The organism is Picrophilus oshimae DSM 9789 (genome assembly GCF_900176435.1).
Taxonomy (GTDB): Archaea; Thermoplasmatota; Thermoplasmata; order Thermoplasmatales; family Thermoplasmataceae; genus Picrophilus; species Picrophilus oshimae.
Window position 1 is genome coordinate 115,343 of sequence record NZ_FWYE01000002.1, and the last position, 115,343, is coordinate 230,685.

The following is a 115,343-nucleotide window of genomic DNA, read 5'->3' on the forward strand; positions in this document are numbered from 1 at the left end:
GTACCTTTTTAAATCAATTCTTCCATTGTTTATTTCTATTCCATCATTTCTTAACCGCCTTATCTTTTCATCGATGCCCAGCGAGTAACCGCCGAGTGATCCATCAGACATTATGACCTTATAGCATGGTATGTTCTCTGTATCATTATTCCTTGAGAGCATGTAACCGCATGCCCTTGCAGCCTTTACATCGCCAAGGGCAACCGCAAGATCCCCATATGTTGTGACCATGCCCTCGGGTATCTGTCCTAAAAGGGAGTAAAGATATGAGTATAAATCAATGGACTGCATTTTTATTAATTATTAGTTATCTTAAAAGTTTATCGATAAAATATAAATTTAATAATTCAATACAAGCATACAATGTTTGAGAACTTTTTCCATTCGGTTGGCAGCTTCTCAAGAAAACACAGAAAGGCATTAATAGCCTTCTGGATTGTGATCTTTATATTGATGCTACCGTTTGCCGAGCAGTTTTTTAATGATACATCTTATAATATATCAAGCTCAATCATAACGAAGAATTCCATGGCCTATAAAGCGAACAGCCTTCTGGAAAGCCAGTTCAATGGATCTGATCCAAATGAGCTGATAGTTGTTGTTAATAATACAAACATAGACAATTTAACAGTAAACCAGAATATGATTAATTTTGAGAATTCATTGAAAGATTACATGGAAAAACAAAAAATAGACTTTATAAACATAACAAGCATAATAACAACGGAGAATAAGACTCTTTTATCATTTTCAAGGGGCATTTATTCAGAGGAGAACTCCACATATAATTTAATGATGAAACTGCACAATGAAACAACGTCGCTGTTAAATCAATCAGGGAGCCTTGTGAGGCTTGAATTTGGGCTTCCACTTGAATATCTATTAATATTTGAAAAGACTAATAATAATACAATAGCATATAAGGATGTATCGACCGGTCTTAAGGGCCTGCCGCTAATATATTTAAATTATCTTTCAGGCTACTGGAACTCAACGATTAAAAATCTTAATAATAGCAATGCCATTTATATAATGAATAACGCAATAAATAGTACCGTATCAAATAGGGCCTTTGAAAAGATTTTAAACAGCACATTGATGCTTGACCTTTCGAGGAATTACACACTCTATGAGTATTATAAAGACCCTGAAAACATAAATAGCTCCCTGCCAGGCTTCAGCGTTTCATATGTATCAAACGCCATTAAATCAAATAAGAATGCCACAAAATTCATAGAGGATGATCTGTGCATTAGTCCATATAAATTTGTATACAAATCATTTAATGTGAGCGAACCTGTATCATTTAAAATGATAACGCCAATGGTTTCAATAATATATAATGCAAGTATAAAGATTTTTAAAAACGACCCATTTATAATGATAAATAATGGATCCTACAAATGGTATTTATACAGCCTTTACAATACATCAGGTAAGAACATAGGGTCATTTGTCTATGGTAATTCCGGCATATTAAAAAATTACCCATACAATGAATATCCTGTGCTGCCATCAAATTATGTAAAAAACTCCCTTCTTGGTTATAATAATTCAACACTGCTCTTTATAATAGATTATAAGGGTAATTTAACAGCCTCCGAGATAAATGGAATAAATCATATAACATCAAGGTATGCATCGATTATACCAAATAGCAAATACTATCTTGCCGGAAATACCGTTGCCGACAGTGAGCTTGGAACCGAGGTCATAAACGGCCTGGTCATAGCCCTTTTAATAGGCATATCCATATCAATTGTTATTGTTGGGGTTTTCTTTAGATCTCCTGTTGCGGCGTTTATTCCATTGCTGGTTTTTATACTTTCGGCTGTCATAACTGCCGGAATCAGCGGTATAATCTATAAATATATCTTTCATTCCTCGATATCATTTATTACACCAACGTTGCTTATGATACTTTTACTTGGCATATCATCTGATTACACCGTTTATATATTATCAAGATACAGATCAGAATTAAAGGGAAAAAACATGGAGGCATCACAGGAAACTGCAAAGTGGGCCGGCCTTGCAGTTTTCACATCCGGAACGACTGTTGCAATATCATACATTGTTTTATGGCTTTCTGGTATACCAATATTCAGTGATGATGGATTAACAAATGCCCTTGGTGCATTGATAGCAATAACAATAGCAAACACGTTTTTAATAGCATTAACTGCATTGCTCGGTAAAAGGGCATACTGGCCATCAAGGTTTGAGGAAAAGAAGAGATTGCCATTTGAGAGCTCTATGACCAGGATAGCAGGATTCACACTGAAAAACAGGAAGAAGTTAATAGTATTATTTATAATATTAACCATTGCCGGGCTTTACGTGTATTCTGTAACGCCAACAAATATGGATGTTTTTACCCTGCTGCCGCCAAGCAGCGGTATAGAATCGCTGGTCGTTGTAAATGATTCATTTCATTACGACCTCTTTGATCCTTCATATATAATAGTCAATTTCACATCGCCAATAGTATCACATGGAAAATACAATGAAACCGAGTACAATGAAATCGTGAATATAGAAAAAAGATTGCTTGAAAACAGTGACGTTCATTCAGTCCTTGGTATAGGATATCCATTTGGATATTATGTAAATTACAGCTTTTTAAGCAGCGATAACAGATATGTAGGCAATTACATAAACCAAACAAACTCATACATAGGCAAAAATCCCAGGTATGCCGAGATCGTTATATATCTTTCAAATATAGCATGGAGCGGCCAGTCAACAAAGTTTGTTAATGAGATGCCATCAATCGCAGGCAATGGCAACAACTACAAAGTATATGTTGGCGGATTAACAGAGTATCTTAACGATGCCTATTCATTTACATCTGCATCATTTGAAAAAATGATACCAATACTTGCAGCTTCCGTTTTTATAATATTATTGCTTCAGATAGCGTCCGCCTTTACACCGGTTAGATTAATATTAATGGTCATGGCATCAGTTATTGTCTCTTTATCTGTTACATATGCAATATTTTATTATACACTGCATTTGCCAATAATAATATTCCTGCCGCTCTTTGTATTCATAACTCTCCTGGCCGTCGGCCTTGACTATGATATATTCATGGTTACCAAGGCAAGGGAGGGTGTAATTAAGGGTTTAAGCAACGATGAGGCAATAAAACAGAGTATAATACAGAATGGTGGTGTAATAATAACCCTTGGTTCATTGCTGTTTGTTACCTTCGGTGCACTTTACTTCTCCGGTATAGGCATAATGCAGGAGATAGGCATAGGCCTTGCACTTGGCGTTTTAATAGATACTTTCATAAGCTGGCCATTCTTTGTTCCGTCAATAATGCTTTATCTCGATAAATACAACTGGTGGCCATCGAAGATAGGAAGGAATAAAAAATAATATATATAATTCTTATATTATGAAACATGAAGACCTATCTAAAGGTAATATTTAACAGCGAGGGTACAAAGCCCAGTGAGGTTGTTGAAAGACTAAGATCGCTAGGTTTCACACTTATAAAGGGCGAGCATGACATGGTATATGAATGGCCCGATTCTGCAACGGCCGAGGATGCCATATGGTTTGCAGACAAGATACAGGCAACACTTCAGGGATTTAGGGTCTATTTTGAGCTTGAAACAGAATGATCCCTTATTTTGATCCTTCTTGTATTGCCGCAGTGGTCGCAATGTATTAAAACAAAACCGTTTTTTAATCTTATCACTGGACTTCTGTAAGGCATCTTGCATACCTTGCAGTACTGGAGTTTAATATCATGGTTTAATGTAATATCCATCCTTTTTGAGATTTTTTCCATTAAATCTATGCATCTTTCTGGATTGTCTGATACCCTTGAAATATTAATTAAATAATTTATCCTTTTTAAGGCAATGTTCATGACTAAAGATTTATTTTTTGTATATATATTTACCACCATGATAAAGCTTGTTGTGCTTGACGTTGATGGCACATTAACGGATAAATCCAGAATGATCTCTGTAAACGCAGTAAATGCAATAAGGAATTTAAAAACAAAGGTTGCTCTTGTAAGTGGTAATGTCCTGCCTGTTTTATACGGGCTTAAAATTTACATAGGTTTTGATGGATATATCTTTGCGGAGAACGGTGGAATAGCACTTATAAACAATAATATTGAAAAGTTCTTTGAAAAGGATGGCCCTGAATCCTTTTTGAATGATATTTCAGGTTACACATCTGCAAGGGGCATACTAACAAACAGGTGGCGGGAAACATCAATGGCCTTTACAGCCAACCATGATGAAATGGATATAATAGATCGCGAGGCGGCCAGGAGGGATCTATACATAGTTGACAGCGGCTTTACATTGCATATATTAAATAAGGGCCAGGACAAGGGCTTTGCGGTTAAAAAGATGATGGATATTATGAACATTGATTATAACAATGTTCTTGTTATTGGCGATTCGCAGAACGATGAGAGCATGTTCAGTCTTGGAACATTAAGTGCATGCCCTGGAAACGCTTCTGAAAAAATAAAAGAAATGAGCAATTATGTATCTGGGAAATGCTATGGTGATGAACTCTTTGATGTCTTTAGGCACTTTGATTTAATTCATTGATAAATTTTCCTGATCTTTCATCAAGTATCTCCCTATTATCTATAATTACATCACCACGGAGAACTACGCTGTCTGGAAAGATAACATCAAAGCCGTTAAATGGCGATACCGGGTTCTTTGAATGAAGTTTATAATCATTTAATCTTTCAATGTTGTGGTAATCAAAACTGAAAAAGTCCGCGTAGTATCCATTGTCAATTACACCCTTCTTTATTTTAAAGAGTTTTGCAGGATTGTATATTGCAGTTTTATAGAATACATCAATTGGAAGGATCTTTTTTGATACCAGCGCAAGCATTAATGGTATCCTGGTTTCAACACCAATAATTCCTGGAAGCGCATATTCAAAATCCGTTTTTTCATTCTGTGAATGCGGTGCATGATCCGATGATAAAATATCAAAATTGCCTGATATATAGGAATTCAATAGCAATGACTGGGCACTTCTTGACCTCAATGGTGGATTTACCTTTCCATAGGAACCTAGATCCATATCGTTGTTTAGCAGCAAATGATGTGGACTCGCCTCGGATAGCATCTCGATTTTATCGATAAACGTCTTATGGGCTATGACCTTTGTGTTTAGATCATAATTCTTTATCTTTTCAACGCTTAAGATCTCGCATTCAACAGGCCTTGATTTATCATATTCCTTTAGGTTTTTTGCATTAAAATAATGTTTTTTAAGGCATTCTGAATCCTCGGCATGGAAAAAAACAGGTACATTTAGGTCTTTTATTTTTGATATCTCCTCATTTGTAATGTCGCTGCCGTTTGTATTTGTTGTGTTTCCCATGTATATCTTTATGCCAGTTGATCTTTTATCAATTATTAATGAATTATCGCCGGTGAACATTGAATAGAGACCGAAATCACAGTAGGCCTTCCTGCTTACTATGGCAAGTTTGTCCGAGAATGCCTGGTAGTTATCTATTCTTATCTTATTATTTGGCATATCGATAATTGTTGTTGTGCCGCCAAAGATTGCGGACATTGTTCCTGTGGAAAAATCCTCCTTATATGTTTCACCAGGGTCCCTGAAATGAACGTGTGAATCCGTGCCTGCTGGCATAACGGCACCATTAAGCTTGATCTTCTTTCCTGGTATGTTCTTTTTTATACTGGTTATTATGCCATTATTTACATCAATTTCAAGGTACTCAAAATGGTCCTTATAATAAAAGTTTCCCGCGTAAATCATATAAAACGTTAATTTTTATTTATTTATAATACTTATGAAAAGCGTTTTTTTATGCGATCGGTAATCAAAAGTGACCCTATTGACAGTATTCTTTTGTTTTTTACATCTATTGCGCTCATCGATGCGTATCTTATCTCTATGCCAAAGGATTCCTGCTCATCCATGTTTAAATAATATGATATTGCAGCCCTTATTGGAAAGGCATGGCTTACAATAATGCATCTTCCATTGTAAGAATCTATAAGATCGATCATTCTGGCCTGCTGTGATTCAAATGTTTCCATGCCAAGCTCCTCCCTGGGCTTCATTGGTATTTCATTTATATGCATGCCCTCGTACTGGCCAAAATCAGATTCTATTGCCCTATCATCAATTTTTAATTTTAAATTTGTTTCATTTGCTATAATCCTTGCTGTCTCCCTGGCCCTTAGCACAGGACTTGATATAATCATGTCAAAATTCATGGATTTTAATTGATAGGCTGTGAATTTTGCCTGTTCTATGCCATTATCAGTCAAACCGTATTTGTTCATCTCCCTTGATAATATGCCGGATCTGTTTGTCATGCTCTCTCCGTGCCTTACCAGAATAACGTATTCCATAATTATAATATATGTAAATAATATAATAAATTAAGCACTGATTTTTAGAAAATTAGCTTTATATGATACATTACCATTGAATATTAATTTAATATCTTAAAATATGAATCATCTTAAAAATGAGAGGAGCCCGTATCTGTTACAGCACGCTTCAAATCCTGTGGACTGGTATCCGTGGTCCGAGCAGGCCTTCGAAAAGGCAAGATCTGAAGGGAAATTAATATTTTTAAGCATAGGTTATTCAAGCTGCCACTGGTGCCATGTCATGGAAAACGAGAGCTTTAAGGATGATCTGGTTGCCAGAAAGATGAATAAAACCTTTGTTTCCATAAAGGTTGACCGTGAGGAGAGGCCTGACATTGATAATTATTATATAACGTTATCACAGTTGATGACCGGCCAGGCCGGCTGGCCATTAAACTTTATATTATCGCCTGAGAAAAAACCACTTTTTGCATTTACATACATACCAAGGGAAACAAGGAACAATATGATAGGAATGATGGATCTATGCGATACCGTTGATTACCTCTGGAATAATAAGCGTGATGAGCTCCTTGAAAATGCAAACAAGGCAATAAATGCAATTAAAAATGAGATTAAACCTGAGAGGATCGATTACAATGAGGCCATTGAGAATACATTCTATTCACTTAAAAGAACATTTGACATAGAATATGGCGGTTTTGGATCCGCACCAAAGTTCCCGGAGTACCATAAATTAATATTCATCATGCTTTATCATAAATACTTCCATGGGGACATTCACATGGCTGTAAAAACATTGACCGAAATGAGGCTCGGCGGCATATATGATCATGTTTCCGGCGGCTTTCATAGATACTCCACTGATTCGATGTGGATTGTTCCACACTTTGAAAAGATGATGTATGACCAGGCATTCGCGGTGCTTGCATACACGCAGGCATACCAGTTAACAGGGAAAAAGCTGTTTATGGATACTGTTCATGAAATAACAGATTTTGTTAATAATGAGTTTTTTGGTGAGGCATTTTACACGGCAATCGATGCAGATTACAAAAACATTGAGGGCTACTATTATACATGGGATTACAATGATATAAAAGATATTATAGATGATGATTTTATAAATGACTTTAATATAAAACCAGAGGGGAACTTTATCTCTGATAAAATATCAGGGAGAAACATATTGTATTTAAAATCAGAGGATAAATTAAATGAAAAAAATATGAAAATACTTAAAAAATTAAAGGAAAAAAGGGTGGACTCACCATTTAAGGATAAAAAGATACTTTGCGATGTAAACGGCATGGCGATAAAGGCTTTTAGCTATGCATACTCTGTTTTTAAGGATCGTAAAATGCTTGATATGGCAAGATCTGCCGCAGATTTTATTTTGTATGAGATGTACCAGGATGGAAAGCTGTATCACAGCTACATGAATGGCCTTGGGCCGCTGGCAAATTTCGATGACCATGCGTTTTTTATTTCAGGATTGATAGAATTATATAACATAACAAATGAAAAAAAGTATATAGATGCCGCAATTCAGTTAAATAAAAAATGCATTGATCTTTTTTATGATGGTAATGGCTTCTTCAATTCAACAGGTGATTTCAGGATGAAGGAATACTATGATAGTGCGGTGCCTTCCGGCCTATCTGCTGAGCTGCAGAATCTAATATTGCTATCGTTTATTGATAACAATCTTAATGTCTTTGAAAGGGCAATAGATTCCGTTGGTTACATAATAAAAAACAATCCAGCTTTTGCATCCGCAATAGTGAGCTCGTTGATATATTATAAATACAGCTATAACATAAAGGGAAGCAAAGATTTTATAGAAAATATCGAAAAAAAATATGTACCATCAAGATTAATAGAACTATCTAATAAAAACCAGGTATGCGATATGAACAAGTGCATTTACAATCCGGATGAGATAGAGAAAATACTAAGGTAAAACTATTATATTTAAATGATATTTTTAAACGATGAAATGCATATTATGCGGCATCAATGAGGCCTATAGGGACGGCATCTGCATTGAATGCCTTACCAGCATGAAGAATGTTTCCTATGATAAAATAAATATTACAGTGTGCCCAAAATGTGGTTCAATTAAGATAAATAAGAGGTGGTACTATAACAATCCTGATGATGCTTTATTTAATTTTGTCTCCAGGATGCTGGAAAAGAAGAATAACAGCATTAAAAAAATTTACAATTACTTAAAGGATGATTACATAAACGTTAACATTGTTTTCGATGATGGCATTGAAAAAAATGTAAGCATACCAATGGATGTTTCCAGGGAGAGCTGCCCTGTTTGCAATAAATTAACAGGATCATACTACGAGGCCATAATACAGCTAAGAACCTTTTCAAGGGATAGATCACATTTAATAGATACTGCAAGGGACAATATAATAAATGATATTAAAAGATACAATGTAAATGATCCAAACTCATTTGTTTCAAAGGTTGTAAATCTTAAGGAGGGCATAGACATATACCTTGGAAAGAGGGACGACGCGGCAAAGGTTATAAAAAATCTTGATTCAAAGTACTTTATTGACACAAAGGTAACAAAGTCACTTGCAGGCAAGAAGGATGGAAAGGATGTATTTAGATACACCCATTTAATAAGAATATTCGATCTTGAGCCGGGATCAATAATATTCAGCAGGGGAAGAAACTACATGGTAAAATCCGTTGAGCCCGGAAACATAAACATAATGGATTTATCATTGAAAAAAGATTTAACGATGGATGAAAAAACATTCTTCTCATCAAACTTTGATCTTATAAGAAGGTCTGAAAAGAGAAGGTTTATTGTCATATCAAACAATGGTTCCGAAACCGAACTTATGGACGAGAAGAATTTTAATATTGTAACCATAAAGGGAATAATAAAAAGCGATTCAATAGATCTTTACAATTACAATGATGAATATTATATTATATAAAATGCAAAACAGTATAATTAAAATAGTTAAAACTGATTGTTTTATATGGTTGATAAAAGCGAGATAATGGAATGGTTCAAAAATGGGAGCGACGATGCCAAGAATCTTATAGATTTAAAATGGAATGCAGTCGATACAGGAAACTATGTAATTTTGCAGAGCGATAAGATCCCGTTTGCACTTTTCATGTCATCGAACAATGATGGAACTATATCATTGATCGTTAGAACCGGAATAGAAACCGCGACAATAGATAACAATGAAAGGTTAAAGATATATAGAATATTATTAATATTAAACAGGCGTGTTGAGCTTGTAAAATTTATGCTTGATGGTATAAATGAGGAGGTTGTTTCCAGGGTTGATTTCACGGATCAAAATTTAACAAAGGATGTAATGAACATAGGTTTAAACACAATATTAAGCGCATTCTATTTAATGGTTCAGGCATTAAACCTTCAGGAGGAATTCAACGAGCAGATCATAGAGAGGATGGCAATGCTTATAAAGAGCATGTTTGAGAATGGCAAGAGCCGTGATGAAATAAAGGAATATCTAGTTAAAACCACCGGTATACGTGACGAGGATGCGGAAAGGTTAATAAGCGAGGTGCTTGATTCGAACAAGCCACCAAGCAGCATGTATCAGTGATGATTATGAAGATATCTGATTTAAATAGTGAAAATAATAACGTTTCGCTTAAGCTTAAGGTTCTGTCCGTTGATAAGAGGGAGATAAAATCAGAGGAAAAATCAAAGATATACTATTACGGCCTTGTCGGCGATGAAACCGGGGTAATACCATTTACGGCATGGGAGTTCCCTGATGTAATAAAATCGGGCGATGTAATAGAGGTAAAATACGCCCATCTAAAAGAGTACCGTGGCAAGTTCAGGCTTTACTTCGACTCAAGAACGGAGATAATGGTCAAACCCGGTGAGAACATAGAGATTAAAAACACGTACAAGGATTTAAAGATAAAGGATTTGAATCCTGTTACACCATTTGTAACGGTTTCCGGTAAGGTAACGAATGTAACAAAGAGGGAAAACGATAAGACAGGTACAATATACTCTGGATATATAGAGGATGACACCGGCAGGGTCAGGTTTTCATCATTTGGCGTTCCACTGGAGAATAACAGATTTTACAGGATAGAGGGTGCCAGGGTATCAATGTATTCAAATAGAATAGAGATAACAGTAAGCAACAAAAGCGTTGTAAAAGAAATAGAATCTGATATGAACCTTGAAAGGAACTATAAGATCTTTGATATAAAAAATCCTGTCGGCGGCATAAATATTATGGGATTTATAATAACACTTGGTGAGAAGAGCGGAATAATAAAAAGATGCTCTGTATGCAATAAAACGATATCTTTAAACGTTTGCCCTGACCATCCAGATGCAGGGATAAACCTGGACATATTCGCCTATTTTACAATAGATGATGGCACCGGCTTTGTCAGGGCAACGGCAGGCAAGGATGCAATACTTCCATTAATAAACATAAATGAAAATGAAATAGCAAGGAAGGCATCAATTATTTACAATGAAATGTATAAAAAACTTTATGGTCATGCTTTTAAATTCACAGGGAACTTCATAAAAAAGGATGATGAGCTTGATTTTCAGGTTATTAAGGCAAATAGTATAACAGATGATGAGATAAAGATTGAAATGGTGGAGATGGAAAATGAACTTTCCTAAAAGAGAGAGATCGTACTGGATCTTTTCTAAAGAATTAAAGGATTCAAACATCATTGATGAAAACGATGATAAATACATAATAACACCACTTGGCTCCAGGCTTAGAAGGTTATTCATTGCCGGTTCCGTAACATACAAAAACAGCGATGATAAAATGATAAAGGCCACTGTTTCCGATGGCCTTGGCTCATTTTATCTAACATCATTTAAAAATGATTACCATGAGGAGGTCAATGATGTATTAAATAGCATAGGCACAGGTGATCTATTATCAGTCATGGGCAAGATAAGCTATTTTAAAAACAATGAGGATATCTTTTATTTTTCAATTGTTCCTGAGCTTGTATCTGTTATATCAGATAATGAGAGGAGATTCTGGAGCTACAGAACATTATACATATCAAGGAGAAAATTAATGGCAATAAGGGAGGCATTTAAGGACGATGTAACCAGCGAAACCCTTACAGGCCTTGGTTATTCCATTGATGAGGCTGAATCCGCAATCAGGGCCAAAAAGTATTACAATAACTATGATTTCAATGGCTATCTTCAAATGATCTCAAGCATAAACTTTGAAAATGGCATCCAGCAGGAATCACAGAACTACTATGACATAATATTAGATTACATTAAAAACAACGATGATGGCACGGGATGCCGCTATGATGATATTGTCATAGCCGCCAGGAATGCAAAGATATCCCAGGATAAGGTTGATGAAATACTAAATTACCTTGGATCACAGGGTGACATATACGAGGTTTCATTAAAAAGGTACAAGGCATTAATATAATTAAAAAAAATTTATTAAATAATTAATGATAATCAAAAATGAGGATCTCAATAATAGGCCTTGGCCATATTGGCCTTTCAGTGCTTGATATAATAAAAAGCAGGAACGATGATTACAGGAAAAATAACAATGGGATAAGTATTGTAAGTGCCAGCGATTCAAAATTAACATTATATAATGAGAATGGCCTTGATCCCGGGAAGATTATCAATTATAAAAAATCAAAAAGGCTTGAGGAAATAGATTATGAAAAAATAAAATTTGATGAGATCTTTGAAATAAAGCCAGATGTTATAGTTGATGTTTCTCCGGCAACAAAGGATGGAATAAGGGGGAAAAATCTGTATATAAACGCCTTTGAGCATGGCATTGACATAGTTACCGCAAACAAGGCTCCACTGGCATTGCACTGGCATGACATAATGGATTCGGCATCAAAAAACAGGAGAATTATAAGGTACGAGGCATCTGTCGGCGGCGGTGTTCCACTTTTTAACCTAAGGCAGTTCTGCACGATGTCTTCAAGAATAATTAATTTCACAGGGCTTGTAAGCTCCACGATAAACTATGTTCTTAACCAGGAGCTTTCTGGTGTTGGCTTCCTTGATGCGGTCAAAATAGCACAGAATATGGGTATAGCAGAAACGGATTACAGTGATGATACCATGGGACTGGATTCCGCCAGGAAGACTGTTATACTTGCAAATTCCCTATTTAATAAAGATATTACATTAAGGGATGTAACATACGATGGCATAGAAAACATTGATATTTCGTCAATGGACAATGAAAAGGTTTACAGGGTCGTTGCAATGATAGAAAATAATGGCGGTTTCCATGCTGAATCTAAAATAAGGGCATTCAGCAGGAACGATTTTCTTGGCATGATAAGCCCTCTGTCAATGGCATATTCAATGGAAACTGATATAAATGATAATATAAACATCTTTGAAAACCATGACGGTCCTCTTCAAACAGCAGCACAGGTTGTAAACGATGTAATGCTGCTTAAATATAAAATATGATCCTTTTATATTAAATTTAATATCAATATTTTGTAAATATATGTATTTACATCTTAATTGTTATAAATGAAATTATATTTTATATCTTTTAATGGTATTATAAACCATGAAGATCTCGATCATAGGTGCCGGTACCATTGGCCGTGCAATGGCCGAGGCATTAAAGGATGATTATGAAATTGGATTAAGCTCCAGGGACTTTTCAAAGCTTGAATCCTGGTCAGGAGGGCGTTTTAAATTATTTAAAAACAACGCTGAAAACGCAGCTTATGGTGATTTAATTATATTGAGCGTTAAACCATTTAATATCGATGATGTTTTAAACGAAATAAAGGATAATATAAAAAATAAGATAATAGTATCATTTCTGGCAGGCATAAACATTGATTACATAGAATCATATGCAAAAACAAGTATATTCCGTGCAATGCCAAACCTGCCAATAATAACCGGTGATGCAATAACTGCGGTTGCATATAAAAATGCAGATGAAAATACCATAAAAATCGTTGATGATATATTCAAAAAGACCGGTGAATGCATATTTATAGATGAGAAGAGCATGGATGCTGTAACTGGTTTAAGCGGAAGCGGGCCTGCATTTATATCAATAATGATAGATTCCATGATAGTGGCAGGAATAAGGATGGGACTATCAAGGGATACTGCAAGAAAATTAACATTAAAGACCTTTGAGGGCACTGCAAGATTAATGGAAAAAACCGGCCTGCCACCATCCGAGATAAGGGATCGGGTTATGACGCCTGCAGGAACGGCGGCAGCGGGTGTATTTGAGATAGAAAATGGAAATATAAGAACAACAATAGCAAGGGCTGTTGAGGCATCAACAAAAAGGTCAATGGAATTAAAAAGAAAATAATTATACAACACAGGCCGTTGATATCGAATCGTTTTCTGTTAATCCAACGAGCCTTACACCGGATGCAAACCTTGATAAAATGCTTATATCTGATGACTTTATTCTTATTGTTTGATCATTTTTTGTTACTATTATGATCTCGTCATCATCCTTTACAGGCAGTGCCATGACAAGTTTTCCGGTCTTCTCATTCTCCTTAAATAAGTAAACGCCACTGCTGCCCCTGTGATGTTCCGGAAATTCCGTGGCCCTTGTTCTCTTTCCAAGACCATTCTCTGTGATGCTTAATATTGTATCATCGTCTTTAACAGGAAATGCAGATATTACATACGAACCGTTTAATTTCATGGATTTTACCCCCCTGGATGATCTTGATGTAAGTGGAACCTCATCGCTTAGAAAGACCGCGGCCTTGCCGTTTGATGCCGCCACAAAGATCTTTGATGAACCTGAAATCTCGCTAACAGAGACAACCTCATCGTTATTTGCAAGGTTTATTATCTTTATTCCAGATTTTCTCATATCAAGTATCTCGGAGATGTTTGTCTTTTTTATAAAGCCGTTTTTTGTGACTATTATTAATAAATCCTCAAGGTTCTCCGGTGATTTTATGATCTGCCTTATGATTTCATTATCGTTTAATTTCAAAAATTTGTTGCCGCTGACACCTAATGCCTTTCTATCCCTTTTTTCTATCCTGTATGCCTTTTCCTTAAGAACGCGGCCAGTGTTTGTAAAGAAATACAGTGTATCATGTGCCATGCATGAAACAACAGATTTTACGGAATCGTTATCCCTTGTGTTTGTTATTATGCCACGGCCACCACGACGCTGTGATTTGTATTCATCCAGTGAGACCCTCTTTAAGAGACCTTTCTCGCTGAGAATTATAACTGATTCCTCATTTGGTATAAGATCCTCCTCATCGCGGCGGCTTATCTCGCCCTCTATTACCTCGGTTCTTCTCCTATCGCCGTACTGTTTTTTTATCTCGTCAAGCTCGGCTTTTAAAACGTTCTTCCTTGTATTTTCATTGTTAACGACATCGCTTAAATATTCTATTTTTTTGTTTATTTCATCGATCTCTTCCTTTAATTTTGATATTTCTAGGGCGGTTAACCTCTGTAACCTCATGTCAAGTATCGCATTTGCCTGTACCTCGGTTAATGATAGCTCTTTCATTAATGATGATCTTGCGCTGTTAACATCGCTTGATGATCTTATGATCTTTATAACAAGATCAATGTTATTCAATGCTATTAAAAGACCGTTTAATATATGCATCCTTTCATTAAGCTTTTTTAAATCGTATTCAGATCTCTTCTTTATAACATCAAGCCTGAAACCTATGAAATTTTTAATGAGATCCTCAAGGTTCATAACCACCGGAACATTATCAAGCAAAACAAGATTTGTAACGCTTATCGATGTTTCAAGCTGGGTCTTTTCATAGAGCTGATTTACAACAAGATCAATCCTGTCATGACCCTTTACCTTTATAACTATTCTTATTCCATTGCGGTCACTCTCATCCTTTATATCAGATATATTATTTATCTGGTCATTGTTAACAAGATTTGCAAGATCCTGTATGTACTGTGCCTTGTTAAGGCCGTATGGCAGGCTTTTTATAATGATCCTTTTATCTTCTGCCTCTATGCTTCCGCGGCATATGACCTTTCCATGGCCTGTTTTATATATATCTATCATGTCCTTTGTTCTGTATATGATTCCACCGCCTGGAAAATCCGGGCCCTTTATGAATTTTAACAGATCATATAAACTAGAATCCTCATGGTCTATCTTATATTTTATTGCATCACACACCTCATTAAGATTGTGCGGCAGCATGTTTGTTGCCATACCAACGGCTATGCCAGATGTTCCATTAATAAGCAGCTGCGGTATCTTTGATGGAAAATAAACAGGTTCATTTAATGATCCGTCAAAGTTTGGCATGAAAGGTACCGTTTCCTTATCAATGTCTCTTATCATCTCCTCGGCTATCCTTGCAAGCCTTGCCTCGGTATACCTCATGGCCGCAGGTGCATCACCGTCTATTGAGCCGAAGTTCCCCTGCCCGTCAACCAATGGATACCTTAATGAAAAATCCTGTGACATTCTTGCAAGCGCATCGTATATCGCAGAGTCACCATGTGGATGGTACTTACCCATGGTCTCTCCAACAATACGTGCTGATTTTTTATATGGCTTATCGTGATTAAGGTTTAATTCATACATTGAATATATTATTCTTCTCTGAACGGGTTTTAACCCATCCCTTACGTCTGGTATCGCCCTGCTCACTATAACGCTCATTGCATAGTCAAGATATGAGTTTTTTATCTCTTCCTCAATAGGTCTCATCATTTTTAACACCCTATATGTCAAGATTCTTTACGAATTTTGCATTTTCCTCTATGAACTTGCGCCTTGGCTCAACCTTTTCGCCCATTAATATGTTAAAAAGCTCATCTGCATACATAGCATCCTCTATTGTAACCATGACGATGCGCCTCTTTTCAGGATTCATTGTTGTATCCCAGAGCTGCTCAGGGTTCATCTCCCCAAGACCCTTAAAACGCTGTATTGTTGCATTTCCAAGCTTCTTTAAAAGCCTGTCCTTTTCATCGTCAGTGTAAACATAGTTTATATCAGTTCCCTTCTGTATTCTGTAAAGCGGTGGTTCGGCAAAGTAGACATGGCCCAATTCTATTAACGGCCTCATGAACCTGTAAAAGAACGTTAAAAGCAGTGTTCTTATATGTGCACCATCAACATCGGCATCCGTCATTATTATTATCTTATCGTACCTTAATTTTTTCTCATCAAAGTTCTCCTTAATGCCAGAGCCTATGGCAGTTATTAGATTCTTTATTTCCTCGTTTACAAGAACCTTGTTGTCACCGGCCTTTTCAACGTTTAATATCTTTCCCCTCAATGGAAGTATTGCCTGGAATTCCCTGTTTCTTGCCTGCTTGGCCGAGCCTCCTGCGGAATCACCCTCAACAATGTACAGTTCGGTTTTAGCCGGATCATCACTTGAACAATCCGCAAGCTTTCCCGGAAGGCTTGAACCACTGCTTAATGCTGATTTTCTTTTTATTAATTCCTTCTGGCTTCTGCTGGCCTCCCTGATCTCTGCTGATAGTATAACACGCTTTGCTATTGCATCAGCTGTTACAGGATATGATTCAAAGTATGACTTTAGATACATCTCGGTTGCGGATGCAACTATTGATTTTATTTCGCTGTTTCCAAGTTTTTCCTTTGTCTGGCCCTCGAACTGTGGCCTCATTAATTTCACATGTATTGCCGCAATCAGTCCGTCCCTTGTGTCGTCACCTGTTATATTCAATTTTGATAGATTCTTTGATTTTATGTAGTCTATTATTGCCCTGGATAAACCTGTATAGAATCCGGTGACGTGCGTTCCATCGTATATCGTTCTTATATTATTTGCAAAGCTCTCAACAATCTTTGAGCTGTCTGTTACATAAAGAAAGGCAAATTCCAGTGAGTACTTACGAATTTCATTGTGAACCTCCTTTTCAATCTCCGTTGAATAGTATATCGGATCCTTGTAAACTGGATCCTTGTTTGATGAGATGTATTTAACAAATTCAGATAAGCCGCCTGTGAAATGGTATGTTTCCTTTTTTGATGTTCTTTCATCCTCAACTGTTATTGTAACCTGCGGATTTAAAAATGCGAGCTGCCTGCATCTGCCAGCTATTATTTCATATGAAAAATCTCTCACATCAAAGATCTGCGGATCCGGATGGAACTTTATTATGGTCCCATGATTGGCAAGCTTTATTTTTACATCCTTTATTGTTGAAGCCATTATGTAATCGAGTTCCTCCATCTTTGTTACGGGGAGGCCACGCTCAAACTTCTCTATGTATAATTTATCATTCTTTTTTACAATTGCCTCAAGGTAATCTGAAAGCGCATTTACCACATGAACGCCTACGCCGTGAAGACCGCCGGTGACCTTATAAACATTTTTATCAAATTTTGCACCGCTGTGAAGTTCTGTTAAAACAATCTCAAGTCCCGGTCTCTTGTATTTTGGATGCATGTCAACCGGTATGCCACGTCCATCATCCTCAACGGATATGCTGCCGTCTTTATATATTATTATATAAATATTTGAACAGAAACCTGCCATTGATTCATCTATACTGTTATCTATTACCTCATAAACCATATGGTGAAGTCCTTCCTCGCTGGTGTTTCCTATGTACATTCCTGGAGTCTGCCTTACTGCCTTAAGACCCTCAAGAATTTGTATTTGAGATGCGTTGTATTCATCCATATAAATCTATACAATATTACCTAAGACTTAATAACCTTTCCATGAAGAATTGGCGCTAAAATCCGCCTTTTATTAATATATTTTGTCTTATTGATTAAAATGATGAACAAAATTGACGATATGCTTAAGATTTTCAACCGGTGTCTCAGGTATGACACCATGGCCAAGGTTGAATATATAGCTGGATCTGCCAGCAGCATTTATAATGTCTGACGTTTCTTTAAGCGCATAGCGTAAATTGTAGGCTGCTATTAACGGGTCAAGGTTGCCCTGAAGACCCTTCTTATTAACCATGGATCTTGCAAGTTTCATGTCAAGACGCCAGTCAACGCTTATATAATCAATGTTAAGTCTTGAGAGTTTTTCTATTATAGATGATGTGCCTGTGCTAAAATATATAACAGGTACATTTATCTCTGATAATATCTCCTCGATATGCCCTTTTATGTAATTTTCATATGTCTGCGGTGATAGATATCCAAGCCAGCTGTCGAAGATCTGTATTGCATCAACACCTGCACGCACCTGAAGCCTTATGTATTTTATTATCATGTCCTTTATAATATTAATATAATCATTGAATTTATCATCTGAAAGCATTGATCTTTTTGTTAGGTTTAAATTGCTATCCGGGCCCCCGGCAATGATGTATGATAATACAGTTATAAGACCGCCAGAGAAACCTATTAATGGAAAATGATATTTTTCTTTAAAGATTTTTATTGCATCGTATATTTTATATTTAAAATTTGATTCCTCAAAGTATATTATATCTTTCATGTCGTGGTTTTTTATATATCCATTTATGATCCTTGGCCCGCCGGGCAGGAATTCTATTTTATATCCAAGGGCCTCAAGCGGTATTGTAATATCTGAAAATATTATTGCGGCATCAACGTTTAAAATTCTGACCGGATCGTATGATATACCTGCGATCAATTCAGGGTCCATGCATATCTCTTTTATTGTCATCCTGCCTTTTTTCTCGTTGTATTCCTTTAAATAGCGTCCTGCCTGTCTCATGAACCAAACAGGTATTGTATCTGAATAACCGTTCCTTATCATTGATATAAAGCTGTTCATGGCTTTATCCTTCTAACAGTTCTTGGATATGGTATTGCATCCCTTATATTATTTAAATTACATATCCAGTTAACAAGACGGTCAAGACCGAGACCGAATCCACTATGGGGCACGCTTCCGTATCTTCTTAGATCTATGTACCAGTAATAATCCTCCTCTGGAAGGCCGGCCTTTTTCATTCTTTCGAGGAGCTCATCAAGCCGCCATATCCTCTCACCACCGCCTATGATCTCGCCGTAGCCCTCCGGTGCCAGCAGGTCATGGCATAGAATCTCTCCTGGATTTTCAGGGTCCGGAAGATGGTAAAATGTCTTTAATTCTTCCGGATAATTTGTAACAAACAGTGGCTTTTCATAATGTATCATTATATTGTATTCTTCGTCAGCGCCAAGATCATCACCATACTTTAAATTCATGCCAAACTCCCTTGATTTGTTTATTAAATCACGGTACTTTATCCTTGGAAACGGTGCCTTTATCCTTTCAAGTTTTGATATATCCCTGTTTATTAATTTTAGGTCCTTCTCGTTTTTATTTAAAACCTCGGAGACTATATATTCTATCATTTTTTCCTCGACATTCATCATGTCATCGTTGTGAAGCCATGCTGCCTCACCCTCGGCATGCCAGTATTCTGATAGATGCCTCCGTGTTCTTGATTTTTCAGCCCTGAAGCTTGGTGCTATTGTAAACACCTTTTCAAGGCTGAAGATCATGGTTTCAAGATAAAACTGTGAGCTTTGTGTTAAATATACATCATCATCAAAGAACTTTAACTTGAATAAAGTCGCACCACCCTCGGTTGCTGTTGACACCATCATTGGACCCTGAACCTGGTAGTAACCGTTGTTATAAAAGAAATCCGCAAAGGCCTTAAAAACCGTTGATCTTATCTTTAATATTGATGTGAATTCCCTGCTTCTTAACCATAGATGCCTGTTGTCTAAAAGAAACTCGTCACTTTTATCCTTTGTTATTGGAAAGAATTCGTTTCTTTGATATATCTTAAAATCGCTTATTTTTATCTCATAGCCGGTGACGGCACGCTCATCCTTGCTAACCTGGCCAGTTACCTCAAGACTGCTTTCAACTGTTAATGATGATATATCGTTGTACCTTTCGCCAAGGCTGCTTGATGCAACGCACTGAACAATGTCTGTTGAATCCCTTATAATGATAAATGTTATCCTTCCGGAGCTCCTTATTCTGTAAACCCAGCCGTGTATGGTAACTGTTTTGCCTATGAAATCATCATTAAGTATGCTTTCTATGCTTTCCATTTGTTCAATATATCACATGGATATATTTATCTTATCCATGAAAATCATGAAATATAAAGAAAACATACTTAATTATGGTCTTCTGTGTTATGTATAATATAAAAATGAAGGAACAGCACCCATCAACAATCTGCGTGCTTCTATCAAAATTCGAGGATTCATTAAAGGCCATGATTGATGTTGTTACATCGCCGTTGATCGATGAGAGCCTTGAGGAATTTATAGAGGAGTATGCCAGAACAGATGAGATCATGCCCGAGGATAAAACCATAGGCTTTATAATAATCAATAAGGATAAAAAGGTTATTTCAATAACGTTTACACAGAACATGGGAATAAACAAGAACAGTGTTGAGGAGATAGTAAAAAAATATAAGGATCTTGGATATAAAACAGAGATAGAGTACGCGAACACACCGTTTTAATACATTGTTAAATTATATTCTTTATCCTTTTCCGTATATGATCTAAATGAGTTTATGCCAAGTATCTCTGATATCCTTTTCATCTGATCGACATAGCTTTTATCATAGACCTCCCTGCCAAGCTTTAGCCTTTTAAGCTCATCATCATAGATTACAACCTCCCCGTGCTTTAAAAGGCAGTGTATGCATTCAGCCGCACTTATTTCATCATCCTTTAATTCATTAAAACATTCCTCTATACCCATAAAAATCACCTTATATCCTGGCAACACCAAGAATATACGAAAACAGTGAAAATGAAAAGAACAGGGCTATCGTTATGAATGCGCTTATAATCACTGTATATTTTACTCCCATGGTAAGGTTGAACTCCTCCTTAACAGGCCTTCTGTATTCGTATGTTATTACCCTTAGATAATAAAAGACAGAGATGACGCTGTTTATTATTGCTATTACCGCAAGCCACCATATGTTTCCTATAATCAATGTAAAGAACAGGAAGTATTTTGCAAGGAAGCCGCCGGTTATTGGAACACCGGCAAGTGACAGTAACAATATTGCAAATGAGAATGCAAGCAGTGGTGATTTTTTGTTTAGGCCGGCCATATCATCTATCATAATTTTGTCCTTTTTGAATATGCTCATTGATATGAACGATGCACCTTTCATGAATATATATGCAAGTGAGTAAAATGCCGCGGATGCCAGTCCAAAGTCTATGAAAACGCTCCTTGAAACAAGCGTATGATACGGATAGCTTATTATTGCATAAACAAGTATTAAATAACCTGCCTGTGCAACGCTTGAATAGGCGAGCATTCTTTTTAGATTCGTCTCCGAAAGTGCCGAGACATTTCCATAGGTCATTGTGAGTATCGAGAGTATTGCAAAGAAATAGAATATGTATATATTATATCCAGGGAAACCAAGGTACAAAACCTTTAAAAAGAGAAAATATGCAGCTATCTTGCTGCCTGTTGATAAAAATGATGATACTGAATTCATTGAACCATCGTATGTATCAATTGCCCACTGCTGCATCGGGAATATTGCAAGCTTAAAACCAAAGCCTATGATCATAAAGACCAGGGCCAGTATCAAGGCCCTGCTGTATGAAATATTAACAATGTTAAGGAGATTAAATGTTCTTGTTGAAAGGTAAAATAACGATATACCAAAAATATTAAATGACGTGCCTATAACGCCTATAAAAAGGTACTTAACAGCACCCTCAAGGTTTCTCCTTGTTTTGTTATATGCCGCAAGTATGTATGTTATTATAGTTAACCCCTCAAAGGAAACAAAGAGCACTATAAGATTATAAGAATAAGCTATTATAAGCATGGATGCGGTCATAAAGAGCAAAAGAGCGTAGAAAACATCAGGTTTTTCCTTTAAATCATGCATCGTTGGTACAACTATAATTATCACAGATATTATTAATATCAATGAGAATATCTCATCGAACCTTGAAAACTTTAACTGATTATATATAAGACCATTAAATGGCATTATTATTACAAGTATAAATGAAACTGCCAGTGACGCCATTGCCATAGCTGCAAAGAGTTTTTTGCTCTGGGATCTTATGCCAATGGCAAGAAGAACAAAACCCATTACGCCAAGAAATATAACCGGATATAAATACTCTATATAATTCATGATAGCCCTCCAGTATTCATGGATATTAACAGGCATATAGAAATAACAGCTGCGCAATTTTTTGTGAACCATTCTATGATGCCCTGATTCATGCTTGTGTATCGTATATGCCCTTTTATAAATTGATATAGGGAAAAAAATATGTCGCTTACCATTTTATCTCTTTCAAAAGTGATATTGTTATCCTGCCGTACTTTTTATAAACCATGGTTAGTATTGCTATGCCAACTGCAGATTCTATGACGCCTATGGCAATTGCAAAGAGCACAAAGATCAAAACACCTGTTGAGAAATAAAACGATGATACGGAAACACCTGCAAGGATTGCTGAATTTATTATGATTTCAAGCGATATCAGCATTTTAATCCCAACGTTTGATGTTGATATTCCGTACAAACCTATTGAAAACAGTATTAATGAAAGCATTAATAAATATACTATGTTCATCTTCTCTCCTCCCATGCTATGTACATAACACCTATTATTGCGGCAACAAGTATCAATGATAGAAGCTCAAAGGGTATTATATATGTTGAAAAGAGCTCTGTGCCTAGCCTTGATATATTCTGTGATCTTATTATAAAGCTCCCACGTATAAAGGCGAAGTTTACAGCAAATATTATGAAGAATACTATTATTGCTATTTTTTGTAATTTATTCCTCAACGTCCTCACCCCCGGTTAGCATTAATGTGAAAACAAGAAGTGTAACTATTGCCCCTGCATAGACAAGAAGCTCGACACTGCCCACAAAGCTTAAACCAAGAGATATAAAAAGACCTGAGATTATTATTAGAAATATTAAAAGGTATATCGATGAGTGAATCAATTTTTTACTGGAAATTACCATAAATGATAGAATTACAAGGAGTATGGCAAAGATAAAGAAAACTATGTAATAATAGCTCATTTTATCACGTCCTTCTCCTGCATTGTAAGCTCCTGGGGCGAGTAGGTAAAGCTGTTCCTGGTTCTTGCCGTTTCGAATTCGTGGGTTAAATAAATTGCGTTTGTTGGGCATATTTCCTCGCAGTTCCTGCATACAGTGCAGGTTCCAAAGTTCACATCAGGATACAAATGCCTTTTATTCTGGGCATTTTCTCTCACACCCCTGGCTGTTTTTATTGCATGTGCACCTGTATTCTGGGAGGATAGATCCCAGACCTCCATTTTTATACTGTGATTTGGGCATATCTGCTGGCATAGTGTGCAGCCTATGCATGATTCCGGGCTTAAAAATATTCTGTACCTGAACCTCTCCGGTATATCCCCCTTTTCCTCTGGATACTGTACTGTAACAGGTTTTTTAAATATGAATTTACCCACATGGTACATTGTCTGGATCTCGCCTATCAACGGCAGCGGTTTTTTTGGTATTTCTATTTCCTTAACATTTGCGGTCATAACATCACCATACATACAATGTTATTAAACCTGCATAGACCAGGTTTATTATCGATATTGGCAGAAGGTACTTCCAGCCCATATTAACAAAACGATCTATTCTTATTCTTGGCAGTGATATCCAGATTAAGAAGAAGATCATTACAAGAACGAAGGCCTTTATTAATAGGTATATCAAACCAAGATCTCCTGAAAGAGGTCCGTTGTATCCGCCAAGGTATAATAATGATATTAGCAGTGATGCAAAGAAGACCATTGCAAATAATGGTATGTAAAAGAGACCAAAACGCATGCCCGAATACTCGGTTGTGTATCCTGTTATTAACTCGCTGTCGCTCTCCGCAAGATCGTATGGAGAATGTGATGCCCTGGCAACCATGCCTATAAAGAATACTATAAGACCAAGGGGTTCCACAATGCCATATGGTATTATCTCTGATGTTACAATGCCTGTTATTGAAAATGGATCAGCAACCTTTCTTGAGGCTATCATTATTATTGCAAGAACGCTTATTATCATGGGAACTTCAAATGAAACGTCCTTGGCAATACCCCTTAATGTTCCAAGGAGTGCATAGTTGCTTTTTGTGCTTATTCCGCCTATGACCTCTCCTATGGGCATTATTGATAGAACTGCAAAAACAAGTATTATTGTTACCTGTGAATTAACTATGTTTAATGATCCAAAATAGTAGAAGCTGCCGTATGGTATTAATATAAAGGCAGTTATAACAGAGATCATTACAAGTATTGGCGCAGTTTTATAGGCAAGATCGTCACGGTTCTTTGGCAGTATTGGCTCCTTCTGTATTAATTTAAGTGCATCTGCTATAAGCTGCAACAGTCCAAACTTGCCAACCCTGTTTGGGCCTATCCTCAGCTGTATCCTTGCCATGTATTTTCTGAAGAAGTATATTAAACCAACAAATGAAATTGCGACAAGTATAAAGAATATTATAATTTCTATTATATATGCCAGTGGATATGATGCAATGCCAAGAGGCGATAGCCACTGGTGTATTCTTAAAAGAACGTTCATCTGTCCACCTCCCCGGTAACGGCGTCAATTGTACCTATTATTGATATAAGGTCTGCTATCATGTAACCGCGGGCAAGTTCAGGAAGCACTGATAGATTCTTAAATGCAGGGCTTCTTACATGGACGCGGTATGGCTTTGTTGTGCCATTACCAACAATATAAACGCCGAACTCGCCCTTGTCAGATTCTATTCTACTGTATGCCTCACCGTTTCCTGTCACTCTTAACATTAATGATTTCTTCGCCTTTGGATTAAAGTATGGTCCTGCCGGTATCTTTGAAAGGCACTGTTCAATAATTCTTATTGATTGCCTCATCTCCTCAACACGTAGAACAAACCTTGCAAGATTGTCCTTTTTATTTGATATTGGTACATCAAAATTTACCTTATCATAGAAAAGATATGGCTCAACACGCCTTATATCATATGGTACCCCTGTGGACCTTAACAATGGGCCTGTAACGCCATAGTCAAGTGCCGTCTCCCTTTCAAGTATTCCTATATTATTATTCCTCTCATAAAATATCTCGCTGTGTATGAACTGATTATATATATCTTCAAGCCTCTTTTTAAACTGTTCTATAAATGTTTTTATATCGTCAATGATTTTATCTGTAAGATCCTGATAAACGCCGCCTATGCTCATGTAATTAACCTCCTGGCGTCCACCGGAGGCCTCAACGAATATTTTCTGGATCTTTTCCCTTTCAATGAAGCAGTGAAAGAATGGTGTTAACATGCCGAAATCAAGGCCAAGAGCCCCGAGGCCGACCAGCCTTGATGCGAGCCTGCTTAGCTCTGCCATGATCATTCTTATCCATATTGCACGCTCCGGCGGCTCTATACCGGTTAATTTTTCAACCGCCGTTAGGTATCCGAGCTCCATGTTCATTGCATCAAGGTAATCCATTCTATCAAAGTATATTATTGCATCAGGATATGGATTAAGCTCACAGATCTTCTCAGCGTTTCTGTGCAGGTAGCCTATCTGTATGTCAACATCCTTTACAATCTCACCGTCAAGCAGAACCTTAAATCTGTAAATTCCATGTGCTGATGGATGTACCGGCCCAAAATTCACCTCAACCCAGTGCGGCATTTACCATCCCTCATTAGGATCAAAGCTAACATGCTCATTGCCTTCCCTATCCATTGAGACGTACTGTACCTTTTTTAGATCATAATCCTTTCTTAATGGATGGCCAACCCATTCATCAGGAAGTAGTATGCGCCTAAGATTCTCATGACCGTCAAAGATTATCCCCATAAGATCGTACTGCTCACGCTCATCCCAGTCAGCAGCCTTCCATAACCTTGTAAGTGATGGAACATGGGAATCCTCTGTATCGACTTTTATCTCAAGGTACTCATTTTTATCGTAATTGTATATATGATAAACAACCTCTATGTATGATTTCATGTCAACGCCTGTTATAGCGGAAAGGTAATACCCATCCCTCTTCTTTTGCTCCATGAATTCTATTAAATCCTCCTTTTTTATTTTATATATCTTCCTTCCGAATTTATCCTGGGATTCCTCAATAATATCAACCATAGTATCACCTGTCCGTTTCATTCCTTATCTTCTTCTGTAATAGCAAGATACCATTTGTAAGGGCCTGCGGGCTTGGCGGGCATCCAGGAACGTAGACGTCAACCGGTATCACCCTGTCAACGCCAAGCACAACTGAGTAACCGTCAACGTATGGCCCACCCTGTATAACGCAGACACCCATGGCTATTACATATTTTGGATATGGCATTTCCTCGTAGATGCGCCTTACCCTTGGTGCCATCCTTTTTGTGGTTGTTCCTGCAACAATCATTAGATCGGCCTGTCTTGGCGAGTTTCTGAATATTTCGCTGCCGAACCTTGCTATATCAAGATTTGAGCCCTGTGTTGCCATCATCTCAATGGCACAGCAGGCAAGACCCATTGTAAGCGGCCATAATGAATTTGATCTTGCCCATTCAAGGGCCTTTTCCACCGTTGTAAGCTGGTATCCAAAATCACCAGTTTTCATTTCATCCACCTCATATAACCCATCTTAAATGCATAATAAACAGCAAATAAAGGCATTACAAGGAATAAAATGGTCTCTATAAATGGAAACAGGCCAAGCCTGTAGAAATCAAATGCCCATGGAAGCAATAATAACATGTCTATATCAAACAAAACAAAGAGGAGCACTATTATATAGTACTGTATTGTTACATTTCCCTCCCTGTATTCCTTTGCAACCTCACCGCTTTCAAATGGATGTAGATAAGAATCATCACTTGCAGGTGGATTGTTCTGTATATTTAGATTTTCTATAATGTCCTTTCTTTTAAAGCTGATCCTTTTATCCGGTTTGTATCTGTTTGCGCTAATTGCAGGCAATATAATAAAAAGTAGATACATAACAAGCACGATAATTATAAGCATCACGGCAAGCGGAATATAACCTGATAGCATACCATTTACATTATTTTAAGAGCGTATTTAACGGTATCGCTGATAAAAAAAGTCATTTTTACATTAAAGTGCATTAATATGAGACTTAATGACATGAATCATGGTCTTGTAATAAATTTTTTATTTATAATATCACAATGGTTATTAATATTAATTATAGAAATAACACTTTTTTAAAGTTTAGATTTATTTTAATTTTAATGAATAAAACTGTTTTATCATATATTTTATTAATAAATATTTTACAATAATAATATTTAAGTTACCAAAATATTAAAATATAAAAATTTGATGTTTTTTTATGAACATCTTCAGTGAGTATTATAACATGAGATTAAATGACCCGGTGCACTATGATGGCGCATGGCATGTTTATAAATACAGTGATGTAAAACATGTTTTGATGAACGATAAAATATTTTCCTCGAATCCAGGTAATAGGTATTCAAATGCCGGTGGTATAAGCTTTATAACAATGGATAACCCTGAGCATAAAGAATTCAGGGATATATCAGCACCGTACTTTTTGCCGTCAAAGATCAATGATTATAAAGATTTTATAGAGGAAACCTCAAATGATTTAATAAAAAATATAGATAACAAAGATATTATTTCAGAGTATGCTGTGAGGCTTCCGGTAAATGTTATATCAAAAATACTTGGAATACCCGATTCTGACATGCCATTGTTTAAGCTATGGTCTGATTATATAATAGGAAATAAAAGGGATGAGAACTTCAATTATGTAAACAACAGGATGGTTTCAAGGCTTTTAGAGATCTTTAAATCTGATTCACATGGTATAATAAATGTGCTGGCAGGATCGTCATTAAAAAATAGAAAACTAACCATGGATGAAAAGATAAAATACATAATGCTTTTAATAATAGGCGGAAACGAGACAACAACAAACCTTATAGGAAACATGATAAGGGTAATTGATGAAAACCCTGATATTATTGACGATGCATTAAAAAACAGATCAGGCTTTGTTGAGGAAACTCTAAGGTATTATTCACCAATACAGTTTCTACCGCATAGGTTTGCAGCAGAGGATTCTTACATAAACAATAAAAAAATAAAAAAGGGTGATCAGGTAATTGTTTACCTTGGCTCGGCAAATAGGGATGAAACATTCTTTGATGAGCCTGATTTATTTAAAATTGGCAGAAGGGAGATGCACCTTGCCTTTGGCATAGGAATTCACATGTGTATCGGGGCACCGCTTGCAAGGCTTGAGGCATCAATAGCATTAAATGATATATTGAATCATTTTAAAAGGATAAAAATAGATTATAAAAAATCCAGGCTTCTTGATAATAAAATGGTTCTTGGCTATGATAAGCTATTTCTTTCCTGAAATGCTCTTATATATCCTCATGGCCATGGCAGGGTTAAATGACCTTATCGTTTTTTCCCTTAGTCTTGGTATTATATTTTTTTCACTGGCGCCATTTGATATTAAATCATTTATAATTTTATAGAGTTCATCCTCTGTTAGTGTCTTTAATTCCTCAAGGTTTATAAGATCGTTTACATCGATGTTCTTTGATGAATATATTTCCATGGCTTTTTCTATTGTATTTCTGTCCCAGCCTGAGGATTTTGATATCTCAAGGATTTTTTTAATGGTAACCTCATCGATATTTTTATTATATTTCTTTTTTAATTCAGGAACTGTGTGCAGTAAAATCCTTGATATTAACCTTGGCTCGTTGTATGTATTAACAAGATTTTTAAAAATTTTATATAAATTATCATTTATTATTGCCTCTGAATCCGTCCTTGAGATGCCATATACATTTTCCAGGGTTTCAAGGGATTTATCCATGCTCTCAGGAATCATTTTGTATATATTATCAAATGAATCTATTTTTATTACAGGAATATCTGTTTCAGGATACATCCTGCCGCGTCCCGGCAGTGGCCTTAGAAACCTTGTCTCGCCGTTTTCAGTTGCAGCCCTCGTTTCATCAAGCTCAAGATTTAAAAGCTTTATCGATCTTTTTATCAATGGTTCAAAGAATTTATCATCCCTTGATAGGACAATTAAAAGCGCATCATTTCCATTTACATTGAGATCATTATATAACCTTGAAACAAAGTAATGATCAAGGCCATAGCCTGGTAGCTCATCAGAGTGTATTATTCCGCCTATGCCAAGGTTCTTCATCAGCTCACCAAGCTCGCGGCCAAATCTGAATTCACCACTCTTTAAAAGGCCGCGCATGTTTTTAAACACAAAGGCATAAACGTTCTTCCCGGATTTTATATTATTGTTTATCATTGATGATTCTGACCAGTCGTATTTATCTTTTATGTTTACCGGCCTGGTGTATGAAAAACCTCCGAGATCATTAATAATCCCTGAGACCTTTTCAAGCATCCTCTGTCTCTTTGTTTCGTATTCGATAACATCCTTTATTAATGATAACTTTGATACACCCTTTATTTCCACACGACCATGACCCATTGAAAAGTTCACATCCTGCCTTATTGAATCAACCTCACCGCGAAAGTTTTCCATGGACATAACAAAGTATGCAATCTTTTTTGCGGTTTCCACGGCATGGTCCTCATCGATTATATCCGGCTCGGTTGATATTTCTATTAATGGTATTCCAAGCCTGTCCAGAGAATAATTTACATTATTGTTATTCTCAGAGATCTTTCTGGCAGCATCCTCCTCCAGGGTAATCGTTGATATTCTAACCTTGCCCCTTGATGTTTCCAGATAGCCATTCATTGCAATTATTCCGGTTCTCTGAAATCCGGAGGTGTTTGAGCCGTCAATAACAACCTTTCTCATGAATTGAATGTTTTTCATCGGCTCGCACTTTAGTGCAAGTGCAACGGCCATTGCAGTTTCAAGTGCCGTTTTGTTTGGCATGTGCGGTGGATCCTCATCGCATTCCACAAGGCAGCTATTATCTGTTACATTGTATAAAAACTCCCTGTTCCTTTCCATTTCATATTCTGCGGCTAGATCCATCTCACCAAGCTCGCTCATGGTAGGCGTTAACCTTCTTTTTATCCTTGAAACATCATAATGATACTCTGTATCACAGCTGCAGAACAATTTTTTACCCTTAAGCTGAAAATGTATCTCAAGACCAATCATATCATCACCTTAATAATATTCTATCAGAAAGCTCACCACGAAGATTTAACAGCATCATCTCCTCTAATTTATCAGGATGGCTGCCAAGTATGTACATTGCCTTGACATACGCAGTTTCAGGAAGCATGTTTCCAAGGCTTATGACGCCTGCATCGATCAATTTTCTGCCTGTTGAATAAACATTTAAATTTGTATTGCCAAAGATGCACTGTGATGTCATAAAAAATTTTGTATCCTTATGCCTCTTTATTTCCTCTATGATATTATCTGATACATGGCCAAGGCCTGTGCCCATGATTATTACCGCATCCTTGCCAGAGACAAGGCTGGAAAAATCATCTGATTTCATACCGGGATAAAAGTAGACAATTGAAACATTATCATTTAATTTATCCATTAAAATTGTTTCATCATCCCTTTTTTTATAGTTTTCATTGATTTTTAGTTTGCCATCAAAGAATGCAATGTAATCATCATCAATAGGTTTAAAGGCATCCCTTCTGCTTGTATGCATCTTCCTTGTTCTTACAGCACGTGATAGGCCGACGATATCCGAGGTATATGAATGCATTGCAATTGAGACCTCGCCAAGATCCATTAAAGAGAAGTTTGCGGCCGCACCTATATTAATAAAGGCATCACTGCTTGGCCTGTCAGGGCTTCTTTGTGAGCCGACAAAGATCACAGGTGCTGAAAGTTTTTCAAACATAAAGGCCAGTGCGGATGCCGTGTACTGCATTGTATCAGTTCCATGAAATATCAAAACCGGTATGTTTTCCTTAAGATAATTATATGCCCTTCTTGCAAAGTTCATCATCTTTTCAGCTGTAACGTTCTCGCTGAGCATATTGTCTAAAACCTCATATTTAATATCAAAATCATCTATGTACGGTATGTAATTATAAATAAATTCAGGATCCTTTACAGGTTTTACCGCGCCGGTTGAGTAATCAACGGTGCTTCCTATTGTTCCGCCAGTGGTCATTATCACAAGCTTTTTATCGCCCTTTTTATATTTTATCTTTTTTGATGGTTCTGAATTTTCTGGCTTTTTTATTGCTTCTATTTTAACATCGCTTTTGTCAACTATAATATTATAACCATTTGAAAGCTTTAATGTATAGAATCCATTTGATTCGTTTATGTATATTCCGGAGTAATCCCTGCCATTATATTTAAATGATATGATATCACCGGTATCCATGATGCTAAAGCTTTATACGATATAAAAATATTAGGATTTATAATCTTTTCATGATTTCCCTTGCTATTATTATCTTTTGTATTTCGTTTGTGCCCTCATAGATCTGTGTTATCTTTGCGTCCCTTAGATGGCGCTCCGCATCGAAATCTGTTGTGTATCCATAGCCACCAAAGAGCTGCAGTGATCTCTCGGCAACGTACATTGCGGTATCAGATGCATACATCTTTGCTATTGATGAGATCTCTATTGTGTTCTCATGATTCTGCCATTTCTCTGCTGCATCATAGACCAGGAGCTCTGATGCCTTTATTCTTGTCTCCATATCTGCTATCATGAACTGGACGCCCTCGAAGTCTATTATTCTTTGATTGAACTGCTTCCTTTCCTTTATATATTTTAATGCCTCCTCGAATGATGCCTTTGCTATGCCAAGAGCCTGTGCTGCTATACCTATCCTTCCGGCATCAAGCGTGTCCATAATGACCTTAAAACCTTCGTTTACATTTCCGATGATGTTTTCCTCCGGAACTTCTACATTATCAAAAACCAGCTCAACTGTGCTTGATCCACGTATTCCAAGCTTGTGTATATCCCTGCTTATTTTTAGGCCGGGCGCATCTGCATCCACAACAAAGCTTGTTATGCCCTTTGCACGCCTTTCAGGATCCGTTGATGCATCGACAACAAAGAACCTTGCAAGCCTTCCATTGGATATGAAGACCTTTGTGCCGTTTAATACATATTTATTTCCTGATCTTACAGCGGTTGTTTTTATTGATGCAGCATCGCTGCCCGCACCAGGTTCTGTTATTGCAAGGCCGCCGACCTCACCAGATGCCACCCTTGGCAGATACCTCTTTTTTAAATCCTCACTGCCGAACATTATTACCGGCTCTGCAAATAGTGTCAGTGCACCGTCCAGAACAAGTGCAGTGCTCGGGCATGCCTTTGATATCTCTTCTATAACGTTCATCAGGAATTTAAATCCGAGACCATAACCATTGTATTCCTTTGGTATGTATGATGCAAATAGGCCCATGTCCCTCATGCCCTGGATGATATCTTCAGGTACGTACATCTTTTCGTCAATTTCCCTGGCCCGCGGTTTTATCTTTGTTTCTGCGAATTCACGAACGTACTTTAATATATCAACCTCGGTTTCTGTAAGCATGTATGAATATATAAAAAAGGCATATTATATTATCTATAATCTGATAAAAATCTATTAATATATCATTGAGATAAATTATCATGTGTCGTATGTTTGCATACATTGGATCATCAAACCATGATATTAACCTATTATACAATGCCCTAAAGGAGGCATCGAGAAATGATGTTATAGGAAAAAAAATTGGTATAGATGATCACAGGGATGGTTTTGGCTACGTCATTTACGATGATAAAATCGATTATTACAGATCTCCTGATCCGGTGTATTTAAGCAACCTGAATTTTAATATTAAAAATAAATCATATGTTTTATTCCATGCCAGAAAGGGATCGGATAGGCACAGGGGTGTAATATACAGCCATCCATTTATGGAAGAGACCGATGATTCACTAATCTTTATGATTCATAATGGTCTGTTTGATTCCGATGCCATAGGTGAAATTTTAAACATTAAAGGTGAGTACTCTGATACAGAGCTTGGATTAAAATACATAGCAAGGAACGGTATTGAATCAATAGAGCATCTTAAAGATTACACAAAAAGCACGATGAATCTAATAATATTAAAAATAGATAAGAATACAATGATGCCTGAAATTTATTACATAAACTATTTTAAAAACGGGAGATACAGAGAATATTCAACAATGTTTCTTGCAAGATTAAATAATGGTGTTGCAATTATATCATCGACCCTTGGCCACTATGGCATAGAAAACCTTGAAAAAATAGATTTTGGAATTATAAAAAAACTTTAGGCCTCATTTTGTTCTGCCATTAATTTCAATGCCGCGCCTGTATTAATATCAAAGAATTTAATCTTGTTCTCTCTTATACCAATGGGAACATTTTTTCCTGTTTTATATGGAATCTCACTGTTTATTGAGAACTGAATGTCAGAATTAACGAATGATAATGTGATCTTGAACTGGCCTGATGCATAGCTTGAAACCCTCACAGTTGCCTCACCTATGTTTTTATAGCCTTTATCATCATTATCCAGGATCTTTATATCCTCTGGTCTTATGCCTATAATTGCCCTGCCGGCTGGATACCCTGGTGCCTCTATTTTTGTTCCATTTAGATCAAAAAACGGTGTATCATTATCGTTTTCTATCTCAACCTCGAAGGTATTTATATCGCCTATAAGCTTTGATATATCAAGACTCTTTGGATTATCATAGATTTCAAGGGGTTCTGCAAGCTGTTCCATAACCCCGTGATTTATCACGGCCGCCCTGTCAGCAAGGCTGAATATATCCGCAGGATCATGTGATACAATTAATGTTGTTATTGTATCCCTATTATGTATCTCCCTGGCAAGCTCTCTTGCAGAGTCCTTTATAACGGCATCAAGGTTGCTAAAAGGCTCATCCAGTATTAATATTGTTGGATTCTTTACAAGTGCCCTGCAGAGTGCAACCCTCTGCTGCTGACCACCACTGATCTGCCCGGGCTTTAGGTTAATCGTGTTCCTTATGTTTAATATATCTGTTATTTCATAGATTCTCTTCTTTATTTCATCCTCTGACCATCTTTTTACCCTTAATGGAAATGCTATGTTGTCATAAACAGATAAATGTGGATAAAGCCCCCAAGTCTGAAAGACCATGCCTATATTACGATCCTCAACGTCAACAATATTTTTATTATCCCTGGCAACAACATTATTATCGAAGTAAACCGAACCCGTTGTTGGTGTTTCAAGACCGGCTATAACACGCATAAGTGTTGTTTTGCCTGCACCACTTGGGCCCAGAACACCGAAGAACTCGCCATCGTTTATCTTTATATTTATGTTCTTAAGCGCCTCGACAACACGCTTTCCGTTTTTAAAGGTTTTATTAACGTTTTCCAATCTTATCTCCATAATATCATCCCTTTGCACCAAGACCCAGGGCCATGAAACCCCTTATAAAATACTTGCTTAAGAATACGAATACAAGCAGCGGAACTATTGATGAGATTACACCTGCAGCAAAACTTTCATTGTAAAGTGTTCCGTAGCCACCTGTATATGATGCAAGACCTATAGGTATCAAAGACATTGTTGGTGTTGTTGTTGTAACAAGCGGTATAAAATAATTGTTCCAGCTCTCTATAAATATAAAAACAAATGTTGATATTAAACCTGGTGTTGTTAATGGCAGCACCATCCTTGAAAAGATCTTCCAGTCGCTTGCACCGTCTATTCTTGCGGATTCAATTATTCCCTTTGGAAGCACTGGTATGAATATCGACATTATCAACGCACCCGCAGGCAGGAAGAATACAAGAAGTCCAAAGATTAAACCAAGGTATGAATTAAAGATTCCAAGATCTGATTCAAGTCTTATTAAAGGTACAAGGGCAACCTCGAATGGTATAAATGTTGCTATTGCTATCAAAGTAAAAAGAAATGAGTTAAAATATGATGAAACACGATAAAAATAGTATGCCGCCATGGCACCAAGAAATGTTGATATTAAGGCCACAGGTATTGTAACTATCACACTGTTTTTTAATGATGTTGCAAGGCCTGAAAAGACTGCAGAATACGAGCCCAGTGATGGCGATGCCGGTACAAAGATCGGTGTGGAAACGACACCAAAAGCGCTTTTCAAACCGTCAATAACAAGTAAATAAACCGGAAATATCCACATTATGCTAAGTATAATTAACGCAAGGAACTTTAAACCGGATCTTATTAACCTATATATCTTAGGCAAGTTTTAACCACCTCTTTATTCCTATAAGTGCAAATGGAATTATAACAACTATTCCAATTAATATTATTATAACGCTTGCAGCCGATGCCTCCGAGAATTCAACACTTATATAATAATAAAAGACCTGCTCAACCATGGTTCTTGAAAATGGATTTAACTCCTCGGCCACGTACGGCAGTGAGAATATTCTCAATGTGAATATAAACAAAAGAGCCGTGCTAACTATAAATGCATTTTTCGATTCAGGTATTAATATTCTAACAAGTATTCTAAATGGGCCGGCACCATCTATATGTGCTGACTCTATAACAGATTTATTTATTCCATTAAATGAGGCATAGTAGAATATTGCAGCCAGTCCTGTAAATGTCCATACACTTACAAGGATTAAGCTGTATAATAATAAATGGTAATTTACCCAGTGTATGGCCGGAAAGCCTATCCTGGTAAGGAGCACATCTATGCCACTGGAATAGTTATACATCCACATCCATATAACCGCAGATGCGGCAGAGGAAATTGCCAGCGGATAAACAAAAACTGAAAGAAATACGGTTCTCAGCCTGTTGCTGTTCACATAGAATATAAGGCCGGCAAACAGCATGCCAAGAACGTTACCAACAACAATAATGATAAAGGCCCATATAAGGGAATGAGCAACCGTACTTCTAAAAGATGAGCTTGAAAATATATTATAATATGCACTTAAACCTATAAACTTCGAACCGGAATGCATTGATACCCAAACATTGTAAAATACAAAATATAATAATATGGCTCCAAAAACTATTGCAGGAGCCGCAAAAAGTACAGTTATTTTCCTTTTTAAATTATTTGTATGATACATTTATTTCACCATTTTACTTCCGCTATTACGTTATCAAGGAATTCCATTAATGTTGAATATATGTTTCCATTGAATGTACTGGTTGAATTGACATTTGAATTGTCTGAAACTGCATTTGATGTTATGACTGAGGCAGATGTATTGTTTACCCATGGAGGCAGGTATCCACCGAATGGATCGCTTAATGTGCCCATGAAGCCATAGCCAAGACTGTTTGCCTTTAACCAGTCGCTCTTTTCCTTTGCAAGTGTTGATTTTAGATCTGATACAAATGCAGCCCTTGCCGATGAGTCATTTACATTTGGATGTGCATATATTGTTGCAAGGAATGCACTGTCAAGATCTGCGTATGGCCCTGCAAAGAAGCCACCATCTGATAGCTGGTACAGGAAGCTATGCGCATTGCTTGAGTGGTTTAATAATGATTCATAGTTGTACCACTGGCCTGGTGTGTTGTAATAATCATTTGTTATGTTTTTATAGAATGTAACTGCCTTCCATTTTGTGAAAACCAGCTGTCCGGAGTATGATGAGAAGTATTCTGCGAATGTTAATCCCTCGTTCTGTGATGGGCCTGCAGGAACAACAACTGAATCATCCACCAATACATAATACCTCGATGTTCCAGGGAATGGCATTGACATTAATTTTATGTCATGGCTCATTATGTACGATGTATTATTGTAAGGTGCCGCATTTGGATATGTTGTTGTGTTATCAAAATCGTATGCATAGTTACAGTACCAGTTTCCGTTTGCCTGGAATACAGCCTGGCCATCTATTACCTTTGGTATTGCCTGTGTCCAGGTCTGTGAGCTCTCTCCTGAGTAGCCATATGATGTGAACTGCTGGAATATCTTGCTTGCCTCGTTTACATAGTTAAGTATCGTTGGGTTGCTTAGGTTAAGCACACCGTACATTGCCTCATCGTATAATGTGCCATTGCCTGTTACAGACAGGAATATATCCTCCCAGAGATTGAACTCGTCCCAGCCACCGTCATCTCCTGGAACGGCCCATGCGGAAACTCCCTTGGAGTGAAGAACCTCGCTGTCATGTATTAATGTTGTTAAATTGTTTGGTAATGGCAATCCATATTTTATTAGAACCTGTGGGTTAAAGTACAGCATTGCGCCCCTGTGGACATCAACAGGCAATGAGAACATTGTTCCGTTATATGTTCCTGCCATTAAAACCTGTGTAACAGCATTGGAAAATAGCCCCATCTTCTGTGCTATCGGCGTCATGTTTACAAAGTCCTTTGCACCGTTTGGTGCATCCTCAATATATGATATCAGCTGCGGTCCAAAATGGGCCTGGAATGCGTCAGGTGGATGCCCTGCCTTTATATCAGCGAGAATTGCATAAATTGCCTCGGTACCGCCGGCACCAGGCTTTAACTCGCTTTTAACGGCGTACTGTGGATACGCATGATGGAAGGCTGCGTATTCCTTATCAACGGCTATCTTTCCCTCAGTTGCCCACCATGTATAAAAGTATATTGTTTTAACCTTCTTTGGCGGATGATAGACGAAACCAAAGTAAACACCGAGACCGATGACGACTATAACAACAACAATAACCACGGGAATTACCCATGGCTTTCGTTGTTTGCCTTTATATTCCTCTGGTGCTTTCATTAGGTTTTCCAATGAAAACAAAATATTAAAATCTTTTTATTGAGTTATATCAGGTTATAAAGTATTATAATATTGAAATTTAACAGGTATCTTTATTTATACTTTTTATAATTGATTTAAATAGTTTTTATTAAATTACATCATTTATAGAAATATATATAACTCTGCAGTTAAAATATGAATCAGTGATTGTATAATAAATATTTATATACTTGATATAGATATCTATTATAGATATCAATAACAGATATCTGGAGGTATGTAAATGTTTGGGCCAAGGGCAAGGCATTATTTTCATAATGCCATGAGAATGCGTGGTTTTGGATTAAAATATGCGATACTTAGCATCGCCAGTGATAAGGAGGTAACAGGTGCTGATATAGCAAATATAATCGGTGAGAGAACAAACGGTCACTGGGTTCCATCACCTGGCATTATATATCCAACCTTAAAAACGCTTTATGAGGATGGATATCTAAACATGCGTGAGGAAAATGGCAAGAAGTATTATAGGACCAGTGAGAAGGGCAGATCATTGATAAATGAGATGACATCATTTCCAGGCATAGATAACAACATGGGTTCGGTGATCTCATCAATGGAGAACTATGCACAGTTCCTCCTTGATAGAAAGGATGAGCTTGGAGAGGATGATAGAAGAAGAATAAAAGAGCTTATAAAACAGCTTGAGCTTCTCTAATTAATATTTTTTATTTCTTCTATTAAATAATTTATAACAGTGGAAACCTTTTCCAGTGGCTTTTCATGATCCTTTAGAAATTTAATACCGGAATCTGTTATTTCATATTCCTTTACGTGCCTGCCATTCGATGATATCTTTCCTTTAATAAATCCGCGTCTTTCAAGGTTATGCAAAAGCATGTATATTGCCCCATGTGGCATATCGATGTTTATCTTGCTGCATATCAGTTTCTCTATAGCATAACCATGCATGCTATTTTTATATAGTTCGGTCAATATCAATAAATTTATTGTGCCCTTAAGAATTAGCTCTTTTTTCATGAATCATATATATAAAACATGAATAAAGTATTTTCATTCAACGATATTGAAATTATTATATGTTGATATATAAACACCTTTGACCGTGCCGCCGGTTATCATTTCGAGGTATGCATTATTTATTTTGAAATTATCTTTATATGCAATTTTAATTATTTTTGTAAGATTTACACACATGTTTTTCTGAAGTATAATTATTGTATTTTTAAGCCTGTAGAATTTGCTTTCGTTTGAATAGCCTATGTATATGTTATACCTATCGTTATCAAAGGTTATTTCAAGGCCATAAAATGAGCTTATTCTTGAACCATTATCTGTTACATTTGTAAAACCGTTCGTTTTTATCTTTAAATTCATTATAATGTTATGATTCATTATATATTCAGAGCTCATCTCTGTTAAAACCTGCCCTGCCGCCCAGTAATTGTTCCTTGTGTTTATTGCCTTTATGGTTAAACTGCCGTTATTATAAATGTAATGTGCTGTGCCGCCAATACTGTTTGTAGATAAAGTCCAGCCTGCAGGCATGCATTTATACATGTAAAAATCCTTAAACTCCGGATTTGTTATGCCATATGGATCCATTGCATACAAACCATTTGAATGGTATGTTGATAATTCGTTATTATAATATGCATCCATTATAAATGAGGTGTTTTCAGGCAGTATTGAATCCCTATTTTCCGGATATATTGTAACATTGTTTAAGCCATGAATTAGATATTTATTCGTGTACCATAGAAGCCCGTTGCCGTTTATCATACCGTTGTCCGGTATTATTCTAAAAAACATCCTTGTTGGTTCACTGCCTGAATAAAAAACCGTGACGTTCATTGATGTTATTCCATTTAATGAGATGCTCTGTGGATCAGAAACTGAAATGATCTTAACATCAGGATTGTAAGTATCATAATTGTATATTACAAGACCCGCTATTACAATTATAAGAACAAGGAAGGCTGCTGTTATCTTTCTTGTTGTGCTCTTTGCCTTTGTATCATTTTTATTTTTAAATTCTTTTATCTCAGGTATCGCAAGAAGCATTAAAAATGGCCAGTACATCATATAATTGAGTAAATCCCTGTAATAGAACAAAAAGATTATAACAGGGAATGCAAAGAATGCATATTTAAGTCTGTCAAAGTCTTTTATGTACATGTATATTAAAAACAATGCAACAAGCCCAGGCACAGCATAGAAAAATGATGATTTTAGAAACGGCATGTAGGTAAATGATAGCACTGAGATACCAAACCCTATTGGAAGTATTGGCTGCATACCTATGCCAATGACAGATATAAACCACTGGTATGGGGACATGATAATGAATGGTATATTTGTAATAATAAAGGAAAGCACGGCGCCTGAAAGGAATTTCCTTACGTTTATACCTGATTTATAAAGATAATAAATATAAAAGGGCAGTACAATAATGGCCGTCTGCCTGTATGATACTGAAAGCCCATATAATGCACCAGATAAATAGTTTTTATCCTTGAAAATAAATGATAATGCTATAAGATCTATCCATATTATCCCTGAAACGCCGCCTATACTGTAAAAAAACCAGTTTAAATTTATTGTTATGCCAAGTGCAACGTAAGGATGTATCGATGTATTATCGCTTCTTCTGTACTGATAATATAATATAACAAATGCAAGCACGTTAAAAAATGATATTATGTATCTGCCCTGTATGCCTATAAGCTCCGGCATCATTAGTATAACCGAGAATCCAGGATAGGAAAGGAAATTCACATAGCCTCCTGTCTGTGTTGGGGTTATCATTGTATATGGCAAATGATAATAGCTAAATACTGGTGCCATGTTTGATCTTATATATGGATCAATTCCCATTGAGAATAGCCTTGCAGCATAGCTCTCTATTGCCAGGGAATCTGTTCCGTAGACCGGATATATAGAGGAAAGGCCTATAAAAAACACGGTGATAATTGAAATTATTATTATAAAGAATCCAATCTCTGAATTATTAAATACAAGCATGAATGATGCGAATGCAAGCAATATTAAAATCCATACAAGAACCATGCCGAATACTGATGCATAGCCATAGTTCGACCAGAAGTAATTCGCCAGTGCTATGGCGTATATGCCTGCGAATATAAACGAAATCTTTCTTATAATGGATTTTAAATCCTGGGCTTCCACTTTACCGGTTATCATAATTCTAATATTTTAAATTAACCTTGGCATTCACTGAATTAAAGCAAATATTTTATGCATCATGATAATTATGTATCATGGATATAGACCCGGAGTCATTTAAACAGTACATTGCCTTTAAATATGATAATGGAAAATCATCATTTTACTTTCTTAAAACGTTCTATGATATCTATATAAATGATGATATATTATATTCGGTAAACGTTTTGGAGTTTAGGGACGATCATATAAATATTTATAGAACAAAAAAGGCCGTGTATTCAATACCATCAAAAAGCATTTACAGGTTTGATATCTATTACAGATATCATGAGATATCATTAAAGCTCTTAAGGCTTTCATTTTATATTATAGTTATATCCTCACTTTACAGGATCTTTATGTACCTTTATTAAAAATAAAAATTTATTTATCCATACCTTAATGCAATACCCTTGCCATACCTTGGATACTTCCATTCTATATTATTAAATGGACATGCAACCCTGCAGGCACCGCATTCAAGGCAGTTTTCATAGCCAACAACGATCTTTTTATCTATCCATGTGTAAACATTTGCAGGGCAAACATTTATGCATGGCTGTGGCGTCCCGTATTCCTTTTCGCATTCAAGGCATGAATTCTCGTCTTTTATTGAAAGATGTGGAAGATCGTCCTTTTTATACCTTAATGTGTATAATTTTTCCTCTGTCTTCATAAAATCACCTCATTCTTATCATAAAATCAAGAACATCCTTCATTGAGGTCCCTGATATAAGGTCGCCCCTTATTCCAAGGAGGTTTCCGGATGCCCAGTCATTTAAAACCTTTGACATCATTGTAAGATACTTTGATGGCGCATCCTCATGGAAGAATCTTGATTCAAGGCCACGTTCCTTTGCAATCTTTGAAATCTCCTTATCTTTTATTAATGAATACCTGTATTCAAATTCTGGCATATTAGAAAATGCAGCCTCTCCTGCCAGTAGACCTGATTCTATTGCAGGACTTATTCCATCAAAGGTCAGCGGGTCAACAAGTCCAAGTGCATCTCCGCAGAGGTAAACGTTTGATTTTGATGCAAGCATGTCAGGAAAACCCGCCTCTGGTATGATCTTTGCAGAGTACTCGCGCAGTGAAAAGCCCTTAAAAAGATCATCGAAACCTGTGTACTTCATAAACATATCCATGAGCTCCTCTGGCTTTATCTTCTTCTCTATTAAACCGCTTATTGGGGCACCAACGCCTACGGAAACGCTGTCCCTGTATGTGTATAAAAATCCTGCGGTGAGCACAGGATCGGCACGTATTATCCTCCATGAGAGACCGGCATCGTCAGATGATAGATTAAACATTGAATTTATCTGCTCTTTTTTTATCGAGTAAACGTATTTAACTGTCTGAACAGCCTGATCTGGTTTAAGCTCCCTTTTTATTCCGGATGATATTGCCAATAATGAGTTTACACCCTCTGCAAGAACTATTGATCTCGTTGAAACCTCTCCGCGATCTGTTACAACACCTGTTGCCCTTCCATCCTTCCATTTTATGTCTGTCACCGTTGTTTTTGGTATTACAATGGCGCCGGCCTTCTCCGAAACTGATGAGAGCCATTTATCAAATTTTAATCTGCCAGTTGTCGCAAGATTTTCTGGATAAAATTCCAGACTAACAGGCCTCTCGCTGCTGTATAATGATACCTTCATTCTCTCAACGTTTCTTTCCACAGGTAATCCATCACCGAAGACAGATGTTACAAAGTCCTTTCTTATCATTGCACCTGAGACATTCTTTGATCCTGGTTCCGGACCGCGTTCAAGAACCAGCGTTTTTTTACCAAGGCTTGCAAGCTTCAGTGCAGCAGCCGATCCGGCCGGACCGGCACCAACCACAACAGCATCATAATCAAGCATTCTGTTCACCCAACCTTTTTATTAATTCTGGAACTACGGTAAATAAATCACCAACTATACCATAATCACAGTTTTCAAATATTGGCGCTGATGGATCATTGTTTATTGCAATGATCTTCTTTGAACCCTGAATACCAACAAGGTGCTGTATTGCACCTGATATTCCTATGGCAATGTAAACGTTTGGATGTATCGTTGTTCCAGTCTGGCCAACCTGCCTGTCCTTTGGATACCATCCCATGTCCGCAAGAGGCTTGCTGACCCCGACAACAGCACCAAGCCTGTTTGCAAGATCCTCAACGATGCCTATATTATCCCTGTTCACAATGCCACGACCAACGCCTATAACAATGTCAGCATCATTGAGTATGTTTCTTTTTTCAAGCTTCTTGTATTCTAGAAGCTTTATCCTTGTTTTTAAATCCTTTATATCCTCTTTTATTACATCGCCCTTTTTATCCATGGGCGGCATTGCGGAAAAAACACCTGATCTCGTCGTAACCATTATCGGCCTGTTATTTGGGCATATTATAGTCGATGTTTCCTTACCGCCGAAATCCGGTCTTGTTGATAGCAGCTGGCCCTTTTCATCAACATCAAAGATTATGCAGTCAGCTATCAGTCCGGTATTAACCTGAATGGCCGTTGTTGATGCAAGCTCCCTGGCATTTGATGTCCCTGGATAAAATATTGCCTCAGGGCTGTACTTCTTTATCATCAATGATAATGCCTCTGTATAGGCATCGTTATCATAGTTTTTATACCCTTCTGTTACACCTGCATAAACCCTGTCGGCACCATATTTAAACGCCGTGTCTATAATATTATCTATTTCATCCCCAATGACAACGGCGGCAAGTTTGGTGTTCATTAGGTCAGCAACCCTTCTTGCGGCACCAAGTATCTCAAGGGATGTTGAATTCACATTACCATCGTAATGATCCATGTATACCCAGATATCGTGATCAACCTTTGTTACAGGTTCAGGTTTTTCATATACCCCGGATGAGGTCTTCATTCCTGTCATTGACTCCTTTATCTTTGATATTAACCAGTCCACAGAACCTTTAAGATCATCATTTGCATTTTTTATCTCGGCATTCCTCATCTTTGGCGGTGGCCTCACCCTTATGACCTTTGTTGGTGATGCTGCCAGACCTATCATTGATGGATCTGCATTTATATCATCCTTTGAGAACCTTTTAACATTAAATGTCTTTGCCCTGAGCATGCCCTCAAGGTCTGGTTCTCTGGGTGTGTTTGAATCCTCTGTAACGGTTATGACCAGGGGCATTGGCATCTCTATGGTTTCAATTTCAAACTCTGTTTCCTTTTCAAGCCTTATTTTTTTATTCTTCTCATCAACATCAAGAATTTTTTTCGTGTATGCGCATACTGGAATGCCAAGCCATTTGCCCGTCTGCGGCCCAACCTGCTGTGTCTCACCATCAACGGCACGCCTGCCAAATATAATAATATCAGCACCACCAAGCTTTTCTATTGCCCTTGATACAGTATATGATGTTGCCCATGTGTCAGAACCTGCCATTGCCCTGTCAGTAATTAAATAGGCATCATCTGCACCCATGGCTATTGCCTCTCTTAATGAAATATCACCCTGCGGAGGGCCCATTGATATTACGGTCACGATGCCGCCATATTTCTCACGGAGCTGAAGGGCAGCCTCTATGGCATGCAGATCAGGCGGGTTCATTACAGCTGGAACACCTTCCCTTACAAGATTATTTGTAACAGGATCTATCCTGAGATCGTCCGCGTCAGGAACCTGTTTTATTGATACAATTATTTTAAGCATATTGCTTTATACTTATGTAATTTAAAAAACTTGTTATAAAGAGAATTAACATTTTTACATTAAATGATGTAATTGTTATTTTAATAAATCCAAAACTGCCAGTTTAATCTAAAAATTTTAATAACAGGTTTATTTTATATAATCCATAATTTATGGATTACAAAAAAATAAAAATAAGATGATTTAATATCTATCTACAGCGAAAGTTAAATTATAATAATATTATTTCCAATCATGATATATATATTAATAATGGCTCTCATAGGTGTAATAATAACATTAATTTTTGATTTTAAAAAATTTGATGCAAAATATATAATATCATTACCAGTATTAATAATCCTGGTTCTAATCTCAAAAAACTTTTTCGTGGTGCCTGTTTACATCTTTTCATTGATAGGCGCAACGTATCTTTACACGTATTATTTTTACATACCCTTTTCAATAGAATTTATTATGGCCCTTCTTTATTTTATATACCATCTTGGCCCATCATCATATATTGTTTTTGCCTTTGGTTCATCCATGGCAATATCATTATCCGTGGATAAAAATATGAAGAGTTACAGCTATCTAAATAATATAAAAAAGGGAAAGAATATAAAAAAGGAAACATACCGGGATTATTTTCAGATAGGTTCAGGAATAATAGTTTTAATCACGCTTTTTATTTTTAGGGACAGGGCAATACCATTGATATTATTTGCCGTCCTTTTAATATATGCGGCAGGAAATTCCCTGTCAATATATAGGTCAAGCAGGATCTCCGAGATAATATATAAAATGGAGAGGGACAATGTAAAGCTTGGCCTTGGTGCAATGTATCTTGCGGCAGGCTTCCTTTTAATTTTATCGTTCATTAGATCAATACCAATGCTTTATGTTGCAGCCTTTATACTTTTAATCGGTGATTCTCTTGCCACAATACTTGGCATAAGATTTGGAAGAACAAAGCTTGTATACAATAAAAAGAAATCTGTTATTGGTCTAGCTTCAATGATAATACCTGCATTTATATTCGGTGCATTTATAATAGGGCCTTTAAGCTCTTTTATATACACATTTTTTTCAGGCCTTGTTGAGAGTGCACCGCTTAAACTCCTTGATGATAATATCACGGTTCCGGTTGCAATAGTAATAATACATTTCCTATTTTATATAAATTTATTATAATTTATTTATGATGTTCCCTGCAAGTGAATAAACCATAAAAAGTATGTTTCTTGCAGCAGATACATATTCAAAATCTGTTGCAAAGCCATGAACCATCATAAGAGACCTTATGCCGGTTGCCCTTACATTTGCCTTTCTAAGCATCTTTAAATATGACTCGCCCTGATCGCGCAGCGGATCGTACTCGGCTGTTACAACTATGGATTCCGGCATTTTTGAAAGATCCCCGAGCATTGGAGAAAAGTATGGGTTTAAAATATCATAAAAATTTTTATAGTACTGTGATCCAAACCACTGTATTAAATCACCGGTAAGCACCGGGCCATCATTGTATTCTGAAAATGACCTTGAAAATGTATCAGGAGCAAGGCTTGGATAAAAAAGCACATCAAGCCCGGGTTTTACCCCAAGTTCATCGTATATCTTTAATGATAATGATGCAGCAAGGTTTCCGCCGGCACTGTCTCCTGCAAGGCAGATCCTGTCCATTTTTATTCTTAAATCGCTGTAATGATCGTAAACGTATTTAAAGGCTTCAAAGGAATCATCAAGCGCTGCAGGAAACTTATTTTCAGGGGCCAGCCTGTAATCAACGGAGAGAACCTTTAGACCAGAGCATTTCGCTATGTACCTGCATATATTATCATATGATTCGATACTGCCAAAGACAAAACCGCCGCCATGCATATATATTATTATTCCATCGGAATCACTGTCATTGTAAAGCCTTGATTTTATATTATTTATTTTTATATCAATTACTTCCCTTACTTTTATTTTTTCCCTTGACATTTCAATGGCAAGGTTATCCATCAATGCCCTGAACTCATCTATTTTTATATCCGCTGGATTTAATGGCCTTGTATTTTCTATGATCTCTTTTATCTCAGGATCTATCATGAAAATTCAATGTTTATTTCTATTTAAGCTTATTTCAACTTACATTAAAAACATTAAATGATTATATATTATATAAGCATAATCAATAAATGAAGGTTTCAGATGTCTTTCCTGATGAATTTTTAAATATCACTGGTTCTGATTTTGAGCTTTACAAACATCAAATAGATGCAATAGAAAGATTAAAAAACAATGAAAATGTTATAGTTTCTGTTCCAACAGCATCTGGCAAGAGCCTTATAGGCTACTATGCAATATACAAGGCATTTTTGGCAGGTAAAAAATCAATGTACATAGTTCCACTTAGATCCCTTGCCATGGAAAAGTATGAGGAGCTTTTAAATTTAAGATCATTAAATATGAGAATAACAATATCCATAGGTGATTATGATTCACCACCATCATTTATAAAAAACAACGATGTTATTGTTGTTACCTCCGAACGTGCCGACTCAATGATACATCATGATCCTGATATAATAAACGATTTTGGTGCCATCATAGCAGATGAGATACATATTATAAACGATGAGGATCGCGGCCCAAGACTGGAAACCGTGCTTTCATCAATAAGGGTAATAAATCCAGATGCCCTAATATTGGGACTTTCCGCAACCATATCAAACGTTAATGAGCTTGCCCAGTGGCTAAATGCATCCACTGTTGTATCAAATTTCAGGGCGGTTCCACTTGAGCTGGGAATAATATACAAAAAGCGTCTAATTACAGACAGCTATGAAAGATATCTTGGGCAGCCTGATGAGTTATCATTGATAAAGGATATTATAAACGATGGCGGGCAGGCCCTGGTTTTTAGAAACTCAAGGAAAAACGCCGAAAAATATGCAGAGATGCTAATTCAGCATCTTCCTGAATTTAATGATTTTAATAATGATGGCATGCCTGAAAGCCTTGTAAAAATGATAAGGCATGGAATAGCCTATCACCATGCAGGATTATCAAATGAGGATAGAAGAAACATAGAGGAAATGTTTAAAAATGGATACATAAAGGTCATATCTGCAACACCTACACTGGCTGCGGGAGTTAACCTGCCTGCAAGACTGGTAATCATAAGGGATATAACCAGGTATTCTAATGGATACAGCAGGCCAATATCAAACATAGAGATACAGCAGATGCTTGGACGTGCCGGAAGGCCAAAGTATGATAAAATGGGCTATGGTTATATATATGCGGCATCGCCAGCATCTTATGATGCTGCAAAAAAGGCACTTTCCGGTGAACCTGAACCTGTAATATCAAAAATGGATTCACAAAGATTAATGCGTTTTAATATCCTTGCCTTGATATCATCAGGCATGGCATCCAGGATGGAGGATCTTATACTGTTTTACAATGAAACGCTCATGGCAATACAGAAGGACGTTGATGATTATTATATAGAAAGCGCACTGTACTTCCTTAAGGAGAATGGTTTTATTGATGGTGATGTAACATATAATGCCACAAGACTTGGCAGGCTCACAAGCGATCTTTACATAGATCCGGAAACGGCATTGATCCTGAAAAGTGCGCTTGATCATGATTACGATGAAAAACTTTATCTTTATTATATATGTAGAACGCCGGACATGATTAATATACCGGCAGGAACAAGGGAATATGAATACATTGAAGATTTCCTTGAGGATATAAATGTTTTTGATTTCAGCGAGGAATCTTTAAGTGCTGCAAAAACAGCCATGGTTTTATTGGGCTGGATTAATGAGATGCCAATGCAGAAGATAACGGATACATATAACATCGGCCCCGGTGACGTTCAGCAGAAAGCTTCCTCAGCAGACTGGATTTCATATTCATTATACAGGCTATCTTCCGTTTATAAAAAGGAGATGGAATCTAAACTGTTTCACTTAAATATTAGAATAAAGGAGGGTATAAAACCAGATTTAATAGATCTAATAAAGATACCAAAGGTTGGCAGGGTAAGGGCCAGAAGGCTTTACGATAATGGATTTAAAACCGTTGATGATATAGCAAGATCCAGTCCAGAGAATATAGAAAAGATCTTCGGCTTCTCAAAAAATCTTGCCGCTGAAATAGTGAATAGCGCAATGAAGATAAGCTCAATGTATTACAGATCACAATGATACATGCAAAGGTTATCAAAAAAAATGCAAACAGTGCGATAAACCATCTTAAAGATATGAATATAATAGATAAGAATTACAGGGTCTTCAGCGATGATTGTTACGTTTATATACCTTTAAAAATGAGGATAGATTCTTATGATTGTGTTGATTTAAATGGCCTTCCTGCAAGGAAGCATGATGATTTTTCGGCATCATATGATGTAATAGGCAGCATAGCAATAATAAAAAGAAAGGATATAGATGATGCAATTAAAATAGCAGATAAACTTATAAAAAGGAAGAATATAGATGCAGTTTATCTCGATGATGGCATCTCCGGTAATTTCAGACAGCACAGGCTTAGATTCCTTGCCGGAAATGAATTATATGAAACAATTTACAGAGAAAATAATATAAAATTAAAGGTAAATATAAAATATGATTATTTTTCACCAAGGCTTGCAACAGAAAGGTTAAGGGTCTCAAACATGGTTTCAGAGAACGAATTCATAATAGATATGTTCGCAGGTGTTGGGCCATTTTCAATATTAATAGCATCAAGGCATAATGTAAACATCATTGCAATTGATATAAACTGCCATGCGATTTCAATGCTCAACGAGAACATAAAAATGAATAAATTAACTGGAAGGATTACAGGAATATGCGGGGATTCATCAAGGATCATAGAAAATTATAATAATGCTGATAGGATAATAATGAACCTGCCGCATGACTCATTTAATTTTATAGATATTGCATACAGGCATTTAAGGAAGGGTGGAACAATAAATTACTATGAGATACTTGATTATGAGAGTTTATACAATAGAATGGAATTCTTCAAAAATTACTTTGAAATATCTTCTAAAAGGATAGTTCATGGATATTCAAAGAGCATGAATATGTATGCCATTGATTTAAAAAAATTATAAATATATAGTTATTTACAATTATTATAATTGAATGAGTGATATTGGAAACTTTGTTTCAAGAATCTATGAAAGCAAGCTTCTCGAGGAAATAAAGAAGCATCCTGTTCCGGGGCATTTGGGTATAATTACAGATGGAAATAGAAGGTACGCAAGAAGCATTGGAATATCAGAAAATGAGGGTCATGTAAAGGGAAAAGAAAAACTCGAGGAGGTCTTAAACTGGTCCATGGAGGTTGGCATACACATGGTAACGGTTTATGCCTTTTCAACAGAAAATTTTAAGAGAAAAAGCGATGAGGTAAACTTTCTTTTTAATTTAATCAACGATGCCTTTATAGACCTATTAAACGATGAGCGTGTTTACAAAAACGGGATCAGGGTCAAGGTCATAGGCGATATCTCAAAGCTCCCTGATTATTTAAAGGAGACTATAAAGCGGGTTGAGGGTGAGACCAACAAATTCAAAAACTTTAGATTTAATCTTGCAATAGGATACGGCGGCAGGCAGGAGATTATAGACGCAATAAAAAAGATTGGCCAGGACATATTAAATGGAAAAATAAAAGTTGATAACATAAACGAGGAGATGTTCAGGTCATATCTTTACGATAAAACACTGCCAGACCCTGATTTAATATTAAGAACCAGCGGTGAGGAGAGGATTTCAAACTTCCTTTTATGGCAGTCTGCCTATTCTGAGCTTTACTTTGCAGATGTGAACTGGCCTGAGCTTAGGAAGATTGACTTTCTCAGGGCCATATATTCGTATCAGAACAGGAAGAGGAGGTTCGGTGAGTAATGTATCTGGCTATTGATGATACAGATTCAAGCAACAGCATGTGCACAACCTATATAATAGAAAGGATAATAACAGAGTCCAAATACGATATTATAGGATATCCTGAGCTTGTAAGGCTGAATCCAAACATAAGCTACAAGACCAGGGGCAACGGCGCATTGAATATAAATCTTGGCCGTGGTTCCGGTGAGAAAATATTGATAGGATTTTCTTCAGGGCGCAAGATTTACGGCTTTGAAAGGATGTACATGGACGCAGATGAGGACGATGTTATTGAAATGGCATCTTCCATTGTTGGTGACCTTTCAGAGCTTGATGACCCAAAGACAAACCCTGGAATAGTCGTTTCCAATGAAAGGCTTGATGAGCATTTGTATAAAAAGGCGCTCCAGGAGGATATAAATATAAATTATATAGAGAACATAATAAAAAATAAAAGGTATAAAAAGTTCAAGAATGGCCATGGCATAATTGGTGCAGCGGCATCACTTGCATGGAATAAAAAACGTGTAACCTATGAATTATTAAATTACAGGTACCCGCATTATGAAAACATAGAAAAAGATAAAAAGATGGACATTGCAATGATACCTGAAAAGTATCAAAGCACATTTAATAATATCGATTATAGAAATAAATACCCGGCAATATTTCCAAAGCCAAAGACACCGGTGATCTTTGGTATTAGAGGCATTTCCAGGGATGATATATTTAAATCATACATGGAAATAAGGGAAAATTATAAAATAGACGATGAGGCAGCAATAATATATAAAACAAACCAGGGAACTGACGATCATATATTACACGAACCTGAACTATTAAATGACTTGGGATCATACAGGCTCACAGGAACGATATCATCAATGCCATTTTCAATAGAAGGGGGACATCATTTTATCGGGTTTACATATCATGGATACAGTCTATATCTTGCGGCCTTTGAGCCTACAAAGGAGTTTAGGCACGTTATAGATTCATTAATACCAGGGGACATTGTTTCAGCCTATGGTTCCCTTGATGGAAACACCCTGAAGCTTGAAAAGATAGATGTTATATACACCGCTGATCTTTTAAAAAATGAGCCTCCGTTTTGCACAAAATGCAATGTAAAAACAAGAAGCAAGGGAAAAAATGATTACAGGTGTCCTGTATGCGGCGCCAGGTACCATACACCAAGGATAACAAAAATTAAAAGAGGCATAGAACCAGGCCGCTATGAGGTGCCTGTAATAGCCAGGAGGCATCTATCGATGCCTTTAAAGCTTGCAAGCCATTTTGGTTTACAATGATATGCATAACAGGTATACCGGCAACCGGTAAAACAACAATTTGCGGCATGTTAAACGAACATGGAATAAAATGTGTTTCACTAAACGATGTTGCACGTGATCTAAACATAATTGAAAATGAATCCATAGATATCGACGAGCTTAAAAAACACAAAATAGATGCTGATGTAATTGAAAGCCATTATTCACATCTTTTAAACTGTGATCTTGTAATAATTTTATACAATGACATAGATGAAATAAAAAAAAGAATGAAATTGAGGAATTACAGCGAATCAAAGATCAATGAAAATATAGATGCCATGCTTGCCGATGTTATATATTATGAGGCCCTTGACAGAATGCCGGCCGGCAGGATTGTAAGGGTGAATGCACATGGCATGTCCAGGAATGATCTTTTCAATAAAATTATTGAAATAATAAATAGTTTTAAGTAAAAAGTTCATAAATAATATTACAATTTTCCTCCATGTATAAATGCAATGAGATAAAAACCATAAGGGTAAGATACATGGACAATACAATACGCGATCTAAATCCTGATGAAATAAAAAGCATATGTGAACTTGCAAATAAAAATAATGATTCTATAGAAAGAACGCTCAAAAAAATTGAAAGTAAGGAGGTTCGCTATGTTGAAATAAATATACCGGAGTACCAACCAGAAGTCCATGGCGATGAGATTGTAAAGCCAAGACCTCCATACTAGCTTTTTTCTATTTTTTTCTTCAACTCGTTTATCTCTTCCTGAAGCTCCTTGTTTAAAGGATTCTTCTTTGCCCTTGTTTCAAGTTCCTGAAGCTTCATTTCCAGGCTCTTCTTCTTTCTATTTAAATCCCTTTTTCCAAGGCCCATGTCTACGTATCATGATCTTATATAAAGATTTTATATAAATAAAAATATGAAACATATTATATAATTACCTAATATAATATACATTAAAATATTATTAGGTATAGTATACCAAATTTTACCGATTAAAAACATTTATATATTAATTTTCAAATTCATTATTATGAGCTTTTATGAGGATATAAAGAATCTTGTAAAGAATCATCCCGCAACAAACAACGATTTTATAAACAGGTTCTCTCAGGGGAAGATAACGGACAGTGAGTTTAAAAGATTTTCTATTGAGTTCTATCATTTTACACGGGAATGGCCGCAGATATTAAGCACGTTGCTTGTTAACACGCCGAACGAGGATGATGCCAGGGAATTAACAACAATACTTGTATCAGAGCTTGGTGGAGAGGATCCGGCAAAAAGACATGAGCTTTTATACAGAAGATATTTAAGATCAATAAACATGAATCCTGAGGAGCTTGTAAAAAGGGAAAAACTACCGACAACAAAGGCCTGGCTTGACGGCATGCGTGAGTTCTTTGCAAGTGATTATGCAGTGGCACTGGGCTCCGAGTTTGGCCTTGAAAACATGGCGATACCAATGTGGGATAAATTAATACCAGGATTAAAAATCATGAAGGAAAAGTACCCGAACATGGATATTACATATTTCACATTTCACCGTGAAATAGAAAGTGCGCATGAGGATGCAACTGCAAACATTGTTGGAATACACACAGACAAGGAGAAAAATGATTTCATGGAGGGGGCAAGAAGGATACTGGATCTTGAGGAGCAGTTCTGGCTTGGTTTGGCTGATAAAAAATAAATTTAATTTTTAATATTTCCAGGATAGATTATAATTTTTATCCTCAAATCTGTTCATATTTTCCGGCATTTTAAGTGATTTATATGTTTCAACCATGATGCCAATTTCGTCCGTGGATCTTGCACCTATGCTCTTTTCAAGTACGCCTGGCTGCGGACCATGTATTATACCATGGACATGCAGTGTTACAGAGCCCTCCTCTATACCCTTTCTGCTCATAAAATTGCCACTGGAATAGAAGAGAAACTCATCTGAATCGATGTTATTATGAAAATATGATATCGGTATTGATCTCTCATGAAAATCAAAGGGTCTTGGCAAAAATGTTCCTATCATAAAGGTCTCTGCCTCGAAGGTTTCATGAACCGGAGGTGGCATGTGAAGCTTTCCCACAATTGGCGCCATGTCCATTACGTTTATTGCGTATGGATATAAATAACCGTCCCAGCCGGCAGCATCAAAAACCTTGTGCTTTCTCTTTAGCCTGGCGTATCCATCCTTGTACCTTATATTTATTGTATAATCATTTTCATCATCGTATTTCTTAAAAACAGGCACCCTAAAATTCCTTGTATAGTATGGAGAGCCCTCCTTTATCTGACCGTATCTATTTAGATACCTTTTTGGTATATCTATGTTCTCTGATGATTCTATTGAGAGTATGTAAGTGTCCTCAGAGCAGTGATATTTATACGTTGTACCCTTTGGTATGTAAATATAATCATGCTTTCTAAAATCAAGGTCACCAAAAACTGATTCTATCCTGCCGGAACCATTATGTATGTAAAATACCTCTGATGCAAAGCCGTTTCTAAAGTATTCAGATGGTTCTGTATCCTCCGGCTTTATTATGCCTATCCTTAATGTATTGTTCTCAAATAAAATATTCCTTGAAAAGATGTTTCCAGACCTTGGTATTAATGAGGTTTTTATGTGCCTGTGCTTTATTTCATCATCATATTTGTATTGATCGTACTTTATGAATTCATAATCATAGAACTCTGTTGGGTCGTATTCATGATATATCAATGAGTATGGGCCATCAAAGGCATTTAAACCAAAGAGCTCCTCACGGTATATTGAATCAACATTATCATATGTATGCCTGTACTCCGGTATATTACCATTTTTAACATAATACATATTAATCACCTATGGTATTTTCAAGATCGCCAAGCCTGTATGATGACATTCTTATTACATCACCAGGTTTTAACCACTGATTTGATCCTGATTCAAGAAGGCAGCCATTGCTAAATGTGCCACTGCCTATGACATCACCTGGAAGTAGTTCAACGTCCTCTGATGCCCTTTCAATCATTGATTCAAATGGCCAGTATATCTTTGAAATATTTCCTGAGGAATAGATTTTACCGTTTATGTAAACTGACATATCTATATCTATCCTGCCGTCTTTTATTATTTCATCGCTTGTTACATAGTACCTGCCAAAGGATGTTGCATAGTCCTTGCCCTTTGCCGGTCCAAGACCAACTGCCATCTCCTTTGCCTGTATGTCTCTCAGGCTCCAGTCATTCATAATCATAAAGCCATGTACTGCAGAGAGGCATTCAATACCGTGGCAGTTCTTTGTTTTTTTGCCTATTACGGCCGCAACCTCCATTTCAAAATCAAATTTCTTGCTCTTCCTTGGATATGGTATCACAGCACCATCAGGATATATATTTGGCGTGCATGAAAAATAGAAAACAGGGAATTCATACCATTCCTTTACCATATCAAGACCACGGTTCCTCCTGGAATTTTTAACGTGATCCTCAAAGGAATAAAAATCACGTACAGACCTTATGTAAGGCACTGGTATCATGTACTTTATATTTTTGTATTCAATTTCTTTATCGTAATCCACATTTAAATTCATTGAAAAAAAGTTTGATTTAATTTCATCGATGTCGTTTATTATATTGTAAAGCTTATTGTCCTTGGATACGCAGAATCGCTCATCACCATCAATTATAGCATGGCATATCCTCATAGGTTTCCTCTCTTTGCCTGCTCCCTTTCTATCGCCTCAAAAAGTGCCTTAAAGTTACCGTTGCCGAATGACCTTGCACCCTTTCTCTGTATGACCTCAAAGAAGAACGTTGGCCTGTCAGTAACAGGCTTTGTGAAGATCTGTAATAAGTATCCGTTCTCATCACGATCCACAAGTATGTTATGTTTCTCTATTTCATTTAAATCCTCGTCTATTGAGCCTATCCTTGATAATAGGGATTCATAGTATGATCCTGGTGTTTTTAAAAATTCTATGCCGTTTTCCTCCATCATGGATACAGTTTTTATTATATCATCAGTTAACAGTGCTATGTGCTGAACGCCCTCAGACCTGTAATAGTCAAGATATTCCTCTATCTGTGATTTTCTTAAGCCCTTTGCAGGCTCATTTATTGGAAATACGATATCGTCATTGTATTTTACAACCTTTGATCTTAATGCGCTGTAATCAGTTCTTATATCTTTATCATCAAAGGTTATTAAATGCTCAAAGCCAAGTTTTTCTATGTAAAAATTAACCCAGCTATCCATCTCGCCCTCATAGACATTTCCAACTATATGATCGATCTTTTTTATCCCAGTGTTTTTTGAATTTATTTCAGATTCCTCATAGCCGGGCATGAATACGCCATTGTAATCCCCGGTTTCTATTAATGTATGAACGGTTTCACCGTACGTTTTTATCTCTGCAGTTCTTATCTTTCCATTTCCATCCTTTATTTCATTTATTTTTGAAACCCTTGTTCCATACTTTTCTATCAGGCTTTTTGCCTCGTCCAGATCATCGACCTCAAGTGCTATATCCTTTACGCCATCCCCGTGTTTTTTAACATGATTCGATATATAGCTATCATCATTCATTGATGATGTAAAAGATATCCTTGCAGTGCCCTGGGACATAACATAGGATATCTTGTCCCTTATCCCGGTTTCTGGACCGGCATATGCCACTGTTTTAAATCCAAGACCCCTGTTCATGAAATATGACCATGTTTTGGCACTGCTAACGTAAAATTCCACGTGATGTAATCGTTTAAAGATCTCCTTTTCCCTTAGTTCTGAGATTAAATTTTTGCCATACATGATATGTTATTATTATTTTTAAATATAAAGATTTCGAAAAAATATGATATAAAGTATCATGGACATTAGTATTTTTTTAAAAAAAATTTGGTTTTAAACAAAAAATATTAATAATATTCTTATGTAAAAAGTTTAATTAAATATTCTTTATATAATATATAAAATAAATTATATATTTTATATTATTTACATTATTATTGATTCATATATAATATTACCATGAATAATTCTTATATATATTAATTGCGAAAATTAGTTATATGATTATAAAAAACATTATTAATGAAATAGATATACACTGACATGGAGGAGATAGTAAAAATAGGTGGCTCTATACTTACAGGAACTGAGAGCATTGAAAGAATTGCAGAACTCTTTAATGATTCCAGAATCATTGTAACATCGGCATTAAAGGGCGTTACAGACCGATTAATAAGAATATACAATGAAAATGACCAGGAATCATTAAAAGATTTAATAGAGGAGCACAAAACAATTTTAACAGCTATCTCCGACAATTTTGATGAACATTTAAAAGAAATAGCAAATGATATGAATTATTATCTTTCATGCAGGTATAAAAGCGCATTCATAACATCAGGAGAGAGGCTTGCGGCCCTAATACTTTATGCGGCTATATCAAAGAGGAATGACAGATTTTTGTTGCTGAACAGGCCTGTGATAATAACCGATGATTCCATGGATGATGCCTATGCAATAATGGATGAAACTGAAAAAAATTTAAAGAACCTTGTTGGTTATGAACATAACTATGTAATCCCGGGATTCATGGGCCTGTCCAGATCCGGAAGGATAACAAGCCTTGGCCGTGGCGGCAGCGATTATTCGGCCACGGTTATAGCACGTGCATTAAACATAAACGTTGTTAGATTTATAACAGATGTACCAGGTATAATGACCGCCGATCCAAAGGTTGTGAAAAATGCATACACGGTAAAAGAGGTATCAATATACGAGGCAATGGAAATGGCAAGGTTTGGTGTAAAAAAATTTAACAGGAAGACCTTTGAGCCTGTTCTTGGAAGCAATATAGAGATAAGAATAGAATCACTTGTTTCAGGTGAGATGACCTTAATATCAAATAAAACCGAGAACACTGTTAAATGCCTCATGTTTGATGAGTCAAAAAACAGCGTTACGATAATAGGTCATGGTATATTAAATGATAAATTGCAGAATATAATAATAACACTCTCAGATAATTTTGTAAGCAACGGCCTATCAATAACATCAATGCTGAAGCCTGGAAGATCCTTTGAGGACGTTTACAAAGAGGTGATAGGTTGTCAAAGATAAGGGTTTCATTGCTTGGTTCAACAGGCATGGTTGGCCAGAAGATGGTAAGGCTCCTTGAAAATCATCCCTATATAGAGCTGGCCAAGGTAAGCGCATCACCAAATAACACAGGTAAAAGGTATATAGATGCAGTAAGATGGGTTGAAAATTCAGAGATCCCGGAGTATGTCTCTGATATGAATCTTGTTTCCAGTGATCCAAATGATCATAGGGATGTTGATTTTGTCCTGTCTGCACTGCCAAGTGAGATTGCGGAGGGTATAGAAACAAGGCTGGTTTCTAATGGAATAAATGTTATTTCAAATGCCTCGCCTCTAAGAATGAGGAGCGATATACCATTAATAAATCCGGAAATAAACTATGAGCACCTATATATGCTTGAGGACAGGGATACAAAATATGTAAAAAATCCGAACTGCACAACAACGATAATGTCCATGCCGCTTTTTGATATAATAAATTCTGATTATGAAAGGATGTATTTAACGACAATGCAGGCCGTAAGTGGTGCTGGTTTTTCTGGCCTTCCATACATGGCAATAAATAATAATATAATACCGTATATAAATGGCGAGGAGGAAAAGATACCTGCAGAGATATCAAAGATCTTTGGATACAGAAACGATGATAAAATAGTTAACAGAAACATAAAAATGAGCGTGACAACGGTCAGGGTACCTGTTGCCGTTGATCATGCAGGCGTTCTTTATATAAACATAAAAAATTTTGATATTGAAAATTTTATAAAAGATATAAGGAATTTTAAACCTTTATCAAGATTCAGCGGCTTAACAATGGCACCAAGGCAGCCGATAATTATACATGAAAAAAACGATGCACCGCAGGTTCACGATGTCTCAGGCATGGAAATACATATAGGCAGGCTCAGCTATAACGATGACACATTAAGAATGTACATACTTGGTGATAATTTAATAAGGGGTGCTGCAGGAATAACAATACTAACACTTGAACTAATGCATGCAATGAAATTAGATAATTAAATTTATATATAAAAGATTCATAATTCGTTATGAACTTTTCATATATATTATATGGAAAGAGCAGCAGCCAGAATATGAAAAATGCAACAGAGTATTCCCTAATATCCCTGATTATTCAAATAGTATACATCCTGATGGCAAATACAATAATAAAATATTATATTATAAATATAATGAAGCTTGCCATTGGCTTCTATTTAATACCTGTTGAGATCGACTTTTTAATTATCATGATGGTGTTTATATTATCTGTATATATAATATCATTTTCCGGAAAAACATCACATTCAATAGAATTATACGTTTTAATGGTCTCGATCATAACGTTTTTTTCGAATTTTATTGCCTTTATACCATTGATAGCGGCCTGGATAAAGATCAGGGATGAGTACTTTGAAAGAAGGGGCATTATATTTTATTGAGTATATCTATAAGGTCTAACATTGATTTTGCGGAATAATCTGACATTGAATTTATTAATTCGTCGCCATTAAATGATATGAATTTACTGCAGGCTGTTTTCATTGATATATCACTGTATGAATCGCCTATGGCAATGGCATCATCTGGTTTTATGCAGTGCTTTTTCTCGATTAATTTTATTACATCGCCCTTTTTCATTGGATCAACCATGATTTTGCCTTTTTTTATTATGTAACCATGGTCATCGGTCATTATATCATTTGCGTATATTTCATTGAATTTTAATCTATCATTTATTATCTCTGCAAGCCAGTATATACCCCCAGAGACTATTGCTGTTACGGCATTGCATTCTTTTAAGAAACAAATTAATTGATCTATATTATCCTGGAGCTCTATCCTCTTTAATATTTCTATTATCCTTTCCCTTCTAATTTTACCGTATTTTTTTAGCCAAAGCTCTATGTCCCTATCGAAGAATTCACTGTATGATATCCTCCCGGATCTATACAAATCAAAGTTTTTGCTATTATCAACACCAAGGGCCCTGTGAACATAATTCCAGCTGCTTTTTTCCTTTGTAAGAACACCATCCATATCAAATACTATTAATTTCATCAATATGACCTTGCAAACATCGATAATCTGCCTGGATTTCCACATACAATGCATTTTCCAGAATCATTTAAATTGTAAAGCGTGCCAAGTGCTGTAACATCCTTTTTCTGCTCAAGTGCATCGGAACACTCACGTGAGCCGCACCAGTATGCTTTTATTAATACATCTTTGTTCATGGGAATATTATTTATATCGTCGATAAAAACTGTATTTTCCTCCATCATTTTCCATGCGTTTAATGTTAGCTGTTTATCGTGTTCATTCAGCATGTTTTTTATATTGTTTATCTCCTTTATTGAAATGTTTAATCTCTTTTTGTTTAACCTTGAAACCACTGTGACTGTACTTGATTCCATTTCCCTTGAGCCTATCTCGATCCTTAAGGGAACGCCACGCATCTCCCAGTCATTGTATTTATAACCTGGTGTGTAATTTTCCCTTGAATCAATCTCGGCCCTTACGTTAATATCTTTCAACATGCTTAATATCTTACCAGAGTAATCAAGAACCTCTTTAAATGATTTACCAGGTATCGGTATTATTATTGCCTGAACAGGCGCAATTGATGCCGGCAGGATCAGACCGGTATCATCGCCATGAATGCCTATGACTGCTGCCAGAAGCCTCTCACTCAAACCAAAGGTTGTCTGGCTTACATATTTTAAATCGCCGTTTATGTCAAGGTATTTTATATCATAGTTCCTTGCAAAATTTTCACCGTATTCGTGTATTGTGCCGATTTGCAGTGATCTGCCGCTGGGCATTAATGTGTCAAAGGCCAGTGTGTATTTTGCACCTGGAAATTTATCCCAGTCCGGCCTCATATCTATATTATAAGGCAAACATAATTTTTCAGCTATACTTGACCATATGTCCATGTATTCGGACATCTGTCTCTCTGCATCCTCATAATCAACATGAGCCGTATGTGCCTCAAAGAAATGAATCTCACGGACTCTTATAAATGATCTTGTATGCTTTGTTTCATATCTATAAACACTTACAATTTGATATATCTTTAATGGAAGATCCTGGTGCGATCTTATCCATAATGGAAACATTGTGTACATTGCAGATTCACTGGTTGGCCTTAAGGCAAGCTCAATATCGAGCTTTTCAGAGCCGCCCTTTGTAACCCAGTATATCTCGTTTTCAAAACCCTTTATGTGTTCAAATTCCGTTTCAAGCTGTGATCTTGTTATTAAAACTGGAAAGCTAACCTCCTGAAATGATTTATTATCAACGTTATCCCTTATAATATTATCAATAAGGCGCATGATCTTAAGCCCGTATGGCAGCCAGACGTTCATGCCCTTTATTGCATATCTTTTATCACTAAGCTTTGCTAGATCAATGATTTCATTATACCATTCACTGAAATTTTCCTTTTTATTTTCCATTCAATGTGTATATATTCATTGTATATTATTTTTTAATTGATATTACCAGATAATTTATATTAAAAATGATATTATAAATGTAAAAATTGTTATAAATATCATACATAAAATAAATTTTAATAATAACTTATGATAAAGAATCATGATCCGGGCTGAATGGAATTCACTTAAAAAGGTGATGCTTCACAGGCCAGGCATGGAGATAAACTATGCCATGTTTGCGCCAAAGGCGTTTTTATTTGAGAGGCCATTTAACTATATGAGGGCAATAGAGGAGCATAAGATGCTCGAGGAAAAATTAAAAGAAAATAATATTAATGTCATAATATTAAAGGATGAGATAATAAAAAAGGCACTTGAATCAGATGCCTTTATGGATAAGCTCAGGGAAAAGGTAATATCAATTGTAAAATACTATGGCACAAAGGAATTAATAGAAAATGCCAGGAACGATCTTGAAAAAAATATAAAATACATTGATCCGGAAACACTATTTAATGCCTTTATAACAGAGCTTTCCATAGATTTAAAAAGTTATTTAAATGGCATTGAGTACCCTACTGTTTATTCAAATTTACCACTGGCAAACCTCTATTTCATGCGCGATCAGCAGGCAATATCCTCTGGAATTATCATAGGAAACATGAGAATGAACCAGAGAAGAAAGGAAACAGATATAACAGAGTTCTTTTTTAGGGAGGTATTAAACGAAAATAGGATCACCAGGGTAAAAAATGGCTACTTTGAGGGTGGCGATTTTATGCCTGCAGGATCATTTGCAATAATAGGAACGGGCAGCAGAACGGACATTAATGGTGCCATTGATGCAATGAACTCTGGTTTAATGGATTTTGATGAAATTTTAATAGTTAATAATCCAAACTATGATTTTATGAGCTACAATCCACAGTTCAACATGCATTTAGATACATATTTTAACATAGCAGGTGATGGCATAGTGGTAACATCGGAAAATTTAATAAAAAATGCCGCTGCAACACTATATCAGAAAAACGGAGATAAATACGAAAGGGCATTTGAAACAACACTCTTTGATTATATAAAGAAAAGGGACTTTAACATAATAGATATGAACCTGGCAGAGCAGCTGTCATACTCATCAAACTTCCTTACATTATCAGATAAAAAGATCATAGCAGTTGACTCAAAAAGGATCATTGAAAAGCTAATTAAGGAAAAAGTTTTTCCTGGAAATATTGAAAACATGATAAAAAAACAGATTTCAAATGAGTTCATGCCTGATAAAAGAGCCATGATCGATCATGGAATTGACGTAATAAAAATAGATCTAAGCGAGATAACAGGCGGCTATGGCGGTGCACACTGCATGAGCTCTGCTATTATCAGGAATTGATCTTTATATATATTTTATATCTTATACAGTCCATTAATCGATCATGATAATCGCCATGATGCCTTGCAATATAATCAAGAACAGCATCATTTTTAAGGAGATCGTCTATATCAAGATTCATTAATGGCATTAAATCTGAAACTGATGGATTACTTTGAGATTTTCTTCCTGAAATCTTATCATTTATAAATGGCTCCGTTTCCACTATCCATTTTTTTATAATCTTTTCTATAACATCCCTTTTTATGCCAAGCCGCTTCGATATAAATTTAACAGGCTTGTTTGCACACCTAAGCTCGGCTATGGATAACTCATCAACCATGATAAAAAATTAAATAATTTTATATAAGTTTATAGAAATTCTTCAAGGTCTTCCTCATTTAATCTGTGTACTGGCTGATCTATGAGGGGCCCGTTTTTAAGAACCTCGTCAACATCATCGTAGATTGGCCTTTCAACATCGTAGAAGACGCCTATTGGTATCTTATCGCCCCACTCCATGCCAAGTTTGTAAGCGTTGTTGAAATCAGTTACATCGTTGTCCGTTACCCTGTAAACCCTTGGCCTGAAGAAATCATAACCATTGGCCTTGTTCCATATAACACACGGGCTAAAAACATCTATGAATGAAAATCCACGGTGCTTTATTGCCTTTACTGTAATTTCCTTAAGGAACTTTACATCGCCTGAAAAGCCACGTGCCACAAAGGTTGCACCTGCAGTTAAGGCGTATGTTATCGGATTAAAAGGTGTTTCTATGTTTCCATCGGGCGTGGTCTTTGTTCTTAAACCCACAGGCGCTGTTGGTGATGCCTGGCCTGTGGTTAAACCAAAGACTTGGTTATCAGAAACCATGTATGTAATATCGACGTTCCTCTTCGCCGTGTGGTATAAATGCTGTGTGCCCTCAAAGTATCCATCACCGTCACCACCATATGCTATAACAGTCAGCTTTGAGTTTGCCCATTTTACACCTGATGCAACTGGTAATAATCTTCCATGAAGGCTGTGGTAGCCATAAACGTTCAAAAATTCAGGCATGTTGCTTGAGCAGCCTATGCCTGAAATAACCGCAACGTTCTCCGGTTTTATGTTTAGCTCGGCAAGTGCCTGTGTTATTGCCGTAAGCTGTGCGTAGTTGCCACAGCCAGGGCACCAGTCAGGCCTTACCTTTCCGCGGAATTCCTCTGCCATCATCATTATCACTCCATTATATTTTTCTCCTCTAATATAAATTTCGATATCTCCTTAACAATCTCGCCAGGATAGAATGCCTCGCCGTTGTATTTATTTATTCCTATGCTGTCTATTAGGAGCTCTGCCCTTAACAGTCTCCTGAACTGGCCTGAATAGTTATTCTCAACGGTGAAAACAAGCTTCTTGTTTTTAACAAGCTCTTTTATATCCTCATTTAATGGATATATATGTGTTGGCTCTATTGCACCTATCTTTATTCCGTTTGATCTAAGTATGTCTATTGCCTCCTCAACAGCACCCTGTGTGCTTCCCCAGAGTATAACAGCGTATTCTGCATCATCAAGTTTGTAGGTCTCAGTCCCTGGTATGCTCTTTTTATAATCCTCAAGCTTTCTCATCCTTTTTTCAACCATTCTTGATCTTATTACAGGATCAGTTATGGCATCTGAAACAACATTACCATACTCATCATGCTCATCAGAATCCTCATTGTGCATTAGCTTTGGGGTTCCTGGAAGAGCCCTTGGGGATATTCCATTCTCTGTAAATTCGTATCTTTTATAATTTTCTGCTTCCTTAACGATGTACCCGCGATCTATTGGATAATCAAGATTTAATTTATCAACGGTGTCATAATGCTCTGACAGGTATAGATCTGATATTACGAAAACAGGGCACTGGTATTTATCTGCAAGGTTAAATGCCTCCTGAACGGTGTAAAATGCCTCCTCAACATTTCTTGGTGCAAGGACTATCCTTGGGAAATCACCCTGTGATGCCCCAAGTACCTGGTTTAAATCACCCTGCTCGGTCTTTGTTGGAAGCCCTGTCGATGGCCCTGGCCTCTGGGCCTCGTAGATAACAGCAGGCACCTCGGTCATACCGGAAAGGCCAACAGCCTCGGTCATTAGGGCAAAACCGCCACCGGCTGATCCTGTCATGGCCCTTATGCCGGCATAGTTTGCACCTATTATTGTGTTTATTGCGGAGATCTCATCCTCCGGCATTTTAACAAAAACACCGAATTTCTTTGCATGCTGTGCCATGAAATGCAATGCCGATGATGCCGGCGTCATTGGATATGCAACGTACATTTTTACGCCTGCATTGACCGCACCAAGGGCTATTGATGCGCCACCGGCTATTACATATTTTGGCTTCTTTGAGATTTTATATGTCTTTTTTATTGATTTGTAATGGCTCATGAAGTAATCATAGCCATCCTGGGCTGCCTTAACATTTAATTCCGCTATCTCACCCTTCTTGCCAAACTGATCTCTTATCACGCCTGCAAATGTTTCAAAGTCACCATTTATCGCCGCTATGGCAGCACCAAGACCAACAGTGTTCTTTAACAATGAATTGTCGCTGTATTTTCTGGCTATGTCAACCATTGGTACCGGGCAGTATGATACATTTTTGTACTCCCTGTAACCCTTTATGCCATCATCGAATATTGCTATGCCCTCAAGAGGTGAGGCGCCTCCCTCATTTATATCAGGATTTGTGTGCCTTTCAAGCGCATCCTTATTAAGCGCTATTAAAAGATCCAGGCCATCACCCTGGTTTTTAACCTTATGATCTGAGGCCCTTACCTGGTACCAGCTCTCGCCCCCTCTTATAAGATCCTGATAGTAATTATACGATGTAACATATAGGCCACATCTTGAAAATGTCCTTATTAGTATTTCACCTGCAGACTGGACTCCATCACCAGCTGCACCGCCTATTCTTATTATTACCTCATCCTCTCTCATATCATATCATAGTGTAATATACTGAACTGTATTTATATATTTACAATTTTTTTACATAGAAAAATATATAATAATAGATGCGTAATTTATTTAATATTTTATATAAAAGCATTTTTTGAAGGTTTTTACAGTGTTGCATTTTTAATAATGTTTATACCTGTTTATTTACTATTTAAATTTTTCTTTGAATTTACCATAACCGAATATTTAAAAATTTTTATTATTTATTTACAGGATTTTTTATAAAACCTGTTAAAAGGAAACCGATAACAACAAATAGTATTCCTATTAAATAGATGAAATTGTATGCTGTGGGCGCTGGAAATGATTTGTATATTGGCATAAGAGGTAATCCGGCATAGTTAACCGGTATGGCTGACAGCATCACTGGTATTGAATACATTGTTTCAAATGCACCGCCAACGGCAGGTGCTATTGACATGCCTATATCCCTGAAAACTGTATTCATACCTGTTGCCTCTCCTGAGCGTTCCTTTGGTACAGATCTTAAAAGCACATTTATTATACCAACAAGCATGAACGAGATGCCGGCGCCAACAAACATTGAATCAAATAGTATATCTATTACACTTGACCTTGCCATTAATAGTAATAGAAATCCAAAGAAGTTTATTGCAAGCCCTATGTATATAGATAGCCTTGGTCCCCTTACGGTTGTAACCCTTGCGGCAACTGGTGCAAAGACCATATTCATTATTGTTGCAGGCAGCATTATTATTCCAGATTCAAGTATTGTTTTGCCGAATCCACTGGGGCTTGGGTCCTGCAACATTGTTGGCACGGTAAAGAATAGAAAGTACATTGCGGCCATTGCAAAGAGCCCGACAAAATTTGATGTTATAACATTGCGCCTTTTTAACAGACCCATATCAATAAATGCGTATTTGTATGATCTTTCAAACAATACAAAGGCGGCAAAGAAGACCAGGGACATTACAAACATGAATATGATTTCAAATGATGTCCAGCCTATGGTCTGTCCCTCGGATAATGCATATATAAGCGATATTAAGCCTATGCCAAGCAGGGCCACGCCAACGAAATCTATCTTCTCCCTTCTTGGTTCTGCAAAGTCCTTTAAATAGATAAATGCAAGTATAAACAGTGCGAAGGCAACCGGTATTGCGGTATGATATGAATACTGCCAGCCAAGATCCTCGGTTATCCATGCACCAAGAACCAGGCCTATACCAGAACCTATGGCAAAGGTGGCGCTTAATATACCCTGGGCCAGTGCAAGCCTCTCCTTTGGAACTATATCATTTATAATTGCAAATGCTATTGGAAATAAACCAAAACCAAGTCCCTGGATTGCCCTTATTGCTATTAATTCACCAAGCGTCTGGGCAAAACCTCCTGCAGATACCGCCATTGCATATATTAAAGATAGTATTAAAAAGACCTTTCTTTTACCGATAATATCTGCAAGCCTGCCAAATATGGCGGCCGATACAGTACCGCTTATTATATATGCAGTTAGTATCCATGAAACATCATTATATTTTGTATCAAAAAATTTAACGAAAACAGGCAGGGCAGGAACGATCATCGTTTCAACGTATACTATTAATGTGCCTGTAAAAGCCATAAGGGCTATTGTAATGTTTATATCCCTTTTAGTTGGCTGGTACATGGATCAATATATGTTTCTGATATTTAAATATTTATTATAAAAATGATTTATTAATAAATGATTGACTGGATGCCTGGAAAATATTAATACTATAAATGTTAGTATTATTTTATGTAAAATATAAACAAATAATGCATCATAAATGACTTTTATACAATATATAATGATTTTATTGATATTATAAATATTAAAATTTAAATTGTAAATATGGATACGATATAATGGCACAAAGATCAAAAAGTTCATTATCAAAGTACATTAAAATGATATCTAGCAAATCAATACTTGACTTTCTTATAAACGGCATTTACATAGATATAGATATTGATAAAATAATAAGATCCGAGATCGATCTTGAATCTCAAAGGTTGAGATCAAAATTTAATTACAGCATAATTGAATGTGCAATTAAGGCAATAAATTCAGCATATTATGCGGCATTGAATGGAATGACAAGTGCAGCATTTGAAAACAACAGATTTTTTTTAGAGCGTGTTTCACTTACAAAGATTATATCAATGATGAACATTGAGAGAAATCCATATTTAATGGCACTGGAGGATAAAAAATGGCATGAGATAATAAACGACAAGCTAATAATATACGGTGCTGCGCAGTTCACTGGAAGATTAAAACATTATTATGGAAAATCATATGATTTATACAATGCATGCGTTTATTTAACAGGTGTGCCGCTTTGCAGTGTTCACTCAAAAAAGTTTATTAAATATTCCATGACCATAGACGAGATATCAGACCTAACAAAAAAGAAAATTGATGAAAAATGCAATAAATGCAATAAAAAGGCAAAAAGATTTGTAATAGCACTGCCAAAGGCCGGTGCCGTAATAGCACTTTTGGGCATTTACACAAATAAGGATACAACAAAACTTGGCAGGTTCTATGCTGATTACTCAAGGGTTCTGCACCCCTACGGCTTTTATAATTATCCAAAGGAGATGGTTTTTAATCTCTGGGCCCTGGACACACTGAGACTTTTCCATGTATTAAACAATATTATTAGATAAAAATTTTAAGGACTTATAAATAAGCTATCATGGAAAATTACAATGTTAAGACAAGGGCGTTCCCAACAATAGGCATAATACTGCTTGGTGGGATCTCGGATAAAAAGAACAGGATACCTTTACATACAACGGCAGGCATAGCATATACTGGTATAAACAATGATGTTTACACCGAGACAAAGCTTTATGTATCCAAAGATGAAAAATGCTATATTGATGGAAAGGAAATTGATTTAAATTCAGATAGATCACCATCGAAGGTTATTGATAAATTCAAGCATGATATACTTATGAGAGTAAATCTTGATGATGAAAATAACCTTTCAATTGATTCAAGGAACTTTAATATATTAAGTGGCAGCTCAGATTCTGGGGCCGCTGCACTGGGAGAGTGCATAGAATCAATTTTTGAATACAATATAAATATATTTACATTTGAAAACGATCTTCAGAGGATATCAGAAAGTGTTGGAAGAAGCCTTTACGGTGGTTTAACAGTAAACTACGCCAATGGCAGGGAATCATTAACAGAGCCATTACTTGAGCCTGAGGCATTTAATAACTTTACAATAATTGGTGCGCATTTTAACATTGATAGAAAACCATCAAATGAGATTCATGAAAATATCATAAAACATGAAAATTACAGGGAAAGAATAAAAAGTGCTGAGAGAAAGGCGAAAAAACTTGAGGAGCTATCAAGGAATGCAAACATAAAGGGTATCTTTGAGCTTGCAGAATCCGATACAATAGAGTACCATAAAATGCTCCATGATGTTGGCGTTGATATAATAAATGATAGAATGGAGAATCTCATTGAAAAGGTAAAAGAAATGAAAAATAACTTCTGGAATTCGTACATAGTTACCGGCGGTCCGAACGTTTTTGTAATAACAGAGAAAAAGGACGTTGATAAGGCAATGGAAGGATTAAATGATCTGTGCGATGATATAAGATTATTAAAAGTTGCAGGAAAGCCACAGGTCATTTCAAAAAACTTTTAATTTATTATGTCAGCACTTAGATCATTAAAAACAACGATTGAATGATTCTCAATTATTTTATATGCATTATAGTCCAGGGCCACCGTGATCCTGTCATTAAAATAAAGAAAATTTTCATCGTTGAACTCTTTTTCTATTGCTGCATGTATTCTTGTGGCATACTGACAGATGCCGTTGCTGCAGTTTACAAGCTCACGGCATGCCCTTAATACAAGTATGCCGTTGAAGTCAAAGTTTACCTCAATAAAATTTTTGTTTATGTATATTTTCATAGTTTTTTATAATCTTCTATTGCCTTTTTTATCTCCTGCTTGGCCTTATCAGGGCCTTCCCAGCCGGTAACCTTTACCTCTTTATTTTGCAGTTTTTTGTATGTTTCAAAGAAGTTCTCGGTTTCCTTTAATACATGCTCAGGTATTTCCCTGTAGTTATTTATCTTGGAATAAACAGGGTCATCAAGGCACACACATATAATTTTATTATCGACGTCCCCGGAATCAACCATGTTCATCATGCCGACCGGTTTTGCCCTTAATATAACGCCCGGATAGGTGCTCTGTGACATAAAGACCATTGCATCTATTGGGTCCCCATCAGAGTAATAGGTCTGCGGTATCAAACCGTACTCAAGAGGATAAACATATGATGAGTATATTATCCTATCAAGCTTTATGCCGGGAAACTCCTTTGCTATCTCATATTTGTTCCTCTCACCTTTTGGTATCTCCACGACAACATAGACCTCATCAGGCGGGTTTGGGCCTGGAGGTACCTGGTGCCAGTAGCTCATATTCTTTTCCATGCGCTTTTATTATAATTTTGTATCTAAATTTTTCCATCATTATAGAAAAAAAGATTAATTGAATACAAATACTCAGTTATGGAATTTGTAAGCTCAGGTAAGGTTAAGGACATATACAATGACAATGGAAACCTTGTTTTTAAGTTCAGCAACAGGATCTCAGTTTTTGATAAGATAATACCTAGTGAGATACCATACAAGGGCGAGGTCCTATGCAGAACCGCATATTACTGGTACAGATTATGCGAGGATCTTAATATAAAAACGGATTTGATCGGACTTAAATCCAATAATGAGATGGTTGTAAAAAGATACGACGTTGTAAACAAAGGTTTTAATTTTAAGATAAATTACATGATACCAATTGAATTCATAACAAGATACTATGTTGCCGGTTCTTTATACGATAGAATAAAATCAAAAAAAATTGATTACCATGACCTTGGGTTTAAAAACGAGCCTGAATATGGAGAAAAATTACCTGATCCATTCTTTGAAATGACAACAAAAAGGGAAAAAACCGATAGGGTTCTTAATACAGATGAGGCAATGAGCATATCAGGAATGGAAAAACACGAAATTTATGAAATTATGGAATTAATATTTAAAATAGACAGGAGAATAAATGAATCAGTTGAATCAAGAGGATTAATACATGTTGACGGCAAGAAGGAATTCGCACTTGGATTAAAAAGGGAGCCTGTTGTATGCGATACCTTTGGAACACCTGATGAGGATCGCTTCTGGGATTTAAAAGAATACAAAAAAAATAATATAATGGAGCTTAGCAAGGAGATGGTCAGGCAGTACTATAGGGAAACAGGCTATCATGAAAGGCTTTACTCTGCAAGGGAAAATCATGAGAAGGAACCTGATATACCACCACTAAATAATGACATGATTAAAAGAATTTCAAACCTTTACATTGATTTGTATCAAAAAATTACTGGTTTAAAATGGTGATATCCTTCTTGTTCCAGAATAATCAAATGAGATCCTTATAACAAATTTTGAATGCTTTGTCATACCTTTTTCTATATAATCCAAATTTTCAGGTTTTGATACTATCAGAACAAAGCCCTGCGAGCCACCGCCGAGAAGCCTCGCAGCTGTGGCCCCAAGCGATCTTGCCCTGGCCATTATATTATCTATCCTTTCATTGGAGACGTTGCTTCCAAGGGTCTTTTTTATTTCCCAGCCTGTGTTTATGAGCTGGGAAAATCTATCAAAGTCCTGGGATTTTATTGAATCCCTGATTGAATATGATATATCTTTAAGCGATAATAATTTTGATATCGTATTTCTATCATTCTTTTTTGATTTCTCTGCCTGTTCGCGTAGGGCGTCTGAGCTGGCCCTGGTCTTTCCTGTATAAACTAAAAACATGGATTTTTCAAGCTCATCTATAAAGCTGTTTTTTGCGAATTTTTCACATGTAATGCCCCTATCGGTAAATTCCATAAATTTAAAACCACCCAGTGAAACTGCATATGGATCCTGGCGTCCAAGTATTATACCGAGATGATTACTTTCTATGTTATAAGATTCTTCAGCAAGTTCGTATTTGTTTAACTCTTTATTTAATATCTCGTATTTTAACATGGTTATTGAATTCATTAACGCACTGCTTGAACCAAGACCTGATCCTGGCGGCACGTCGCCATTTATCATAATTTTACCATAATTAATTCCGGATTTATTGAATATTTCAAGTAGCTTTTTTTCAGCAATGTTTCCCCCTGAGCCTGTTATTGATGATCTTAAAAAATCCCTTGATGCTATTTCAAGGTCTTTTTCATCATTTATGTATTTAATAAGAATGCCGCGGTCTATCGTTACATTAAGCACTGCACCACCGTATTTTTCAGGAAATGGGCTTATATCGGTACCACCTCCTGCAAAACTAACCCTGAGCGGACTGTATATATAAATCCGGTTCATCGTTGCTGATTATAAATACAATATTAATATTTTTTCAATGCTTTTAACCGTTAAAATACCTACAAAATCATTAAATTAAAAGCAGTTAACATCATTGTTAAATGTAAATAATATTATGATTAAGGCATTATTAATGAATGAATATTATTATATTATAGAAATTATTATATATTATAATCATATATATTAAAATATTGGTGGTTATTTTAATGTTTGTTATCAAATGCCCGAATGGCGTTTATTCTAGCAATGGGCCATCCAGGAGATGTAAATTTAGATTGCCTGCAACCAAAAGCCAGATTCCTGGAATTGAATTTAAAAAGCTTTTATTTTACATGTGGAATATAAATGACTTGATATCTTCAGAATATAATTCTGGTTCCTCATGCTATATCGATCAATGCCGTGATTAATATGCATAGGTTCAGGGCGCTTTTATTATTTATAATTATTTTAGTTTTTTTCTATTCAATTTTGCTGCAACCGGCAATACAAAATAATTTAAACATATCATATGATAATTCAATAAATGATCCTTTCATGGTACATTCATTTAATAATTCCTGTGAGAGCAGATACTATTTAAACAAAAACAATTATTATATAGATATTGCATCAGCGAATCATAAAGATTTTTATCTTAATGTAAGTGGTAATGGTGTTTCATTGAACCTGTATTCAAATAAATGGGAATTCCATGGATTCTACATTAATGAATCCGGTATATATTATTTTAACACATCTGGTTCAGGGAGATATTTAATATCAATGTCTGCACAGGATCCTGGATTTGTATATAAATATAATATCAACATGCCAACAAGTTTTGTTCTGGTTCCTGCATTGATAGACCAGAATAGGATAGAGATAGAGACCAATGGTAATTACAGGATTTTGCTATACAATTCCCTGCTGGAACCTTTAAAATGCTCCAACAAAGGAAGGATTTATTATAATATTACCAGCAAGCAGTATAACGGCGTTGATTTTATTACATTATATGCTAATATGAATACATTGGTATTATTATCCTGGGGCGCATTCCATGCTAGACATAATTTAAAATATAATATTATTGAAATAATTCTGCCTGGATTTATAATATCTATTTATATAATATTTAGAATCACAAAGAAGAATTATAAAAATAAAAGAATGTAAAGTAATAAATTCAGCCATATGGTATAAATTTAATACAGATAACATAAACAACCTATCTTTAATCTTGATGCTTAATAATATTTATTTCCGGAAAAATGGCCCTGGTGAGGCTTTCCTAATATAATGGTTAATAAATGTGTATATTTAATAAAGAATTATTAAAAACAACATTGAGTTCAAAACTAAAAGGAGTGCCAGAGTTTTTAAATATATTCTATGATAAATTAAATGAGGATTTTTAACCATTGTCTTTTACAAACTATTATTTAATTTTAAACATTTTATTTTCCGCAATAAAAACCCTGGGCATTCTATAAATATTTCATTATTTTTTATGTTGTGTTTTAATATTATAATGTTTTCTTTGAGTCATCTTAAAAGGCATTAAGATCCATTATTTATAATAATTATAAATAATATTGTTTTAAAAATATAAATTTAAATCTTTTTTCAATATTAAAAAGTATTAAGAACATATATTTAATCCACATTAATTGGAAATTCATAAAACAATGGTTTTGATAGGATCAAGATCTTTTATTGTTGCGGCCGGGGCCTCAACAGCGGCATCTTTTATTGGTGTCTATGGAGTGCTGCTGGGCGCATCTCCAATTGAAATGGGCTTTTTACAGGCACTTGCAAACTCCATATCAAATGGCGCCCAGATATTATTCGGAAGAATAAGCGATGCCTCTGGATTAAGAAAGCCATGGATAATAGGCGCAAGTGCCATGCTTGCAGTTTTATGGTTTTCATTATCATATGTTACCGGACCGCTGGAGCTTATATTAATTTATTCTGTAATATCTTTATCATCTGCAATGATAACGGTAAACTGGTTTGCACTCCTGACTGATCTGACAGGTCATGGAAACCGCGGATCTTTTATGGCAAGGATAAGCAACCTATCATCAATAGGAAACATGATAACTTTAATAATACTTACCTTCTTTTTAAAGGGGGATGAAAAATCCCTTTTAATAATACCATTCACACTGGCATCAATTTCATACGTATTATCTGCAATAATTGTTTCACTTTTAAAGGAGTCGAAAAAGAGGAGCATTTTTAGAAAGAGTTTTATTGAAAATGTAAAAGATGTTAAAAAGCATGGTGATTTTTACAGATATTTAAGGGCAATGATGTTCCAGGGGTTCTTCTGGTCAATGGCATGGCCAATATTTCCAATAACAGTTATAGCTGTAAGAAATTTCACACTTCCAATGATAGCTGTTCTTACCGTTGTAAATATAACAGCAACGATAATAATTCAAATATACACAGGAAGAACATCTGATAGAGGTAACAGGGTTCCATTGATCTTTATAAACAGATTACTATTAGGCGGCATACCCTTTATGTACGCATTCTTTGTTAGCTTCTATGAGTTCATTTTCATTGAGGTTTACTCAGGCGTGCTTTCCGGAATACAAAATGTGGTGATGAATTCATATTTAATGGATCTGCTTCCTGATGAGAACCGTGCAGAGTACATATCGATAATGAATGGTTTTAATGGCATTGTCTATTTCTTTGGCTCTGTTTCAGGTGGTGAGCTGCTTGAGTATTTAATAGGTTTTATACCATTGCACATGGCGGTTGAGTATTCATTTATAATAATAGGTACCGGCAGGATAATAACGTCATTTCTTTTTATAAACCTGAACGATCCTGGAAGAAATAAAAGAACACCGTTATTAAATATATTGTTTAGATTGAACAATGCCGGGCTTCCTTCTGGATCAATAATAAGGCAGAGATAATTTTTTAATAAATTAATTATAAAAAATTTATAAATACATTAATTTTCTTCCATGATTATCATGAAAAAAAGCACCATTTACTATACATTAATTATTATAATTATAGTAGTGGCCATTATAGGCATTGAGCTTTATTCAGGCGTCTACCCGCCATTCTCGGTTGTTGAATCATACAGCATGGAGCACTCAAACTACTGGCAGCCTGGTATAATAGACGAGGGTTCAATAGTCTTTGTAAAGAAGGTAAACAGCATAAATGATATAAAAACATATGTCACAGGAAGATCATCAGATTACAGAACATACGGCGAGTACGGCAACGTTATTTTATACCATGATGGCCCAAGGATAATAATACACAGGGCCATGTTTTATCTTGAATGGAATCAGGAAAAGCCGGTTATTTTAGGTTATAATAACCAATCATGGATAAAAATTTATAACAACGATGTCATTGTTTTATACAATATAGGTTATGCACACAGGAATTTAATGATAAACGTATCAAGATATATCGGTGATTCCGGATTTATAACTGCAGGCGACCATAACGTTGCGACGATACCAAAGGATTCAATATATTATAATAAAACATACAATGCTTACTGTGCCACCGACCAGACATTATTTAATATAAAACCTGTAACATTGAATCAAATAGTCGGGGTTGCATATGGCGATATACCGTGGTTTGGCCTGTACAAGCTTAATATACTAAGGCTTGAGGGTAAGTGGCCTGAAATATACGCCGATCACGTACCAAGGTACAGCTATCTATATTTATATACAACAACGACAATAATATTGATACTTATCTTCATGCCTTATGGTAAAATCTCAAGATCGTTAAGAAAGAAATAAAATATATATATAAAATTTTCAATTAACTTTTTAATGGCAAAAAATAATAAAAGATCAACAAATAAAAATCAAAAAAATAAGAATTCTGCGTCAAAAAATCAAAATAAAAAAAATAACATCAATCTTAAAAATAAGAATGTTATAGGCAGTGCCATAGCTGCGGTGATCATCGTTGTGCTTGTCGTTGTTGTTTTAACACATCCATTATACAGGGCGCCATTTAGTGCGCCATCATCGATATCAAGCGATAAATACTACATGGTTTCAAACAGGGACATGTTGAGCAACGGTTCGTCCGGTGTTTTCTTTATATCCTGGTATGGCTGCCCAATAGGCGCAACAGATTCATGGGCAATTTACTATGCAATAAACAGCACTACTGATATATATAAGTACGTTGAGCTTCATACTGCAGATCCTGGAGATATCTACTCAAATGGAACAACAGGCCAGCCCGGACTCCTGTTTAAAGGTGATTTTACATTTAAAACAACTGACGGTTATAAGTACACATTTTATCCGATATACATGTACAATGAAACCATGACGGGAACGATAAATAATAAACCGATAAACGGAAGCCTTGCGGCATACGGCCTTTCAGTAATAAAGGCTGAGGCCCCTCCTGGAATATATAATATCATGAAGAAATACGAGAGCGATGTTACATATGATAATCATATAACAACAACGTTTATAATAACAGGACCATCCGGTACCTACATTTTAAATGCATACATGTATGCCCCAAGGAGCGGCGGCCTTCTTGGATCCGGATCGCCGCAGCATGGAGCATGGAATCCGAATCCACCCCAGTATGTTATGGAATATCTTAATACAAGCAGCCAGATAAAATCAGCTGCTAATACATTTATGTCCTATCTAAATGATGCAAGGTAATAATTAAACAGTATTAAATAATAAAATAATATCCTTTTTTATGTATGACCCTGAAAAAGAGAGAATAATAGAGGCCTCAAGAGATATTATATCATCATCGCTTACCGTTGGTTCATGGGGAAATATAAGCATGAGAACCCATGATGGCAACATTGTTATAACACCAAGCGGGAAAAATTATAAAAAGTTATCAAAGGAGGATCTTATTGTAACAGATATAAATGGAAATATTATATCAGGAAAATATAAACCTTCCAGTGAAAGACTAATGCATTATGAAATATACAAAAAAAGGAAGGATGTAAATGCAATTGTCCACACACATGCTGTTTATTCATCAGTACTTTCAGTAATTGATGAGGATCTGCCTGTTATAACCGAGGATGTTGCCATGCTGCTTGGCCATGTTCGTGTTGCAAAATATGCAATAACGGGAAGCATGGATCTTGCATTAAACGTTGCATCCGTTCTTAATGATGCAAATGCGGCAATAATGGCAAACCATGGGGCAGTTGCCGTAGGCGTCGATATGGAACGCGCATATACAGCTGCACAGGTTCTTGAAAAGTCATGCAAGATCTTTGTTCTATCAAGGATAATCGGCAGGGTAAACGTCGTTCCTGAAGAGGATGCAAAACAGCTTTCAAAGATATCTGAATCGTATCTATCCCAATGGAAGAACTGGGATTAATACAGGCTTTTTGCCATGTATGGCCCAAGTCTTTCATAACCATATTTTCTAAAGTAATTTCTTACACCGATTCCACTTATTACAAGTATTCTTTTTAAACCGTATTCATCCCTTGTTATGCGCTCCGCCTCATTAAGCAGGTTATGCCCAAGGCCGTGATGCTGCCATTCGTTGCTGTTATGAGAGCCAAGTGGAACGATGTTGCCAAAAACCTTTATCTCACGTATTATCGATGAATTATAAACCTCCTTTCTATGGGCATACTCTGATGGTATTCTTAACCTTATAAAGCCTATTATATCATCATTGCTGTTTTCATAGGATAAAAATATTTCATCCCCGCTGCCTGCCCTGTAATTCCTTCTTACAAGCCTGAAATCATTGTTATATTTATGTTTTTCAATGCCTATCTCCCTTGATCTTATCTCCATTGTCTTTAAATTGAGTTTTTTCAAATTTTCCATGACAAGGTTTCTTAAATCACTGCGCTTTACACCGGCCTCTATGAACTGGACTGGTATATCACGCTGCATTCTCATAACCCTTACCCATGGCGGCATCCTGGCCATGAAGTAGGTTATTAAATTAACAGCCCTCTCGGTATCGTATGGCACATATTTTCCTGATTTCCAGAGTTTATAAAGCGATGTGCCCCTTACAACCAGTGTTGGATAGATCTTTAACATATCCGGCATGTAATCACTGTTTGAAAACATCTCATCAAAGCTTTTTACATCATCTGAATATGAGGACCCGTACATCCCTGGCATGATATGGTAAACAATCTTTAAACCTGCGTCCCTGGCCAGTCTGGTTGATCTTATTATCTCGGCAAGGCCATGACCCCTGTTATTTATATTAAGTATCCTGTCATTTAATATCTGAACACCAAGCTCAACCTTTGTTGTTCCATATTCAAGTGCCAGGTCTATATCCCTTTCCATAAACCAGTCCGGCTTTGTTTCAACGGTTAGTCCTATACAGCGTCTCTGTGAGCTCTCATTCATAAGCATTGATTCCTCGAGGCTGCCAGACACATATTTATTCATACCGTCAAGACAGCCCTTAACAAATGCCCTTTGATACTCGGGTGATCTCGCCGTAAATGTTCCACCCATTATTATTAAATCAATCTTGCTTGTATCATGGCCTATTGTTTCAAGCTGTTTTAATCTATTAAATGTTATATTGTATGAATCATATGAATTGTACCTGCCCCTCAGTGCGGATGGTTCGAATCCAGTATATGACTGCGGTGAATTTGTGTCAACGCCTCCAGGGCAGAATATGCATTTTCCATGGGGACAGCGCTCCGGCGATGTCATGGCCGCCACAACTGCAACACCGGATATTGTCCTTGTTGGCTTTATCTTTAATATATTTTCATACTTTTTATTATTTTTATAATTTAATATCTCGACGTCGCTTGGTATGTAATCTAGATTATAAATCTTTGATAAACGAATCTTCTCCCTTTGAAGATCCTCCTTATTTTTTATTTCGCCTGAATCAAGCTCCAGCGTTATATCATCAAAGAAATCCATTATATAATCATTGTAACTTATTATAAAAATTTTAAGTGATCCCTGCATAACTATATATTATAATAAAAGATATCTGGTCAAGTGTTTATTTTGAATTCGTTCAGCTTTAAAATAGATAAAAGGATAAAGGAATCGCTTGACAGGATGGGTTTTTATGAACCAACAGAGGTTCAGGGCCTTGCCATTCCTGAGATACTCTCGGGCAGGGATGTTGTTATTAAATCAATGACCGGATCTGGAAAAACTGCGGCATTTTTGATACCTGCCATTCAAAGGGCACTGGGCTCAAAATTTTTTAACACCGTTCTTATTGTACTGCCAACAAGGGAGCTTGCATTGCAGACCTATTCAGTTGCATTAAATATATCCAGGAATTTCTTCAGAACCACTGTTGTTTACGGTGGCTCATCGATGGAAAAACAGATCCATGATTTAAGGGATTCTAAAATAATAATAGGCACACCCGGAAGAATTATAGATCTAATTAATAGAGACCTATTAAATCTTGAGCATGTTTGTATGTTTATTCTGGATGAGGCAGATATGATGCTTGACATGGGCTTTATAGATGATATATACAAAATAATAGAAAACCTTCCTGAAAAAAGACAGAACGTGCTTGCCTCGGCAACAATGCCTGAAAGGCTCGATGATATGATAAAAAATTTGATGAATGATCCTGAATTGATAGCAGTTTCCAATGGATACACGCCAAAAACAATAGTGCATGATTATACAATTATACCAGAGCATAAAAAATTCTCGGCTTTGCTATCTTATATCGATGAGAATAGAGACATGAAAAGAATTATCTTTGTGAGAACAAAGCATGGTGCTGTTGTGCTAAGTGAGATACTCAATAAATGCGGTTTTAAAAACGTAACCTTGCATGGTGACATGAGGCAGAGATCAAGGGAAATATCCATAAAAAGGTTCAGAAATTACAGGAGTGGAATAATGATTGCAACAAACGTTGCGGCCAGGGGCATAGATATACCAGATGTTGATGAAATCATAAATTTCGATGCGCCCATAGACGATATAAAATCATACTCCCACAGGGCAGGCAGATCTGGAAGATTTGGCAGGCCTGGACATGCATTGACGATATTTACAGAGAAACAGAAAAATATGATAAATGAGATAGAAATGAAAAACAATGTAAAGATGGATCATAAAATTATAAAAATAAATGATGTTTATTATAATATAGATTACCGTGATATTATAAACAATATCCAGTAATTTAAATGATATTTTATAATAAGATAATCAAAGATTATATATATTATATGCATAACCATCAAAGGTTGAGCAAACGGATAATAAGTGGTTTATAGGGTATGTATTTTCAAATATTGGTGCCGGCCTTACGACGCCGCTGATACCCTTATTTGTTGTTTTATACCTTAAAAGCAACGTTGTTCTTGTTGGTATTGTTTCATCTGTTTCATCTGCTGCCTCCGTGCCTGCACTGATTTTCTGGGGTAATATATCAGACAGAATAAAGAAGAGAAAGATATTCATATTAATAGGTTTCTTTGGGTCTTTTGCATCCCTTATGCTTGTTCTCACAGTTCATAATATAACATCTTACCTTATTATGTTAATAGCATTTCAGATCATAGCCATGGCCAGCGTGCCCGTGTCAACGTTGCTTATACTTGAGAACTCCAGCAGAGATCTATGGCCATCAATCATGGGAAAATTCAACAGCTACAATGCCATAGGAACAGTTGTTGGCATTGGATCTGGAATAGCCTTTCTCACCCTATATTCTTATAAGGGCAGTGCCGTGCTTCCATACGTTTATATCATTTCTGCAATGGTTTACCTTGCTGCAGGTATATCATCGATATTCACACTTAAGGAGCCGCAGATAATAATAAAAAGGAACAGGCTAAACTGGATATACACAGTAAGGCTCTTTGAAAGGCTAAGATTCTTCCCGACACATATAATACACACAGGAATCAATTCAAACGGCCATAAGATTTCAATGGATCTTAAAAGGTACCTTGTGGTCACATTTATATTAATGGCGGCATTCCAGATCTTCTTTGTGCCATACCCGGTCTTCGTTCTTAAAAGGTTCAGTGCAACGGACAATGAGATATACATTATGTACCTGTTAAACAGCCTCATGTCTGCGATTACGTTCTTCCCCGCTGGAAAATACATAAAATACATTGGGTCAAACCGGATGCTTATATACTCTGTATCTTTAAGGGCGGTAATATTCACTGTAATGGGCATATTAACAATCAGCGCCTCTGGTCTTTATTACTTCATATTGTTTATTCTGGTTTATGGAATGCTTGGCGGTATATGGAGCTTTATAAGCATAAGCGAGATTACAAGCATATCAAACATGGCTGATAAGAACACCAGGGGAAAGGTGATAGGCTATTACAATTCACTGAACGGCGCAGGCCAGATATTTGGCTCCCTGTTATCCGGATTTATTGCCTATGATATCAGCTACCTATTCGATTTTATTTTATCATCATTAATTATAGTTTCAATGATAGTATACATAATAAAAATGAATCCTCCAGACATAAGTGTAAAAATCAGACCCTCACGCGTTTCACAAAAAGGTGAAAAAGATTCTTAAAGCCGTCCTCCCATGTTCTCAGCTTGGGCCTGCTCAACCTTACACCATAAACTATCGGTATTTCTATTAACTTACCATGCCTTATTGCCTCTATTTTTATATCCTCGGAGAATGACATGCCATCTCCAAGATAGCCCATTTTGTTATAAAGATCCTTTTTAAATACCCACATGCCGCTCTGGGAATCCTTTAATGAAAAATTAAAGAGCAGCTTTATTGAAAGATTTAAAACCATGTTTCCAAACCGGTGCAATGATGTGTAGTTACTCTTGCTTCGCAATGTCATTCTGTCACATGATATAAAATCGACGTTATCGATTAAAAGTATGTCTATTAATGGCCTTACCATTTTGTAAGGATAGGTATTATCGCCATCCAGGCATACTATTATATCACCTGAGGCCCTTTCAATGCCTGTTTTATATGCACGGCCGTAACCTTTTCTTGGTTCATTTATAACAGTTGCACCAAGTGATCTCGCTATATCTGGTGTTCCATCGTTTGAGTTGCTGTCAACAACGATTATTTCAATATTTTCAATGGATTTTAAACCATTAATGACCGCACCTATTGTCTCGGCCTCGTTTATTGTTGGTATCACCGCACTGATCTTCATTCGAATGGTTAATATAAATGGATATAATATTTTTTATGTAAAAAAATAATGTCCTTTGAAAATATTATATATTTAATAAAAATACAAAATGAAATGAAGATATATATAATAGACAACGGCGGCCAGTGGACGCACAGGGAGTGGCGGACAGTAAGGGATCTTGGCGTTGATTCAACAATAGTACCAAACACAGTGGATGCAGATGTACTCGCTGATGCTGATGGTATTATCCTGTCTGGTGGACCTGCAAGCATTGAGAGTGAAATGAGTAAGCTTGGAAACATAAAGGAGTACATGCACAGATATAATTATCCGGTTCTTGGCATATGTGTTGGCGCCCAGTTCATAGCAATAGACTCAGGTGGCCGTGTTTCAAAGGCATTACATGCCGAGTATGGTAAAAAAATTGTTAATTTTACCTCTAAGGATGGAATATTTTATAATGTTCCTGATTCAATAAATGCCTGGGAAAACCACAATGATGAGATAAAATCGATATCAGATGATTATATAATATGCGCATATTCTGATACATGCAGGGTTCAGGCATTTTATCATAAAAATAGGGATATATTTGGTGTTCAGTTCCATCCAGAGGTAAATAATACAGAGCATGGAACAACAATATTTAAGAATTTTATTGAAAAGTGCAGGAGATAAATATGTATATAATAAAGCATGGCGATATTATAGGAAGGCTTTACAGTGACTTTGCAATAATAAAGAATGAAAAAATAAAGATACCTGAGTATAGAATAATAGAGCCCGGGGACATAATAAAGCTAAAGGGCCTTGATTTCATTGTTATTGATCCACAGCCTGCATATTTCAGTTACTTCAATTTAAGAAGGACGCAATCCATATCCGATAAGGATATAGCATATATACTTTTTAAAACAGGGGTAAGACCTGGAATGAACATTCTTGAGATTGGCATTGGCATAGGCACCATGAGCTATGCAATATTAAATATACTTGGTAATGGAAGCCTGACCAGCATAGATATAAACATTGAAAATATAAAAAATTCAGAAAAAAATGTTAATGAATTAATTGATACAGGGAACTGGCGCATCATCAATGGCGATATCAAAAAAGTCCAGGGAGAAAAATACGATGCAGTCATAGTTGACATACCGGATCCATGGAACTACATGAATTTAATATCGGAATCCTTAAAGCCGGGGAAATATGTATCCTTTTATCTGCCAAATTTTGATCAGCTTGAAAAAACCGTAATTTCAATGGAGGAAAATGGAATATATCATGAGGAATCGCTTGAGCTTATAAAGAGAAACATTATAGTAAGGGAAAATGCCACAAGGCCGGATAATAAAATGATAGGCCACACAGCTTATATATCAATAGGTATTAAAAAATCTATTTATTCATAATTTAAATCAAGTGCACCGGTGATCTCCTTATATCTGTTCCTTATTGTTACCTCGGTAACACCGGAAACCTTTGATATCTCCTTTTGTGTCTTTGGCTTTCCGGATATTATTGCGGCTATGTATATCGCTGCGGCGGCAACACCCGTTGGTCCCTTTCCAGCTGATATACCTGTTTCATTAACCCTTCGAATTATCTCCTCGCTTTTAATTATTACATCCTTATCAAGGTTCAATTTGTTGCAGAACTGTGAAACGTAGGAATATGGTGTTGTTGGCTTTAAATTTAATTTTAATTCCTTTGCAAGATGCCTGTATGCCTTTCCAATCTTCTTTTTGTTTATGTCTGCAGCCTTGGAGATCTCATCAAGGGTCCTTGGAATGTTTACCTGCCTGCATGCCGCATAGATTGCCGCGCATACTATGCTTTCAATACTGCGGCCCCTTATTAAATTCCTCTCCACGGCCTTCCTGTATATAAGGGCAGCACTTTCCTTTATGTCTTTCGGTATTCCCAGCTTTGAGCCGTCATCATTTAAAAGCTGTAAGGCCAGTGAAAGATTCCTTTCCGATGCATTTGAAACACGAATGCGCTGGTGCCATTTTCTAACGCGGTAAATCTGGGCACGGTTTTTATGTGGTATTCTTTTTCCATAATAGTCCCTGTTGGACCATGATATCTCTGTGGCCAGGCCCTTATCATGGCTCAAAAAACTCATTGGCGAACCTGTCCTTGCACGCTTTTCGTCCTGATCAGAATCAAAAGCCCGCCATTCCGGGCCCTGGTCTATTGATGTTTCCTCTATGACTATACCACAATCGCCACATAAAACCTCACCCCTCTCATAATCCCTTATAAGATGCCCTGAACCACACTCGGGGCATCTCTGTCCAATATTTTCCTCCATTGAAGATCACCAATAAATTTAAGTAGTACATTACATACACTATTAAAGTATTTCCATTTTTCAGGATAGATTCATAATATTAAAGATTGACAACTAAATTATAGTGTGAAAAACTAAGGGGAGTTAGGATACAGCTTTATCCACAAATTTTTTTATACTGTAATCAAAAAATTTTAATAAATTTGCGTAAACTTTAAATATAACATTTGGATATACTAATCTGCTAATGAGGTATCAGTGCAGGGTCGTTCATATAAAAAACAATGAAATGCTAATACGGATTGATAACTGTATAAAAATGCATGAAAACGTTTACAGTGATGATGGAAAAAACGTTGGTAAGATAATCAAAATACTTGGGCCGGTTAGAAATCCGTATGCACTTGTAAGATTGAGGGAGAAGATAGATATTAAAGATGTGTATGTGAGGTGTTAATATGGTTGATAAGAAAAAGAGTATATATGATATTGAAAAATGCCCGGAATGCGGATCATCACAGTTGGTCAGGGATTATGAAAGGGGAGAGTTAATATGCTCAAACTGTGGCCTGGTCATTGATGACAGTTACATTGATGAGGGGCCAGAGTGGCGTGCATTTGACTCAGAGCAAAATGAGAGCCGTGCAAGAACGGGCTCTCCGATGACTTATACAATTCACGATAAGGGTCTCTCAACAGATATATCGTGGAAGAACAAGGATTCATATGGAAAATCAATACCAACAAGAAACAGGGCGCAGCTCTACAGGTTAAGAAAATGGCAGAAGAGAATAAAGGTATCGAATGCCGCTGAGAGAAATCTCTCACAGGCACTGCAGGAACTTGAAAGGATGACATCAAACCTAAGCATACCAAACGATGTTCGTGAAACAGCAGCTGTCATTTACAGAAAGGCCGTGAAGCAGAACATGATACGTGGCAGATCAATAGAGGGTGTTGTTGCAGGCTCAATATATGCTGCATGCAGGATAACAAATGTGCCAAGAACACTTGATGAAATAGCATCTGTTACAAGGGTAAAAAAGAAGGAGATTGGCAGGACCTACAGGATCATGGCAAGGTATCTAAAACTAAATATAATGCCATCAAAGCCAGAGGATTATGTAAACAGGTTCTGCTCAAAGCTTAGATTGTCAATGGAGGCCAGAAAGAGGGCCGAGGAGATACTAAAGATGGCCGTGGACAACGATCTTACTTCAGGAAAGGGGCCAACAGGTGTTGCTGCCGCAGCGATATACATAGCATCATTGATAACCGGAGAAAGGAGAACGCAGCGTGCCATAGCAGAGGTTGCCGGTGTTACAGAGGTAACAATAAGGAACAGATACAAGGAATTAACTGAAAAATTGAACCTAACAATAGAGGAATAAATTTAATTTATTTCATTCATTTTTAACCATGTTTCATAATCTCTAAGTATATCATCAATTATATTATATAACGATTGCATTTTTAGGTTTTTTATATTTATATCAATCTTTTTTTCACGGCATCTTATTTCTATTGTTTCATCATTATCAGGGCTCAGGGCCATCATCAGGCTATTGCAGTTTTCGGTATCCATTGATATTTTTACATCCATGATTAAAAAATATATTATGTTATAAATATTTTTATAATGCCGATAGATTATTCTTTTTTATAGATGATTCGTGTATTATTAATTATTGAAATCATTAACGATGCTGATATCAGGCATTTAAATTGTAATATATCATGGTAATGTACAAAGAAAGACAGAAATTAAGGATTTTGAATCTTACATTGATTTTTATGTTTATAATTATATTATTCTTCGATCTCTAAAATATGATACCTTTACTATAAAATCTTACATTTATTTTTAATTGATATCAATTTTTATGGATTTTTAAATAAAGAGTTAAAAATTTTTATATACATAGATTTTATCTTCTCTACCATGGAAGCATGGATGGTGTCTGGAGGTGTCGTCTGCAACAGTGCATTTTTAAGCGGAGCCTTTATGCACCATCATAGCCATCAGTATAAAAATCTTTTAAGATCTGATGGCCAGAACGAATCATCATTCCTGGAGAGCATATGATCCAGGCAGCTTCGGTAACTCCATGAAATTCGTAATACCAACCGGCAGGTTATTTTATACATCTCTTAGATTCCTTGATAGCATTGGAATATTAATACAGCCAGAAGATAGAAAGCTAATATTCAATTACAATGATTTTACTGTAATATCTGTAAAGCCTGATGATGTGCCTTACTTTGTTGGCCTTGGTGGTCTTGGAATCTGTGGCCTTGATACGGTAATGGAGATCAACAGGAATTTATTAATGCTTAAAAGGCTTGATTGCTCAAGATACAGGTTAAGCGTTATATCCAGCATGGAATATGATCTTGAGGATCTTGATGGCAAAACAGTGGCAACCAGGCATGCAAGGATAACAAGAGAGTTCTTTAATAAACTTGGAATTAACATAAAGATCCTAAAGCTGCATGGAGCACTGGAGGTTGCGCCGCTGACAGGTGTTGCAGACGCAATTGTTGACATAATAGATACCGGAAACACAATTAAAAAGAATGGTTTAATTGAAATAAAAAAGATCATGGATATAAATCCATGGGTGATTTCAAATAAAAGGTTTTTTTATGAGAATGAAGATGAAATAAAATTGTTATTAAAGGGAGGTTTTCAGGTTGGATATATATGAATATGTCTCAAATATTATTTCCGATGTAAGGATAAATGGAATTGATGCACTGAAAAGGTATTCAGAGGCATTTGATAATTACAGCGGCGGGTTCACGGTTACAGATGATGAAATAGAAGATGCTGATAAATCAATAAAGCCCGGGGAAAAAGACGCAATAAAAAACATATATGAAAGGATCTATGAATACCACAAAAACCAGTTTGAGGGGCAAAAAATAAACATAAAAAACGGCTCCATCTATGGAATTATCTACAGACCCATTGATAGAATAGGTCTGTACGTTCCCGGTAAAAGGGCACTGCCATCAACTTTGATGATGCTAGGAATACCTGCTAGGATTGCCGGTGTTAAAAGCATTGTACTTTGCACGGCCCCTGAGAATGGTAATGTTAATAAATATACATTGTACATAGCACGTTTGCTTGGCATAAGAGAAATATACAAGATAGGTGGAGTGCAGGCCATAGCGGCCATGGCCTATGGAATATCAATGAAACCTGTCGATAAGATCTTTGGGCCAGGAAATAAATACGTTAATGAGGCAAAAAGGCAGGTCTTTGGGATCACGGGCATTGATGGCCTTTACGGGCCTTCAGAGATATGTTTAATAGCGGATGACTCGGCAAATATAAACTATATAAAGAATGATCTTTTATCACAGCTTGAGCACGGCGAGGCATCATCTGCCTACCTTATAACAAACTCTTTAAGAATATATAATGAGGTAAAATTGGAGAACGTTAAAAAATATTATAAAGAGACAGTTGAGGAGTCAATAGAACTTGCAAATGAAATAGCGCCCGAGCATCTTGAGTTACTTGTAAATGATCCATTGAAATATCTTAATATCATTAGAAACGCGGGCGCAGTTTACATGGGTGAATATGGACCGGTGCCCGCTGGCGATTATTTCCTTGGCGTTAACCACGTTTTACCAACAGGATCCTCGGCAAGGTTTTCCTCTGTGCTTACAGTATACGATTTTATGAAGAGAATATCAGTGGCAATGCCATCAAAGTATGATTTCCTTTCTGCCGTGGACTCCGGACTTAAACTTGCATCAATTGAGAATATGAAGATGCATTACAAATCAATGGAGGCCAGGATATGATAAGAAATACAAGGGAAACAGAGATATACGTTGAATTATATAAAGACGGCGGGATAAACACCGGGGATCCGGTACTGAATCACATGGTAAAAACAATGTTTTTCTATGCAAATATACCTGTTACGGTAAACGCAAAATTTGATCTAAGGCACCACCTCTGGGAGGATCTTGGAATAACCATAGGCCTTGAGATAAATAGGGTAAAAAAAGATAATATAAAGAGGTATGGATATTCGATAATACCAATGGACGATGCATTGATAATATGTTCAATAGATTTCTCCAGGAGCTATTTAAACATGGATGTTGATTTTAAGGATGAGGAGGGTTTCGAGATCTCATTAATTCACGAGTTTTTAAATGCCCTTTCAAGGACATCTAATATAACAATGCATTTTATAAAGATGTCAGGAGAGAACGCACATCACATATCAGAATGCATGTTCAAGGCCCTTGGATTCTCATTGAGATCTGCACTTGAGGCCAGCGACAGGATTGAAAGCACAAAGGGATCAATATGATAGCAATAATCGACTACGGCTCCGGGAATCTTGCAAGCGTTGAAAAAGCACTGCATGGTGTTGTGACGTCTGATCCATATAAAATAGATATGGCAGACAAGATTGTGTTTCCCGGCGCAGGTTCATTTTCAGCAGCTGTCTCTGGCATAAAAAACATAAGAGACATTATAATAGAAAAGATAAGGAATGGAACGCCTTACCTTGGCATATGCCTTGGCCTTGAGATTCTTTTTTCTGAAAGTGAGGAGGGGCCTGGCACCGGCCTGTCATTTTTTAATGAAAGGCTAAAAAGGTTTAAAAAAGGCATTCACATGGGATGGAACACTGTTGAATTCAATGATAATATTATATTTTCTGGAATAAAAAAAGGTGAATATTTTTACTTTGTGCATCGTTACTATGCACCATTAGGTTCTTATACATGCGGCAAAACGTTTTTTAATGGCTATTTTACCTCATTTATAAACATAAATAATATATATGCCGTGCAGTTCCATCCTGAAAAATCTGGCGAGCCGGGATTAAAACTCTTAAGGAATTTTGGTGAGCTTGCATGATCGATGTTTACCCAGCAATAGATATTTACAATGGCAGGGCAGTCTTCCTGGAGAATGGCAGGCTTGAAAGGATTAAGGTGTATGGCGATCCTGTTTATTACGCCCTGAGATTTCAGGAATATTTTGATTTTCTTCACGTTATAGATTTAAACGGTGCAATAGAAAATAAAAGAAAAAACAGGGATGTAATAAAAAATATAATAAAAGAGGTAAAAGCAAAGGTTCAGGTTGGTGGGGGCCTTAGAACTTTAAATGATGTAATTGATGTTTATGATTCCGGTGCATACAGTGCAATCATAGGAACAAACATAGATATAGAAGTTGATAAAAACGTTACATTGAGCATCGATGTCTATAAAGACAGGGTTGCAAACAGGGGCTGGCTCAATATTACAGATAATGATCCGGTATCATTCTATAAAATGCTAAAAAACAGGTTTTCAAGGTTTATATACACAAACATAGGCAGTGACGGAACCAATAATTCAGGCATACCTGAAAAATTCTGGGACAATGAATACTTTATCTACGCCGGTGGTGTATCAGGGATAAACGATGTTAAAAAGGCACTTAAAAATGGATTTTCAGGAATAATAATAGGAAGGGCGCTTTATGAAAATAGAATTGATCCAGGTGAGTTGAAATGCTTGCAAAAAGGATTATAGCTGCACTTGATGTAAGGAACGGCAGGGTTGTCAAGGGTGTAAGATTCATGGATATAAAAGATGCCGGCGATCCTGTTGAAAATGCTGTTATATACCAGGATCAGGGTGCAGATGAGATCGTCTTCCTTGATATAAGCGCAACAGATGAAAAACGTGATATAATGATCGATCTTGTTAAAAGTGTCTCAAGGGAATTAAACATACCATTTACTGTTGGTGGTGGGATAAGATCTGTAAAAACTGCATTGAACCTTCTAAGGGAGGGCTGTGACAAGGTTTTTTTAAATACATATGCAATTGAAAATCCATGGATAATAAAAGAGATATCAAGAGAAACTGGGTCTGCAAATCTTGTTATAGCAGTTGACGCAATGTACAACAATGGCTATTATGTTTACAAAAACGCTGGCAGGATAAACAGCGGATTAAAATTAAATGAATGGCTTCCACTGGCTGAATACCTTGGCGCCGGCGAGATACTTTTAACATCAATAGACAGCGATGGTACAATGAAAGGCTTCGATAACAGGCTAATATCAGAGGCCTCATCAATGATTGATATACCAGTAATAGCATCTGGCGGTGCCGGAAAACCGGAGCATTTTCTTGATGCCTTTATGGCAGGTGCCTCAGGGGCGCTTGCGGCATCAATACTTCATTTTAAAATCAACACAGTAAATGATATAAAAAGATATTTAAGGAGCAATGGTGTTAATGTCAGATTATAATATTAATTTTAATGATGGAATCGTTCCAGTTGTGGTTCAGGATTTTGACACTGGCGATGTTCTTACACTTGCATACATGGACAGAAATGCACTTGAAATGACCATGAAAACAGGCTATGCATTTTATTATTCCAGGTCGATGAAGAGGATCCACATGAAGGGCGAGGTAAGCGGCAATACCCAAAAGGTAATGGAAATATACCAGGACTGCAATGATAACTCACTCTTAATAAAGGTTAAAAAGGATGGCCCTGCATGCCATACAGGAAATAATTCATGCTTTTATAGAAAGCTTGGAGAGCCAAAGGTCGATGGAAATATAGATTACTCGCTTGAAATACTTTTAAGGCTCGAAGACCTGGTAAGGAAGAGGATGAAAGATCCTGTTAATGGATCTTATACAAATTATTTAATAGACTCCGGGGATGAAAACATAAGAAAGAAGGTTGGTGAGGAGGCAATTGAGACCATACTTGCATCCGGAAGGGATCGAATAGTATACGAGACCGCCGATCTTTTATACCATTTAATAGTCTTTCTTGCTTTTAACAATGTATCGCTCTTTGATGTAATGAATGAGCTTAACAGGAGATCAAAATAATCCAAAACATCTTTTGGATAAATAGATAAATAGATTAAAAATAATCTTTCATGGAAATATTCGATGATGATATCATGCTTAGAACGGACATTGGCATAGAATATGCAGCGGATCTAATGAAAATAATGAATGAAAGGAATCTTAATTTATACATTGCCTCCCGCAGCTTTCCTATAAATTATAGCAAGGAGGATGCCATTGCGTTCATAAGAAGGAACAGGGAGGTTTTTGGCCAGAGATTTGCCATAGATTTTTTTATATTCATAGGGAACGAGCTGGCCGGTGTTGTTACACTTGACGACATAGACTATGAAAATAAGAGCGCACACATAGGATATATACTTGGAAAAAAATACAGGAATCATGGATACATGACAAGGTCTGTTTCCATTGTAATAGATTACGGAAATAAAACATTAAAGTTGCACAGAATATACACATCTGTAATAGAATTCAATAAAAGATCATTAAGCGTCCTTTTAAACAATGGCTTCTACATTGAGGGCATTTCAAGGGATTCTTTTTTATACAATGGCAGATTCTACTCAATGATAAGAGTGGCAAGGATATTTAATTATTGAGATATAAATATTAAAATATAATAAAATAACGGCAATAAACAGAATTATGAAAATATTTATATTGATTAATGGTATAAGAGCGTTAATATGACAAGGTATGTACTCGTTTCGGATACAACACTTAGTTATGAATACAGAAACTTTCCATTGCTTGACTTCCTGCCATGTGCCCCGGGTGATAAGATACCTGGCAGAATATACAGGTTTTTAAAGGGACCTGCACCTGAGGCCCTGCCAAATGGCGAGCTGAAGTATGCACCATACTCAATAAGAAAGATTGAGGCATCACTTTTAAGAAAATTTAAAAGAAATGAGGTCGCCGTTGCACATGAGGATTATCTTGAAAACTTTATAAAGGATGATACCGAGATCATAGGCGTTTCAACAATGGACCCACTCGGAATAGGACCAACAACAATGTCATACGTTGCACTTTTCGGCGGAAACCTGGATGCCTGGGTGAGAAGGGAATGGGATGCACTGATAGAGAAGATAAACAGGGTCAGGGCAGGCAAAAAGGCAAAGCTCGTTGTTGGTGGCCCAGGTGTCTGGGAGTTTACCGTTCTCAGGGACGAAATAGAAAAGTACAAGTTCGATTACATTGTGCAGGGTGAGATGGATGATCTTGCGCCGGAGCTCTTTGAGCAGATCAGCGAGGGCAACATCGATAAAAAGATGTTCTTTCAGGGATACATGACATACGATGACCACTTCAGGAAGGTTTTAAAAAATGACGATATGTTCATAGCAAGGGGTATAGGTCAGAGGGCATATCCAGCACTTGAGGACATACCTGAGGTTCAGAGGCCTGTGATAAAGGGCATGGTCGAGGTCATGAGGGGTTGCGGCGTTGGCTGCGACTTCTGCGAGGTTACTTTAAGACCGTTAAGGTACTATCCTTTGGAGAAAATAAAGAAGGAGATCGAGGTTAATGTTGCCGGCGGAATAGATCATGCCTGGCTTCATTCTGATGAGATCTTTGAGTACAAGCACGAGAAGATGTTCACGCCAAACCAGGATGCCCTTGAGGATCTTTTTAAAACCGTTATGAGCATAAAGGGCGTCACCGGAACAAATCCTACTCACGGAAGAATATCAATACCAGCGGCGTTTCCAGAGCTTATAAAAAGTCTATCAGAGATAATACATGCCGGGCCTGATAACTGGATAGGCATACAGACAGGTGTTGAAACAGGCAGCGACTCACTTGCAATGAAGCACATGCCAAATAAAACAATGCCATTAAGGATAGGATCTGACGGTACATTCCAGGAGATAGTCTGGCAGGGTGTTTACAACGAAACAAAGTATTACTGGAGATCGGCATTCACAATACAGGTTGGCCAGCAGGAGGAAACCGATGAGGATAACTGGGATTCAATAGCAATGATAAACAGGCTTAGCAATTCATATGTTGACGGCAGACCATTTGAGTTCACGGTAACACCATTGGTCAATGTTCCACTTGGAAGAATAAAATCAAGAAACCTAAACATGATGCTTAATCCAGTGCAGCTTGGTGTTTACTATGCATCATACAGGCACCTCGCAAAGATGGCCGCAAGAGATGGATTCTCAAACACACATGGAAACATGTTTGTCAGGCTTGGAACAGGCTCTGTTATATCAATAGGTGGAACATTGATGCTAAAGGTCGTTGAAAAGATAGCAAGGAAGCACGGCGTTGACATAGATAAGGTAAAAAGGTACGGCATAGAAAATAATTCAGAGATAAGCTCGCTTAGCATGCTCGCAAGGGCATAAAATTTTTAAAGTTTTTATAATACAATTTTATACCGGACTATGGTTAATTACAGATTTTTAAAGAGGATACTTGCAGTTGGTGAAAAGGACATTTTATCAAGATTAACATTTTTTTCTGATATGAGCATAAAAAATTCAGAATATTTAATAGAAATGCTAAAAAATTACCAATCAGATTTAAATAATTATAATTCGATGATACGTGATAACGAAAAGGCCAGCGATGAGATGGACGTTAACCTTAGACATGATGTCACATCAGGCGCAATAAGTTCAAATCTAATGGATAATATACTTTTGTTAATAGAAAAATGCGATGATATTGTTGATAAGACTTACTATGTTTCAAGGGAAATAAAAAGATATATTTTAAATCATAAATTCATTGATGATGAGGAGAATATAATAAAATACACATATGGAAGATTCATTGATATATTAAATAAAAACATCGAGGCACTAAATGTTGTGAAATCAATATTAAATGAAAATGATATAAATGCAATGAAGGAGCATAGAAAGACCATAGAATCAATAGAGGAGGAGGTTGATAACATAAAGGATTCGGTTATAGATTTTTCATATAAATCATCAAATACAGTATCATACATAACATTTGAGCATATAAACACACTTGCGCATAAACTGGATGACATGCTTGATGACTGTGAGGATATAGCAGATCTTGTCTTTACAATAATGCTCTCGGTGACAAGTTGATCTTTTTAATAATATCATTGATATTAACATTTCTTTTAACCGCCTTTGTTTCAGGAAATAACATGTCTGCAGCTGTTGGAACGCTGATAGGCTCAAGGATTATAGGCAAAAATGCGGGATTAAGCATAGGCGCTGCCGGTTTTATATCCGGACTTCTGCTTGAGGGTGATCTTTTAAAGGATGCATCAAGCCTCCTTCCGGATTCCTACATTTATGTAACATACGCATTTTTGATCTCATTTTTGATATTTATAATTGCAAATATAATCAGGGCACCATTATCTTTGACAATGGCCCTGGCCGGAACCTCAATAGGCATATCGTTAAAAATATCGTATAAAATTGATTCATCACTAATAGATAAGATGATTTTATTCTGGATAGCCGCACCTGTTATATCAATAATAATATCATATATCTCAGAGAGGGTCTTCTTCAGGGGCCCAAAAAGGGAGGTCTGGAGAACGGCATCATTAATAAAGGTTCTATTAATAATATCATCATTCTTCACGGCCTTTACGCTTGGATCAAATACCCTTGGATTTATAGCTGTAATAGAGGGCTTTAATTTTATAACGCTTGCAATCATGATAATATCAATAATAACAGGCTCATTTTTTTTAAGTGCCGGGGTAATAAAACGTGTGGGCCAGGAGATGTACCTGATGAGGTATTCAAACGCACTTGTATCCCTGCTTGTTTCATCATTTCTTGTTGAAGCTGCGACATTTTTCTCTGTTCCACTTTCAAACACGCAAACATTAACATCAAGCGTCTTTGGAGTTGGCATATCATATAAATACAAGGCAATATACATAAAGCCATTTATAATAATTGTAATGACATGGATTATCGCACCATTGCTTGGATTGATTCTTGGATATATAGCCTAACAAAACTTTTATAAAATAGATTTAATTAAATAAAGCATGAGAAAGAAGATAGCTATCATTGGTGTTGTTATACTTATAATCGGCATAGCCGTATTTGCCACCGGTAGTTATGAGGGTACACATCTATTACACAGATCTGTATCAGAAATAAGGACAGGGGAGTACAAAACTGATAATATAACCCTGAAATCAGGAGACATACTTGCTGTTACATCGCCGCCAAGCGTTTATGGGCTTATACCGTTAAATGACATTAAAATAGTTAATTCAACAAACATAAACAAGTATTCTCTGAAGCCGCTTGTATCATCATCAACTGCTGTTGAATACCTTGTAAATTCAACAAATTCAGGTAGCTACGCCTTTGTTATGTTCACATCGGCAGTATCATCAACATTTACATATGAATACGGTGCATTTTCAACAATAGAAGTCATTGGTGTCCTTGCCCTCTTTGGTATAATCATAGGTGTCATAGGCTTTATTATTTTAATAGCTGGCCTTATATTAAAACCAAAGCAGAGAGAGCCACAGGATATAAATTTTTAAATAATTTATTGAAATTATTAAAGAATGAGAAAATCCTTAATTATTGCAGGCATCGTTGTTCTTATAATAGGACTTTTATTCTACGGTGTAATGACCTATGAAACCGGCTTGCTTTCACATAAGAGCATTACTGAAATAAGACCAGGAGAATATGTAAGTGATAATTTTACAGCAGATTATAATTATATAGTAACAATAAAGAATCCAACTCCTGTATCAGGCCTTGTTTCATTATCGAATCTTGACAAGGTAACAAACGCATCAATGTTATATAAATATAAAATAAGATCTGATTATGCATTTGGCAATGTAAAGGAATATGAGCATTTGGCGCCTGGAAAATATGTATTTGTGGATTTCTCAAATTCAAGACCGGCATTGATATATGAATCCGAGCCCTCAGGCTTTCTTGTTGAAATAGGATATCTTGACTATGCATCTGTTCTTGTGATAATACTTGGACCTGTAATATCAATAATAGGTATTTTTACCGGCAGCAGGAAAATAGCCTTCTGAAAATATTTTTATAATAATACTGTATTTTCAATTATGTCCGGAAAGTTATCAGGTAAGGTTGCACTAATAACAGGCGCATCAAAGGGCCTTGGCAGGGCAATAGCAGAAAAATTCTATGAGGAGGGGGCAAAAATTGCAATAAATTACAACAGGGATAAAGATGCCGCAGAGGCCTTAAAGGAGAAATTGCATGGTTCTGAAATATTTAAGGCGGATGTTTCAAACCGTGGTGAAATAAGAAACATGATAAATGACATACATAAAAAACTTGGAAACATAGATATCCTTGTCAATAATGCGGGCATGTGGCATTTACTATCATGGGATGATTTTGATGAAAAAAAGGTAAATGAAATGTTCTCAATAAACTTAATGGGACCGATATACACCGTTGTTGAGGCACTTGATGATTTAAAAAAGACCCATGGAATAATAATAAATATGGCATCCAATGCGGGCATAGGAACGGCTGCAAAGAATACAACGTTTTATTCAATAACAAAGGCCGGCGTTATTATGCTGACAAAGAGACTTGCATTTGATCTAATGGATTATAAGATACGTGTGAATGCCATAGCACCTGGCTGGATAGAAACGGATATGACCATAGGCAATAAAACCAGTGAAGAAATAAAAGAGCTTGAGAATTCATTCATATCAAGGACAAGCCTTAGAATGTTTGGCATTCCTGAGTACATAGCAAATGCCGCACTTTTCCTTGCATCAGATGATTCAAAGTACATGAACGGCCAGGTTATGGTCATTGATGGCGGCCGTCTGGATAACCTGACCCACGGAATATAAATATTTTTCTTATAAATACTTAAATATGATAAAATAATCATAAATTATGATTAATGTGGGTCTTTATTATAAGGTAAAACCAGGACATGAGAAGGACTTTGAGAGTACATTTGGAAACGTCGTTAAGCTTTTAAAGAGCGGCGATACAGGCTTTATTGATGGAAAGTTATACAGGGAGGTCGATGACCCAAGCGAGTACATGATATATACGGAGTGGAAGGATCTCGAATCATTTGAAAAGTTTATAAAAATGAAGGAGTACCATGAAACCGTTGATTATGGAAAGACAATACTTGAAACAACACCAAGACACAAGATCTTTGGATCCTCTGCGTAAAAATATTTATAACTGTTAATTATATTTAAAATAAATGAGAATATATTACGATGCCGGTACCATAGTATCAGATGAAAATACTGATCCATTTTTATATGATAAAAGGTCTGGACTGTACAGGGCTCCAGCATACCTTTATAATGTTATAAAGAAGAGATATCCTGACGCTATAGATGATGTTATAAATCATAAAAGCCTTGATATAAATGCTGATATAAATTTAAGGCCATATCAAATTAAATCTATAGAGATGTGGGCTAAAAATGATTACAACGGTGTTATAGTGCTTCCAACTGCGGCCGGCAAAACCATGATAGGAATATACGCAATAAACATGCTTAAAACAACAACGCTTGTGATAGCACCAACAATAGAGCTTGTGCAGCAGTGGAGGGATAAACTTAAAAGGTTTTTTGGAATAGAAATAGGCCAGATAGGCGGCGGTGAAAAGGATATAAAGGATATAACAGTTATTACATATGATTCCGCATATTTAATGGCAGAGAGCCTGGGGAACATGTTCGAGCTTTTAATAGCCGATGAGGTTCATCACATGGCTGCAGAGAGCTATATACAGATAGCAAAGATGTACGCATCAAGGTACAGGCTTGGTTTAACAGCAACGTATGAAAGGCCGGATAAAAACCATGAATTACTTGAAAATTACATGGGCGGAAAGATCTTTGAGCTTGGTTATGAGCAGCTAAACGATTACATATCAAATTTTAAAATCTTCAGGATACCTGTGGAGCTGGATGATGATATGGAAATTGAATATGAGAGGAATAGAAAGATCTTTCTTGATTATATACATAATCATGATATAAAGATAAATGGCAACATGGACTTTGAGCATTTCATATTATCATCATGGAATCCTGAAGGCCGTGAGGCACTGATGGCATGGAGAAGATCCAGGGAGATAGCATACAATCCAAAGGGTAAGATAGAATATCTTAGATACATTCTCAGCAAACATCCTGGAAAGAAGACGATAATATTCTCTGAGGATACAAACACAGCGTACATGATATCAAGGGAGTTCCTTGTACCAGCACTTACATATCTCACACCGCCGAAGGAGAGGAAAAGATACCTTGAGATGTTCCGTGATGGCAGGATAACTGTTCTTGCAACATCAAGAATACTTGATGAGGGTGTTGATGTCCCTGATGCATCGATTGCCGTTATAATGAGCGGTTCGGGCAGCACAAGGCAGTTCAGGCAGCGCCTTGGAAGGATATTAAGGCCGGCACCAGGTAAGGAAAGCATACTTTATGAGCTTGTTTCAAGCAATACTTACGAGTATGGAACCTCGAGAAGGAGGAGAAAAGGTGTTCCCATCGGACTTGATGATAGCGCGTAAGACAAAGACCGGTATAATATACCCTGTTTTTCTATCCGATGATAATATTGATTATGCCAGGGCCGTAATATCTGCATTTACAGAGAATACAGGTAAAAAAAAGGAGGTAATAGAAAATAATTTAAAGGAAATAGAGTTGAAATTCCAGAATGCAAAGATTATAAGGGCCCTATCATTAATAATGATGAGAAAATCAATATTTGTGCCTCCTGTTAATATAGATGCCCAGGCATTAAGGGAATACATATTCTCAATGGCAAGGATACCACCAATAAACAGTAATGAAAGGGAAATGATACTCAAAAGCGCTGCCGAGTCATTTAATATTGATTATATCGATATTGAGAATGCAATCTATGCTGACAAGGACAGCGAGAGCATACTTGAAAGGCCATACAATACAGACGAGGGTAAACTTATAAGAGAGTACAACCTTGAGCAGCTTGAAACCGTCCTTTTAAAATGCACGGAATTAAACATCTCAAATGCAAGCGACTGGCACTTTGTAATAACAAGGATAAGAAGGCTTGGACTCTTATATGAGATCAAAAATGATGGTGATAAAATAATTTCAGTAAATATCACGGGCCCAATGGCATTATTCGAAAATACAGAAAGATACGGGTCAAAATTTTCAATGTTAATAAGATCGATATATAAAATGAATGAATGGTCATTAACTGCCTCGATAAAGGTAAAAGATTTCTCAGGCGATAAAAACATTTATACATTAAAATTAAGCGATAGTGCAAAGTTCTTTCTGCCCTCTGGGACCATTAAACCAGAGCATTTACCGGAGCATGTCAGCAGGGGATATCCAATAATAATAAACAACAAATTTTACTTTCCTGATTATATTATAGATCTTGATGAAAGGATATATGTAAGCATAAACAGTGATGAAAGACCGGATAATCTTAACTGGATCAATGTTTATATACTATCAGATAGGGATAAGAAGAAGCCTGGAAGCATAGCCTTTTACAATGACATGGACTGGGATGAATTGTTTAACCTAATATCCAAAAAAAGGAATTTAAGCTCCGAGATTGATAATTATTCAATAGATGAGATAAAGAAAAAACTTGATCAGATTTACCCGGACTCACAGGGGATGATCGATTACCTTGAATCGCAGGGCCTTATTCCGCTTAGGGTGCTTCCGGAGCTTGGATACAAGATAAAATGGAAAAACCTTGACATAATAATTGAAAAGGCCTAGAATTTTGGAAAGAGAAATTTGGCCCTGCCATCTGAAATCTCCATGAAACCAGTATCATAAAGCCTTTCCATGTTGTTTAAGTTTACGATTTCATTTGTTCCTGACATAAAAAGGGAGCCATTTTTCATCGCTATTATATTATCGCACAGCATGTATGCAAGATTAACGTCGTGAAGCACAATTATGATGGTTTTCCCAGAATTTTTCATATCCTTTATGATTTTAAAAAGCCTGGATTCGTGGTTTGGGTCAAGGAAGCTGTTCGGCTCATCAAGCATTACTATATCAGGATCACGGTACATCACGGAGGCAAGCATAACAAGACGCCTCTCACCACCGCTCAGCCTGTTAAAATCCTTATATAAAAGATCCTTTATTCCTGTGCTGGTTGATATCTTATTTATAAGTTCATCATCCTGATCATCATTATATCTCGACATTTCAATGACGTCTATGGCCTTTAGGTTCATTGTCGATGGTATCTCCTGGAATACTATGCCTATTAACCTGGCACGCTCAATATGCGGTATCTCCTTTACATCGCGGCCGTTTATGTAAATTTTCCCTGACCATTCCTTTATGTAATTTATTATTATATTAAGCAGTGTTGATTTTCCAGAGCCGTTTGGGCCTATGATGCCGGTAATCTTTTTATCCTCTATTGTCAATTTTTCTATCTTTAATTTAAAGCCATTATCATAATAAAGATTTTTTATCTCAACTGGCAAGGCGCTCACCCGATATTCTATTTAATATATAGATAAAGAATGGAACGCCCATTATGCCTGTAATAATGCCTATTGGTATTACAACGCCCGGTACAACGATATGTGCTATATCATTTGCAGATATTAGTATTATTGAGCTTATTATTGCAGATACCGGTATTACATATTTATTTCTTCCACCAAAGAGTATTCTTGAGATATGCGGTGTTACAAGACCAACAAAGCCTATCAAACCGCTTATTGAAACAACAGCCGATACGCTTATACCAACAAGTATAAATGATATGAACTTGGTGCGTTCCACGTTTACACCTATGGAATGCGCGTATCTTTCACCGATGCCAATTGCATCAAGTTCATTTGAATAAAAATATAATATAATTGAGATAAATATTACGATTATTGATACAGGTATTAAATTATTATATGTTATTCCCTGTAATGATCCAAGAAGCCAGAAAAAAGCCTCGTCCTCTATCTTTATGTCTGAAAATAATAAAAATGCCATTATCGATGATAAAAAGAATGATACAGATATGCCTGTTAAAAGCAGGTAAAGTATGTTGGAATAACCGTGTCTCACCGATATAATATATATAAAAATAACCGTCATTACAGAGAATATGAATGAAAATCCCTGAAGAAATACAAATGAGAAGAGGCCAAGAAATAATGATATTACAGCACCAAGCGCAGAACCACTTGATATTCCTATTATATATGGCTCTGTTATCGGATTTTTGAATATGCTCTGAACAACAGCACCGCCTATGCCGAGTGATGACCCAACTATGACTGCACCAAGTATTTCTGGCTCCCTTAGATAAACCACGATCTCGTAGCTTGAATACTTTACATGCATGTTAATTCTAAATATTTCCTCCAGAAGTATGTCAAGGATCCTTGATGCGGGTATGTACACGGGTCCTATGAAAAGTGAGATAAAGAATATTAAAAAAAGCAGGAATAAAAGGATAATAATCTTTGTGTAAACATACCGCATGGAAGCACCCTGGTTAAAGACCGTATCCTGGGCCGTATTTTAATTTTAATGGAAATGACGGTAGTGAGAAATTTCTTAATGATGGATGCACTGTAATCATAAGCCAGTAAACAGCGTATACAAAACGAAAATCAGGCTCGTTGAAGAGGTTTGATATATTTCCTGTTAATGTAAATACCATGTGATCCCTTACCGCATTTGTCTGCGAAAACGGCGTTTCATTAACCACAGAGTATGGTATGTAATCATTTAATATTATAACATCAGGGTTTGAGCTTTCTATTAATTCCCTGGATATCGTGTAATAACCATTATTATTTGCAATGTTTTTTAAATGAACCATGTTAAAAGCATCGTTTATAAATGTATTGTTTCCTGCAGTCCAGTAGCCTGGATATAAATAGTAGAATACCGATAGGTATTTGTAATTCTTCATAACACTGTTAATATCATTTATTGATTCGTTTATCCATTGATTTATCAATGTTGCATTAACAGTTTTTCCTGTTAATGATCCAAGTGATGATGTCATGCATTCGATACCAGATATATTCGATGGATTGTATTCCAGGAACGTTATACCAACGGAATTGAGCTTGTTTATCGTTGATTGTGGTATTAAATCAGTTCCTATTACAACCTGGGCTGACAGGTTGATTATTTCCTCAATATTTGCACTTTCAAGGTTTCCGGCCACTGTAATGTTTTCATGTGGAGGATAGCAGTCATAGATATTTCCACCGACGATGTAATTGTATGCACCAAGGGCATAAAGCGTTGCCGTTGCTGCTGGATCAAGTGAAACAATTCTTGTAACAGTATGATTGAATGAAAAATTCCCATTGTATGCCTTTACTGTAATTTTACCGCTGGTGGCAGTGTTACTATGAATGTATACATAGGATATTCCGGATATAATTATTATAACCACAATTATTAATGATGCTATAACCTTTTTGTTCATGGTATCACTTTCAGTATACTTTATAAAAAGTAAATAAATTTAATGTATTTAAGTTTAGTGACCTATGGTTCTGTCATGCAAAACATACCATGTTCCAAGGCCTATTGCACATAATTTTTTTTCACTATCATAGGCCCTGATCTCGACAACAATTGCGGTTCTCCCCTCCTTTATGATATCACCAATAAATTTAAACGGTGATTTTGCCATTGGTGCCAGAAAGTTTATCTTAATCTCCTGTGTAACCTGGTCCATTCCGGATGCAACAGTCATGCATGTGAAGCCCCCGGTATAATCCATGGCTGTCATGATCATGCCGCCGTGGAGCACGTTACCAACCCTTACAACGTTTTCCGATATTGGGAACTCAAGCTCAACATGGCCCCTGGAAACCCTTGTAAATCTAATGTTCATGTAATTAAAGAGCTTGTCATGTTCCATTAGTTTATTCAAAGCATCAACGTTGTTATATATATTCTTAAAATCATCAAGCCTTGTCATTTACAGATTATGTTATTATAAGTAAAGTCTTTTTCTATACATACACTGGAAATTATATAGAGTCAGATATTTTTAGATGCTTATAATAAAAATAAACGAAAATGTTATAAGTGTTCGTTAAATAACGGTTTAAGGGCACGTGGCCAAGCATGGATATGGCAACAGCCTCCTAAGCTGTAGATCGGGGGTTCAAATCCCCTCGTGCCCGCTCGTTTTATGATTCCATCCTTGGGGCCAGCAGGAATTTTCCGCTTATTGGTTCTGTTTCAGAATTAAAGCTAAATTCTATTGATAATGGATAATCGCTCTTAAATGATATCTTTATGTCCTCATTTGATGATATGGATTTAACAAGCTTTAGCAGGTACTCAAGCGGATAAGATGACTTTATGGGCTGGCTGCATGATATATCTTTTAACATGTCCTTTGGCAGAAGCATCTCACTTTCGTCGGAGTCTGATGTTGACTTTGCACTAAAGCTCTCTGGTGTTAATGTCAATCTTATTGCATCTGAGACATCCTCTGCAGCCCTGAGACCTTTTTCAAGATCTGATTTTGATAATATTACATAATCATCAGAGTTTATCTGGGGAACTCTTGGCGTTGTAACAGAATTGTTATCAAGCAATGCTATGCTCTTTATTATCGTTCCAATTTCAAATCTTAGCTTGTCCCTATCCTTTGATATTACAATGGTGTCATTTGATGATGCAAGTCTTATAACGGATTTTACCTTATCAAGATCGACTGCTATCTCATCAGGTGCATCAAGATCGTATTCAGAAAATGCATTTTTTGGTATGTCAAGTGAGATCATTGCAACGTGTGCTGGATCCACGGCAGTTACAGAGATGCCGTTTGGTTCCAGTTTAAATTTTACCTCGCTTACAATTGTACCAAGCATATCAACGATTTCCTTTAAATTTTTAACAGATATACTCATCCTTGTCATTTTATCTCTGGATAATAGAGCAGGAGCTAAATAATTTTTTTCATTTAAAAAAGAAAAAAATAAAATTAATACCAGCCTCTGGCCTTCATTGCGTCGGCCACCTTCTTCACGGCTATTATGTATGCAGCGGTCCTTGGGTCAACCTCATAGCGCTTTGACGTTTCAAGAACGCTTCTTGTTGCGGCGGTCATCTTTTTATCCAGTTTTGAGTAAACGGTCTCCTCATCCCAGTAATCACCTGTGACGTTCTGAACCCATTCAAAGTATGAAACGGTTACGCCACCGGCATTTGAAAGGAAGTCTGGAAGAACCAGAACATTGTTCTTGTATAGTATCTCATCGGCCTCGGGCGTTGTCGGTCCATTTGCAAGCTCAAGGATTATCTTTGCCTTTATCTTGGATGCATTGTCACCACGGATCTGATCCTCTATTGCTGCAGGTATTAAAACATCGACGTCCTGTTCGAGAACCTCCTCTTCTGATATGTTCTCAGAGCCGTCATAGTTCATTACTGTGCCATCCTTTCTTTTATGTTCTAAGAGCTTTTCATAGTTTACACCGTCCTTTGCGTATATGCCGCCGGTTGAATCTGAAACAGCAACCACCTTTGCACCGAACATCTCCGTTGCAAATTTTACAGCGTACTGGCCTGCATTGCCAAAGCCCTGGACGGCAACCTTTGCCTTTGAAAGGTCAAGACCTATTGATCTTGCCGCCTCCCTTAAAACGTACATACCGCCCTTTGCGGTTGCATCCCCGCGGCCCTCTGAACCACCAACAGCCAGTGGCTTTCCTGTTATTACCCCGGGACTTGATCTTCTCATAACCTTTTCGTACTCGTCCATCATCCATGCCATTATCTGTGGATTTGTGTAAACATCAGGTGCGGGTATATCCTTGTCAGGGCCTATGAAATCAGCTATTGCATCTATGTAGCCACGGCTTAACCTTTCAAGCTCACCCTGGCTTAATTCCTTTGGATTGCATATAATTCCGCCCTTTGCACCGCCGAGTGGTAAATCAAGAAGTGCAGTCTTCCAGGTCATCCATGCCGAAAGTGCCATTACCTCTGACAAATTCTCCTTTTCATAGTATCTAATGCCACCCTTTGTTGGCCCCCTTGCATTGTTGTAATGAACCCTAAATCCTGTAAATACCTTTACCTCGCCGCTGTCCATTTTTACAGGTATTGATACCTGCAATATCTCCCTTGGATAGCTTAATATCTCAAGGGCCTGCTTATCAAGGTTCATGACCTTTGCAGCCTTCTGGAGCTGCTGCCTTGAAATTGTGAATGGATCCAAATCCTCCATAAAGTCACCGTGTGATTAATTCTTAGGATATAGTTTAAATTTTCTCAAAGGAATGATAATACATATCACAGGATGTTCGGTATAATATATAACAAAAATAGAATAAAATTTTATTCAAAACATGGATGCTATATATGATCCTATTCCATTTATTATCCTTTCCTGGATCATTGATGGTTTTTTCCATGAAAACAGTGATGGCTCTAAATAGCATGACAGCGAGCATTTGTTGCATGATTCGTACTGGCCCCAGTCATAGCTGTTCCATAGTTCCTTTATATTAACCTCCCAGACCTTGTATTTTCCGGAATATTCGTTTAAAACATAGCACGGCATTACTATGTTTCCAAGCGGGTCTATATTTATGGTAGACCATGGCTTGCAAACCCATGGAATATTATTATACCAGGAATTTATAACAGCATCAAAGTATTCATATGAATTAACAATAGGATAGCCTGATTTCTTCATTTCCTTTAATTTTATAAGGATATGATGCAACCTTTCCCTTTCAGGTGATATTTTATCGGCGGTGCTGTAATTATATGAAACCTGAAGATTGACACTTACATCGATTGATCTTGCAAGCTCCATAAGATCAAATATAGAATCAAGATTGTTTTCTGTTATTGTTGTGCTCATGGAAACCGGTAAATACCTCTTTGCTTCTTTTATGCCATCAACGGCCCTTTTAAAGGAACCTGGAATGCCACGCTGCCTGTCGTGCGTGTCCTCAAGTCCATCTATGGATACAAAGAGATAATCAAGATAATTTGATATTGATTTTATCCTTGATTTTAAAAGCCAGCCATTGGTAACCATAGATGTATGAAACCTTTTATGCGATTCCTTTAATATTTCTGGAAGATCGTTCCTTAATAATGGTTCACCGCCCTCAAAGCCCATGAATGAAACATCGGCCTCAACAAGGGTGTCCATCATTTTTATTTCCTCTGATAATGATAATAATCTTTCATCCGGCCTGCGCCAGAATGGACACATCTCACATCTAAGATTGCATGTATATAAAAGTTTATGGCCTGCTATAAATGGTGTTTTCCTGCCGCCAATGGAGTGTATCTTCCTCTTTATTGTTCTACCAAGAACAGGTTTTGCTATGGCCATGTATAATTAACATTAGAGCGTATTTAAAGTTTGCTTATAAATTATTAATAAATAATGTTTATAATGCATTGAATTTTTAAATAAGTATTAACATTAAGGTATCGTGGATGCATTGAATTTGGAATATACAATATTAAAATATTGCGATCTTGACCCCTCAGAGGAGGATAGAATACTAAAAGGGCTTGACCCAAAGGGCAATGACATAGTTATAGCCGTTCAAAGATATAAAATCCTTGATATGGTTCAAAATATAGTATTCAAGATGGCATTCTCAATTAAATCAAAATACATAAAGGGCTGCGTTTACTGTGTACCTAATAAATATAATATAAAAAATAATATAAAAGAGGGCGATCTCATCAATGAGCTTTCAAGGATTACAAGGTCAGGCGTTAATATAAGATACGTTTTCATTGACAGATATGTAAAGACAAGGCATCATATATTTGGAGATTTAAAGAGCATATTATTAAATGGAAACATAGGAAAGTATCTAATTGTTGGAATATCCGGTGTTGCTGTTAACGAGGGCGTTCTCCTTTTAACTGATCCATACCTTGGAAAGATATATTCAATTATACCTGCAATTGAGCTTTCAATTATATACAATTTTTTGCTTAACAATTTTATTACCTTCCGCGGAGGTTTCTCAAGAATACTTATAAGGCTTGGCAAGTACAATGTTTTTAATCTAATTGGTTTTGGAGTTAATTCATTGATATACTATTTTCTTGTCTCAAGAAACATAAATATATATGCTTCCGATTTTATTGGTATAATAATAGCGTTCATAATAACATACACCACAGCAGCAACGCTGGTATGGTAAATATGTCTCCAAATGAGAGGATTACAGTCAATGAGATTTCGATCCTGTTCTTTATAATTCCATTAATACTGTTTGGTTTCTTTGGCTACCTTAACATATATGCAATAATACTTGAAAGCCTTTCAATTATACTATCATTTATCTTTTTGTTTATATCAAATATAAATATTGAAACAAAAAAGATAAACTATGAGGAAATCTTTATAATAACAGGTTTTATAATGGTTTTTGCAACAATAACGTTTTTGCCACTTTATATTTATTATAAGATAATTATCTTAACAGGAATCTCCGCATTCTTTATCTACATGATATATAAATTTAGGAATAACAGCATATATTCAGGATTTGAAAGATTAAGGAATCCTGTATTAATATATACAATAATAACCCTGGTAACATTTTCAGGCATTATATTAGCAAATATATTTATAAAATATGGTATAGGCGACGAATACATAATAGATTCATATGCATCAATGAAATTCCTGTCTGGTAAAAATCCATATATACCTGAAAACATGTCCGGTTTATTTTCATACTTTAGCAATTTTAACCTTGATTATTCAACACCGATAATGACAGGTGGCTACGTGCATATAATGGATTACCCTGCACTGGCCTTTATTGTTTACCTGCCATATAAATACATTGGAAGATTCTCATATACAATAATATCCGGACTTTCAATAATACCTTTTATATTAATATATAAAAGCATTGAAAATAAAAAACTTGCACTTTTTGCCATGATGTCGCTTTTAATAAACATACCATTCCTCTATGTTTCATATGCAGCTTTGATAGGCATACTATGGGCATCCATGCTAATGATTTCATATTATTATATTAACAAAAATATAGGCCTTTCAGGGATATTCTTCGGCCTTGCAGTTTCAGCGAAGCAGTTCCCTGCCATAATATTTCCATTCATGCTTTACATGATTTACAGGGAGAGTGGACTTAAGGCTGCAGCCAAATGGGTATCATTTATAATAATGGTCTTCCTGTTAATAAACGGCTATTTTATATATCTCTCGCCGGTACATTACATAAAGGCCGTGCTGGCACCCGAAATACTTGATATATACGGCATAGGTTATGGCATATCACAGATATCATTTCTTGGATATGCATACATACCAAAACTGTTCTTTTCAATTGCATTCTTTGGATCAATTATATTATTTCTTATTTTGTATATAATGAGATATGATGAGTTTAAATATGCACTTTTTGTTTTTCCGGTACTGATTATGTTCTTTAACTACCGTGTGCTCTTACAGTATTTTACATACTGGCCAATAATATCAATAATTGGTCTTGAGTCTGTTCCATACGCAAGGAAAATAAGAATAGATTTAAAGACCGTTAAAAGGGTATCAACATATGCATTTTCAATACTTTTGGTTTTAATAATTGTATTTATCCCTGTAAATATACTGCACGAAAACACCGTGCATTTTGATTCGCTATCTTTGGAACGGGGGGATAACTCAACATTTATATATGTTACTGTAACATATACCGGAAAGGTTCCAACGGAGATTCTATTTAGAGGTATAATAAATCAGACAAATTACAATGGGATAATATTTAACGAGAATAAGACCATTGTGTATCCAGGTGAGACAGTAACAATAAAATTGATGCCGGTGCGTGGTGAAAAAATTCCATCAAATTTTGTTGTAAGAATGGTTGCGTACTATAAAAACAATCTTGGATATTCAAACTACATGGTAAAAAATAACAAGGTTTACAGGATCAGTGATCTTTTATATATTCCTCCGCAAAATAAGTTATCACTAAATCCGATCCAGCCCTGAACAGTGAAGTTAGTGCCTCGTCCCTTGCATCAGCATTCAAAAGACCTGATTTTATTGCATTTTTTATCATTGAGTATTCACCGCTTACACTGTATGTTGCAACCGGCATTTTATATATGGATTTTACCCTGTTTATTATATCAAGATAGAATAACCCTGGTTTTACCATAACAATATCTGCACCCTCCTTTACATCAAGATCGACCTCCCTGATGGCCTCGTTTCCATTGTGATAATCCATCTGGTATGATTTTCTGTCCCCAAACTGTGGTGTCGAATCTGCAGCATCCCTGAATGGACCGTAGAGATTTGATGCAAACTTTGCACTGTATGCCATTATAATTGTGTTTTTATAATCGTTTTTATCCAGTATCTCCCTTATGGCCTTTACCTGGCCGTCCATCATGCCGCTTGGTGCTATTATATCAACACCGGCATCCGCATAGCTAAGAGCCTCCTTTTGATAAATATATAACGTCGCATCGTTATCTATATAATTATCCTTTATTATTCCACAGTGGCCTGTATCTGTGTATTCACAAAGGCAAAGATCAGCTATGACATTTAATCTTGTATTATCCTTTGCTATTCTAATGGCCCTCTGTATTATTCCATTCCTGTCATATGATGATGAACCGGTTGAATCCTTATGGGCCGGTATTCCGAACAGTATAACGTTTTTTACACCGATTTCCTCAAGATATTTTATATAATCCTCATATGAATCCAGTGAGTATCTATAAATCCCTGGCATTGAATCTATTTCCCTTTTATCTTTTTCAGTTTCATCAACAAAAACAGGCATTATTAATTTTTCAGTTCTTATAACAGTTTCCTTAAAAATGTCCCTTATATTTTCATTCAGCCTGTACCTTCTCATCCTTGTAACTGGAAACATAATTAATAATGCAAAATAGATAATTAAATTTATCTTGTTTCAGATTTATTTACATCTGTAACCTTTGATGCCTCCTTAACGCCCAGCAATGGATTATCCTCGAACATCTCTGTTATATCCTCTACTGATTTTCCCCTTGTTACAGGCATTATCATAAAGAACGTTATAAATGCCATAACTGAAAGAACACCAAAGATGAGCATTGTGTATCCTATGCCTATTGTTTTATCCATGTATGGAAAGATCTCTATTATTGCAAAGTTTGATATCCAGTCAACAAAGGCTATTAATGATGCAAAGAGGCCACGGTACCTTGTTGGGAAGTACTCACCCTGGATTATCCAGCCCGTTCCACCAACGCCAAAGGCAAAGAATATTATAAAGCCCGCAAAGCCAATTAATAGGCCTATGGAAAAGTGCATTAAATATAATATCGTGCCGATGAAGTCAAAGAAGGCCATACCTGCATAGCCCATCAATGCCAGTGATCTCCTTCCATGTGTATCTATTAATCTAAAGCCAATGTAAGTTGCCAGAACGTTTATAATTGCAAGTATCGCAGATGCACCTATGGCATATACCGTTGAGTATATTCCAGATACGCTTGGAAACAGGTGCAGCTTTGATATAATAACAGGCCCGTAATAAAACGGTACGTTTATACCTGTAATCTGCTGGAACATCATGAACAGCGCAACAATGACAAAGGCCCTTTTTATTCCTGCCGTTTCCTTTATTCTTGTTTCTGTTGCTCTGAGATAGCTGTATGTCCTTTTTATCTGCTCCATCGTTGCATCTATTCCAAATTTTTTCAATGCGTCAACTGCCTTGTCAAATTTTTCATGCAATATGAGCCACCTGGGTGACTCAGGCATGTAAAGTCTAAAGGCAAGGCCTATTAAAGACGGAATGGCCGCAACCCCTAGCAGGATTCTCCAGTCAACGGCATAGGCAAGACCCGGTGCAATGAAGAATACAAGCATGCCTATTAGATATGCACCAAGGATGCCTATTGTTATCATCCACTGCTGAAGTATTGATAAACGGCCACGCTTTTCCTTTGGGGCATATTCTGCTATATATGCAGTTGCAATTGCAGAGTCAGCACCAACGGCTATACCTATAAAGGTCCTTGATATTATCAGCATAATAATATCTATGCTTAAACCTGAGAGTATTGCACCTATTGAGTATATAAGTGCATCGGCTATTAGAAGATATTTTCTTCCGTATCTATCGGTGAGCACCGCCGCTATCAGTGCCCCAACGGCAGCACCAAGTGAGGCCCCTGAAACAAGGTACCCTGTTATAAATGGATTTAAATGCGATGAATAAAATGGTATAAATTCAAGATCCGTACCAATGTTCGATGTATCATATCCAAATAGAAAGCCACCTATCGTTGCAAGTACTGTCACAGACCAGTAAAACTTGCCTGTATTCTTGTTGTTAAGCTGATTTATTATAGGATCTATAGTATCCATATTTTCAAAAATGAAAACAAAATATTTAAAAATTTTTAAAAAACAATTAAAATTTATCAAAATGTTTATTTTTTAGGTATGTTTTATAGAATTCTGGATAATCCTCATATTCTATGTCATCAAAATCACCAGCCTCCATGAAGCCCTTTAATCTTAATAGGCATGAATCGCATTTTCCACAGGCCTTTTCCCTTCCATTATAGCATGACCATGTTAATTTATATGGAACTTTTAATTTCCTTCCAAGTTTTACTATATCAGATTTTGTTAGATACTGTAGCGGCACATTTATCTTTATTCCATTCCTTAATCCAATGGATGTTCCAAGGGAAAGCGCCTCCTCCATTTTATTAAAATATTCAGGCCTGCAGTCAGGATAGCCAGAATAATCTATGGCGTTTGCACCAATAAATATTTCATTTGCATTTAATGTCTCGGCATAGGCCGCAGCTATGCTTAAAAATATTGTATTCCTTGCAGGTACATAAGTTACAGGTATATCATTACCTATGCTTTTTAAATCGTTCTCTGGAACATCGATGTTATCAGTTAACGCTGAATGCCCTATGGCTCTTAAATCAATTTTTATTATCTTTAAATTCAAATGATAGTAATCGCATATCTTTTTTGAGCTTTCAAGTTCCTTTTTATGCCTCTGACCATAATCAAAGGATAATGGAAAAACCTCATAGCCATTGCTTAGAGCGTATGCAAGAACCGTTGGCGAATCCAGACCGCCTGATAAAAGGCAAACAGCCCTCGTCATGCTAATGAATAAAAATATTGTATTTATTTATTTTTAAAATTTTACAAGAATTAACATTATGCCTATTAAAAGCATTAGCATGTACATATTTGAAAAATGAAATGCCTTTTTAAAGTCCTTTTTGTTGTAATTGTTTATCATTGGCCTGGCCACGTAGTATATTAACAATGCATCCATTACCGCTGCCATTGGCATGTATAGCAGGCCAACGTGTATTTCCTTTATGAATAGCGGTAAAATTGAGTATATAACCAGTATCGATGTGTTTACCATTATCCAGAATTCTGTTCTTTTTATGCCAACAACTGCCGGTAGCATTGGTATATTTGATTTTTTGTAATCATCAACGTTGTTTACTGATAAATTCCAGAAGTGCGTTGGTGTCCACATGAAGACAAGAAAGGCTATAAAAAGAGATGTTGCTGATACTGAACCTGTTATGGATGCCCAGCCAGCCAGTGCTGGAAAGCTCCCTGCTATACCGCCTATAACAATATTTAAGGATGTTCTTCTTTTCAATATTATTGTGTATAAAAGAACATAGCTTGCAAAGCCTCCAAGTATAAAGGCGGATGTAACAGGATTTAATAAAATAAAACTTGTTACAAATGATAATAAGACCATGGCTGTGGCAATTATAAAGAACAATGATCTTGTATTTGCATTTAGTATCTGAGACCTTGATGATGTTCTTTTCATCTTTGGGTCTATATCCATATCATATATGTTATTAAATATGCTTGCAGACATGGATGCAAGTGTTCCAGCAAATATTAATATTAAAAGGTCGTAGATATGATTGGTGCTGCCTGGAACTGCCAGAAAGGCGGCTATGGCAACGATATCGATTAAAATCGTTATTTCAAGCTTTGTTATCTTCATTATCTGTGATGCCATGGACATTGTAAATCACCTAAGATTTTTATATAAAAATAAAAAATTATTTAATCACCGGCAGATGGCGGTGTGGGTGTTATTCCACCGTCGTATCTGTTGCCACCATATGACTGGCATATGCCAAAGAAATCAAATGTCTGGTTCATCTCACCAGGCTTCTGCTTTGATTCCCACTGCTCCCACTGCTTTAATGGTATTACTGCAACAGGGCCCCTCATGTGTGCATGGCCGAGACCGCAGAGCTCAACGCACTCAAAGTAGTAAAGACCGGGCGTTGTTATATTGGTCCATATGAAATTATAATGACCTGGGAATGCATCGACCTTTGTTACATTAATTAGATAGAACGAATGCATGACATCAACACTGGTAACATTGAACTGTATTGGCGTATCTGCTGGAAGCACTGCGAAGTGCCTTGTTGATGAACCATTTGGATATATAAATATCCACTGCCACTGGTAGCCTATGACATCTATATACATGTAATGATGGTTATCTGTCGGTGCGCTTGGAGCTGCTCCGGCAACCCTGACGCCGTATGCCGGTGGCAGATCGTAGACCATTAATGATAGCAGGATTAATACAACAAAGAGCACAAACACCTTAAACAGTGTTTTATTGCCGCGCTCTATTGCCTCTATTCTGCCAGGCCTCATATCATCCTCATGTTCCTCTGGTTTTTTCTTTATATGATCCCAGTTCCTTATGAATACATAGATGTACCAGAAGGCAAAGCCTGCGCCTATGACAATTCCGGGCAGTATATATGCCAGGAATATTGATGTGATTAAATCACCGCTTATTGATCCCTTTGGTATTAGGTGATATACATCCGGGGTTATACCTAATATTAAACCACTCATTTTTTCACCTCATTTTATTGTATAATATGGCTTTGTTATTGATGAGCTGACTATTACATATATGTACATACCTGCCTCAGCGTGTGTTGTTAATCCACAGACAAGCCAGTATTTACCTGGTTCCGTATTGTTCCACCATATTGACCTTGAATGTGCGGTATTTCCATACCATATAGGTAAAACAACTCCTGTGCTGTTTATAACCTTCTGCACATGAACACTTGTATGGGCCCATATTGGACCACGCGCCCACTGTGATGGATATGGTAACTCTATTTTAAGTGTGTGCGGCTTAACCTCATAATCTGTTAATGTTAGCTTTACGTTTATGTGCGCCGGCAGATATATTGTCATGGCACCATATGATGTTCCATTAAAGTTAAATGGGTATGCATTTGAATGGCCATTGCCAACGCCCCAGTTGCATAAATGTATATATGCGGTTGGAACAGAGCTGTTTTTATTATAGGCTATGTAACCATTTGAAACCTTCTGGCCATCGGACATAACGGTATTCATCGGGTGATATAATGCAACTGTAAGTGCAAATGCCGCTATCAATACTATGGCGACAATCAGTACTG

Annotated in this window: 124 protein-coding genes and 1 tRNA gene (2 of these 125 running past the window's edge); 63 read left to right on the forward strand and 62 right to left on the reverse strand. The window is 36.4% G+C overall.

What is annotated here, in order from left to right; translation table 11 throughout:
* Positions 1 to 291, reverse strand: partial view of an endonuclease V gene (locus B8780_RS04120; RefSeq protein ID WP_084272764.1) — the start only. Its footprint begins 606 nt before the window's first position; the window shows 291 of its 897 coding nt (coding positions 1–291); the start codon lies at positions 289 to 291; the stop codon falls past the left edge of the window.
* Between the two features lie 72 nt (positions 292 to 363).
* Here B8780_RS04120 and B8780_RS04125 point away from each other — a divergent pair, with 72 nt between their 5' ends.
* Both B8780_RS04125 and B8780_RS04130 read left to right on the forward strand, forming a co-directional pair.
* Positions 364 to 3,387 (forward strand): MMPL family transporter, encoded by a 3,024-nt coding sequence (locus B8780_RS04125; protein WP_084272765.1) that lies wholly within the window; start codon positions 364 to 366, stop codon positions 3,385 to 3,387.
* A gap of 26 nt (positions 3,388 to 3,413) precedes the next feature.
* Positions 3,414 to 3,635, forward strand: a complete 222-nt coding sequence (locus tag B8780_RS04130) for a hypothetical protein (protein WP_011178228.1) — start codon at positions 3,414 to 3,416, stop codon at positions 3,633 to 3,635.
* Here the strand turns inward: B8780_RS04130 and B8780_RS04135 are convergent.
* Positions 3,611 to 3,886, reverse strand: a complete 276-nt coding sequence (locus tag B8780_RS04135) for a ribonuclease P Rpr2/Rpp21/SNM1 subunit family protein (protein WP_084272766.1) — start codon at positions 3,884 to 3,886, stop codon at positions 3,611 to 3,613. The two genes, B8780_RS04130 and B8780_RS04135, sit on opposite strands and share 25 nt — an antisense overlap.
* A gap of 37 nt (positions 3,887 to 3,923) precedes the next feature.
* On the opposite strand from B8780_RS04135, the gene B8780_RS04140 reads away from it, so the two are divergent.
* Positions 3,924 to 4,589 (forward strand): phosphoglycolate phosphatase, encoded by a 666-nt coding sequence (locus B8780_RS04140; RefSeq protein ID WP_161939675.1) that lies wholly within the window; start codon positions 3,924 to 3,926, stop codon positions 4,587 to 4,589.
* Here B8780_RS04140 and B8780_RS04145 read toward each other — a convergent pair.
* Both B8780_RS04145 and B8780_RS04150 read right to left on the reverse strand, forming a co-directional pair.
* Entirely contained in the window at positions 4,564 to 5,790 is a 1,227-nt protein-coding gene (locus B8780_RS04145; RefSeq protein ID WP_084272768.1) for a dihydroorotase, read from the reverse strand. The genes B8780_RS04140 and B8780_RS04145 overlap by 26 nt on opposite strands.
* Positions 5,791 to 5,822: 32 nt before the next feature.
* Positions 5,823 to 6,392 carry a 2,3-diphosphoglycerate-dependent phosphoglycerate mutase gene (locus B8780_RS04150; RefSeq protein ID WP_084272769.1) on the reverse strand — a complete coding sequence of 190 codons (570 nt, stop codon included), beginning with the start codon at positions 6,390 to 6,392 and terminating at the stop codon, positions 5,823 to 5,825.
* Positions 6,393 to 6,495: 103 nt separating this feature from the next.
* Here B8780_RS04150 and B8780_RS04155 point away from each other — a divergent pair, with 103 nt between their 5' ends.
* From B8780_RS04155 to proC, 7 genes are all read left to right on the forward strand, one after another.
* On the forward strand, positions 6,496 to 8,340 hold the full coding sequence (locus tag B8780_RS04155; RefSeq protein ID WP_084272770.1) for a thioredoxin domain-containing protein: 1,845 nt from the start codon (positions 6,496 to 6,498) through the stop codon (positions 8,338 to 8,340).
* Between the two features lie 31 nt (positions 8,341 to 8,371).
* Positions 8,372 to 9,346 (forward strand): NMD3-related protein, encoded by a 975-nt coding sequence (locus B8780_RS04160; RefSeq protein ID WP_084272771.1) that lies wholly within the window; start codon positions 8,372 to 8,374, stop codon positions 9,344 to 9,346.
* A gap of 45 nt (positions 9,347 to 9,391) precedes the next feature.
* Complete coding sequence (locus tag B8780_RS04165; protein WP_084272772.1) at positions 9,392 to 9,997, forward strand: DUF8183 domain-containing protein; 606 nt, start codon at positions 9,392 to 9,394, stop codon at positions 9,995 to 9,997.
* A 5-nt stretch (positions 9,998 to 10,002) separates the two neighbouring features.
* Complete coding sequence (locus B8780_RS04170) at positions 10,003 to 11,055, forward strand: replication protein A (RefSeq protein ID WP_011178220.1); 1,053 nt, start codon at positions 10,003 to 10,005, stop codon at positions 11,053 to 11,055.
* Entirely contained in the window at positions 11,042 to 11,848 is an 807-nt protein-coding gene (locus B8780_RS04175) for a hypothetical protein (RefSeq protein ID WP_084272773.1), read from the forward strand. The genes B8780_RS04170 and B8780_RS04175 overlap by 14 nt, the downstream gene beginning before the upstream one ends.
* A gap of 38 nt (positions 11,849 to 11,886) precedes the next feature.
* On the forward strand, positions 11,887 to 12,873 hold the full coding sequence (locus tag B8780_RS04180) for a homoserine dehydrogenase (RefSeq protein WP_011178218.1): 987 nt from the start codon (positions 11,887 to 11,889) through the stop codon (positions 12,871 to 12,873).
* A 106-nt stretch (positions 12,874 to 12,979) separates the two neighbouring features.
* Positions 12,980 to 13,753 carry a pyrroline-5-carboxylate reductase gene (proC, locus tag B8780_RS04185; protein WP_084272774.1) on the forward strand — a complete coding sequence of 258 codons (774 nt, stop codon included), beginning with the start codon at positions 12,980 to 12,982 and terminating at the stop codon, positions 13,751 to 13,753.
* On the opposite strand, the gene gyrA is transcribed toward proC, so the two are convergent.
* The 4 genes from gyrA to asnS all read right to left on the reverse strand — a co-directional run bounded on the left by gyrA (position 13,754) and on the right by asnS (position 20,437).
* Positions 13,754 to 16,123, reverse strand: a complete 2,370-nt coding sequence (gene gyrA, locus B8780_RS04190; protein ID WP_084272775.1) for a DNA gyrase subunit A — start codon at positions 16,121 to 16,123, stop codon at positions 13,754 to 13,756.
* A gap of 10 nt (positions 16,124 to 16,133) precedes the next feature.
* The gene (locus tag B8780_RS04195; RefSeq protein WP_011178215.1) at positions 16,134 to 18,074 is read right to left on the reverse strand and encodes a DNA topoisomerase subunit B; all 1,941 of its coding nucleotides are present in this window, start codon (positions 18,072 to 18,074) and stop codon (positions 16,134 to 16,136) included.
* A gap of 87 nt (positions 18,075 to 18,161) precedes the next feature.
* A complete protein-coding gene (hemE, locus tag B8780_RS04200) occupies positions 18,162 to 19,157 on the reverse strand; it encodes a uroporphyrinogen decarboxylase (RefSeq protein ID WP_084272776.1) in 996 nt (331 codons plus the stop codon).
* A complete protein-coding gene (asnS, locus tag B8780_RS04205) occupies positions 19,154 to 20,437 on the reverse strand; it encodes an asparagine--tRNA ligase (protein ID WP_084272777.1) in 1,284 nt (427 codons plus the stop codon). The genes hemE and asnS overlap by 4 nt, the downstream gene beginning before the upstream one ends.
* Before the next feature lie 74 nt (positions 20,438 to 20,511).
* On the opposite strand from asnS, the gene B8780_RS04210 reads away from it, so the two are divergent.
* Positions 20,512 to 20,862 (forward strand): TA0956 family protein, encoded by a 351-nt coding sequence (locus tag B8780_RS04210; protein WP_011178212.1) that lies wholly within the window; start codon positions 20,512 to 20,514, stop codon positions 20,860 to 20,862.
* Here B8780_RS04210 and B8780_RS04215 read toward each other — a convergent pair.
* The 11 genes from B8780_RS04215 to ndhC all read right to left on the reverse strand — a co-directional run bounded on the left by B8780_RS04215 (position 20,859) and on the right by ndhC (position 27,396).
* Positions 20,859 to 21,107, reverse strand: coding sequence for a hypothetical protein (locus B8780_RS04215; RefSeq protein WP_011178211.1), 249 nt, complete (start codon positions 21,105 to 21,107; stop codon positions 20,859 to 20,861). The two genes, B8780_RS04210 and B8780_RS04215, sit on opposite strands and share 4 nt — an antisense overlap.
* Positions 21,108 to 21,117: 10 nt before the next feature.
* Positions 21,118 to 22,524, reverse strand: coding sequence for an NADH-quinone oxidoreductase subunit NuoN (gene nuoN / locus B8780_RS04220; protein WP_236719380.1), 1,407 nt, complete (start codon positions 22,522 to 22,524; stop codon positions 21,118 to 21,120).
* 148 nt (positions 22,525 to 22,672) lie between these two features.
* Positions 22,673 to 22,987, reverse strand: coding sequence for an NADH-quinone oxidoreductase subunit NuoK (nuoK, locus tag B8780_RS04225; protein WP_236719381.1), 315 nt, complete (start codon positions 22,985 to 22,987; stop codon positions 22,673 to 22,675).
* On the reverse strand, positions 22,969 to 23,190 hold the full coding sequence (locus tag B8780_RS08345; RefSeq protein ID WP_084272780.1) for an NADH-quinone oxidoreductase subunit J: 222 nt from the start codon (positions 23,188 to 23,190) through the stop codon (positions 22,969 to 22,971). The genes nuoK and B8780_RS08345 overlap by 19 nt, the downstream gene beginning before the upstream one ends.
* A complete protein-coding gene (locus tag B8780_RS08350; protein WP_011178207.1) occupies positions 23,180 to 23,434 on the reverse strand; it encodes an NADH-quinone oxidoreductase subunit J in 255 nt (84 codons plus the stop codon). The genes B8780_RS08345 and B8780_RS08350 overlap by 11 nt, the downstream gene beginning before the upstream one ends.
* Complete coding sequence (gene nuoI, locus B8780_RS04240; protein WP_236719382.1) at positions 23,431 to 23,928, reverse strand: NADH-quinone oxidoreductase subunit NuoI; 498 nt, start codon at positions 23,926 to 23,928, stop codon at positions 23,431 to 23,433. The genes B8780_RS08350 and nuoI overlap by 4 nt, the downstream gene beginning before the upstream one ends.
* 4 nt (positions 23,929 to 23,932) lie before the next feature.
* On the reverse strand, positions 23,933 to 24,967 hold the full coding sequence (nuoH, locus tag B8780_RS04245; protein ID WP_011178205.1) for an NADH-quinone oxidoreductase subunit NuoH: 1,035 nt from the start codon (positions 24,965 to 24,967) through the stop codon (positions 23,933 to 23,935).
* Positions 24,964 to 26,067, reverse strand: a complete 1,104-nt coding sequence (locus B8780_RS04250) for an NADH-quinone oxidoreductase subunit D (protein ID WP_011178204.1) — start codon at positions 26,065 to 26,067, stop codon at positions 24,964 to 24,966. Before B8780_RS04250 ends, nuoH begins: the two co-directional genes overlap by 4 nt.
* Positions 26,068 to 26,523 carry an NADH-quinone oxidoreductase subunit C gene (locus B8780_RS04255; RefSeq protein WP_084272782.1) on the reverse strand — a complete coding sequence of 152 codons (456 nt, stop codon included), beginning with the start codon at positions 26,521 to 26,523 and terminating at the stop codon, positions 26,068 to 26,070.
* A 4-nt stretch (positions 26,524 to 26,527) separates the two neighbouring features.
* Positions 26,528 to 26,992, reverse strand: coding sequence for an NADH-quinone oxidoreductase subunit B (locus B8780_RS04260; RefSeq protein ID WP_011178202.1), 465 nt, complete (start codon positions 26,990 to 26,992; stop codon positions 26,528 to 26,530).
* Positions 26,989 to 27,396 (reverse strand): NADH-quinone oxidoreductase subunit A, encoded by a 408-nt coding sequence (gene ndhC / locus B8780_RS04265; protein ID WP_236719383.1) that lies wholly within the window; start codon positions 27,394 to 27,396, stop codon positions 26,989 to 26,991. Before ndhC ends, B8780_RS04260 begins: the two co-directional genes overlap by 4 nt.
* 331 nt (positions 27,397 to 27,727) lie before the next feature.
* Between ndhC and B8780_RS04270 the strand changes: the two genes are divergently transcribed.
* Positions 27,728 to 28,786, forward strand: coding sequence for a cytochrome P450 (locus tag B8780_RS04270; RefSeq protein WP_236719384.1), 1,059 nt, complete (start codon positions 27,728 to 27,730; stop codon positions 28,784 to 28,786).
* On the opposite strand, the gene gatE is transcribed toward B8780_RS04270, so the two are convergent.
* Genes gatE through B8780_RS04285 form a run of 3 tightly spaced genes read right to left on the reverse strand, consistent with a single transcriptional unit; the run spans position 28,772 to position 32,922 of the window.
* Positions 28,772 to 30,547, reverse strand: a complete 1,776-nt coding sequence (gene gatE / locus B8780_RS04275; RefSeq protein ID WP_084272784.1) for a Glu-tRNA(Gln) amidotransferase subunit GatE — start codon at positions 30,545 to 30,547, stop codon at positions 28,772 to 28,774. The genes B8780_RS04270 and gatE overlap by 15 nt on opposite strands.
* Positions 30,548 to 30,551: 4 nt before the next feature.
* Positions 30,552 to 31,751 carry a Glu-tRNA(Gln) amidotransferase subunit GatD gene (gene gatD / locus B8780_RS04280; RefSeq protein WP_084272785.1) on the reverse strand — a complete coding sequence of 400 codons (1,200 nt, stop codon included), beginning with the start codon at positions 31,749 to 31,751 and terminating at the stop codon, positions 30,552 to 30,554.
* 37 nt (positions 31,752 to 31,788) lie between these two features.
* Positions 31,789 to 32,922, reverse strand: a complete 1,134-nt coding sequence (locus B8780_RS04285) for an acyl-CoA dehydrogenase family protein (RefSeq protein ID WP_011178197.1) — start codon at positions 32,920 to 32,922, stop codon at positions 31,789 to 31,791.
* Between the two features lie 80 nt (positions 32,923 to 33,002).
* Between B8780_RS04285 and B8780_RS04290 the strand changes: the two genes are divergently transcribed.
* Positions 33,003 to 33,683 carry a class II glutamine amidotransferase gene (locus B8780_RS04290; RefSeq protein WP_153274214.1) on the forward strand — a complete coding sequence of 227 codons (681 nt, stop codon included), beginning with the start codon at positions 33,003 to 33,005 and terminating at the stop codon, positions 33,681 to 33,683.
* Here B8780_RS04290 and glcV read toward each other — a convergent pair.
* From glcV to glcS, 4 genes are read right to left on the reverse strand one after another with little or no spacing between them, the layout of a single operon-like run.
* A complete protein-coding gene (gene glcV, locus B8780_RS04295; protein ID WP_048059647.1) occupies positions 33,680 to 34,795 on the reverse strand; it encodes a glucose ABC transporter ATP-binding protein GlcV in 1,116 nt (371 codons plus the stop codon). The genes B8780_RS04290 and glcV overlap by 4 nt on opposite strands.
* Positions 34,796 to 34,799: 4 nt before the next feature.
* Entirely contained in the window at positions 34,800 to 35,624 is an 825-nt protein-coding gene (gene glcU / locus B8780_RS04300) for a glucose ABC transporter permease GlcU (RefSeq protein ID WP_394335502.1), read from the reverse strand.
* A 1-nt stretch (position 35,625) separates the two neighbouring features.
* Positions 35,626 to 36,480, reverse strand: a complete 855-nt coding sequence (gene glcT / locus B8780_RS04305) for a glucose ABC transporter permease GlcT (protein ID WP_084272788.1) — start codon at positions 36,478 to 36,480, stop codon at positions 35,626 to 35,628.
* A gap of 5 nt (positions 36,481 to 36,485) precedes the next feature.
* Positions 36,486 to 38,120, reverse strand: a complete 1,635-nt coding sequence (glcS, locus tag B8780_RS04310) for a glucose ABC transporter substrate-binding protein GlcS (RefSeq protein WP_236719385.1) — start codon at positions 38,118 to 38,120, stop codon at positions 36,486 to 36,488.
* A gap of 265 nt (positions 38,121 to 38,385) precedes the next feature.
* Here glcS and B8780_RS04315 point away from each other — a divergent pair, with 265 nt between their 5' ends.
* Positions 38,386 to 38,820, forward strand: coding sequence for a PadR family transcriptional regulator (locus B8780_RS04315; protein ID WP_011178190.1), 435 nt, complete (start codon positions 38,386 to 38,388; stop codon positions 38,818 to 38,820).
* On the opposite strand, the gene B8780_RS04320 is transcribed toward B8780_RS04315, so the two are convergent.
* A complete protein-coding gene (locus B8780_RS04320) occupies positions 38,817 to 39,143 on the reverse strand; it encodes a PadR family transcriptional regulator (protein ID WP_084272789.1) in 327 nt (108 codons plus the stop codon). The two genes, B8780_RS04315 and B8780_RS04320, sit on opposite strands and share 4 nt — an antisense overlap.
* A 33-nt stretch (positions 39,144 to 39,176) precedes the next feature.
* Positions 39,177 to 41,312 (reverse strand): hypothetical protein, encoded by a 2,136-nt coding sequence (locus B8780_RS04325; protein WP_153274215.1) that lies wholly within the window; start codon positions 41,310 to 41,312, stop codon positions 39,177 to 39,179.
* Positions 41,313 to 41,404: 92 nt separating this feature from the next.
* Here B8780_RS04325 and B8780_RS04330 point away from each other — a divergent pair, with 92 nt between their 5' ends.
* Complete coding sequence (locus B8780_RS04330; protein WP_084272791.1) at positions 41,405 to 41,725, forward strand: hypothetical protein; 321 nt, start codon at positions 41,405 to 41,407, stop codon at positions 41,723 to 41,725.
* Between the two features lie 14 nt (positions 41,726 to 41,739).
* Here the strand turns inward: B8780_RS04330 and B8780_RS04335 are convergent, their stop codons facing one another.
* The 3 genes from B8780_RS04335 to B8780_RS04345 are packed head-to-tail and all read right to left on the reverse strand — an operon-like array spanning position 41,740 to position 45,038.
* Positions 41,740 to 42,027: a ferredoxin family protein gene (locus B8780_RS04335; RefSeq protein ID WP_011178186.1), complete on the reverse strand. Its 288-nt coding sequence runs from the start codon at positions 42,025 to 42,027 to the stop codon at positions 41,740 to 41,742.
* 4 nt (positions 42,028 to 42,031) lie between these two features.
* Positions 42,032 to 43,222: an NAD(P)/FAD-dependent oxidoreductase gene (locus B8780_RS04340; RefSeq protein WP_084272792.1), complete on the reverse strand. Its 1,191-nt coding sequence runs from the start codon at positions 43,220 to 43,222 to the stop codon at positions 42,032 to 42,034.
* Entirely contained in the window at positions 43,215 to 45,038 is a 1,824-nt protein-coding gene (locus B8780_RS04345) for an FAD-binding protein (RefSeq protein WP_084272793.1), read from the reverse strand. Before B8780_RS04345 ends, B8780_RS04340 begins: the two co-directional genes overlap by 8 nt.
* Positions 45,039 to 45,272: 234 nt before the next feature.
* Between B8780_RS04345 and B8780_RS04350 the strand changes: the two genes are divergently transcribed.
* Positions 45,273 to 46,211 carry a diacylglycerol/polyprenol kinase family protein gene (locus tag B8780_RS04350; protein WP_084272794.1) on the forward strand — a complete coding sequence of 313 codons (939 nt, stop codon included), beginning with the start codon at positions 45,273 to 45,275 and terminating at the stop codon, positions 46,209 to 46,211.
* Here B8780_RS04350 and B8780_RS04355 read toward each other — a convergent pair.
* Positions 46,206 to 47,111 carry an alpha/beta hydrolase gene (locus tag B8780_RS04355; RefSeq protein ID WP_084272795.1) on the reverse strand — a complete coding sequence of 302 codons (906 nt, stop codon included), beginning with the start codon at positions 47,109 to 47,111 and terminating at the stop codon, positions 46,206 to 46,208. The two genes, B8780_RS04350 and B8780_RS04355, sit on opposite strands and share 6 nt — an antisense overlap.
* A gap of 89 nt (positions 47,112 to 47,200) precedes the next feature.
* Here B8780_RS04355 and B8780_RS04360 point away from each other — a divergent pair, with 89 nt between their 5' ends.
* Genes B8780_RS04360 through B8780_RS04385 form a run of 6 tightly spaced genes read left to right on the forward strand, consistent with a single transcriptional unit; the run spans position 47,201 to position 52,942 of the window.
* Positions 47,201 to 49,225, forward strand: coding sequence for an ATP-dependent DNA helicase (locus B8780_RS04360; RefSeq protein ID WP_084272796.1), 2,025 nt, complete (start codon positions 47,201 to 47,203; stop codon positions 49,223 to 49,225).
* Positions 49,222 to 50,142, forward strand: coding sequence for a class I SAM-dependent methyltransferase (locus tag B8780_RS04365; protein WP_084272797.1), 921 nt, complete (start codon positions 49,222 to 49,224; stop codon positions 50,140 to 50,142). The genes B8780_RS04360 and B8780_RS04365 overlap by 4 nt, the downstream gene beginning before the upstream one ends.
* 31 nt (positions 50,143 to 50,173) lie before the next feature.
* Positions 50,174 to 50,941, forward strand: coding sequence for a polyprenyl diphosphate synthase (gene uppS / locus B8780_RS04370; protein ID WP_011178179.1), 768 nt, complete (start codon positions 50,174 to 50,176; stop codon positions 50,939 to 50,941).
* The gene (locus tag B8780_RS04375; protein WP_084272798.1) at positions 50,941 to 52,233 is read left to right on the forward strand and encodes a tRNA(Ile)(2)-agmatinylcytidine synthase; all 1,293 of its coding nucleotides are present in this window, start codon (positions 50,941 to 50,943) and stop codon (positions 52,231 to 52,233) included. Before uppS ends, B8780_RS04375 begins: the two co-directional genes overlap by 1 nt.
* Positions 52,230 to 52,670 carry an AAA family ATPase gene (locus tag B8780_RS04380; protein WP_084272799.1) on the forward strand — a complete coding sequence of 147 codons (441 nt, stop codon included), beginning with the start codon at positions 52,230 to 52,232 and terminating at the stop codon, positions 52,668 to 52,670. The genes B8780_RS04375 and B8780_RS04380 overlap by 4 nt, the downstream gene beginning before the upstream one ends.
* A gap of 32 nt (positions 52,671 to 52,702) precedes the next feature.
* Positions 52,703 to 52,942, forward strand: a complete 240-nt coding sequence (locus tag B8780_RS04385) for a hypothetical protein (protein WP_011178175.1) — start codon at positions 52,703 to 52,705, stop codon at positions 52,940 to 52,942.
* Here B8780_RS04385 and B8780_RS08220 read toward each other — a convergent pair.
* Positions 52,939 to 53,088, reverse strand: a complete 150-nt coding sequence (locus B8780_RS08220) for a hypothetical protein (RefSeq protein WP_011178174.1) — start codon at positions 53,086 to 53,088, stop codon at positions 52,939 to 52,941. The two genes, B8780_RS04385 and B8780_RS08220, sit on opposite strands and share 4 nt — an antisense overlap.
* Positions 53,089 to 53,248: 160 nt before the next feature.
* Between B8780_RS08220 and B8780_RS04390 the strand changes: the two genes are divergently transcribed.
* Positions 53,249 to 53,908, forward strand: coding sequence for an iron-containing redox enzyme family protein (locus B8780_RS04390; protein WP_011178173.1), 660 nt, complete (start codon positions 53,249 to 53,251; stop codon positions 53,906 to 53,908).
* Positions 53,909 to 53,917: 9 nt separating this feature from the next.
* On the opposite strand, the gene B8780_RS04395 is transcribed toward B8780_RS04390, so the two are convergent.
* The 3 genes from B8780_RS04395 to hppD are packed head-to-tail and all read right to left on the reverse strand — an operon-like array spanning position 53,918 to position 57,007.
* Positions 53,918 to 55,051 (reverse strand): homogentisate 1,2-dioxygenase, encoded by a 1,134-nt coding sequence (locus B8780_RS04395; protein ID WP_084272800.1) that lies wholly within the window; start codon positions 55,049 to 55,051, stop codon positions 53,918 to 53,920.
* Between the two features lies 1 nt (position 55,052).
* Positions 55,053 to 55,904 carry a fumarylacetoacetate hydrolase family protein gene (locus B8780_RS04400; RefSeq protein ID WP_084272801.1) on the reverse strand — a complete coding sequence of 284 codons (852 nt, stop codon included), beginning with the start codon at positions 55,902 to 55,904 and terminating at the stop codon, positions 55,053 to 55,055.
* Positions 55,901 to 57,007 (reverse strand): 4-hydroxyphenylpyruvate dioxygenase, encoded by a 1,107-nt coding sequence (gene hppD / locus B8780_RS04405; protein ID WP_084272802.1) that lies wholly within the window; start codon positions 57,005 to 57,007, stop codon positions 55,901 to 55,903. The genes B8780_RS04400 and hppD overlap by 4 nt, the downstream gene beginning before the upstream one ends.
* Before the next feature lie 303 nt (positions 57,008 to 57,310).
* Between hppD and B8780_RS04410 the strand changes: the two genes are divergently transcribed.
* Genes B8780_RS04410 through B8780_RS04420 form a run of 3 tightly spaced genes read left to right on the forward strand, consistent with a single transcriptional unit; the run spans position 57,311 to position 59,750 of the window.
* Positions 57,311 to 58,324, forward strand: coding sequence for an amino acid kinase family protein (locus B8780_RS04410; RefSeq protein ID WP_011178169.1), 1,014 nt, complete (start codon positions 57,311 to 57,313; stop codon positions 58,322 to 58,324).
* Positions 58,312 to 59,328, forward strand: a complete 1,017-nt coding sequence (gene asd, locus B8780_RS04415) for an aspartate-semialdehyde dehydrogenase (protein ID WP_084272803.1) — start codon at positions 58,312 to 58,314, stop codon at positions 59,326 to 59,328. The genes B8780_RS04410 and asd overlap by 13 nt, the downstream gene beginning before the upstream one ends.
* 29 nt (positions 59,329 to 59,357) lie before the next feature.
* Complete coding sequence (locus B8780_RS04420) at positions 59,358 to 59,750, forward strand: hypothetical protein (protein ID WP_084272804.1); 393 nt, start codon at positions 59,358 to 59,360, stop codon at positions 59,748 to 59,750.
* On the opposite strand, the gene B8780_RS04425 is transcribed toward B8780_RS04420, so the two are convergent.
* Both B8780_RS04425 and proS read right to left on the reverse strand, forming a co-directional pair.
* Complete coding sequence (locus tag B8780_RS04425) at positions 59,737 to 60,369, reverse strand: HAD-IB family phosphatase (protein WP_161939676.1); 633 nt, start codon at positions 60,367 to 60,369, stop codon at positions 59,737 to 59,739. The two genes, B8780_RS04420 and B8780_RS04425, sit on opposite strands and share 14 nt — an antisense overlap.
* The gene (gene proS / locus B8780_RS04430) at positions 60,369 to 61,769 is read right to left on the reverse strand and encodes a proline--tRNA ligase (protein ID WP_084272806.1); all 1,401 of its coding nucleotides are present in this window, start codon (positions 61,767 to 61,769) and stop codon (positions 60,369 to 60,371) included. The genes B8780_RS04425 and proS overlap by 1 nt, the downstream gene beginning before the upstream one ends.
* Before the next feature lie 142 nt (positions 61,770 to 61,911).
* On the opposite strand from proS, the gene B8780_RS04435 reads away from it, so the two are divergent.
* A complete protein-coding gene (locus tag B8780_RS04435) occupies positions 61,912 to 63,144 on the forward strand; it encodes an arginine deiminase family protein (protein ID WP_084272807.1) in 1,233 nt (410 codons plus the stop codon).
* Here the strand turns inward: B8780_RS04435 and B8780_RS04440 are convergent.
* From B8780_RS04440 to B8780_RS04455, 4 genes are all read right to left on the reverse strand, one after another.
* On the reverse strand, positions 63,134 to 63,466 hold the full coding sequence (locus B8780_RS04440; RefSeq protein WP_011178163.1) for a hypothetical protein: 333 nt from the start codon (positions 63,464 to 63,466) through the stop codon (positions 63,134 to 63,136). The two genes, B8780_RS04435 and B8780_RS04440, sit on opposite strands and share 11 nt — an antisense overlap.
* A 29-nt stretch (positions 63,467 to 63,495) precedes the next feature.
* On the reverse strand, positions 63,496 to 64,344 hold the full coding sequence (locus B8780_RS04445) for a thiamine pyrophosphate-dependent enzyme (protein WP_011178162.1): 849 nt from the start codon (positions 64,342 to 64,344) through the stop codon (positions 63,496 to 63,498).
* A 2-nt stretch (positions 64,345 to 64,346) separates the two neighbouring features.
* A complete protein-coding gene (locus B8780_RS04450; protein ID WP_084272808.1) occupies positions 64,347 to 66,098 on the reverse strand; it encodes a 2-oxoacid:acceptor oxidoreductase subunit alpha in 1,752 nt (583 codons plus the stop codon).
* A 220-nt stretch (positions 66,099 to 66,318) separates the two neighbouring features.
* Positions 66,319 to 67,752, reverse strand: coding sequence for an MFS transporter (locus B8780_RS04455; protein ID WP_084272809.1), 1,434 nt, complete (start codon positions 67,750 to 67,752; stop codon positions 66,319 to 66,321).
* A gap of 221 nt (positions 67,753 to 67,973) precedes the next feature.
* On the opposite strand from B8780_RS04455, the gene B8780_RS04460 reads away from it, so the two are divergent.
* The gene (locus B8780_RS04460) at positions 67,974 to 68,780 is read left to right on the forward strand and encodes a hypothetical protein (RefSeq protein ID WP_011178158.1); all 807 of its coding nucleotides are present in this window, start codon (positions 67,974 to 67,976) and stop codon (positions 68,778 to 68,780) included.
* Between the two features lie 29 nt (positions 68,781 to 68,809).
* The gene (locus tag B8780_RS04465; RefSeq protein WP_084272810.1) at positions 68,810 to 69,784 is read left to right on the forward strand and encodes a mevalonate-3-kinase; all 975 of its coding nucleotides are present in this window, start codon (positions 68,810 to 68,812) and stop codon (positions 69,782 to 69,784) included.
* Here the strand turns inward: B8780_RS04465 and B8780_RS04470 are convergent.
* Complete coding sequence (locus B8780_RS04470) at positions 69,781 to 70,056, reverse strand: hypothetical protein (protein ID WP_011178156.1); 276 nt, start codon at positions 70,054 to 70,056, stop codon at positions 69,781 to 69,783. The genes B8780_RS04465 and B8780_RS04470 overlap by 4 nt on opposite strands.
* A complete protein-coding gene (locus B8780_RS04475) occupies positions 70,053 to 70,586 on the reverse strand; it encodes an inorganic diphosphatase (protein WP_011178155.1) in 534 nt (177 codons plus the stop codon). Before B8780_RS04475 ends, B8780_RS04470 begins: the two co-directional genes overlap by 4 nt.
* Before the next feature lie 78 nt (positions 70,587 to 70,664).
* On the opposite strand from B8780_RS04475, the gene B8780_RS04480 reads away from it, so the two are divergent.
* Positions 70,665 to 71,549: a phosphoribosylaminoimidazolesuccinocarboxamide synthase gene (locus tag B8780_RS04480; RefSeq protein ID WP_084272811.1), complete on the forward strand. Its 885-nt coding sequence runs from the start codon at positions 70,665 to 70,667 to the stop codon at positions 71,547 to 71,549.
* Here B8780_RS04480 and B8780_RS04485 read toward each other — a convergent pair.
* Positions 71,538 to 72,527 (reverse strand): GHMP family kinase ATP-binding protein, encoded by a 990-nt coding sequence (locus B8780_RS04485; RefSeq protein WP_084272812.1) that lies wholly within the window; start codon positions 72,525 to 72,527, stop codon positions 71,538 to 71,540. The two genes, B8780_RS04480 and B8780_RS04485, sit on opposite strands and share 12 nt — an antisense overlap.
* Before the next feature lie 209 nt (positions 72,528 to 72,736).
* Here B8780_RS04485 and B8780_RS08105 point away from each other — a divergent pair, with 209 nt between their 5' ends.
* From B8780_RS08105 to B8780_RS04510, 6 genes are all read left to right on the forward strand, one after another.
* Positions 72,737 to 72,940, forward strand: coding sequence for a hypothetical protein (locus B8780_RS08105; protein WP_153274216.1), 204 nt, complete (start codon positions 72,737 to 72,739; stop codon positions 72,938 to 72,940).
* Between the two features lie 127 nt (positions 72,941 to 73,067).
* Positions 73,068 to 73,688: a hypothetical protein gene (locus tag B8780_RS04490; RefSeq protein WP_153274217.1), complete on the forward strand. Its 621-nt coding sequence runs from the start codon at positions 73,068 to 73,070 to the stop codon at positions 73,686 to 73,688.
* Positions 73,689 to 74,182: 494 nt separating this feature from the next.
* Complete coding sequence (locus tag B8780_RS04495; RefSeq protein WP_236719387.1) at positions 74,183 to 75,451, forward strand: MFS transporter; 1,269 nt, start codon at positions 74,183 to 74,185, stop codon at positions 75,449 to 75,451.
* A gap of 60 nt (positions 75,452 to 75,511) precedes the next feature.
* Positions 75,512 to 76,312, forward strand: a complete 801-nt coding sequence (locus tag B8780_RS04500; protein ID WP_236719388.1) for a S26 family signal peptidase — start codon at positions 75,512 to 75,514, stop codon at positions 76,310 to 76,312.
* A gap of 33 nt (positions 76,313 to 76,345) precedes the next feature.
* Entirely contained in the window at positions 76,346 to 77,212 is an 867-nt protein-coding gene (locus tag B8780_RS04505; RefSeq protein WP_011178149.1) for a DUF929 domain-containing protein, read from the forward strand.
* Positions 77,213 to 77,252: 40 nt separating this feature from the next.
* Positions 77,253 to 77,903: a class II aldolase/adducin family protein gene (locus B8780_RS04510; protein ID WP_084272815.1), complete on the forward strand. Its 651-nt coding sequence runs from the start codon at positions 77,253 to 77,255 to the stop codon at positions 77,901 to 77,903.
* On the opposite strand, the gene B8780_RS04515 is transcribed toward B8780_RS04510, so the two are convergent.
* On the reverse strand, positions 77,900 to 79,447 hold the full coding sequence (locus tag B8780_RS04515; protein WP_084272911.1) for a tRNA uridine(34) 5-carboxymethylaminomethyl modification radical SAM/GNAT enzyme Elp3: 1,548 nt from the start codon (positions 79,445 to 79,447) through the stop codon (positions 77,900 to 77,902). The genes B8780_RS04510 and B8780_RS04515 overlap by 4 nt on opposite strands.
* 90 nt (positions 79,448 to 79,537) lie before the next feature.
* On the opposite strand from B8780_RS04515, the gene B8780_RS04520 reads away from it, so the two are divergent.
* Both B8780_RS04520 and B8780_RS04525 read left to right on the forward strand, forming a co-directional pair.
* Entirely contained in the window at positions 79,538 to 80,692 is a 1,155-nt protein-coding gene (locus tag B8780_RS04520) for a DEAD/DEAH box helicase (RefSeq protein ID WP_084272816.1), read from the forward strand.
* A 139-nt stretch (positions 80,693 to 80,831) separates the two neighbouring features.
* A complete protein-coding gene (locus tag B8780_RS04525; protein WP_236719395.1) occupies positions 80,832 to 82,064 on the forward strand; it encodes an MFS transporter in 1,233 nt (410 codons plus the stop codon).
* Here B8780_RS04525 and B8780_RS04530 read toward each other — a convergent pair.
* Positions 82,021 to 82,680 (reverse strand): glycosyltransferase family 2 protein, encoded by a 660-nt coding sequence (locus B8780_RS04530; protein ID WP_011178144.1) that lies wholly within the window; start codon positions 82,678 to 82,680, stop codon positions 82,021 to 82,023. The genes B8780_RS04525 and B8780_RS04530 overlap by 44 nt on opposite strands.
* A gap of 93 nt (positions 82,681 to 82,773) precedes the next feature.
* On the opposite strand from B8780_RS04530, the gene B8780_RS04535 reads away from it, so the two are divergent.
* Positions 82,774 to 83,340 carry a GMP synthase subunit A gene (locus B8780_RS04535; RefSeq protein ID WP_236719389.1) on the forward strand — a complete coding sequence of 189 codons (567 nt, stop codon included), beginning with the start codon at positions 82,774 to 82,776 and terminating at the stop codon, positions 83,338 to 83,340.
* Between the two features lie 2 nt (positions 83,341 to 83,342).
* Entirely contained in the window at positions 83,343 to 84,074 is a 732-nt protein-coding gene (locus tag B8780_RS04540) for a tRNA (adenine-N1)-methyltransferase (RefSeq protein ID WP_011178142.1), read from the forward strand.
* On the opposite strand, the gene B8780_RS04545 is transcribed toward B8780_RS04540, so the two are convergent.
* The gene (locus tag B8780_RS04545) at positions 84,065 to 84,979 is read right to left on the reverse strand and encodes a transcription initiation factor IIB (RefSeq protein ID WP_011178141.1); all 915 of its coding nucleotides are present in this window, start codon (positions 84,977 to 84,979) and stop codon (positions 84,065 to 84,067) included. The two genes, B8780_RS04540 and B8780_RS04545, sit on opposite strands and share 10 nt — an antisense overlap.
* A gap of 226 nt (positions 84,980 to 85,205) precedes the next feature.
* Here B8780_RS04545 and B8780_RS04550 point away from each other — a divergent pair, with 226 nt between their 5' ends.
* Together B8780_RS04550 and B8780_RS04555 are read left to right on the forward strand one after the other, a co-directional pair.
* Positions 85,206 to 85,415, forward strand: coding sequence for a Gar1/Naf1 family protein (locus B8780_RS04550; protein ID WP_011178140.1), 210 nt, complete (start codon positions 85,206 to 85,208; stop codon positions 85,413 to 85,415).
* A gap of 1 nt (position 85,416) precedes the next feature.
* The gene (locus tag B8780_RS04555; RefSeq protein ID WP_011178139.1) at positions 85,417 to 86,349 is read left to right on the forward strand and encodes a transcription initiation factor IIB; all 933 of its coding nucleotides are present in this window, start codon (positions 85,417 to 85,419) and stop codon (positions 86,347 to 86,349) included.
* Between the two features lie 2 nt (positions 86,350 to 86,351).
* Here B8780_RS04555 and B8780_RS04560 read toward each other — a convergent pair whose 3' ends face one another.
* A complete protein-coding gene (locus B8780_RS04560) occupies positions 86,352 to 86,561 on the reverse strand; it encodes a hypothetical protein (protein ID WP_048059519.1) in 210 nt (69 codons plus the stop codon).
* A 339-nt stretch (positions 86,562 to 86,900) separates the two neighbouring features.
* Here B8780_RS04560 and B8780_RS08110 point away from each other — a divergent pair, with 339 nt between their 5' ends.
* The 18 genes from B8780_RS08110 (at position 86,901) to B8780_RS04645 (ending at position 100,604) form a co-directional block, all read left to right on the forward strand.
* Positions 86,901 to 87,044, forward strand: a complete 144-nt coding sequence (locus B8780_RS08110) for a hypothetical protein (RefSeq protein WP_153274144.1) — start codon at positions 86,901 to 86,903, stop codon at positions 87,042 to 87,044.
* A 22-nt stretch (positions 87,045 to 87,066) separates the two neighbouring features.
* Positions 87,067 to 87,666 carry an ATP phosphoribosyltransferase gene (gene hisG / locus B8780_RS04565; protein ID WP_161939677.1) on the forward strand — a complete coding sequence of 200 codons (600 nt, stop codon included), beginning with the start codon at positions 87,067 to 87,069 and terminating at the stop codon, positions 87,664 to 87,666.
* Complete coding sequence (hisD, locus tag B8780_RS04570; protein ID WP_011178137.1) at positions 87,653 to 88,780, forward strand: histidinol dehydrogenase; 1,128 nt, start codon at positions 87,653 to 87,655, stop codon at positions 88,778 to 88,780. Before hisG ends, hisD begins: the two co-directional genes overlap by 14 nt.
* Positions 88,777 to 89,301, forward strand: a complete 525-nt coding sequence (hisB, locus tag B8780_RS04575; protein ID WP_084272820.1) for an imidazoleglycerol-phosphate dehydratase HisB — start codon at positions 88,777 to 88,779, stop codon at positions 89,299 to 89,301. Before hisD ends, hisB begins: the two co-directional genes overlap by 4 nt.
* A complete protein-coding gene (hisH, locus tag B8780_RS04580; RefSeq protein WP_048059517.1) occupies positions 89,292 to 89,858 on the forward strand; it encodes an imidazole glycerol phosphate synthase subunit HisH in 567 nt (188 codons plus the stop codon). Before hisB ends, hisH begins: the two co-directional genes overlap by 10 nt.
* A complete protein-coding gene (gene hisA / locus B8780_RS04585; RefSeq protein WP_201788783.1) occupies positions 89,855 to 90,523 on the forward strand; it encodes a 1-(5-phosphoribosyl)-5-((5-phosphoribosylamino)methylideneamino)imidazole-4-carboxamide isomerase in 669 nt (222 codons plus the stop codon). Before hisH ends, hisA begins: the two co-directional genes overlap by 4 nt.
* Positions 90,502 to 91,251: an imidazole glycerol phosphate synthase subunit HisF gene (gene hisF, locus B8780_RS04590; protein ID WP_084272821.1), complete on the forward strand. Its 750-nt coding sequence runs from the start codon at positions 90,502 to 90,504 to the stop codon at positions 91,249 to 91,251. The genes hisA and hisF overlap by 22 nt, the downstream gene beginning before the upstream one ends.
* Positions 91,238 to 91,852 (forward strand): bifunctional phosphoribosyl-AMP cyclohydrolase/phosphoribosyl-ATP diphosphatase HisIE, encoded by a 615-nt coding sequence (gene hisIE / locus B8780_RS04595; protein ID WP_011178132.1) that lies wholly within the window; start codon positions 91,238 to 91,240, stop codon positions 91,850 to 91,852. The genes hisF and hisIE overlap by 14 nt, the downstream gene beginning before the upstream one ends.
* Before the next feature lie 50 nt (positions 91,853 to 91,902).
* A complete protein-coding gene (locus B8780_RS04600) occupies positions 91,903 to 92,433 on the forward strand; it encodes a GNAT family N-acetyltransferase (RefSeq protein WP_011178131.1) in 531 nt (176 codons plus the stop codon).
* 87 nt (positions 92,434 to 92,520) lie between these two features.
* Positions 92,521 to 94,197 (forward strand): B12-binding domain-containing radical SAM protein, encoded by a 1,677-nt coding sequence (locus B8780_RS04605; protein ID WP_084272822.1) that lies wholly within the window; start codon positions 92,521 to 92,523, stop codon positions 94,195 to 94,197.
* A gap of 39 nt (positions 94,198 to 94,236) precedes the next feature.
* Positions 94,237 to 94,917 carry a DUF47 family protein gene (locus B8780_RS04610; RefSeq protein WP_011178129.1) on the forward strand — a complete coding sequence of 227 codons (681 nt, stop codon included), beginning with the start codon at positions 94,237 to 94,239 and terminating at the stop codon, positions 94,915 to 94,917.
* Entirely contained in the window at positions 94,914 to 95,810 is an 897-nt protein-coding gene (locus B8780_RS04615; RefSeq protein ID WP_084272823.1) for an inorganic phosphate transporter, read from the forward strand. The genes B8780_RS04610 and B8780_RS04615 overlap by 4 nt, the downstream gene beginning before the upstream one ends.
* Before the next feature lie 36 nt (positions 95,811 to 95,846).
* A complete protein-coding gene (locus B8780_RS04620) occupies positions 95,847 to 96,359 on the forward strand; it encodes a hypothetical protein (RefSeq protein ID WP_084272824.1) in 513 nt (170 codons plus the stop codon).
* Positions 96,360 to 96,383: 24 nt separating this feature from the next.
* Positions 96,384 to 96,875 carry a hypothetical protein gene (locus B8780_RS04625; RefSeq protein WP_084272825.1) on the forward strand — a complete coding sequence of 164 codons (492 nt, stop codon included), beginning with the start codon at positions 96,384 to 96,386 and terminating at the stop codon, positions 96,873 to 96,875.
* 33 nt (positions 96,876 to 96,908) lie between these two features.
* Positions 96,909 to 97,679, forward strand: a complete 771-nt coding sequence (locus B8780_RS04630) for an SDR family oxidoreductase (RefSeq protein ID WP_011178125.1) — start codon at positions 96,909 to 96,911, stop codon at positions 97,677 to 97,679.
* Positions 97,680 to 97,725: 46 nt separating this feature from the next.
* A complete protein-coding gene (locus B8780_RS04635) occupies positions 97,726 to 98,016 on the forward strand; it encodes an antibiotic biosynthesis monooxygenase family protein (protein ID WP_011178124.1) in 291 nt (96 codons plus the stop codon).
* A 34-nt stretch (positions 98,017 to 98,050) separates the two neighbouring features.
* On the forward strand, positions 98,051 to 99,382 hold the full coding sequence (locus B8780_RS04640; RefSeq protein ID WP_011178123.1) for a DEAD/DEAH box helicase family protein: 1,332 nt from the start codon (positions 98,051 to 98,053) through the stop codon (positions 99,380 to 99,382).
* Complete coding sequence (locus B8780_RS04645) at positions 99,351 to 100,604, forward strand: DUF790 family protein (RefSeq protein ID WP_161939678.1); 1,254 nt, start codon at positions 99,351 to 99,353, stop codon at positions 100,602 to 100,604. Before B8780_RS04640 ends, B8780_RS04645 begins: the two co-directional genes overlap by 32 nt.
* On the opposite strand, the gene B8780_RS04650 is transcribed toward B8780_RS04645, so the two are convergent.
* From B8780_RS04650 to B8780_RS04665, 4 genes are read right to left on the reverse strand one after another with little or no spacing between them, the layout of a single operon-like run.
* Positions 100,601 to 101,332 (reverse strand): ABC transporter ATP-binding protein, encoded by a 732-nt coding sequence (locus B8780_RS04650; RefSeq protein WP_011178121.1) that lies wholly within the window; start codon positions 101,330 to 101,332, stop codon positions 100,601 to 100,603. The genes B8780_RS04645 and B8780_RS04650 overlap by 4 nt on opposite strands.
* A complete protein-coding gene (locus B8780_RS04655; protein WP_011178120.1) occupies positions 101,322 to 102,335 on the reverse strand; it encodes a FecCD family ABC transporter permease in 1,014 nt (337 codons plus the stop codon). The genes B8780_RS04650 and B8780_RS04655 overlap by 11 nt, the downstream gene beginning before the upstream one ends.
* Positions 102,336 to 102,348: 13 nt before the next feature.
* Entirely contained in the window at positions 102,349 to 103,299 is a 951-nt protein-coding gene (locus B8780_RS04660) for an ABC transporter substrate-binding protein (protein WP_084272827.1), read from the reverse strand.
* Positions 103,300 to 103,353: 54 nt separating this feature from the next.
* On the reverse strand, positions 103,354 to 103,800 hold the full coding sequence (locus B8780_RS04665; protein WP_084272828.1) for a PaaI family thioesterase: 447 nt from the start codon (positions 103,798 to 103,800) through the stop codon (positions 103,354 to 103,356).
* A gap of 133 nt (positions 103,801 to 103,933) precedes the next feature.
* On the opposite strand from B8780_RS04665, the gene B8780_RS04670 reads away from it, so the two are divergent.
* Positions 103,934 to 104,008: transfer RNA gene (locus B8780_RS04670), tRNA-Arg, on the forward strand.
* A 6-nt stretch (positions 104,009 to 104,014) separates the two neighbouring features.
* On the opposite strand, the gene B8780_RS04675 is transcribed toward B8780_RS04670, so the two are convergent.
* From B8780_RS04675 to B8780_RS04685, 3 genes are all read right to left on the reverse strand, one after another.
* Entirely contained in the window at positions 104,015 to 104,752 is a 738-nt protein-coding gene (locus B8780_RS04675; protein WP_011178117.1) for a DNA polymerase sliding clamp, read from the reverse strand.
* A 65-nt stretch (positions 104,753 to 104,817) separates the two neighbouring features.
* Positions 104,818 to 106,065, reverse strand: a complete 1,248-nt coding sequence (locus B8780_RS04680; protein ID WP_011178116.1) for a Glu/Leu/Phe/Val family dehydrogenase — start codon at positions 106,063 to 106,065, stop codon at positions 104,818 to 104,820.
* Between the two features lie 114 nt (positions 106,066 to 106,179).
* Positions 106,180 to 107,190 carry a PTO1314 family radical SAM protein gene (locus B8780_RS04685; RefSeq protein WP_084272829.1) on the reverse strand — a complete coding sequence of 337 codons (1,011 nt, stop codon included), beginning with the start codon at positions 107,188 to 107,190 and terminating at the stop codon, positions 106,180 to 106,182.
* A 103-nt stretch (positions 107,191 to 107,293) separates the two neighbouring features.
* Here B8780_RS04685 and B8780_RS04690 point away from each other — a divergent pair, with 103 nt between their 5' ends.
* Positions 107,294 to 108,022, forward strand: a complete 729-nt coding sequence (locus B8780_RS04690; RefSeq protein ID WP_084272830.1) for a GtrA family protein — start codon at positions 107,294 to 107,296, stop codon at positions 108,020 to 108,022.
* 2 nt (positions 108,023 to 108,024) lie between these two features.
* Positions 108,025 to 109,848 carry a hypothetical protein gene (locus B8780_RS04695; protein ID WP_153274218.1) on the forward strand — a complete coding sequence of 608 codons (1,824 nt, stop codon included), beginning with the start codon at positions 108,025 to 108,027 and terminating at the stop codon, positions 109,846 to 109,848.
* Here the strand turns inward: B8780_RS04695 and hemB are convergent.
* The 6 genes in view from hemB to B8780_RS04725 are tightly spaced (at most 46 nt apart) and all read right to left on the reverse strand, a layout consistent with a single transcriptional unit that may run on beyond the window.
* A complete protein-coding gene (hemB, locus tag B8780_RS04700; protein ID WP_084272832.1) occupies positions 109,787 to 110,746 on the reverse strand; it encodes a porphobilinogen synthase in 960 nt (319 codons plus the stop codon). The two genes, B8780_RS04695 and hemB, sit on opposite strands and share 62 nt — an antisense overlap.
* Positions 110,747 to 110,775: 29 nt before the next feature.
* Complete coding sequence (locus tag B8780_RS04705) at positions 110,776 to 112,230, reverse strand: sugar porter family MFS transporter (RefSeq protein WP_084272833.1); 1,455 nt, start codon at positions 112,228 to 112,230, stop codon at positions 110,776 to 110,778.
* A 46-nt stretch (positions 112,231 to 112,276) separates the two neighbouring features.
* Positions 112,277 to 112,996: a 7-cyano-7-deazaguanine synthase QueC gene (queC, locus tag B8780_RS04710; protein ID WP_084272834.1), complete on the reverse strand. Its 720-nt coding sequence runs from the start codon at positions 112,994 to 112,996 to the stop codon at positions 112,277 to 112,279.
* 33 nt (positions 112,997 to 113,029) lie between these two features.
* Entirely contained in the window at positions 113,030 to 113,899 is an 870-nt protein-coding gene (gene cyoE, locus B8780_RS04715) for a heme o synthase (RefSeq protein WP_084272835.1), read from the reverse strand.
* A gap of 41 nt (positions 113,900 to 113,940) precedes the next feature.
* A complete protein-coding gene (locus B8780_RS04720) occupies positions 113,941 to 114,759 on the reverse strand; it encodes a cytochrome c oxidase subunit II (RefSeq protein WP_011178107.1) in 819 nt (272 codons plus the stop codon).
* 9 nt (positions 114,760 to 114,768) lie between these two features.
* Positions 114,769 to 115,343 carry the 3' portion of a sulfocyanin gene (locus tag B8780_RS04725; RefSeq protein WP_236719390.1) on the reverse strand. Its footprint extends 37 nt past the window's final position, so only the last 575 of its 612 coding nucleotides appear in the window; its start codon lies beyond the right edge, outside the window; it ends in the stop codon at positions 114,769 to 114,771.

Coding starts and splice junctions, on each gene's coding strand:
- B8780_RS04125 (WP_084272765.1), top strand. CDS start 364: ATGTTTGAGAACTTTTTCCATTCGGTTGGCAGCTTCTCAAGAAAACAC.
- B8780_RS04130 (WP_011178228.1), top strand. CDS start 3,414: ATGAAGACCTATCTAAAGGTAATATTTAACAGCGAGGGTACAAAGCCC.
- B8780_RS04135 (WP_084272766.1), bottom strand. CDS start 3,886: ATGAACATTGCCTTAAAAAGGATAAATTATTTAATTAATATTTCAAGG.
- B8780_RS04140 (WP_161939675.1), top strand. CDS start 3,924: ATGATAAAGCTTGTTGTGCTTGACGTTGATGGCACATTAACGGATAAA.
- B8780_RS04145 (WP_084272768.1), bottom strand. CDS start 5,790: ATGATTTACGCGGGAAACTTTTATTATAAGGACCATTTTGAGTACCTT.
- B8780_RS04150 (WP_084272769.1), bottom strand. CDS start 6,392: ATGGAATACGTTATTCTGGTAAGGCACGGAGAGAGCATGACAAACAGA.
- B8780_RS04155 (WP_084272770.1), top strand. CDS start 6,496: ATGAATCATCTTAAAAATGAGAGGAGCCCGTATCTGTTACAGCACGCT.
- B8780_RS04160 (WP_084272771.1), top strand. CDS start 8,372: ATGAAATGCATATTATGCGGCATCAATGAGGCCTATAGGGACGGCATC.
- B8780_RS04165 (WP_084272772.1), top strand. CDS start 9,392: ATGGTTGATAAAAGCGAGATAATGGAATGGTTCAAAAATGGGAGCGAC.
- B8780_RS04170 (WP_011178220.1), top strand. CDS start 10,003: ATGAAGATATCTGATTTAAATAGTGAAAATAATAACGTTTCGCTTAAG.
- B8780_RS04175 (WP_084272773.1), top strand. CDS start 11,042: ATGAACTTTCCTAAAAGAGAGAGATCGTACTGGATCTTTTCTAAAGAA.
- B8780_RS04180 (WP_011178218.1), top strand. CDS start 11,887: ATGAGGATCTCAATAATAGGCCTTGGCCATATTGGCCTTTCAGTGCTT.
- proC (WP_084272774.1), top strand. CDS start 12,980: ATGAAGATCTCGATCATAGGTGCCGGTACCATTGGCCGTGCAATGGCC.
- gyrA (WP_084272775.1), bottom strand. CDS start 16,123: ATGATGAGACCTATTGAGGAAGAGATAAAAAACTCATATCTTGACTAT.
- B8780_RS04195 (WP_011178215.1), bottom strand. CDS start 18,074: ATGGATGAATACAACGCATCTCAAATACAAATTCTTGAGGGTCTTAAG.
- hemE (WP_084272776.1), bottom strand. CDS start 19,157: ATGAACAGCTTTATATCAATGATAAGGAACGGTTATTCAGATACAATA.
- asnS (WP_084272777.1), bottom strand. CDS start 20,437: ATGGAAAGCATAGAAAGCATACTTAATGATGATTTCATAGGCAAAACA.
- B8780_RS04210 (WP_011178212.1), top strand. CDS start 20,512: ATGGTCTTCTGTGTTATGTATAATATAAAAATGAAGGAACAGCACCCA.
- B8780_RS04215 (WP_011178211.1), bottom strand. CDS start 21,107: ATGGGTATAGAGGAATGTTTTAATGAATTAAAGGATGATGAAATAAGT.
- nuoN (WP_236719380.1), bottom strand. CDS start 22,524: ATGAATTATATAGAGTATTTATATCCGGTTATATTTCTTGGCGTAATG.
- nuoK (WP_236719381.1), bottom strand. CDS start 22,987: ATGGGAGGAGAGAAGATGAACATAGTATATTTATTAATGCTTTCATTA.
- B8780_RS08350 (WP_011178207.1), bottom strand. CDS start 23,434: ATGAGCTATTATTACATAGTTTTCTTTATCTTTGCCATACTCCTTGTA.
- nuoI (WP_236719382.1), bottom strand. CDS start 23,928: ATGACCGCAAATGTTAAGGAAATAGAAATACCAAAAAAACCGCTGCCG.
- nuoH (WP_011178205.1), bottom strand. CDS start 24,967: ATGAACGTTCTTTTAAGAATACACCAGTGGCTATCGCCTCTTGGCATT.
- B8780_RS04250 (WP_011178204.1), bottom strand. CDS start 26,067: ATGCCGCACTGGGTTGAGGTGAATTTTGGGCCGGTACATCCATCAGCA.
- B8780_RS04255 (WP_084272782.1), bottom strand. CDS start 26,523: ATGGTTGATATTATTGAGGAATCCCAGGATAAATTCGGAAGGAAGATA.
- B8780_RS04260 (WP_011178202.1), bottom strand. CDS start 26,992: ATGAAAACTGGTGATTTTGGATACCAGCTTACAACGGTGGAAAAGGCC.
- ndhC (WP_236719383.1), bottom strand. CDS start 27,396: ATGCTTATAATTATCGTGCTTGTTATGTATCTACTTTTTATTATATTG.
- B8780_RS04270 (WP_236719384.1), top strand. CDS start 27,728: ATGAACATCTTCAGTGAGTATTATAACATGAGATTAAATGACCCGGTG.
- gatE (WP_084272784.1), bottom strand. CDS start 30,547: ATGATTGGTCTTGAGATACATTTTCAGCTTAAGGGTAAAAAATTGTTC.
- gatD (WP_084272785.1), bottom strand. CDS start 31,751: ATGGATACCGGTGATATCATATCATTTAAATATAATGGCAGGGATTAC.
- B8780_RS04285 (WP_011178197.1), bottom strand. CDS start 32,922: ATGCTTACAGAAACCGAGGTTGATATATTAAAGTACGTTCGTGAATTC.
- B8780_RS04290 (WP_153274214.1), top strand. CDS start 33,003: ATGTGTCGTATGTTTGCATACATTGGATCATCAAACCATGATATTAAC.
- glcV (WP_048059647.1), bottom strand. CDS start 34,795: ATGGAGATAAGATTGGAAAACGTTAATAAAACCTTTAAAAACGGAAAG.
- glcT (WP_084272788.1), bottom strand. CDS start 36,480: ATGTATCATACAAATAATTTAAAAAGGAAAATAACTGTACTTTTTGCG.
- glcS (WP_236719385.1), bottom strand. CDS start 38,120: ATGAAAGCACCAGAGGAATATAAAGGCAAACAACGAAAGCCATGGGTA.
- B8780_RS04315 (WP_011178190.1), top strand. CDS start 38,386: ATGTTTGGGCCAAGGGCAAGGCATTATTTTCATAATGCCATGAGAATG.
- B8780_RS04320 (WP_084272789.1), bottom strand. CDS start 39,143: ATGAAAAAAGAGCTAATTCTTAAGGGCACAATAAATTTATTGATATTG.
- B8780_RS04330 (WP_084272791.1), top strand. CDS start 41,405: ATGGATATAGACCCGGAGTCATTTAAACAGTACATTGCCTTTAAATAT.
- B8780_RS04335 (WP_011178186.1), bottom strand. CDS start 42,027: ATGAAGACAGAGGAAAAATTATACACATTAAGGTATAAAAAGGACGAT.
- B8780_RS04340 (WP_084272792.1), bottom strand. CDS start 43,222: ATGCTTGATTATGATGCTGTTGTGGTTGGTGCCGGTCCGGCCGGATCG.
- B8780_RS04345 (WP_084272793.1), bottom strand. CDS start 45,038: ATGCTTAAAATAATTGTATCAATAAAACAGGTTCCTGACGCGGACGAT.
- B8780_RS04350 (WP_084272794.1), top strand. CDS start 45,273: ATGATATATATATTAATAATGGCTCTCATAGGTGTAATAATAACATTA.
- B8780_RS04355 (WP_084272795.1), bottom strand. CDS start 47,111: ATGATAGATCCTGAGATAAAAGAGATCATAGAAAATACAAGGCCATTA.
- B8780_RS04360 (WP_084272796.1), top strand. CDS start 47,201: ATGAAGGTTTCAGATGTCTTTCCTGATGAATTTTTAAATATCACTGGT.
- B8780_RS04365 (WP_084272797.1), top strand. CDS start 49,222: ATGATACATGCAAAGGTTATCAAAAAAAATGCAAACAGTGCGATAAAC.
- uppS (WP_011178179.1), top strand. CDS start 50,174: ATGAGTGATATTGGAAACTTTGTTTCAAGAATCTATGAAAGCAAGCTT.
- B8780_RS04375 (WP_084272798.1), top strand. CDS start 50,941: ATGTATCTGGCTATTGATGATACAGATTCAAGCAACAGCATGTGCACA.
- B8780_RS04380 (WP_084272799.1), top strand. CDS start 52,230: ATGATATGCATAACAGGTATACCGGCAACCGGTAAAACAACAATTTGC.
- B8780_RS04385 (WP_011178175.1), top strand. CDS start 52,703: ATGTATAAATGCAATGAGATAAAAACCATAAGGGTAAGATACATGGAC.
- B8780_RS08220 (WP_011178174.1), bottom strand. CDS start 53,088: ATGGGCCTTGGAAAAAGGGATTTAAATAGAAAGAAGAAGAGCCTGGAA.
- B8780_RS04390 (WP_011178173.1), top strand. CDS start 53,249: ATGAGCTTTTATGAGGATATAAAGAATCTTGTAAAGAATCATCCCGCA.
- B8780_RS04395 (WP_084272800.1), bottom strand. CDS start 55,051: ATGTATTATGTTAAAAATGGTAATATACCGGAGTACAGGCATACATAT.
- B8780_RS04400 (WP_084272801.1), bottom strand. CDS start 55,904: ATGAGGATATGCCATGCTATAATTGATGGTGATGAGCGATTCTGCGTA.
- hppD (WP_084272802.1), bottom strand. CDS start 57,007: ATGTATGGCAAAAATTTAATCTCAGAACTAAGGGAAAAGGAGATCTTT.
- B8780_RS04410 (WP_011178169.1), top strand. CDS start 57,311: ATGGAGGAGATAGTAAAAATAGGTGGCTCTATACTTACAGGAACTGAG.
- B8780_RS04420 (WP_084272804.1), top strand. CDS start 59,358: ATGAACTTTTCATATATATTATATGGAAAGAGCAGCAGCCAGAATATG.
- B8780_RS04425 (WP_161939676.1), bottom strand. CDS start 60,369: ATGAAATTAATAGTATTTGATATGGATGGTGTTCTTACAAAGGAAAAA.
- proS (WP_084272806.1), bottom strand. CDS start 61,769: ATGGAAAATAAAAAGGAAAATTTCAGTGAATGGTATAATGAAATCATT.
- B8780_RS04435 (WP_084272807.1), top strand. CDS start 61,912: ATGATCCGGGCTGAATGGAATTCACTTAAAAAGGTGATGCTTCACAGG.
- B8780_RS04440 (WP_011178163.1), bottom strand. CDS start 63,466: ATGGTTGATGAGTTATCCATAGCCGAGCTTAGGTGTGCAAACAAGCCT.
- B8780_RS04445 (WP_011178162.1), bottom strand. CDS start 64,344: ATGATGATGGCAGAGGAATTCCGCGGAAAGGTAAGGCCTGACTGGTGC.
- B8780_RS04450 (WP_084272808.1), bottom strand. CDS start 66,098: ATGAGAGAGGATGAGGTAATAATAAGAATAGGCGGTGCAGCTGGTGAT.
- B8780_RS04455 (WP_084272809.1), bottom strand. CDS start 67,752: ATGTACCAGCCAACTAAAAGGGATATAAACATTACAATAGCCCTTATG.
- B8780_RS04460 (WP_011178158.1), top strand. CDS start 67,974: ATGGCACAAAGATCAAAAAGTTCATTATCAAAGTACATTAAAATGATA.
- B8780_RS04465 (WP_084272810.1), top strand. CDS start 68,810: ATGGAAAATTACAATGTTAAGACAAGGGCGTTCCCAACAATAGGCATA.
- B8780_RS04470 (WP_011178156.1), bottom strand. CDS start 70,056: ATGAAAATATACATAAACAAAAATTTTATTGAGGTAAACTTTGACTTC.
- B8780_RS04475 (WP_011178155.1), bottom strand. CDS start 70,586: ATGGAAAAGAATATGAGCTACTGGCACCAGGTACCTCCAGGCCCAAAC.
- B8780_RS04480 (WP_084272811.1), top strand. CDS start 70,665: ATGGAATTTGTAAGCTCAGGTAAGGTTAAGGACATATACAATGACAAT.
- B8780_RS04485 (WP_084272812.1), bottom strand. CDS start 72,527: ATGAACCGGATTTATATATACAGTCCGCTCAGGGTTAGTTTTGCAGGA.
- B8780_RS08105 (WP_153274216.1), top strand. CDS start 72,737: ATGTTTGTTATCAAATGCCCGAATGGCGTTTATTCTAGCAATGGGCCA.
- B8780_RS04490 (WP_153274217.1), top strand. CDS start 73,068: ATGGTACATTCATTTAATAATTCCTGTGAGAGCAGATACTATTTAAAC.
- B8780_RS04500 (WP_236719388.1), top strand. CDS start 75,512: ATGAAAAAAAGCACCATTTACTATACATTAATTATTATAATTATAGTA.
- B8780_RS04505 (WP_011178149.1), top strand. CDS start 76,346: ATGGCAAAAAATAATAAAAGATCAACAAATAAAAATCAAAAAAATAAG.
- B8780_RS04510 (WP_084272815.1), top strand. CDS start 77,253: ATGTATGACCCTGAAAAAGAGAGAATAATAGAGGCCTCAAGAGATATT.
- B8780_RS04515 (WP_084272911.1), bottom strand. CDS start 79,447: ATGGATTTCTTTGATGATATAACGCTGGAGCTTGATTCAGGCGAAATA.
- B8780_RS04530 (WP_011178144.1), bottom strand. CDS start 82,680: ATGAAGATCAGTGCGGTGATACCAACAATAAACGAGGCCGAGACAATA.
- B8780_RS04535 (WP_236719389.1), top strand. CDS start 82,774: ATGAAGATATATATAATAGACAACGGCGGCCAGTGGACGCACAGGGAG.
- B8780_RS04540 (WP_011178142.1), top strand. CDS start 83,343: ATGTATATAATAAAGCATGGCGATATTATAGGAAGGCTTTACAGTGAC.
- B8780_RS04545 (WP_011178141.1), bottom strand. CDS start 84,979: ATGGAGGAAAATATTGGACAGAGATGCCCCGAGTGTGGTTCAGGGCAT.
- B8780_RS04550 (WP_011178140.1), top strand. CDS start 85,206: ATGAGGTATCAGTGCAGGGTCGTTCATATAAAAAACAATGAAATGCTA.
- B8780_RS04555 (WP_011178139.1), top strand. CDS start 85,417: ATGGTTGATAAGAAAAAGAGTATATATGATATTGAAAAATGCCCGGAA.
- B8780_RS04560 (WP_048059519.1), bottom strand. CDS start 86,561: ATGGATGTAAAAATATCAATGGATACCGAAAACTGCAATAGCCTGATG.
- B8780_RS08110 (WP_153274144.1), top strand. CDS start 86,901: ATGGAAGCATGGATGGTGTCTGGAGGTGTCGTCTGCAACAGTGCATTT.
- hisG (WP_161939677.1), top strand. CDS start 87,067: ATGAAATTCGTAATACCAACCGGCAGGTTATTTTATACATCTCTTAGA.
- hisB (WP_084272820.1), top strand. CDS start 88,777: ATGATAAGAAATACAAGGGAAACAGAGATATACGTTGAATTATATAAA.
- hisA (WP_201788783.1), top strand. CDS start 89,855: ATGATCGATGTTTACCCAGCAATAGATATTTACAATGGCAGGGCAGTC.
- hisF (WP_084272821.1), top strand. CDS start 90,502: ATGCTTGCAAAAAGGATTATAGCTGCACTTGATGTAAGGAACGGCAGG.
- hisIE (WP_011178132.1), top strand. CDS start 91,238: ATGTCAGATTATAATATTAATTTTAATGATGGAATCGTTCCAGTTGTG.
- B8780_RS04600 (WP_011178131.1), top strand. CDS start 91,903: ATGGAAATATTCGATGATGATATCATGCTTAGAACGGACATTGGCATA.
- B8780_RS04605 (WP_084272822.1), top strand. CDS start 92,521: ATGACAAGGTATGTACTCGTTTCGGATACAACACTTAGTTATGAATAC.
- B8780_RS04610 (WP_011178129.1), top strand. CDS start 94,237: ATGGTTAATTACAGATTTTTAAAGAGGATACTTGCAGTTGGTGAAAAG.
- B8780_RS04620 (WP_084272824.1), top strand. CDS start 95,847: ATGAGAAAGAAGATAGCTATCATTGGTGTTGTTATACTTATAATCGGC.
- B8780_RS04625 (WP_084272825.1), top strand. CDS start 96,384: ATGAGAAAATCCTTAATTATTGCAGGCATCGTTGTTCTTATAATAGGA.
- B8780_RS04630 (WP_011178125.1), top strand. CDS start 96,909: ATGTCCGGAAAGTTATCAGGTAAGGTTGCACTAATAACAGGCGCATCA.
- B8780_RS04635 (WP_011178124.1), top strand. CDS start 97,726: ATGATTAATGTGGGTCTTTATTATAAGGTAAAACCAGGACATGAGAAG.
- B8780_RS04640 (WP_011178123.1), top strand. CDS start 98,051: ATGAGAATATATTACGATGCCGGTACCATAGTATCAGATGAAAATACT.
- B8780_RS04655 (WP_011178120.1), bottom strand. CDS start 102,335: ATGCGGTATGTTTACACAAAGATTATTATCCTTTTATTCCTGCTTTTT.
- B8780_RS04660 (WP_084272827.1), bottom strand. CDS start 103,299: ATGAACAAAAAGGTTATAGCATCATTAATAATTGTGGTTATAATAATT.
- B8780_RS04665 (WP_084272828.1), bottom strand. CDS start 103,800: ATGACAAGGCTTGATGATTTTAAGAATATATATAACAACGTTGATGCT.
- B8780_RS04675 (WP_011178117.1), bottom strand. CDS start 104,752: ATGACAAGGATGAGTATATCTGTTAAAAATTTAAAGGAAATCGTTGAT.
- B8780_RS04680 (WP_011178116.1), bottom strand. CDS start 106,065: ATGGAGGATTTGGATCCATTCACAATTTCAAGGCAGCAGCTCCAGAAG.
- B8780_RS04685 (WP_084272829.1), bottom strand. CDS start 107,190: ATGGCCATAGCAAAACCTGTTCTTGGTAGAACAATAAAGAGGAAGATA.
- B8780_RS04695 (WP_153274218.1), top strand. CDS start 108,025: ATGTCTCCAAATGAGAGGATTACAGTCAATGAGATTTCGATCCTGTTC.
- hemB (WP_084272832.1), bottom strand. CDS start 110,746: ATGTTTCCAGTTACAAGGATGAGAAGGTACAGGCTGAATGAAAATATA.
- B8780_RS04705 (WP_084272833.1), bottom strand. CDS start 112,230: ATGGATACTATAGATCCTATAATAAATCAGCTTAACAACAAGAATACA.
- queC (WP_084272834.1), bottom strand. CDS start 112,996: ATGACGAGGGCTGTTTGCCTTTTATCAGGCGGTCTGGATTCGCCAACG.
- cyoE (WP_084272835.1), bottom strand. CDS start 113,899: ATGTCCATGGCATCACAGATAATGAAGATAACAAAGCTTGAAATAACG.
- B8780_RS04720 (WP_011178107.1), bottom strand. CDS start 114,759: ATGAGTGGTTTAATATTAGGTATAACCCCGGATGTATATCACCTAATA.